The sequence below is a fragment of the Streptomyces abyssomicinicus genome (assembly GCF_008974245.1).
GTDB lineage: Bacteria > Actinomycetota > Actinomycetes > Streptomycetales > Streptomycetaceae > Streptomyces > Streptomyces abyssomicinicus.
In genome coordinates this window covers 618,009-732,632 of the sequence record NZ_BBZI01000005.1, presented here as the reverse complement: position 1 = coordinate 732,632, position 114,624 = coordinate 618,009, and the positions used below count along the sequence as shown (strand labels likewise).

Genomic DNA, 114,624 nt, shown 5'->3' with positions numbered 1-114,624 from the left:
CCCCGCCGCGTTCTCCGCCCGGTCCTCGACGACGTCCTCGACGACGTCCTGGACCGCCTCCTGGACCACGTTCTGGACCACGTCGGTGATCACGGTGAACCGCGTCTCGCGGTCGACCGCGTAGCGCTGCTGCTGCAGCTCCCAGCGCTCCACCCACCGCCGCGCCGTCGACATGCTCACGCCCATTGCGCCCGTTCTCGCCCTTCCGCAGCGCCGCGTTCCCGAGGTGTCCGCGGCTGCGGGCAATCTACTGCTGCAAACGGTTTCCATTTCGCAGCGCGGGGCCTGTCACGCGAGTTCGCCAAGAACGGTCAGCAGGCGGTCGATCTCCTGAACCGTGTTGTACACGTGCACGCTGACCCGGACCGATCCTTGCCCGTCGGTTCTCCCCGCCTGGCAGAGGTCGTCGGCCCGCACCATGAGGCCGTGGCTGTCCAGGATGAAGCCGAGGTCGTCGGAGGGGATGTCGCGGTGGCGGAAGGTCACGATGCCGTGGCGCCGCTGGACGGCCGCCCCGGCTGCCAGCCCCGCCTGGCAGCCGAGCACCTGGTAGGCGGGCAGGCGGCGGAGCGCGTCGGTCAGCCGGGCCGCGAGGGCGGTGGTCCAGCGGTCGATCCGGTCCGTGCCCGCGGCGTCGAGCCAGCGCAGCGCTGCCTCCAGGGAGGCGATCCCCACCGTGTTCGGGGTCCCCTGCCATCCTCCGGGGCGGAAGGCGGGCCCACGTGTGTCGCGCGACCACACGGCCCCGACCCCGGGCAGGGCCAGGGCCTTGTGGCCGGAGAACACGACGAAGTCCACGTCCAGGCGGGCCACCGAGAGGGGCAGGTGGCCGACGCTCTGAGCGGCGTCCAGGCAGATCGGCACGTCGGGGCCGACTGCCTCGCGGATGCGGTGGACGTTCATGTCGCCGCCGTGGACGTGGTGCACGTGGGTGGCGGCGACGAACCGGGTCCGCGGGTCCACCACGCCGGGGAACGCGCGGTGGTCGTAGTCGCCGGAGCTCTCCTGGTACGGCAGTTCCCGGACCGTGATGTGGACGCCCCGGGCGGCGAGGAGCCGCTGCACCTCCAGCCACGGTTCGTGGTTGGCCCGGTGGTCGGCCGCCGGGACCAGGATCACGTCTCCGTCGGTGAGCCGGCCGGCCAGCCAGTCGCGGGCGACGGCCCGCAGGCCGTCGGTGGTGCCGCCGGTGAAATGGACGCCCGAGCGGGCGTCGCGGCGGCCGGCCTCCGGGTCCCCCAGGAAGTGGCGGACCACGTCCTTGGTGCGTTCCACCAGCTCCGTGGTGCGGTTGGCCCAGAGGTAGGCGCCGCGCGCCGCGTTGGCGTTGGTGGTGGTCAGGTAGGTGTGGACGGCGTCGAGGACGGCCTGCGGCTTCTGCGCGGTGGCCGCGCTGTCCAGGTAGGCGAGGTGGGAGTTGCCGGTGATGATGGGGAACTGCTCGCGCAACTCGCGCTGCCAGGGCTCCAGGTCCTTCAGCTCGCGCTCGGGATCGTAGGCGGGTGACGGCACGGCTCAGTCCCGGACCAGCGGCCCGCCGGAGTCCCGCCAGGCGACGACGCCGCCGGCCAGACTGCGGACGTCGGGGTGGCCCATGCGGGTCAGCAGGGCGGCGTAGCGGGCCGAGCGTTCACCGACGGGGCAGGCCAGCAGGACCGGCCGGCTGCGGGCGAACGGCAGGCCGCCGCGCACGAGTTCGGCGAAGAGCTCGTCGGGGATGTTCACGGATCCCTCGATGTGCAGGGCGGCGTAGGCGTGCGGGCCGCGCAGGTCGACCACCAGGGGCGGCGCCTGCTCGGAGAGCCGGCGGCGGGCCTCCTCGACCGTGGTCTCCTTCGCGAGCCGGGCCGTCTCCTCGGCCCCGAGGCTCTCCACCGAGTTCTTCCGCGGGGGCCGTCCAAGGAGTTCGGGACGGCGCTGCCGGACGTAGCTCAGGTAGCTCTCGGCCCGGTCGCAGACGATGAAGACGGCGGTGCGCCGCTCGGTCAGCCGCGCGTCCAGCGGACGGAGGTGGCGGACGGCGCCGTGGTAGGCGGCGCCGCCGGTCGGCCCGGAGAGGAGACCGCAGCGGCGGATCAGGGTGAGCATGCCGTCGATGGCCTCGTCGGAGGTCACCGGCTCGATGGTGTCGTACGTCGCCGGGTCGAACAGGCCGACCTGGTGCACCTCGTCGAGGGTGCGGATGCCGGGGATGAAGTCCGACTTGTCCGCGACGAGCCCCACCACCCCCACCCGCGGGTCGTGTTCGCGCAGCACCCGGGCCACCCCGGTCGACGAACCGGCGGTCCCCACGCAGGCGATGAACCAGTCGGGCACCCTGCCGTCGAGGTCCTTCACGATCTCGGGACCGGTCCCGGTGCTGTGCGCCTCGGTGTTGCGCGGGTTGAAGTACTGGTCGGTGTGCAGGTAGGCGCCGCCCTCCTCGGCCAGCGCCTGGTGGAACCGGGTGAGCGGGTCCTCGGTGTCGGTCGGGTCCAGGCATTCGCTCCGTCCCGGGAGTTCCTCGATCTCGGCCCCCAGCAGGAGGAGGAGTTCCTTGATCTCGGGGACCCGCATCCGGTTGGTGACGCTCTTGAACGGCAGGCCGTGCAGGCCGGCGAGCAGCGCCAGCGCCTTCGCGGTGTTGCCGCTGGACAGCTCCACCACCGTCGCGCCGCCGTCGGCGGCCGTGACCAGCCGGTCGCGTGCCATGTTCCAGGCGGCCCGGTCCTTGACCGATCCGAAGGGGTTGAGCATCTCGAGCTTGGCGTAGAGGTCGATGTGGCCGAGGCCGTGCACGGCCGGGTCGATGCGCACCAGCGGCGTGTTGCCGATGGCCTCGACGATGCTGTCGTACCTCATGACGCGCTCCCTCCCGACGGGCTGATCGGCCAGTACCGTTCGTCCGGGCACCACCGCCAGGAGGTTCCCTCGCGGGTGACGGCGACCGTGCGGGCCACGGGCTGCCGTTGGGCCCGGTGGGCGTGGAAGTCCATCGCGTAGCCGGCGGTGTTGGCGAAGGCCAGCAGGTCGCCGGGGCGCGGGAGCCGGGGCAGGAAGACCTTGCGACGGGTGATCAGGTCGGCCTCCAGACAGAGATTGCCCATCAGGAACACCCCGGCGCCGCCCCGCGGTTCACCGCTCTCCTCCGGGGATCCGCCCCGGGGTACGAGGACGGGGTCGACGAGGACACCGTGCTCCTCCAGCGCGATGTCCCCGGCGTTCGCCGCGAGGCGCACCAGGACGTCCCCGGAGTCCCGGCGCACCTCCACCACCCTGGCCAGGGAGACTCCGCACTGGTCCACCAGGGCGCGGCCCGGCTCGCAGTCCAGGTCGTACAGGTGCTCCAGCAGGAGGGAGCCGAGGGGACGGCCGGTGGAAGGGCCCGGGTGGCGCAGCAGGTCGTCGAGGTACGCGGGGCCCGCGGACGCGCGGTGCGCCGGGTAGAGGGCCGGCGATCCGCGCAGGGTGCCACCCTCGTTCCGCAGGCCGTAGCCGTGGCCCCGCCAGGTGAGGGCGGGCCGGTTGCCCAGGACCGCCTGGCCGAGCGCGGTGGTCCAGCGCTCCCATTCGCCGGCGTCCCGGGCGTAACCGACGCCGAAGCCGCCGCCGATGTCGACGGAGCGCGGGTCCAGTCCGCGGGCGCGGCAGAGGTCCAGCGCCTGGACGCAGTTCTCCAGGGCGAGGGCCTTCTCCTCGATCCCGGTGGTGTCCAGGTGGTATCCGACGCCGGTGAGTTCCACCGCGTCCCGGTGGCGTTCCACGAGGTCCAGGGCCGCTTCCAGCTCGCGGACGGGAGTGCCGAAGCGGCTGCGCCGCGACAGCAGCCGCACCCCGCCCGACCCGGCCGTCGGCGCGAACTCCGCGAGCCGCAGCAGCACTTCGGCCCGGGGCAGGGCGTATCCGCGTACCAGTGCGGCCAGTTGTTCGAGTTCCGCGGGCGAGTCGAGGTGCACGCGTGTCCCCGTGCGGGCGGCGAGCCACAGGAACTCGGGGTCCTTGGGTCCGGTGGCCAGGATCCGGTCCGGACCGACGCCGGACTCCAGGGCGTGCCGCAACTCGCCCAGCGAGGCGACGTCCACGCCGGCCACGGAGGGGCCGGCCGCCGCGAGGGCGCGCACCAGGCAGTGGGAGCCGTTCGCCTTGTGCGCGAAGTGGATCCGGCCTGCCAGGTGGTGCCTGCGGTAGACGTCGCGGAAGCGGCGGGCGTTCTCCGTGATGTGCTCGGGCAGGAGCAGGTTCAGCGGGGAGCCGAGCGCGTCGACCAGGGAGTGCAGCAGCGCCCCTTCGTCCAGCAGGGTGCTGAGCAGCGGTTCCAGCCGTGGGCGCAGGTACAGGGGCAGCGCCATGTCCGGCAGCGCCACGGCAGGCCCTCCCCTCGCACCCGTCGGCCGGATATCCGTTCGGGATGCATTCTTTCCGTTCGTCCCGTCGCCTAAGCGCGGATCGCGGAGCTGTCCCGGGCTCGTGATCCGGTGGGGCGGCCGTGCCCCGTCGGTCTCCCCACCGGATCCTGGCCGGTGTCCGCCCTCGACGGAACCGCCGTCGTCCCGTCAGGGCGTGGTCCGGTGCGAGGGGAAGGCGTGGTGACGCGCGAGGGCGACGACGGCCGTGGACACCACGCCGAGGAGGGCGGCCACGGCCGCCACCGCCTTCGCGCCGACGTCCTCGAGCAGGACGCCCCCCAGGATGCCGCCGAGCATCATCGCGACGTTCCACAGGGTGACGAGGACGGCCTGGGCGGTGTCGGCGACGGCCGGGCCGTGGGGGGCGCCGGCCCGCCCGGCGGCGGTCTGCAGCAGGGTGGGTATGCCGCCCCAGCCCAGCCCCCACGCGACGGCGGCGGCCCAGACCACCGGGTGCGCGGTCGTGGCGGCGAGCGCGGCGGTGGCGAGGGTGAACAGTGCCGCCCCGGTCAGCGCCGACGCCCGCAGGTACTGGTCGACGCGTCGCCCGACGTACCAGATGCTGGCCAGGCAGGCCACGCCGAACGCGAGCAGGACCGCGTCGGTGGAACGGCCCAGGCCGGCCTGCCGGAGATAGGGCGCGACGTAGGCGTGGACGACCGTGTGGCCGAGCACGAACGTCACGACCACCGTCATCACGGCCGCGACGCCGGGGACCTTCAGGGTCCGCCGGACGGTCGCTCTCGCCGCGTTCGCCGGATCCGGCCGGTCCAGGGCGGGCACGGAGCGGACGATCCAGGCGATGACGGCGAGGGTGACCAGCGACACCCCCGCGAACGCCGCCTGCCACCCCACCCGCTGCCCCACCAGGGTTCCGGCGGGCACGCCCAGCGACAGCGCCACCGGGATGCCGGTCATCGTGACGGCGATGGCCCGCCCCTCCAGTCCGGGCGGGGCGATGCCCCGGGCGTACCCCGCGAGGATCGCCCAGGCGAGGCCGGCGGCGATCCCCGCGAGGAACCGGGCCGCGAGGAGCACGGCGTAGCCGGGCGCGGCGAAGGTGAGGGTGTTGGCGACCAGGAAGACCGTCATGGCGCCGAGCAGCAGGGGCTTTCGCGGGACGGAGGCGGTGGCGGCCGCGAGCGGGACGGCGGTCAGCGCGGTGCCGGCCGCGTAGACGGTGACCGCCTGGCCGGCGGCACCGGGGCTCACGCCCGTCGTGGAGGAGATCTCCGGCAGGACCCCGGCGGGCAGCGTCTCGGTCAGGCTGGTGATGAAGACGGCGGTTCCCAGCGCCAGCAGCGCCGACCGTGGCAGGGCGTCCCGTCGGGCACCCCGGGAAGGTGTCGTGGTGGTCATGGGAGGAATCCTGGAACCCTCACATTGATGTGACGGTCAAGCGGGTACGTGGCTAGGCTGGCGGGATGCGCATCGGTGAACTGTCGCGGCTGACCGGGGCGTCACGCCGGCTGCTGCGCTACTACGAGGAGCAGGGCCTGATCGTCCCGGAGCGGGGCGTCAACGGGTACCGGGAGTACGACGACCGGTACGTGGACCGGGTCAGGCAGATCCGCGGCCTGCTGGCGGCCGGGCTGCCGACCCGCATCATCAAGCAGATACTGCCGTGCCTGGACAAGCCCCGGTCGATCCATTTCCCGGACGCCACGCCGGAGATGCTGGCGCTGCTGGCGGGTGAGCGGGACAGGCTGAGCGAGCGGATCGACGTGCTGATCCGCAACCGCGACGCGATGAGCGAGTATCTGGCCGAGGTGGAGAAGCACCGGGCCCTGCCCCGCCCCTCGTCCGGACCGGTCCCCGGCTGAGGCTTCCCCGGCCGGGGCCTTCCCTCCGGCCTACGTCCGCAGCAGGGGCAGGAGGTCGTGGATGACGCGTCCGGCGTCCTCGGAGTGCACCGCCGGCCGCAACCGCACCCCAAAGAGGCCGGTACCGTCGCGCCACCGGGCCAGTTCGTGCGCGAGGCGGTCCGCCGTGCCCACGAAGACGCCGGTGTCGGACGCCCAGGGCCCGCCGGCGGTCTCGTTCAGCAGCGTGAGCCGGTCCTGCGCGTGCCGGTCGGTGTCCCCCAGCACGATGGCGAGGTCCGCGTAGGCCCGGGTCGGTCCGGCGTCCGGGGTGAGGGCCTCGACCCGGTGGAGCGTCTCCAGCAGCTCCGGCAGGGGGTGTTCGTCGGTCGGCGTGACGAACACCCGGTCGGCCACGGCGGCGGCGAGCCGGTACGGCTCGAGTGCGTGATGGGCCAGGACGGCCACCGGCGGCGGGTCCGCGACCGGCACCGTCAGCGGACCGGCGGCCGCGTGGCCCGGCCCGCCCTGCGGCGTCACCGGACGGATCCTCCCGGGCTGCCAGAAGGCGTCGCCCCCGCCGCCGAGGGCCTCCGCAGGGAAGGTGGCCCACAGGCCCCGCACCGTGCCCACGTGGTCCTCGGCGTCCTTGAACAGGTCCCGCAGCCGCCGCGCGATCCGGGTCGGGACGTAGACGTCCTCGGGCCGGAGGGCTGGTGTGGGGACACCGCCGACCACGGCCGCGTCGCGGGCGTCCGCCGACACCTGCGGGCGCCACACCACGCGGCCCGGCCCGACGGCCGCCGGCGACGCCAGTTGGGCCGCCACGTGGAAGGGGTTGGAGTGCGTCACGTTCCGCGTGACGACGACCTCCGGAATGTCGCTCGTCGCCAGCAGGAGCGTGGCGACCACCACCGGGTCGAGGCGTCCGCGGACCCGGTGGCCGGTGTCGTCGTCGGCGGTGCCGAACCGGTCGGTGCGAAGGGTCGGACCGTCCTCGATGGTGAGGAAGCCGACGCCGCCGGACGCCGCCTCCCTGGCCCGGCCGACCCAGTGGTCGCCGGTGAAGAGCTCGGCGGGATCCGTCACCGACGACTGCGACCACGACGCCGGGTGCCGGCCGACGCCCTCGAGTGCGATGCCCACGCGGAACGAAGTGTCATCCGTCATGGCGACGATCCCAGAGCACTCACACCAGTGTGAGGGTCAACCGCCGGCCGGCGGATCGCCGGGAATCGAGGCGGGCGGCCCGCGCGCCGGGTCCGTGACGGCTCGTCGGCGCCTTGCCCCTGACGCGTACGTCAGGGGTTAGCGTCGGCGCGCCGATCACGGCCGGCCGTCGCTCGCCACGGCCTCCGCCACCCCGTCCCAGGAGTACTCATGGCCGCCGCCCCGCCCTCCGGCACCCGCGCGATCCAGCTCGCCGCCACCCCGAAGGGGCTGCCCGGGCCGGAACACTTCGACGTCGTCACCCAGCCCCTCGGCGCTCCCGGCCCCGGACAGGTGGTCGTGCGCAACCAGCACTTCCTCGTCTTCCCGGGCCTGCGGACCCTCATCGGAGGGGAGGTCGAGGGCGTACCGCTGCCGCCGGTGCACGCCGGTGACCTGATGTTCGGTCCCGCCGTCGGCGAGGTCGTCGCCGTGGGCGCGGGCAGCCCGTTCCGGCCGGGGGACGTCGTCACCCACCTGCTCGGCTGGCGCGAGTACGCGCTGGTCGAGGCGGACCGGTGCGGCCCCGTCGGTGGCGTGCTGCCTTCCCCGGTGGCCCACCTCTCGTCGGGCGCGGCCGCCTACGGCGCGCTCACCCGGCTCGCCGAACTCCGCACAGGCGAAACGGTGTTCGTCACCGGGGCGGCGGGCGGGGTGGGAACCCTGGCGGGTCCCGTCGCGCGGCTGCTGGGGGCCGGCAGGGTCGTCGGCAGCACCCGCTCCCCCGCCAAGGCCGACCGGCTGGTCGCCGAGCTGGGCTACGACGCGGTCGTGGTGCCCGGAGCCCCGGGCGGCACGCTCGGCGAGCAACTGGGCGAGGCCGCTCCCGAGGGCATCGACGTCGTGGTGGACACCGTGGGCGGGGAGCAGCTGACCGCCGCCCTCGCGGCAGCCCGCCGGGGCGCCCGGTTCGCGCTGGTCGGCGCGCTGTCCGGACAGTTGTCCCCCGACACCAGGGGTGGCAGCGCGCCGGTCGGCATCGACACGTACCGGGTCGTCACCCACGGCATCACGCTGCGCGGTTACAGCGGCACGGACCACCCCGACGTGGCGGACGAGTGGGCCACCCGGTTCGGTGCCTGGCTGCGCTCCGGCGATCTCACGTTCCCGCATGTGGCGGTTCCGGGCATCGAACGGGCCCCGCAGGCGTTGTCGGAACTGTTCGAGGGGCGGCACTTCGGCACGGTCGTGGTGGAGCTGCCGCACGGGTGACGGATCGCCCTCGCCCCCGTACGGGCCAGGGCACAGGACGAGACGAGGTCGGTATGCGGATCGGAGACGCGGCGGCGGCCGCCGGAACCACTCCCCGGGCCCTGCGGTTCTACGAGGAGTGCGGTCTGCTGCCGCCTCCGTCGCGCTCCTCCACCGGTCAACGCCGGTACGGGCCCGACGAGGTGGCCCGGGTCCGCGTCATCCGCGGGCTGCTGGCCCTCGGCCTCACCATCGAGGACCTGCGCGGCATCTCCGACCGGATCCAGCTCCTGACGGACGAGCCCGGGCGTCGCTGCGCGGGCGCCGACGCGGCGTCTCCCGCCTCCGTCGTGGTGGACCGGCGGCTGGCGGTGATCGACGCCGAGATCGACCGCCTGAGCCGGCTGCGCGAGCGCCTGGCGGAACACACGGGCCGCGCGTAGCCGTCCGGGGCCGCCTGCCGTGCCGGGGCGGACACGGCAGGCGGCACACCCGCTGCCGGCCCCCGGTCGCACCCCCACGGTCGCCCCGGGGCGCCGGGCCCCGGTCAGCCCCCGCCCGACCGGCACCGCCCCGGAGCACCTGACGCCCCGCACGGACCGCCACCGCCGTGGCGCTCCCGCGCCCTGCTCCGCCCCGAGCGGCGGCCCCGAGTGGCCTCTTCACGACGGCGAGCCGGGGCAAGCCCCTCGGGCGCGCGCCGGAGAACCCGCCCCAGCAGGCAGCAGCGGTGGCAGCGGCACGGCCTGGAACACCCCCGGCGCACCCGGACCGGCACCCATGGGCCCCGGGCACCGGCCCCCGCACGGACCGACACCGCAGTGGCGACCCCGCGCCCCGCCCCGCCGGGCGAGCGGCGGGGCGGGGGCGCGGAGGCGGAGGCGGAGGCGGGTGTGCGGGGGTGTCAGCGGGGCGGGGCCGAGGGGCCGGGGAGGGTGTCGGGGTGGGCGAGGCCCAGGTGTTCGCGGAGGGTGGTGCCCTCGTACTCGGTGCGGAAGACACCGCGTTCCTGCAGCAGCGGGACCACCGTGTCGGCGAAGACGTCCAGGCCACCGGGAACCAGGTGCGGGACCAGGATGAACCCGTCGGCGGCGTCCGCCTGGACGAACTCGTCGAGGGCGCGGGCGACGGTGGCCGGGGAGCCGACGAAGGACTGCCGGTTGCCGGTGTGGATGACCAGCTCCCGGATGGACCACTTGTTGGCCTCGGCCAGCTCCCGCCATTCGCGGGCGGTGGCCACCGGGTCGCGGTACATCCGTACCTGGGCCCGCCCGCGGGCCATGGTGTGCTCGCCGACGACGGGATCCACCTCCGGCAGCGGGCCGTCCGGGTCGTATCCGGACAGGTCCCGGTTCCAGACGAACTCCAGGTGGCGCAGCGCCGTGGCGCCGCTGACCTGCCGGCGGCGCACCTCCTGGGCGCGTTCGGCGGCCTCCTCGTCGGTGTCGGCGACCACGAACGTGGCGGACGGAAGGATCAGCAGCTGGCCCGGGGTGCGTCCGTAGCGGGCGAGGCGCCGTTTGACGTCGGCGTAGAACGCCTTGCCCTCCTCGAGGGTGCCGTGTCGGCTGAAGATCGCGTCGGCGGAGGAGGCGGCGAACTCGCGCCCTTCCTCGGAGTCTCCCGCCTGGAAGATCACCGGGCGGCCCTGGGGGCTGCGCGGGACGTCGAACCGTCCCTCGATGTCGAACTCCTCGCCCCGGTGGACGAAGGCGCCCGCCTCGGCGTCCCGCAGGAACCGGCCGCTGGTCCGGTCCGCCACGATCTCGTCGCCGCGCCAGGAGTCGAAGAGTTCGGTGGCGGTGGCGAGGAACTCCTTGGCGCGGGCGTACCGGCGGGACTCCGGCAGGAAGCCGCCGCGGCGGAAGTTCTCGCCGGTGAAGGCGTCCCAGGAGGTGACCACGTTCCACGCCGCGCGGCCCTCGGTGAGGTGGTCCAGGCTCGCGAACTGCCGCGCCACCTCGTAGGGCTCGTTGAAGGTGGAGTTGATGGTGCCGGTCAGGCCGATCCGGTCGGTGACGGCGGCCAGCGCGGACAGCACGGTGAAGGTGTCCGGCCGGCCGACGACGTCCAGGTCGTAGATCTCCCCCGCGTGTTCGCGCAGGCGCAGGCCCTCGGCGAGGAACAGGAAGTCGAACTTGGCGCGTTCGGCGGTGCGCGCGAGGTGGACGAAGGAGCTGAAGTCGATCTGGCTTCCCGACTCCGGGTCGCTCCAGACGGTCGTGTTGTTGACGCCGGGGAAGTGTGCGGCGAGGTGGATCTGCTTGCGTGCGGTGCCGGCCCGGCCGTTCGCGGTCATGGCGGTCCGTCTCCTTCCGGTCAGGCGGTGGACGCGTAGCGGCTGGCGGGGCGGGCGAGGCCGAGCAGCCCTCGCAGGGTGTCGGCCTCGTAGGCGCGACGGAAGACGTTCCGGCCGCGGAGTTCGGGGACGAGGCCGCGGGTGATCGCGCGCAGGTCGTGGGCGGCGACGGCGGGGCGCAGCCGGAAGCCGGTGAGGCCGCCCTCGCGCCAGTGCAGCAGCAGGTCGGCGAGCTGGGCGGGGGTGCCGGTGAAGATCTCCGCGTCCGAGGTGTACTCCTCCCCCGCCAGGTCGTCGAGCCGGTCGCGGCGGGCTGCCGCCCGGGCCGGGGTCTCGTCGAGGAACACCACGAGGTCGCCGAAGACGTGCAGGGGTTCGCCCTCGCGTCCGGCGGCCGCCTGTTCGGCGTGGATCTCCTCGGTGACGGCGCGGGCGTCGTCCACGTCGTGCGGGGTGACGTACCCGATGTCGGCGGCGCGGGCGACCAGCCGGTAGGGAACGGTCGCGTGGGCGAGCGCGGTCACCAGGGGCTGGCCCTGCGGGGGCCGCGGGGTGATGGAGGGGCCCTTGACGTCGAAGTGCCGTCCCCGGAAGTCGATGTGGTGCACCTTGTCCCGGTCGATGAAGCGTCCGGTGGCGACGTCTCGGATCTCCGCGTCGTCCTCCCAGCTGTCCCAGAGCCGGCGCACCACCTCGACGTGGTCGGCGGCCTCGTCGAAGAGTTCCGCGACGACGGCCGCGGAGGCGGGGCCGTCCAGGTCGGACAGGTCGACGGGCGGGATGTCGCGGCGGCCGAAGTGCGCCGCCTCGTCGGACCGGGCGGACACCTTGACGCGGACCCCTGCCCGGCCGCTGCTCACATGGTCGAGGGTGGCGATCGCCTTGGAGATGTGGAACGGCTCCGTGTGCGTGGTCACCACCGTGGGGACCAGTCCTATGTGGCGGGTCAGTGGTGCCACGCGGGCGGCGGTCAGCACCGCGTCGAGCCTGCCGCGGACCCGGTCGGTGCGGTCGTCGCGGCGGAACGGGTGGGAGGACTGCGGGGCGAGCCCGTCCTCGAGGGTGACGAGGTCGAGCAGGCCGCGCTCGGCCTCGGTGATCAGGTCCGCCCAGTAGCGGGCGGTGGTCAGTTCGCGGGGGCGGGACTCCGGCTCCCGCCAGGCGGCGGGGTGCCAGCCCGCGCCGTCCAGGGCGACGGCGAGGTGCAGGGGCGCCGGCGGGGACGCGGAGCTGGCGGACGACGAGGGCATGACGGAACCTTCCTGACGTGCGTGCGGGCCGGACGTGCCGGACGGGCTCACGCAGTGGCGGGCGGGCGCTACTGGTTGGTCTTCGGCAGGCCGGGGGATTGATCTGCGACTTCTCCAGCGCCTCGCCGGACAGCCCCCACCGCTTCAGAGCGACCAGCTTCTGGACGGGAGCGACGGCTCCCGGACGGGAGCGACGGCGGGTACGCGCAGGACGCCGCCCGTGACGGCCGGCGAACGGGACGCGTGACGACGGAAGGCCGGGACGGGCAGTGTGTGTCCGGCTCACACCCGCGGCCACGGCCGGCGGAACCGCCGTCCGTTCAGGGGTGCGACAGAGGGATCTCGGCCCGCGACGGGGTCACCGAGGGAGGGATCGGGCCGTTCCGGACGGCCTGCGACTGCCCGGTCAGCAGGGGCGACACGAGGCGGACCACACCCGACCGAAGTCGATGTGGCCGCGCGTGACGAGGCGCTGCTGCCGGGAGTTCATGCCGCCCATTGAGCACCACCCAAGGCGGTTCGTCAACAAGCTGTCCACCGGGCCGAGTTGTTGACACCCGTCCGGGACACCGGCGTACGGTGGGCGTACCGGCCGTGTTGAGGGACACGCCGGGCGTGACGACACCCGTCCACGGGCGCGCACCATCCCGCGCCCCGGACCGCTCCCCGACGCCCGTGAACTCCCTCCCGGAGGACCTCGATGGTCACCCCGACCGGTACCGCCACCTCTCCCCCTGCCGCCCAGGCCCGCCCGCGTCCGTCCGGTGAACCGCCCTCGACGCGCCTGCCGTCCGGCCCGGTGCCGACCGTCCTGGGCCGGGGCCACGTCCGGACCTTCCGGCCGGGGCCGCTGCCGGCGCCGAGCGCCGGCCGGTTCCCCGCCGAGCTCCGCTCCGCGGGCGGTGGGCGGTGAGCGCCGCCGGCCGCCCCGCGGTGCTGGCCGTCGTCGGCGCGGGCCCGCGCGCCACCGGGCTGCTGGAGCGGATCTCCGCCAGCCTGCCCGAACTCTGGCCGCACGAACGTGAGTTGCTCATCCATCTCGTCGACCCGCACCCGCCGGGTCCGGGGCGGATATGGCGGCACGAGCAGTCGCCGCTGCTGCGGATGAACTCCATGGCCGAGGACGTCACCATGTTCACCGACGAGGCCTCCACCGTCGAGGGCCCGGTGCGCCCCGGCCCCTCGCTCGCCGAGTGGGCCGCCCAGTTCTCCGGGCGGGCGCCCCGGTACGAGCCGTGGGCCGAGCCCTCCGACCCCGGCACGCTGGCGGAGCTGCGGACGCTGACGGGTTCGGACTTCCCCACCCGGCGGGCCCAGAGCGCCTATCTGGACTGGGTGTTCAGGCGGGTGCTCGCCGAACTCCCGCCGTGGGTGACCGTGGAGTGGAACGCCACCACGGCGACCTCGGTCACCGGCCCGCCCGACGGCCCGCAGCGGGTCCACCTGGCCGGCCGCGCCGGGCCGCTCACCGCCGACCTGGTCGTCCTCGCCCAGGGCCACCTGGACTCCGCGCCGCCCGACGAGCACCGCGCGCACGCCGAGTTCGCCCGCAGGCACGGCCTGTTCCACCTTCCGCCCGCGTACACCGCGGACGCCGACCTGTCCGCGCTGCGGCCCGGGCAGCACGTGCTGGTCCGCGGCTTCGGCCTCGCCTTCGTCGACCTGATGTCCCTGCTCACCGAGGGCCGCGGCGGCGCCTACCACGACGACGACGACGCCGCCGGCGGGCTCGTCTACCGGCCGTCCGGCCGCGAGCCGGTGCTGCACGTCGGATCGCGGCGCGGCGTCCCCTACCACTCCAAGACCCATTACCGGCTCCAGGGCCCGCCGCCCCCGCTGCCCCGGTACTTCGGGCCCGCGCAGGTGGCGGAGCTGTCCGCGGCGGGTCCGCTCGACCTGCGCGGGGACGTCTGGCCGCTGATGGCGAAGGAGATCGGCTTCGGCCACTACCACGAACTGTTCCTCGCCCACCCGGAGCGCACCACCGTGCCCTGGCCGGAGTTCCGGGCCGCCTACGACAGGCTCGACCCGTACGTGCCCGGGGTGCCGGACCTGGTCGCGGCCGCCGTACCGGACCCCGCCGACCGGCTGGACGTCGCGGCACTGGACCGCCCCCTGGACGGCCTCGCCTTCGCCACCCCCGAGGCGTTCCAGGAACACCTGCGCGGATACGTCCTCCGGGACGTGGCACGCCGCGCGGACCCCGCGCACAGCGCCGACCTGGGCGCCTTCCTCGCCCTGCTGTCCGTGTACGGGCAGCTCGCCCGCCTGGACGCGGCGGGGGCACTGACGGCCCGTTCCGTCGCCGACCACCTCGACGGCTGGTGGCAGGGGTTCTTCAGCTTCTTCGCCTCCGGCCCGCCCGGCTTCCGGCTGCGGCAGCTCCTGGCCCTGTCCGAGGCCGGCGTGGTCCGGTTCCTGGGCGCCGGCCTGCGGATCGGCACCGACGAGGAGACCGGCACGTTCACCGGCACCGGCCCGACCGTCCCCGGGCACGTCGTGCACGCCACGGCCCTGGTGGAGGCGCGCCTCCCCGGCTCCTCCGTGCACCTCACCGCGGACCCGCTCCTGCGGGACCTGCGGGCCAGGCGGGCGGTGGCGGAGGAGGTCCTCGCCGACGCCACCCACACCCACCGGTCCGGACTGCTCACCGTCTCGTCCCCGGACGGCCGCCTGGTCGACCCCCGGCTGGGCGGCCGCCCGCATCCGCGTCGCATGGCCCTCGGGGTGACGACCAACCAGCGTGCCGTCGGCGCCTTCGCCAGGCCCCGCACCGACGCGCCCTCCTTCCAGCAGAACGACGCCACCGCCCGCAGTCTGCTGCGGTCGCTGGCCTCGTACCCGGCCCCCGCGCCCGGGGAGCCCGTCCTCGGGGCCCGGGACGTGGCGAGCGGGCCGTCGGGGGCCCGCGCGTGACCCGCCCCTGCGGGTGACCCTGCGGGTGACCCACCCCTGCGGGGCGTCCGTCGCGGACGCCCCGCGGGGCCGGTCAGCCGACCTGCCGCACCGGCTCGGCGGCCTCCCGGCACGCGTAGGCCGCCCAGTCCACGATCTGTACCGCCGCGCCCGCCGCCTCCTCGCCCCGGCAGTGGGCGTGATGCCTGCGCGCGATGCCGTCGAGGTCGAGGTGGACGCCGAAGGCCGGGTGCGCGGCCAGCCTCCGCGCGTAGGCCCACAGCCGCGGGTGGTCCGTGATCCGGTGCACCGCGGCGGCGTCGAGGTGGTGGCGGTGCACCGTGTCGAGCTGCAGCAGCGTCACCCACGCCTGCACGTCGGCGAGGGTGAGCCGGTCGCCCGCCACGTACTCCTGGCGGCCGAGCCTGCTCTCCAGCGCGTCCAGCGCGCCCAGCAGGGTGGCCAGCGCGGCGTCGCGCTCCGCGGGGTCCGGCGCACCGGACTGCCCGGCGCGCTGGGCGGCCGCGGTGATGTCCTCCTCGCAGAGCCGGCCCACGCCCGCGATCGCCTCCGCGGCGTCGCCCGGGTGGAGGCCCGGGCCGGGGCCGCCGAAGTGCCGGATCATGTCGCGCAGGATGTCGGGGGTGTGGGTGCTGACGATCCGCCCGGTCCACCGGTCGCTGAGAACCGGCGCGACGGCCGGGCCGGGGTACAGGTGGGAGCTGGCCTCGTACAGGGGCCGCAGGGCCCGGTGGCCCCCGCCGGGCGCGTCGGGCACCGCGGGCAGCAGGGTCAGCGGAAGGGTGTCGTCGAGGCCGAGGAGGCCGTGCGTGACGGCGATCTGGAGGCAGTCGGGACACGAGAGCGAGAGGTGGAGCCGGTAGCGGTGCGACGCGGCGTAGTAGCCGCTGCGCGCGTCACGGCCGATCCGGCCACGGAACGACGGCACGGCGGACGGGGGTGTGGCGGAGGACATGGATCTCCCTGGGATGCTCGGGCACGGGTGCGGGAAGGCGACGGCACGCGACGGGACCGGCGCGGCCGGGACGCGGTTCCTTGAGGGACCGGGACAAGGGCCTCACGGGGCCGGGGCACGGCCTGACGGGCCGGGGAAGCGGTTCCTGTGCGGCCGGTCAGGCATGACCGGGGGCGAGGACACCGCCGTGGGGGCGCCTTGTCGCACTGCACACGCGCATGAGATCGATGTGGCGACGGGACGTCAGCAGGGGAAGCGGCCGGACGGCGACACGGACGGTGTCGCTCCCGAGGTCCAGCGTGGAACTGCCCATGATTCCCCACCACTTCACCAGGGTTTCCTGCACGGAGTGTCGGCCCGTGGGCGGCCCGCGTCAAGACGTGCGGGCGGTTCCTCCGTCCGCCCCCTCGCGGGCCGGGCGCCCTGCGGCGGGGCGGGCGCGCCCGCCCGGCCGGACGTGTGGGGCCCAGGAGGTACGTGGGGCGCGTGAGCCGGTCCCACGGTGACGGCGGGGACGGCCGGGACTGCGGGGACTGCTGCTCGACGTGCACGGCGACGCGGCCCGCTCCCCGGATCTCGGGGAGCGGGCCGCCCGCCCGGGTCACAGGGCGGCGCAGACCGCCCCGTCGAGGGTGAACTGGGCCGGCGCCGTGTTGGCGGCGCCCTTGCCGGCGAGGAATCCGAGCGTGACGGACCCGCCCGCCGGGATGGTGGAGGTGTAGGAGGCGGGCGTGACGGTCACCGCGGTGCCCGACTGGGTGGCGGTGCCGCCCCACATGTTGCTGATCTGCTGACCGTCGGCGTAGGTGAAGGCGAGCTTCCAGTTGCTGACCGGCGTGGTGGCGGTGTTGCGGAGCACGATCTCGCCCTGGAAGCCGCCCGACCACTGGTTGACCACCTTGTAGCCCACCGCGCAGCTGCCGCTCGGCGTGCCACCGCCCGGCGACGTGGTGACCTGCACGGTGGCGGAGTTGGGCGAGCGGTTGCCGGCCGCGTCACGGGCCCGGACCGCGAAGGTGTAGGCGGTGCTCGCGGAGAGGCCGGTGACGGTGGCGGAGGTGGTACCGGAGGTGGCGACGACGGTCTGCGAGGAGCCGTTCACGCGGACGACCTCGTAGCCGGTGACGCCAACGTTGTCAGTCGACGCGGTCCAGGTCAGCGTGGCCGAGGCGGAGGTGACGGCCGAGGACCTGGGCGTGCCGGGAGCGGTGGGCGCCTGGGTGTCGCCGCCGGAGCTGCCGGAATACACGGTGGCCTCGCGGGAGGTCTGGGCGATGCCGTTGGCGCCCTTGAAGAAGCGGGTGCCCCAGGTGCTGAGCGAGCCGGCGTCGAAGCCGTTCACCATGTCCAGGTACTCGACACCGCCGCCGTTGCCGCTCCAGGACCAGCCGATGTAGCCGATGCCCAGGGACTGGGCGGTCGCCATGATGGCGTCCTCGTCCGGGTTGCCGTCGCTGTGGTCGTTGCCGAACTCACCGACGACGATGGGCAGCTTGTTGGTGACGAAGTGGTTCAGGTAGCTCTGCACCTCTGCGGCGGTGTCGTACACGCCGTACATGTGGATCGAGAAGATGGTGTTGCGGTCGGGGTCGGCGGCGAAGACGGAGACAGCGTTGTCACGCATCGTCCCGGACCAGTCCTGCCCCCAGTTGGGGGCGTCCACCATCAGCGCGTGGCGGAAGCCGGCGCCGCGGAGCTTGACGATCGCGTTCTTGGTGGCGTCCGTCCAGGCCGCGGCGTTGTTGTTGCCGTACGGCTCGTTGCCGATGTTGATGACAACGTAGTCTTCCTGGCCCGCGAGAACGTCCTTGAGGCCGATCCAGTAGTTCGCGGCCTGGTCGAGCGTGCCGGCCGCCGACTCCTCTCCGTAGCCCGTGGTGTCGTGCACCTCGAGGACGCAGATCAGCTTGTTGGCCTTGCAGCGGTCGACCACGGCGGCGACGTCCGTGGCGCTGTTGGCGGTCCACCGGTGGCCGTCGGCGAGGACGACCCGGACGGTGTTGGCGCCCAGCGCCTTGATGTCGGCGAACGACTGGGTCTCGCTCTGGTACCAGGTGTGCGCGTGGTTCACCCCGCGCATCACGAAGTCGTTGCCGTTGCCCTCGACGACACGGCCGTCGGTGACCCGGAGCCCGGCCGGGGCCGCCTGGGCCGGCGCGGCACTCAGGGCGAGCAGCCCGACGAGCGTGGCCAGTGCGGCGATCACGGCCGCGAAGGGCCGTCGTCCTGCTACACGTGCGGTTCTCACTCTGCCTCCTGCAGCCGGCGCCGGCTGTGACCGGCGCCGTGAACGGGGGTGCACGGGAAGGGGAACCGGTCTCGCGCCCCGTAGGGGAACGAGCCGGTGGAACACATGCTTGGGAGCGCTCCCATACACCCAGTTCGGAGTGCTCACGTCAAGGTTGAGGTTCCGCCAAGAATCGGCGCCGCGGGGCCTTCGCCCGAGGACGGCCAACACCCCTCGTCACACGGGCCACAGGACCCCGTACCGGAGCGCGCGGACGGCACAACCCCCAGGGAAACACTGGCGCGATAAATCATTGCCCTTCCGTCGACACGCCCGCACACTGCGGATGGGAGCGCTCCCAATACCCTCTTCCCCCCACGAGAGGGGCCAACATGGACATTTCCGGCTTTACGCGCCACCTACGACGAGAGCCGTCACTCGAAGCACCCCTGAAGCACCGCTGAGCCGCCCCTCGCGCCACCGCGCCCCGTGCCCCGCCGGGCGGGCCTCCCCCGCCGGCGGGGCACACCGCTGCCCCCTCGGGAGACGAAACTTTCGGCGAAGTTTCGTAACAAAAATTGCTCCAGGGGGCGCAACTTCCCCTCCAGTTCGCTAATTTCTCGGCTCGCAGCGGTAAACGGCGCCCATGGCCGAGAAGAACGCATCGAAAGTTTCGGCCAGGGCGCCGTCCAAGCCGACCGCTGCCTGCACGATCCTGACCACCCCACAGCGGAAGGGTCGCACCACCATGGAAATGCAAGTCCTATGGCACACGGCCATGAGGAAGGCGGTCGTCCTCGGGACGGCCGGCGCCATGGCCTTGGGCGGCATGGTCGCCATGGCCGGCACGGCCGAGGCGGCAACCACCCTCGGTGCCGCGGCGACGCAGCAGGGCCGGTACTTCGGCACCGCGGTCGCCAACAACCGGCTCAGCGAGACGGACTACGTCAACACGCTGAACACCGAGTTCAACTCGGTGACGCCGGAGAACGAGATGAAGTGGGACGCGCTCGAGCCGAGCCGCGGCAGCTTCAACTTCGCCAACGCCGACAAGATCGTGAACCACGCCAAGGCCCGCAACATGCAGGTCCGCGGGCACACGCTGGTCTGGCACTCCCAGCTGCCCGGCTGGGTCGGCTCGCTGAGCGCCGATGAGCTCCGCAAGGCGATGACCACTCACATCACCGAGGTGATGACCCACTGGAAGGGCCAGATCGCGGCCTGGGACGTGGTGAACGAGGCGTACCAGGACGGTTCGAGCGGCGCCCGGCGCAGCTCGCCGTTCCAGGACAAGCTCGGCGCCGGGTACATCGAGGAAGCGTTCAAGATCGCGCGCTCCGTCGACCCCGCGGCCAAGCTCTGCTACAACGACTACAACACCGACGGTGTCAACGCGAAGTCGACGGCCGTGTACAACATGGTCAAGGACTTCAAGTCCCGCGGCGTGCCGATCGACTGCGTGGGCTTCCAGGGCCACTTCAACTCCAACTCGCCGGTGACCGCCGACTTCCAGCAGAACCTCGAGCGCTTCGCGGCTCTCGGCGTCGACATCCAGCTCACCGAGCTGGACATCGAGGGATCGGGCTCCGAGCAGGCGGCCAACTACGAGAAGGTCGTCAAGGGCTGCCTCGCGGTGAGCCGTTGCACGGGCATCACCGTGTGGGGCGTGACCGACAAGTACTCCTGGCGCTCCAGCGGCACCCCGCTGCTGTTCGACGGCAGCTACCAGAAGAAGCCGGCCTACACCGCCGTCCTCAACGTGCTGAACGGCGGCACCACCACGCCGCCCACCACGCCGCCGACGACGCCGCCCACCACGCCGCCGACGACGCCGCCCACCACTCCGCCGCCCGGCGGATCGGGGTCCTGCACCGCCACCTTCAAGACCGACTCCTCCTGGTCCGGCGGCTACAACGGCACGGTGACGGTCAAGGCCGGCAGCTCCGCCATCACCAGGTGGACGGTGCCGCTGACCATGGCCTCCGGGACGAGCATCACCTCGCTGTGGAACGCCACCCACACCACCAGCGGCAGCACGGTGACGGTCAAGAACTCGAACTGGAACGGCTCGCTGGCCGCCGGCGCGTCGACCACGTTCAGCTTCACGGTCAACGGCGGCAACACGGCCCCGACCGTGGGCACCTGCTCGACCTCCTGAGCCCAGGCCCTCGGGCCTGACGAGGAGACCCTGGCCTGCCGGGCGGAGGACGTGCCCCCCTCCGCCCGGCCGAACGGCCCGGTCTCCGCGACCGTGACCCCCACCACGGTCGGCCGCCGGCCACGTCCCTCGTCGCCGGCGGCCATATCCCAGGCGCCCCCGCCGGACATTCCGGCGGGGGCGCCCACGTGCGTCACCGCTTCACCGGCTTCCGAGGCACTCCCAGAAGCGCTGGACGATGTTGTCGAGGTAGTTCTTCCCCTCCTCGCCCGAGGTCGCGGACCCGGTGGCCCGGCTCAGCGTCCGGGCGATGAGGTTCTGGTACTCCCCGTGCATGGTGCGCAGGGGGTCCTGCAGGTCGCGTTTCTCCATCGACAGGAGGCGGGCGACCGAGCGGATGTGCGCCTGCCAGCGGGTGGAGACTGCCTCCTCGAGGAGGGCCGCGAGTTCCCCTTCGAGGCCGGTGATGGTGACCATGGCGGGCGCCGACAGCTGGAGCGCCGTGCCGAGCTGGGTGGACTGGTAGGCACTTCCCGTCCACCGCCCCGTCTCCTCCATGCGGAGGTAGTCACCGACACTCATGCCGACCGCGTGGGCGACGTCCTCGGGTGCCATGCCCCGGGCCAGCCGGTGCTCCCGCAAGGTGCGGGGTGCTCCCATGAGGTCACCGGGCGCACACCACAACGCCCCGGCGAGTGCCGTGAGTTCCTGCAGGTTGGGCATGGCGACGCCGCGTTCCCATGCGGTGATGTGGTCGGGCGTCACATAGGTCATCCCGTAGGAGGCGCGCATTCCGTACGCGACATGGCCGGGGGCCATCCCGAGCCTCTCGCGCAGTGTGCGGGCAGCGCGTGCGTTGAAAGGGAGTTGTGGATGCACGGGCGGAGACTATGCAGTCACGCGGCGTTGTTCTACGGCCACTGTCGGCGGTGTCCCGGTTGGGCGGGATAGATCACCGTCAGGTTCGTAGCAATGTACGAGAGAGTCACGCATGATCAACTCTGCGTATACACCGAGAAGTTGAGAGTTGGCTCCGGATGCGTATGATCCGCTCCGCGAGATGCCGCACATGCGTTCGCGACCAGTCGGTCATGCGCCGCCGTCCGCGGTGTCTCCACATCTCCTCCCCCTGTCCGTACGTTCCAGGAGACGTCATGCACAAAACAGACGCCGGTCCCGTAGCACCGCCCGCCAGAGCCGGCGGCGGCGGTTTGGACCGGTTCTTCCGCATCAGCGAGCGGGGCTCGACCTACGGTCGGGAAGTTCGCGGTGGAATCGCCACCTTCTTCACGATGGCGTACATCCTGGTTCTCAACCCGATCATCCTGGGCAGCGCCAAGGACAAGTTCGGCGACCAGCTCGACCCCGCCCAGCTGGCCACCGCCACGGCCCTGGTGGCGGCCGTGATGACGGTGATCATGGGCGTCGGCGGCAACCTTCCGCTGGCCCTCGCCGCGGGTCTCGGCCTCAACGCCGTGGTCGCCTTCCAGATCGCCCCGTTGATGGCCTGGGACGACGCGATGGGTCTCGTCGTCCTCGAGGGCCTGCTGATCTGCGTGCTGGTGATGACCGGTCTGCGTGAGGCGATCATGCACGCCATCCCGCAGCCCCTGAAGCAGGCCATCAGTGTCGGCATCGGCCTGTTCATCGCGTTCATCGGCTTCGTGGACGCCGGTTTCGTCACCCGCATACCGGACGCCGCGAACACCACCGTGCCCGTCCAGCTCGGCACCGGCACCCTCGGCGGCTGGCCGATCCTCGTCTTCTGTCTCGGCGTCCTGGTGACGATCGTCCTGCTCGCCCGCAAGGTGAAGGGCGCCATCCTCATCAGCATCGTGCTGATGACGCTGCTCGCCATCGTCATCAACGCGCTGGCCGACGTGAAGAGCTGGGGTCTGACCACGCCGGCGCTCCCGGACAACCCCGTCGCCGCCCCCGACTTCGGGCTGCTGGGCCAGTTCGACCTGCTCGGCTCCTTCGGCCAGGTCACCGTCCTGACCGTGGTCCTGCTGATCTTCACCCTCATCCTGTCCGACTTCTTCGACACGATGGGCACCGTCGTCGGCGTCACCGCGGAGGCCGGTCTGCTCGACGAGCGGGGCCAGGTTCCCGGCCTGAGCCGCGTCCTGCTCATCGACGGTGCCGCGGCCGTCGCCGGTGGCGCGGCCTCCTCCTCGTCCGCCACCACCTACGTGGAGTCGGCCGCCGGTGTCGGCGAAGGGGCGCGGACGGGCTTCGCCAGCCTGATCACGGGCGGTCTCTTCGCCCTCGCGCTCTTCTTCACCCCGCTGCTCACCATGGTGCCCATGCAGGCGGCCTCCCCGGCCCTGGTCGCGGTCGGCTTCCTGATGATGACCCAGGTCCGGCACATCGAGTGGGACCGCTACGACGTCGCGATCCCCGCCTTCCTGACGATCACCGTCATGCCGTTCACCTACTCGATCACCAACGGCATCGGCGCCGGCTTCGTCGCCTACGTGGTCATCAAGGCCTGCCTCGGCCGTGCCCGTGAGGTGCACTGGCTGCTGTGGGGCACCGCGGCGCTCTTCCTCGCCTACTTCGCGATCAGCCCGATCCAGATGCTGCTGGGCGTGAAGTAGCCGCGCCACCCCGGGTGTGACCGGATCGGTCCGCCTCGCGCCCGGGAGTGGCCGGTCCGACGCCGGGCCCGGTGCCGTCCGCCCCGGGCCCGCCCGCGGCGGGGAGCGGTCACCGGCCCGGGTACGCACCGTGACGCTCAGGCCGGGCCGGAGCGTCGCCGCGGTAGCGGCCGCTCCGTCGACCCTTCCGGCCAGAGGAGGTCGGCCGGCGCCGGCCACACGCTCGTGGGCCGGTCCGTCGTCAGCATGACGGACCGGCCCGCGGCCGCGCCGGGACGTGCGGCATGATGGCCGGATCGTGGCCCACATCGTCTTCTTCCCGACGCCCGGAGTCCATCTGCTGGACCTGGCCGGCCCCGCGCAGGTCCTCACCACCGCGCGGGGACTGCCGGTGGCGGGCCTGGAGTGGCCCCGCATCGGGCCCGGGGACCTGATCGTGGTGCCCGGCCGGGCCGCCGGCCCGCACGGGTCCCCCGGTGTCGCCGGCGCCGTCCTGGACGTCCTGCGGGCCCACCAGGCCCGCGGCGGCACGGTGGCCGGTGTGGGCACGGGTACGGAGGTACTGGGCCGGGCCGGGCCGCCCGACGGCCGCACCTGCACCACCCGTCACGATCTGCGGGACGAACCGGCCCGCCGCCACCCGAAGGCGGTGGTGGTGCGGGACGTCCTGTTCACCGCCGACGACCGGGTGCTCGCCTCCGCCGGTTCCGCCGGCGGCATCGACCTGGCGCTCCACCTGGTCGCCACCCGCCACGGCCCGGCGGTGGCCGCGCGGATGGCGCGGCAGTTGGCCGTCCACCCGTGCGCCGACGGCAACCGGCGCAGGAGAGCGCGATGCTCCGGCACCGCGCGCACCTCGACGACCTGCCGCACCGCGCCCAGGACATCCTCGACGCCCGCTTCGGCCTGCGGCTGCCGCAGCTCGCCGCCGCGCTCCGCGTCGGTGAGCGCACCCTGTCCCGGCACTTCACCCGGGCCACCGGCCTCACCCCGCTCCGCCACCAGCAGGCACTGCGGCTGGAGCACGCCGAGCACCTGATCGGCCGTGGGGCGACGCTCGACGCCGCGGCCCGCCCCGCCGGGTTCGAGGACGCGCGCATGCTGCGCCGCCTGCGCGGCCGGGCCGTCCGGCCGTCCCGGCGCCTGGCAGCCCGTCCGGGCGCGTACGACGGCGGGCGCCGGTCTCGTGGCCGGCGCCCGCCTGTCGTTCGGGGTCACGCGCCCCGCGCGGCGTCAGCCGACGCGGAGGTGGGCCGCGGCCCAGGACGTGTGGTCGTAGGAGGTGCTGTCGTTCGCGTTGCGCACCACCAGCCGGAGCAGCCGCACGCCGGTGACGTCCACGTCCACCGGGCGTGGTCCGCCGGCGGCGGTGAGCAGCCCGCTGTCGTACAGCCGCACGCCGTCTCCCCAGACCTCCGCGCTCGTCCCCCCGGCCGCGCTCTGCCGGGCGGAGAAGTCGTCGATGCCGACGACCGCGGTGAGGCGGGAGGCATTGCCTCCGAGGTGGTACACGATCTCGGAGTGGGCGTGGACCCCGAGGCCCTTGGCGTAGGTGACGCCGCCGAAGCTGATCGGGGTGCCGTCGCCCGCCGGCTTCTTGCCGTTGGAGGTGTCGAGTTCCACCGGCCCCCACCCGTTGGTCGCCGAGAGCCAGGGCAGGTCGCTGAGGTAGGTGTCGGCGGTGGGCGCCGGCGGTGGCGTGGCGACCGTGCCCCAGGACTCGAAGCGGACGGGCCGGCGCCCGTACGCCGCGCTCCCCTCGGCGCGCAGCGTCCACCTGCCGGCGGGGGTCCCGAGGGCCGGCGGGGTGACCCGCCAGGCGGTCTCCAGGGCCTCCCCCGGGGCGAGATCGCCGGCCCGTCCCGGGGCGACCGGCCGGACCCGCCAGCCGTCGGGCACCGTGAGTGCGAGCCTGGCGCGCTCCCAGGGACGGGCGGAGGCGTTGGTGAGTGCCGCCGTCGCGGTGAACGTCTCGCCCGGCAGGGCCAGTTCTGGCACCGTGAGCCGGACGCCGAAGCCCTCGCGGTCGTAGGACTCCGCCCAGGCGGCGCGGAGCAGGGCGGTGAGCTCCCGCGTCAGCCCCGGGTGGTCGGCGTGCACGTCGGTGGTCTCGCCCGGATCCGTCCCCAGGTCGTAGAGCTCGAACTGCCACTGCTCGTCGGGCACCGAACGGTCCCGGGCCGGGGCGAAGCGCACGGCCTTCCACCGGTCGCGGCGCACCGCCTCGGCGAGGGTGTTGATGCGGCCCTTGTCCGCCGCCTTCGCCCGCGCCGTGGAGCCGGGGTCGTTGCGGTACCAGTAGAGGTGGTCGTGGTCCGGCGCGGCGCCGGGCCGGCGGGCGAGCAGCGCCGCGGCGGAGAGGCCGTCGATGTCCCGGGGCGCGGGCGCGCCGGCGAGTTCGGCGAGGGTGGGGAGGAGGTCCGTCGACGGGGTGATCCGGTCCGAGACGCCGGGGGTCACGGTGCCCGGCCACCAGGCGAGGAGCGGTACCCGGACGCCGCCTTCGTAGAGGTTGCGCTTGTAGCCCTTCAGCGGCCCGTTGGCGTCGAACAGGTCGGGGTCGACGCCTCCCTCCTCGTGGGGGCCGTTGTCGCTGGTCACCAGGAGGAGGGTGTGGCGGTCGATGCCCAGGCGCCGCAGGGTGTCCACGACCGAGCCGGCCAGCGTGTCGAGGCGGGTGATCTGCGCCGCGTGCCCCTTGTCGGCCGCGCTCCACGGCTGGTCGGCGTACTCACCGGTGCCGGGGATGTCGCTGGGGGCGTGCGGGATGTTCGGGGTGAGGTAGAGCAGGAACGGCTCGTCCGCGTGTGCGGTGATGAAGTCGTTGGCACGCTGCTCGATGAGGTCGACGACGTAGGTGCCCTTGCCGCCGTCGGCGTTCTCCGGGAGGTCGACGCGTTCGTCGTTGTGCCACAGGTAGGCCGGGAAGTACTGGTGGGCGTGGCCGTGCGTGATGTACCCGTAGAACTCCTCGAAGCCGCGTCTGTTGGGGTGGCTGGGCTGGTCGGGCTCCTCCGGACCGAAGCCCCACTTGCCGATGCAGGCCGTGCGGTAGCCCCGGGCCCTCAGCACCTCCGCGAAGGTGGTGTCGTCGTCGCCGAGCGACCCCTGCGGGCCGCCGAAGGGGTTCTCCCGGACCGGTGCGTGGCCACCGTGCAGGCCGGTCAGCAGCGAGGCGCGGGAGGGCGCGCAGACGGCGGCGGCGGAGTAGGCCTGGGTGAAGCGGGTTCCCTCGGCGGCCAGCCGGTCCAGACGCGGCGTCCGGATGAGCTGCTGGCCGTACGAGCCGAGGTCGCCGCTTCCGAGGTCGTCGGCGAGCAGCACCACGATGTTCGGGCGGCGGCCGGGGAGTGAGCCGGCGGCCTCCGCCGCGGCGGCGGGCAGCGTGGCCGTGCCGAGCGCTGCCGCGGATCCGGCGAGGAATTGTCGGCGACTGGGCACCTGGGGCTCCTTTGCTGGAGGGGAAAGAGGCGGGCCGGACCACGAGATCCGGCCCGAAGGCGCGGACCCCGGGGCCCGGCCCGGAAGCACGGACGCCGGGGCCCGGCCGAGAAGCGCGGACCTCGGGGCCCGGCCCGGAAGGCCCGGCCCGGAAGCACGGACCTCGGGGTCCGGCAGGAAAGCACGCAACCGGGGCCCGGCCGGGAAGCACGGACCTCGGGGCCCGGCCCGGAAGCGCGGACGCCGGGGTCCGGGGGGGAAGCACAGACCTCGGGGCCCGGCCGGGAGGCGCAGACCCCGGGGTCCGGCGGGAAGCGCGGACCCCGAGGTGCGGCCGGGAGGCGGATCAGTGGCCGGTGGGACCGGCGAGCACCACCGGCACCTCCTCGCCCGGCTCCACGACCAGCGTCTCGCCCCGGTGCCGGGAGACGCGGCCGTCCGCGTAGGTCTCGCCGGACACCCGGAAGGACAGCGGCGCCTGACCCTCGCGGAGGGTCGCCAGGGGGGCGTCGACCTTGTCGAGCCAGCGGATCAGCTTGTGACCCAGCCGGTGGACCACCTGGGGTTCGTCGTCGGCCCGGTCGTGGCTCTCGCCGATGTCGGCGGCCAGGTCGTACAGCTCCCAGGACCGGCCCTCGTAGTCGTAGATCAGCTTCCAGCGGCCGGACCGGATCACCGACTGCGGATGCTGGTCGCGGGCGTCGTCGATCAGGTAGCCGGGCAGGTGCCAGTAGAGGGCGTCACGGTCCAGCTCGGTGGTGGCGTCGGCGAACAGTCCGCTCAGGTCCGCACCGTCCAGGGGCCTGACGTCGTCCTTCCGCGCACCCGCCAGGGAGGCGAAGGTGGTGTGGAGGTCGGCGCTGTAGACCGGGGTGTGGTCGACGGTGCCGCCGTCCACCAGACGGGGGTTGCCGCTCCAGGCGATGAGCGGGACCCGCAGGCCGCCTTCCCGCAGTGTGCCCTTCTCGCCCCGCAGGGGGCCGTTGTCGGTGAACTTGCCGACGCCGCCGTTGTCCCCGGTGAAGACGACGACGGTGTTGTCGGCCAGGACGTGACCCGGGCGGCGGGGGTCCGCGGTGGTCTCCAGGTGCTCGACCACACGGGCCACGGTCTGGTCGAGCCCCTCGACCAGCGCGCCGTAGGCGGCGTTCGACGGCCCCGCTCCCGGGCTCTTGGCCCGGTACTTGGCGAGCAGGTCCGCGCGCGCCTGCTTGTCGCCCACGGGTGTGTGGACGGCGTAGGAGCTCAGGAAGGCGAAGAAGGGCTCGTCCTTGTTGCGGTCCACGAAGTCGATGGTGGCGTCCGCCAGCGCGTCCGAGACGTGCTTGTCGGTCCCCACCAGTGCGTCCACGGCGGCGGGGTCCGTGCCGTGCGAGAAGGGCTTGATGTTCTCGTCAACGTACTGCTGCGTGTAGTCGGCCGCGAAGGCGTCCAGCTCGGGACCGATCTGCTGGACGAACGTGCCGTTCTGCGCGTGGTAGGCGCCCGGGGCGCCGGCGTGGGTCCCGCCGATGTTCTCGTCGAAGCCGTGCTGGGCGGTGATGTCGGACGGAGTCGCCGCGACGTGGAACTTGCCGAGGTAGCCCGTGGTGTAGCCGGCGCCCTGCAGCCGCTCGCCGACCGTGACCGCCTCGGCGGGCAGCGCGACGTCCTCGTCGGGCAGTCCCTGCGGCGGGCCGACCAGCAGGGTGTCGTCACCGCCGCGGTTGAGGTTGTCGACGAGGTAGATGTTGTTGGTGGGCCGCGGCGCGTACAGGCCGGTGAGCAGGGCGGCCCGGGTCGGCGCGCAGTTGGGGGACGCGTAGGCGTTGTCGAACGCCGTCCCCTCCGCGGCGATCCGCTCCAGCGCCGGTGTCTCGTAGTAGTCGTTCGGGTTGCCCTGGTTGGTCAGGGGGCTGCTGAGGTCGGTCCAGCCGAAGTCGTCGCCGAGGACGAAGACGATGTTGGGACGCTGTGCGCCCGGCCTTCCGGCACCGGCCCCCGTCTCCTGGGCGGCGGACGGAGGACCGACGGCGGTCAGGGTGAGCGCCACGGGGAGCGTGAGCAGGCCGAGGCGCCTGGCGTGTCTGTTCTTCATCGGGATCCTTCGGGGATGCGGGGATCGGGGATGCGGGGATTCGGAGCGTGTCGGTGCGGCCCGCGTCGCGGGCCCACGGGGACGGGGCGACGCGGCGACGGCGCTGTGTCAGGAGTCGTTGGCGCAGCGGAAGCCGATGTTCCCGGTGGCCGAGTCGGCGGTGTTGGCGGAGCGGGCGGCGACCCGGTACCGGTAGCAGTACGAGTCGTGGCACAGGTACGAGCCACCGCGCATGACGCGGGGCGCGGACCGGTCCGGGTCGTGCCAGGGGCCTCGGGGGTCGTCCACGGGCGTCCGGCCGGCCCGGGCCGCGTAGGCGTCCGCCGCGAAGGTGTCGGCGCACCATTCCCAGACGTTGCCGACCATGTTCCACAGCCCGTGGCCGTTGGGCCGGTAGGACTTCACCGGCGCGGTCGTCACGTGGCCGTCCTCCGCGGTGTTGTGGGTGGGGAAGACGCCCTGCCAGATGTTGCACGACCACCGCCCGCGGGGCGTGAGTTCGTCCCCCCACGGGAACCGGGCGCCCTCGAGGCCGCCCCGGGCGGCGTACTCCCACTCGGCCTCGGTGGGCAGCCGTTTGCCCGCCCAGGCGCAGTAGGCCTGCGCGTCGTTCCAGCTGACCTGTGTGACCGGGTGGTTCTGCAGGTCGGCGACGGAGGACAGCGGGCCGTGCGGGCGCCTCCAGGAGGCGCCCCGGACGGTCAGCCACCACGGGGTGCCGGCGGCCTGCCCGAGGATGTCGGGGCGTTCGGCACGGACCGCGAGGTGGAAGACGGCCGAGACGCCGAGGCGTTCGGCGTCGGTGACGTACCCGGTGTCCTTGACGAACGCCGCGAAGGCCGCGTTGGTGACCGTGGTCGCGTCGATGAGGAACGGCCGGAGCCGTACCTGGTGGACCGGCCCCTCCCCGTCGGCGGGGTAGCCCTCGCCCTGGACGTCGCCCATGGTGAAGGTGCCGCCGGGCAGGCGTACCTGACCGCGGGTGGTGCGATCGTCCGGTGCGGGGCGGAAGGGCCCGGGCGGTCCGACCGTGAGGGTGCCGATCAGCGGGCCGCCGCCCGAGGACGTGGCACCGCCCTGTGACGTGGCACCGCACGAGGTGTGTCCCTCGGCCGAGGGGGCGCAGCAGCTCACGGCTCAGCCTTCCGCCACCGCGTCGGCGAACAGCCGCTCCACCTTGCGGACGAGCGCCGGATGCCGTGCCGCGACGTCGGTGCTCTCGCCGGGGTCCTGGTTCAGGTGGTAGAGCTCGACGGGACGGTTCTTCGGGCGCACGCCCTTCCAGTTGCCGAAGCGGACCGCCTGGTCCTTGCGGTCGTGCTCCCAGTAGAGGTAGTCGTGCTCCGGCTGCCGGCGGCCGGTCAGGGCGGGAACGAAGGAGACCCCGTCCAGGGCCTGCGGGGCGGGTGCTCCGGCGACCTCGGCGAACGTCGGCAGGAAGTCCCAGACGGCGACGGGGTCGTTGACGACCGAACCGGCGGCGATCCCCCCGGTGTCCCGCAGGGTTCGCGGGAGCCGGACGATCAGCGGGATCCGGATGCCTCCCTCGTAGACGGTGAACTTGATGCCCCTGAAGGACCCGTTGCTGTCGAAGAACTCCGGGTCGTGCGGCAGCGTGCTGCCGACGTGCTCGAACTTCGCGCCCGCCGAGTGGGGGCCGTTGTCGCTGGCCACCACGACGAGGGTGTCATCGGCGAGGCCGAGTTCGCCGAGCCTGTCGAGGACCCGGCCGATCTCCGCGTCGACGTGGGTGACCTGCGCGGCGTGGTTGCGTTCGCCCTGGGGCCAGTCCTCGTCGCTGTACGGGGCGTCGCTGGGTATCTCGTTGGGAGCGTGCGGGGTGGTGTACGCCAGGTAGAGGAAGAACGGGTCGTCGCCGTTGCGGTCGAGGAACTCCAGCGCCTCCTGGGTGAACAGGTCGGTGGTGTAGGTGACGTCGGCCGTCTCGTTCTCCGGGTAGTGGACCTTCTCGCCGTTGCGCCACAGGTAGGTGGGCCAGTAGTCGTGGGCGTGGGTCTGGTTGATGTGACCGAAGAAGTGGTCGAAGCCCTGGCGGTTGGGGTGGCTGGGGTTGTCGCCGTTGTCCGGTCCCAGCCCCCACTTGCCGATGTGCCCGGTGGTGTAGCCGGCGGCGCGGAGCACTTCGGCCACCGTGACGTCGTCGGCCCGCAGGCCCTTGCCGGCGTCGCCGTTGGACTTCACCGTCGCGTGGCCGGTGTGCAGTCCGGTCAGCAGGGAGGCGCGCGTCGGTGCGCAGGAGGGCGCCGCGTAGGCCTGGGTGAAGCGCGCGCCCTGGGCGGCGAGGCCGTCGAGCACCGGGGTTCGGATCACCTGCTGCCCGTAGGAACCGAGTTCGCCCCGCCCGAGGTCGTCCAGCAGGATCAGCAGGATGTTGGGCGATCTGCCGCCGCGTCCGGTGTCCGCCGCCCCTGGTTCCTCGGCGACGGCGGCCGCGGGGCGCGTCGCTGCCGTGGCCCCGGCCACCGCGGCCACCACCGCCGCGGCGGCGCCGGCGAACAGGGCTCTTCTGGAGACGCCGGTGCGGTTGTCTGTGCTCATGGAGGTGCCTTTCAGCGGCGGTGGGACGCGCCTGCCGTCAGGCGCACGCCGACGGGGCACGGGGGAAGGGTCCTCGGGGCGAGCCGGTCGCTCCGATCGGGCGGTCACGTGGTCACGCGGTCACGCGGTCACGCGGTCACGCGGTCACGCGGGGCATGCCGAGGCCGGTGGTGCCGGGCATGGACGCGCCGCCCCGGTCGTTGGCGGGGCAGCGGTGTTCGGGACGAACGGGCGCGGCGGGGCGGGTGTGCCCGGGCCGCGGAGGCCGGGTCAGCGACAGATCAGGTCGCAGTGGTCGGCGCGGCGCGTGGACCGGAGACGGGCGAGCGGCACAGGACGGCCGGATCGGGCGAACGGCATGACGATCATTCGATCACGCGATCGATGCGAGTGCCACGGATCCTGGCCGGACGAAACACGACTGCCACAGAGCTGTCATGGCGGCCGAAGGCTCCGGACCGGGTGGGACCGGTCCGGAGCCTTCGGTTTCGCCGTGTCACGGCGAACGGGTCGCCGGCGTCACCGGCTGATGGGGCGTGGGCGAACAGCGGTCGGCGAACGGGACACCGGAGGGCGGGTGACCGGAAGGCAGGTCACCGGAAGGCGGGTGACCCGCAGGCAGGTCACCGGAGGGCGGGCCGGTCCTCGCAGCGGATGTCGTGCGCGGGGCGCCTTCCCCCGGTCAGGAAGGCGGTGACGGCGCCGTCACCGCAGGCGTTGCCGTTGTTGAGGTAGACGCCGTGGCCGCCCCGGTCGACGGTGACCAGACGGGCCCGGTCCCCGAGCGCCTCGCGCATCGCGAGCGCGCCGAAGTGGGGGGTGGCGGGGTCGCGCAGGTTCTGGATCATCAGGATGTTCGACGGCCCTTCGTCGGTGATCCGGGCCGGCACGTCGGCCGGCGGGGTCTTCCAGAACGCGCAGGGCGGGACGTTGACCGGCATGCCGTCGGTGAGGGGGTGACGCCGTCGGTCCTCGGCCACCGCACGCGCGTAGGCGGGGACCGCCCGGGGCCAGGCGACGTCGTTGCAGATGGTGGCCACCGTGACCGCGGCGTCCTCGTCGGGCAGCGGGCCGGCGAGCTCGCCGGGCAGGACCGGCGTCGCCCCGGGGTCCTGGGCGTCGATCAGCAGGCGGGCCAGGCCGGGGAAGAGGTCGTCGTCGTACAGGGCGTTCTGGAGGGCCTGGCGGAGCCGGGCCCCGTCGAGCGGGACGCCCGGGGTGGCCGTCTTCCTGGGCCTCCGGTCGAGGCTCTCGGCGAGGGCGAGGAAGAGCGGCTCGACGTCCTCGGGCCGCCGGGCCGTCCGCAGGGCGTCCTTCTCGCGCGCCGGGTCGGCGGCCCAGGCGGCGAAGTCCGGGAACCTCTGGGCGGCTGCCGGCGCCATGTTCGCCAGCCAGCCCCGCGCCACCTTCGCCGGGTCGGGGTCGGCCGTGCTGTCGAGGACCAGCCGGTCGGTGCGCTGCGGGTACTTCTGGGCGTACACGGCCGTCACGTAGGCGCCGTAGGAGGTTCCCCAGACCGACAGCCTGTCCTCGCCGAGGGCGAGGCGCAGCCGCTCGAGGTCACGGACCTCGTTGGCGGTGCTGAAGCTGCGGACCAGGGCGCCGCCGTTGTGCCGGCACGCCTCGGCGATCCGGCGGGAGCGGGCCGCGTTGGCGGTGACCGAGCCGTCGGCGGCCGGCCAGGACCGCAGGGTGACCAGATGACGGTCCTCGGCGGCGATCCCGCACCCGGCGCGGGAGCTGCCGCCGACACCGCGCGGGTCGAACGCCACCAGGTCGTAGGCGTCGCCCAGTTGGGCGCGGAGCGCCTGCGCCGTCCCGGTGAGCCGCTTCACCCCCGAACTGCCGGGCCCGCCGGGGACGACCATGAGCGTGCCGCGCCGCCGGGACGGGTCGCCGGAGGCCACCCGGGACACCGCGAGCGTGATCCGGGGACCGTCGGGATCCGCGTGGTCGAGCGGGACGGACAGGTCGGCGCACTCCTGTCCCTCGGGACCCCCGGCCACCGGACAGGGACGCCAGTCGAGCGGGGCCGGACCGGTGGGCGCGGTGGCGGGGGCCGCGTGCGACGGGAGAGCGGGTGCCACGGCGGTCAGGGTCGCGGCGACGGTGACGGCGGACAGGGCGGCCAGGACGGCCCTTCGGGGCCGGAGGTGCGGTGAACTCGTCATGCCCCAAGGCTTGTTGACAGATCCTCCGGCGCCCATCCGGAGACCCCGACACCGCCGAGGGGGCGTACACCCGGCGCGTACGGGTGCCACCCGGAGGATGGCCACCGGCCCCGCCATCGGTTCGGCCACCGGTCCGGCCGCCGCACGGCCGTGCCCTGCGTGGCCCCGTCGTGTGCGCCGTTGCCCGTCAGTGGTGCGGCGGCTCCGGGGGCAGTTCGGCCGGGTCGAGGCCGGGGCCCAGGGCGGTGAGGGCGGCCACCGGGTCGGGGTCGGCGGTGCCGCGCGGCCACCAGTCGTCGGCGTCCGGCTCGGACTCGTAGGCGTACCAGAGGTTGTCCTGGCCGAGCCGGAGCTGTGCGTGACCCACCGGGTGGGTGAGGCGGTTGCGCCACGGGCGGAACGGGGCCAGTCCGGCCGCCATCAGCAGGGGGCGGGCACGGTCGAAGCGGCCGGCGGGCGGGTCCCACGGGTCGCCCTCCAGCACGTCCAGACCCGCCGGCCCGCCCTGCCGCCAGGCGGCGACCGCGCGGGCCAGGTCGACGGGGGTCCGGCCGGCCGCCGCGGCCAGGGAGGAGTACAAGGTGCGGGTGGCGGCCGTGAGACCCGAGCCGGGACGGGCGGCGGCGACGCGCACCGCGTCCTGCCAGAGCGTCAGACCGCCCACCGGGTCCTCACCCGTGGTCAGCAGCGCGTGGGCACGGGCGGCGGCGTGGGTCGCCAGCTGGTCCAGCGCGTACGGGTCGGGTCCGCCGGGGGCTGCCGGAAAGGCGGGCGGGTGACCGGGGTGCGCGGGAGGCGGCAGCAGGGCGGGCAGCGGCGGGAGGCCGGAAGCTGCGCGGGACAGGGCTTTGGTGGCCCGCACTCCCTGCGGCACGGCGGGGTCGCGGTCCCTCGCGGCACGGGCCTCGGCGGCGGCCCGGGCGGCGTGCGCGGCGTTGCGCCGGGTGAGGGCGTCGAGGATCTCCTGTTCGCTCCGGCCGCGCAGCAGGAGCAGCGCGAACGGGTCCGCGTCGAGGAGGCGGGCGGTCTGGTAGCAGAGCGCGGCGGCGTGCTTGCAGGGGCGGCCGGTGTCGGGGCAGCCGCAGAACGGCAGCAGGTCGCCCCGGCGCGGCAGCAGCGGCGAACCGACGCCGCCCTCGAGCAGGGCCTCGGGCAACTGCCGGTCGAGCAGCGCCGCGATGTGGCCGGGCCGCTCGGCCACGGCGTCCAGGAACGCCTCCCACTCGTCGTCGTCCAGGGTGCGGACGCGGACCTGGGCCCGGTAGGGGCGCGGTCGGCTCCCGTGCACGTAGGCGATGACCAGGCCGGGCGTCACGGTGATCGCGTCGACCCGGCCGCCCTCCGCGTACCGCCGGCCACGGGCCAGCCGGGCGGGGTCCAGCGCCCGCTCGGTCAGCGCGGTCAGCCAGGCCTCCCCCCACGGCGTCCCGGCGAGGGCGGCGCCCTCCTCGCGCGGGGGAAGCCGGTCGAAGGTCAGACGGCGCTCACCGGCGACGGCGCGGGGCCTGGCCGCCGGCACGGGGTGCTCCCGCGGAAGCGTTTCCGGGGCGCCGGCCTCCAGGGTGGGCCGACCGTCCTCCGGCTCGCCGGAGCCACCCTTCGGGGCGGGGCGACCCGCGCGGCGGTGCTCGGCGTCGGCCTCCGCCTCCCCGGGGGTCCGGGCTCTCCCGGCCGCGCCGGACGTGGCGGTCCGCCGGTCCCCGGTACCTCGCGTGCCCCCGGCACGTATGGTGTCCCGGGCGCCCCCGGTGTCCCCGGAGCCTCCGGTGCCCCCGCCGCCTCCCGCGTCCCCGGAGCCTCCGGTGCCCTCGCCGCCTCCCGCGTCCCCAGAGCCTCCGGTGTTCCCGACGCTCCCGGTTCTCCCTGTGCTCCCGGCACCTCCGGTCACCCCGGTGCTCCGGTCCTGTCCGACGCCCCCGGTCCCTGCGGTGCCTGCGGCACCCCCACGGCTCGCACCGAAACCGGTCTGCCCGGCACCACCGTCGACTCCGACGTACCCGACGCCCCCGGCACTGCCGGAGCCCTCGACGGATCCCTCGCTCCCGGCACCTCCGGTCACCCCGGTGCTCCAGGCTCGCCCGGCGCCGCCAGTTGCGGAGGCGCCACCGGTTGCGGAGGCGCCACCGGTTGCGGAGGCGCCACCGGTTGCGGAGGCGCCACCGGTTGCGGAGGTGGCGCCGCCGCTGCCCGCGGCGCTTGCGGTGCTCCCGGCGGCGGAGGCCGGCCCGGGCCGGCCGCTCCGGGGTGTGGGGCCGGCGTCCCGCGATGCCGCCCGCGCGGCGGCCTCGGCTCCGGCGGACGGGGTCGCTCCGGTGGCTCCCCCGTCCGCCGCAGCGCGGATCTCGGCGGCCCGCGCCGCGCGCAGTGCCTCGCGGGCGCGTTCTGCCGGGCGGGGCTGTTCCGGGGCCGCCGGCCGTGCCTCGCCGCTCTCCCCCGTGCCGCCGTCCTGCGCGGCGGCCTCCGGCGCGGGTGAGCGGCGACGGATGGCCGCACGGGCCGCGGCGGACGGGCGGGACCCGGCCGAGCCGGTGGCGGCAGGGCGCGGGGCGGGGCCGGAACCTTCCGGTGCCCGCTCCGCGGACGCGGAGGGACGCGTGAGGGCGCGCGCCACCCGCAGCGCACGCCGCGCCGCCTCGGCAGGCCCCTCGCCTTGGACGGGCCTGTCCGCCTCGCCCGGCGACGGACCCAGCCCCGTGTCCGCGCCCGGCCGTCCGGCGTCGTCCGGCGACCCGGCGCCGTCCCGCGCCGCGTCGTCGTCCAGGGTCCCCGCTCCGTCGGGCCCGGCGCCGTCGGGCCCGGCGCCGTCGGGCCCGGCGCCGTCACCGCGACCTGCCCTGCCGGAGCCAAGGGCATCCGCGCCCGGCGAACCCGGCGCGCCCGGAACCGCGATGCCCGGCAACGCGCCGTCCGCAACCGCGGCGTCCGTGTCCCGAGGGTCCGGCCCACGGCCGTGCGGGGGTGTCATGCGGGCCTCCGCAGGGAGACGAGGTCGGTGAGTTCACGATCGGTGAGTTCGGTGAGCGCCGCCTCGCCGGAGCCGAGGATCGCGTCGGCCAGCGCACGCTTCGCCTGCAGCATCTCGGCGATGCGGTCCTCCACCGTGCCCTCGGTGATCAGCCGGTGCACCTGCACCGGCTGGGTCTGGCCGATGCGGTAGGCGCGGTCGGTGGCCTGTTCCTCGACCGCCGGGTTCCACCAGCGGTCGAAGTGCACCACATGCCCGGCCCGGGTGAGGTTGAGGCCGGTGCCGGCCGCCTTGAGGGAGAGCACCAGCACCGGCGTCGCACCGTCCTGGAAGCGGTCGACCATGCGCTCCCGCTCGGCGACGGGCGTGCCGCCGTGGAGCATCTCGGCGGGGACCGAGCGGGTGGCGAGGTGGGCGGTGATCAGGCGGGCCATGCCGACGTACTGGGTGAACACCAGCATGGACCCGTCCTCGGCGAGGACCGTGTCCAGCAGCTCGTCGAGCAGGGTGAGCTTCCCGGAGCGGTCGGCGCGGGCGCGGTCCGGGGAGAAGCCCTCCTTGAGGAAGAGCGCGGGATGGTCGCAGATCTGCTTGAGGGAGGTCAGCAGCTTCAGGACCAGACCGCGGCGGGCGATTCCCTCGCTGCCCTCGATGACCAGCATGGACTCGCGGACCACCGCCTCGTAGAGCGACGCCTGCTCACGGGTCAGCGGCACCGGGCGGTCCGTCTCCGTCTTCGGCGGCAGCTCCGGCACGATGCCCGGGTCGGACTTGCGGCGGCGCAGCAGGAAGGGACGGACCAGCCGGGCGAGCCGCTCGGCGGCCTCCGGGTCCTCGCCGCCCTCGACCGCGCGGGCGTGCCGGGCGCGGAAGGACTTCAGGGGGCCGAGCAGTCCGGGTGTGGTCCAGTCCAGGAGGGCCCACAGTTCGGAGAGGTTGTTCTCCACGGGGGTGCCGGTGAGCGCGACCCGGGCGGGGGTGGGGATGGTGCGCAGGGCGCGGGCGGTGGCCGAGTACGGGTTCTTGACGTGCTGCGCCTCGTCGGCGACGACCATCCCCCACGCGACGCCGCCGAGCTCCTCGGCGGCGGAGCGCATCGTGCCGTAGGTGGTGAGGACGAATCCGCCGTCGAGGCCGGCGAGGGTCCGGCCGGCGCCGTGGAAGCGGCGTACCGGCACGCCGGGGGCGAACCGCTGGATCTCGCGCTGCCAGTTGCCGAGCAGGGAGGCGGGGCAGACCACCAGCGTGGGCCGTCCGGCGGGATCCCGCTCCGCGCGGCGCAGGTGGAGCGCGATCAGGGTGATGGTCTTGCCGAGGCCCATGTCGTCGGCGAGGCAGCCGCCGAGGCCGAGCGAGGTCATCAGGTCGAGCCAGGCGAGGCCGCGCAGCTGGTAGTCGCGCAGCTCGGCGTCGAGGCCGGCCGGCGCGGCGGCCGGCATCGGCCCGGCGGCCAGGCGGTCCCGGAGGGCGGCGAGCGCGCCCTCCGGGACGGCCTCGACCGTCTCGCCGTCGACCTCGGCGGAGCCGGTGAGGGCGACGGCGAGGGCGTCCACCGGGTCGAGCAGACCGAGGTCACGCTTCCGGGCCTTGCGGACCAGCGCGGGGTCGACGACCACCCACCGGTCGCGCAGGCGGACGACGGGGCGGTGCGACTCGGCGAGGGCGTCCATCTCCGCCTCGGTGAGCGGTTCCCCGCCGAGGGCGAGCTGCCACTCGAAGCGGAGCAGGTCCTCGCTCTCGAAGAATCCGGTGCCGTCGGTGGCGGAGCCGGGGGCGGGGCGGACCACGGCGGTGGCCGAGAGGTCCTGGGCGAGATCGCGCGGCCAGTGCACGGTCACCCCGGCGGCGGCCAGCCGGGAGGCGGCGACGCCGAGCAGGTCCGTCACCTCCTCCTCGCCGAGGGCCATCACGTCGGGGACGTCCTGCTCGGTGAGGCGTTCCAGCGGCGGCCAGACGCGGGCGGCGCGGCGCACCGCGAGGGCGGCGTCGATCCGGGCGCGGGGGCCGAAGGCGTCGGGCGCCCGACCCGCCCAGAGGGCGGCGGCGTCGACCATCAGGGTCGGGTCGGCGAGGCTGTGCACCTGGACGATCGCGGCACCGGCCCGGCGGACCACCGCGCCCGCCCCACCGCCCTCCCCCGCCGGCCCGATGGCGCCGGTCCCGGCGTCGTCGCTGTCGAAGAGGCTGAACGCGGACAGGTCCAGGCGCAGCGAGATCCGCACGCCGGCGTCCATCCCGGAGGCGACCTCGGCGGCCCACTCGTGGGCACCGGGCAGACGCTGCGCCTCGGGCGCGGCGAAGGGCCCGCCCACCGCGTGCGGGGCGGCCGGGGTGCGGGGCAGGGCGTCGGCCACCGCGTCCAGGAAGGCGCGGACCAGCGTCTCGGGTCCGGGCAGCCGCAGTGGGGCCGGGCCGGGCAGCGGAACGGCGTGCCCCTCGGGCGGCAGGGCGGCGGCGACCTCGCGCAGGTGGGCCGCGTCCTCGGGTTCCAGCGGTCCGGCCCGCCAGGCGTCGTAGCCCTCCGGGGTGAGGCCGGGGAGCAGGCGGCCGCGGGCGACCAGCCGCAGCGCGTGCAGGGCGGCGGCGCCCCAGCAGGCGGTGGCCGGGTGGGCCGCCGGGTCCCGCCGGGCGCGGACCAGCAGCGGCAGGGCGGCGACGACCGGGAGGACCACGGCGGGGACGGTACGGCGGCGGACACCCGCGCCGTGCGGCCGGACCACGGTGAGACCGGTGGTCTCCGCGCCCTCGGGAGGCAGGCCGCCCTCCGGGTCCCAGAACGCGACGCGCCCCTCACGGGGCAGGGCGGCGGGGAGGAAGACGGCGGCCAGACGTGTCAGTGCGGTGGCGGCGGTGATGGCGCTGGTGGTTGCGGGGGTGATGGCGCTGGTGGTGTCCGTGCGGTTCACGCGGCTGCCCTCCTCCCTGTGCTCGTGGGGCGTCACGCGACTGATTTCGACTCTACGTTCGGGTTCCGACAACCGGCGCGCGCCACGGCCCCGCCGCATGGGCGGAGGGCCGCCCGCAGGCCCGGACCGGGCGGCGAACGACCCTCTCGTACCGATGGAAGCGCAGGTCAGGGCGTTGTTCGCGAAACCACGTACACCATCGGGTTAGCCGGGTCCGACATGTTGACGACCACGTTCTGCGTCGGCAGCGGATCCTTCTGGGCGCGGGTGAGCCCGTACCAGGGGCCGGGGCTGCGGAACTCCCACCCCGCGGTGCGCCGGTCGCGCTCGCCGACGGTGATCGCGTCCTTCTCCAGGTCGTCCCGGGTGACGCCCATGGAGCGCAGGAAGGTGTCCAGACCCGCGTCGGTGGTCTGGAACTGGACGTGCAGCCGGCTGGTGCGCCAGTTGTTGGTCTCGTACTGGGCGACCAGCTCCGCGGGGTGCGGGATGGGCACCTGGTAGATGCGGCGCTGCACCTTGGACGGCCAGCCCCAGGTGAGGCCGGTGGCGGAGTACCGCGCCTCCTTGTCCTTGCCGCTGTCCCGGCTCTGGGCGCCGGAGATCAGCAGGTAGCCGGCCGGGATCCCGATCAGCAGCACGATCGTGATCAGGGTGAGCGCGCGGCGGCGGATCACCCTGCGGCGGGCCTCCTGGTCGTCGCCGGCCCGCAGCAGGGGGTCCTGGTGCGCGTCCCGAGGGGACGGCCCGCCGGGCTCCGGGGGGCGGGCGTCGGTCACAGGCCGTCCCCGGAGCCGCGGACGGCGGCGTCGGGCACCCGCTCGTACCGCTCCGTCCGGCGCCGCTTGGCGCGGCGGAAACGGCGGGCCACCAGGCGGGACAGGTCGGCGGCGCCCACCATTCCCGCCTCCGGGCCGAGCTGGGCGCGGGCGATCCGGGCCTCGGGGCGGTAGCCGCGGCCGGTCAGGTGACGGCGGAAGGCGTCCCGGGCTGGGCCGATCAGCAGGTCGTCGGCGGCCGAGACGCCGCCGCCGATGACGAAGCAGGACGGGTCGAGGGCGGCCGCCAGGTTGGCGATGCCGACGCCCAGCCACTGCCCGATGTCCTGGAGCAGTTCGACGCACATGGCGTCGCCCTCGCGGGCCAGCTCGGTGATCATCGGACCGGTGATCGCGGAGATGTCGCCCTTGACGTGCTCGATGATCCCGAACGCCACCGGGGAGTCGGCGGCGGCGAGCTCACGGGCCTCGCGGACCAGGGCGTTGCCGGAGCTGTACTGCTCCCAGCAGCCGCGGTTGCCGCACGGGCAGCGGTGCCCGCCGGGGACGACCTGCATGTGGCCGAACTCGCCGGCCACCCCGAACTTGCCCCGCTTGACCCGGCCGTCCTCGAGGATGGCCCCGCCGATGCCGGTTCCGAGCGTGATCATGACCAGGTGGTCCTCACCCTTGCCGGCGCCGAACCGCCACTCCGCCCACGCGGCGGCGTTGGCGTCGTTGTCGACCAGCACGGGCACCGAGAGCCGTTCGGCGAGCCGGTCCCGCAGCGGCTCGTTGCGCCACGACAGGTGCGGGGCGAAGAGCACCCGGTTGAGGTCGGCGTCGATCCAGCCGGCCGCGCCGATCCCGACGGCGTGCACGTCGTGCCGGTCGGAGAGGTCCAGCACCAGCTCGGCGATGGTGTCCTCGACGACCCTCGGGCTCTTGGACTTGTCCGGGGTCTCGGCCCGGAGCTTCTCCAGGATGTTGCCGTCGGCGTCCACGACGCCGGCCATCACCTTCGTGCCGCCGATGTCGATGCCGACCGTGGGGACACGGGGCGCCGACAGGTGCGAACGGCGCTCCCGGGAACCCACCGTCCGCAGGACGGGGGCACGGCGCGAGCCGATCGGGGCTCCGGCCGCCCTGGCCGGGTTCAGTGCCCGGGGCAGTGCGAGGTCGCGGTAGGTGCTCATCGCGCCGATTCTGCCTCAATCCGGTGAGCCGCCGCATGGCGGCGTCCCGCCCGGCCCCGGTGCTCCGGGCGCCGCGCCCGTCCTCGCGGCGCGGGGGCCGCCGCCCGCCCCGCCGGTACCGTCTCCGCGCTCACGACCGCGGCCGCCCCTCGTCCGCGTCGGCCGTCACGGGCGGAGCGGCCGCTTCCGGGCGCTCCAACTCGTGGCGCAGGTCGTCCAGCTCGTCGCCGCCCGCCATCTGCCGGGTCAACTCGTCGAGGGTGATCCCGTCACGGGTGTGGTGGCCCGCCATGGCGCCGCGCTTGAGCAGGACGAAACGGTCACCGACCAGGTAGGCGTGGTGCGGGTTGTGGGTGATGAACACAACAGCCAGTCCAGCGTCCCTGGCGGCCGCCACATATTTGAGGACCACACCCGACTGCTTGACGCCCAGGGCGGCGGTCGGCTCGTCGAGGACCAGCACCCGGGCGCCGAAGTACACGGCCCGGGCGATGGCCACGCACTGGCGCTCACCGCCGGAGAGGGTGCCGATGGGCTGGTCCACGTCGCGCAGGTCGATGCCCATGCGCCGCAGTTCGGCGTGGGCGGTGCGGCGCATGAACTCGACGTCCATGCGGCGCAGCGGGCCGCGGCCCTTGGTGGGCTCGGAGCCGAGGAAGAAGTTCCGCCAGACCGGCATCAGCGGGACGACCGCCAGGTCCTGGTAGACGGTGGCGATGCCGCGGTCCAGGGCCGCACGGGGGCCGGCGAGCCGGGTCTCCTCGCCGTCGATCCGGAAGGAGCCCGCGTCGTGGCCGTGCAACCCTGAGATGATCTTGATCAGGGTGGACTTGCCCGCTCCGTTGTCACCCAGGACGCAGGTGATCTCGCCCGCCCGGGCCTGGAGGGAGACGCCCTCCAGGGCGCGGACGTTGCCGTAGTACTTACTGACCTGCTCCAGCTCGACCAGGGGGGCATCCCCGGTGGTCCGCTCGGCGGTCGGTTCGGTCGCCGTGGTCACTTCGTCGCCTCCGCGCGCTTGCGGACCCAGTGGTTGAGCAGGGTCGCCAGGAGCAGCATCGCTCCGAGGAAGAACTTGAACCAGTCGGGCTCCCACTCGGCGAAGACGATGCCCTTGCTGGTCATGCCGAAGATCAGCGCGCCGACCGCCGATCCGACGGCGGAACCGTAGCCGCCGGTGATCAGACAGCCACCGATGACCGCCGCGATGATGTAGATCAGCTCGTTGCCCACGCCCTCGCCGGACTGGACGACGTCGTAACTGAAGAGCAGGTGCTGGCCGGAGATCCAGGCGGCCAGGGCCACGCCCATGTAGAGACCGATCTTGGTGGCGCGCACCGGCACGCCGACCGCCCGGGCCGCCGCCTCGTTGCCGCCGACGGCGAAGATCCAGTTGCCCACCCGGGTGCGCAGCAGGATCCAGGAGGCGACAACGATCAGCAGCAGCCACCAGAGGATGGTGATCTTGAAGTTGACACCGCCGACCGTGAGCGTGGAGGCGAAGACCGCCTTGGCCTCGGGGAAGCCCTCCATGTCGGCGATGGTCTTGGTGGAGACCGTGTCGCTGATCAGCTTGGTGAACCCGAGGTTCATGCCGATCAGCATCAGGTAGGTGCCCAGGGTGATGATGAAGCTCGGCAGCCTGGTGCGGGTCAGCATGAACCCGTTGAACGCGCCGACGGCCAGTGTGACCAGCAGCGACACGCCGACGCCGACCCAGACGTTGGCGGTCATCTGATAGCTGAACATCGACGACACCAGCGCCGATGTGGTCACCAGCACGCCTGCGGAGAGGTCGAACTCGCCGCCGATCATCAGCAGTGCCACCGGGACGGCCATGATGCCGATGGTGGACGCCGCGTACAGGACGGTGCTCAGGCTCGACGCGCGCAGGAAGCTGTCGGCGGCGAAGGCGAAGAAGACGAAGACGGCCACGGCGCCGACCACCGCGCCCAGCTCGGGTCTGCCGAGCACCCGTCGCAGCGGCGAGGTGCGCAGCAGACGCTCGTCCACCGGGGCGGCCGCGGCCTGGACTGCGGTGCTCATCGGGTTCCCCGTTCCGCGTACTCGGCCAGTTCCCCGGCCTGCTCCTCGGTGACGATCTGCGGGCCGGTCAGCACGGGCTGCCCGCCGCCGAGCACGTCGGCGTTGTACCGGTACAGCCACAGCAGGTCGACGGCCTGGTAGCCCTGGAGGTAGGGCTGCTGATCGACGGCGAAGCCGAGGGTGCCGTCCTTCAGGCCGGCCGCGACCTTGGCGTTGAGGTCGAAGGTGTCGATCTCGGCCTCGCTGCCGGCCTCGGCCTTCGCCTTGGCCGCGGTGTCGGCGAAGGGGGCGCCCAGGGTGACGATCGCGTCGATCTTCTTGTCGGCCTCGAGCTTGGCACCGATGGTGGACTGGACGTCGGGCATGTTGGTGCCCTCGACGTACAGGTTCTCGACCTTGCCCTCGAAGGTCTCCTTCAGGCCGTCGCACCGCTGCTCGTGGCCGACGTTGCCCTGCTCGTGCAGGATGCAGAGGGCCTTCTGCTTCCCGCGGGCGTTGAGCTCCTCGCCGACCGCCCGGCCGGCGACGGTCTCGTCCTGGCCGATGTGGGTGAGGGCGCCGAACTCCTCGGAGACCTCGGAACCGGAGTTGACCGTGATCACCGGGATTCCGGCCTTCACGGCGCGGTCCACCGCGGCCTTCATCGCCTCGGGCTTGGCGAGGGTGACGATGATGCCGTCGACCTTCTTGTCCACGGCGGCGTCCACGAGCTGGGCCTGCTGCTGCGCCTCGGCGTCGTGGGAGTAGAGGAAGTTGATGTTGTCCTTGACCGCGGCCTGCTTGGCGCCGTTCTGGACGATGTCCCAGAAGGTGTCGCCGTCACCGGAGTGCGTGATCATGGCGAAGGTCCACCGCGGGGTGTTCACCGCCGCCTTCCCCTGGGCCGCCGCGGCCTTCCGGGCGTCCTCGGCGCGCTTGCCGCCGGTGCTGCTGCAGCCCGCGACCGAGACGCAGAGCGCCCCTGCCACCGCGATGCCCACCCAGGTCCGAAACCGTCCCACGAGGTGTGTCCTTCTTCCTTCTCGGCCTCCGCGGATCTTCCTCCGCGCTCTCCGGCACGGGGTGACGGCCGTCGGCCGTCCCACCCGAACGCAAAATTATCGAACATCCGGATGGCGGGACGGTCGGCGGGGTGAGGCATCGGCGACACCGGGCCCGGGACGTGGAATGCGTCACTCCGGGGCGAGCAGGCGCTGATCGAGGGACCAGCGGGTGGGCCGGACGGCGTGGTCGGCGTGTTCCACGGCGCGTCCGGCCGCGTCGACGACGACCCGCCGCAGGGTGAGCAGCGGGGCGCCCTCCGTCTCGTCCAGCAGGCGGGCCTCGGACCGCGTGGCCCCCCGGGCGCCGATCCGCTGCCGGGCGCTGTGCGGGACGACGCCGGCGGCGCGCAGCAGCCGGAACAGTCCGGTGGCCTCCAGGTCCGCCGCCGGGGGCAGCGGTCCCCGCAGCGGCAGGTGGCTGCGCAGCACGGCGAGCGGTTCGCCGTCGGCGAGGCGCAGCCGCTCCAGCCGTCGCACCTCGGCGCCCTCCTCGACGCCGAGCGCCTCGGCGACCTCGGCGGGGGCGGCCACCACGGCGTCGTGCAGCACCCGGGTGGCGGGGTGCCGTCCGGCCGCGTCGAGCTCGTCGTGGAGGCTGGTCAGGGCCGGTCTCGGCGCGGCGCCCGCGGCCGCGGCCGCGGGGACGACCCGGGTGCCCACGCCCTTGCGGCGCACCAGCAGCCCCTGGTCGACCAGGGTCCGCAGCGCCTGCCGGACGGTGGGCCGGGAGAGGCCGAGCCGGGCGGCGAACGCGATCTCGTTGCCCAGCAGCATGCCGGGTGCCAGCCGTCCCTGCTCGATCGCGGTGCGCAGCTGCTCGGCCAGCTGGAAGTAGAGGGGGACCGGGCTGCCGCGGTCGACGCCCAGCCCGAGCGACACGAGGGGATCGGTCTCTGCTCTCGCCACGGGCGGAGATTAGCGCCCGTGCGAGGTGGAAGTGAAACCGTATGTCCGGTCAAACGGACATGCGCTTTGACATCACGTCAGGTGAAGGCCATTTTTTGTCCTCATGCGCATCGGAGTCATCGGCACGGGACGGATCGGCGCCCTGCACGCCCACGTCCTCAGCCGTCACAGCGAGGTGGGGTCCCTGGTCGTCACCGACACGGACCAGGAGCGGGCACACGAGATCGGCCAGCGGCTGGGGGCGACGGTGGCGCCCGGTGTGAACGAGGTGTTCAACTGGGGCGTCGACGCGGTGGTCGTCACCGCCGCGACCTCCGCGCACTCCGACCTGATCCGGCGCGCCGCCCGCTACGGGCTGCCCGTCTTCTGCGAGAAGCCGATAGCGCTGGACCTGTGGTCCACGCTGGAGGCGATCGCCGACGTCGAGGCGGCGGGCACGGTGCTCCAGATGGGCTTCCAGCGCCGCTTCGACGCGTCCCACGTGGCCGCGCAGGAGGCCGTGTGGAACGGCCGGCTGGGGCGGCTGCACACGGTGCGGGCCCTGACCGCGGAGCCGGCGCCGCCTCCGGCCGGACACCTGGCGCTCCACGGCGGGCTGTACCGGGACGTGCTGATCCACGACTTCGACACACTCCGCTGGGTGACCGGCCGGGAGGTGTCCGAGGTGTACGCGGCCGGGTCGGCCGCCGGGCCGCCGATGTTCCGGGACGCCGGGGAGGTGGACACGGCGGCGGTGGTGCTCACCCTGGACGACGGCACGCTGGCCACCGTGACCGGGACCCGCCTCAACGGCGCGGGCTACGACCAGCGGATGGAGCTGGCCGGCGAGCTGGACCAGGTGGTGGTGGGGCTCGACGAGCGCACGCCGTTCTTCTCGGCCGGACCCGGGGGGCCGTCCCCGGCGGAGAAGCCCTGGACCGGGTTCCTCGAGCGGTTCGCCCCGGCCTTCCAGGCGGAGCTGTACACCTTCCTGGACGTGGTCCGCGGCGCCCGGCCCAATCCGTGCGACGGCCGGCAGGCGCTGGAGGCGCTGAGGATCGCCGAGGCGTGCGAGCTCTCCCGCCGGGAGCGGCGGCCCGTCCACCTCGGCGAGATCCCCGACGGCATGCGCTGACCCGACGGCATGCGCTGACCCGACGGCCTGCGCCGTCCCGGCGACGCGGACCCGGCGCGGGCCGTGTGACCACCACCGCACAACCGGCCCGGCGCGGGCCGCGTCACCACCGCACGGGCAGGGTGCGCAGGCCGCGCACGAGCATGCCCGGCAGCCAGGCGCCGGGCGGGCCGTCGAGGGCCAGCCCGGGCGCCCTCCGCAGCAGGGAGCCGATCGCGATCCGCCCCTCCAGCCGGGCGAGCGGCGCGCCCAGGCAGAAGTGGATCCCGTGCCCGAAGGCGAGGTGGCCCGCGTTCCGGCGGCGTATGTCGAAACGGTGCGGGTCGGGGTGGCGGGCGGGGTCGCGGTTGGCCGCGGTGAGGCCCACCAACACCTGTTCGCCCCGCGCGATGCGCACTCCGCCCACCTCCAGCGGTTCGGCGGCGAAGCGGAAGGTGGCCGTCTCCACCGGCCCCTCGTGGCGGAGGGTCTCCTCGACCGCTCCCCCGAGCAGTGACATGTCCGAACGGAGCAGGGCCAGTTGCCCGGGGTGCGTGAGCAGTGCGTGGACCCCGGTGGTGATCAGGTTCACCGTGGTCTCGTGGCCGGCCAGCAGCAGCAGGAAGGCCATGGCGGTGAGTTCGCCGGAGGAGAGGCGGTCGCCGTCCTCGGTGGAGACGCGGATCAGGTCGCTCAACAGGTCGTCGCCGGGACCGGCGCACCGCTTGTCCTCGACGAGTCCGGTCAGGAACTCGGCGAAGATCCCGGCGGCCTTGCGCCCGTCGGCCTCGGTGGCCGGCGCCACCGCGTCGGTGGACACGCTGCGGAAGTCGGCGCGGTCGTCCTCGGGGACGCCGAGGAGCTCGCAGATCACGGCCATGGGCAGCGGGTAGGAGAGCGACTCCACCAGGTCCGCGTGGCCCGCGGGGAGCATCCGGTCGAGCAGTTCGTCGGTGATCTCCTGGACGCGCGGCTCCAGCGCCTCGACCCGGCGCGGCGTGAACGCCTTGGACACCAGGTGCCGCAACCGGGTGTGCCGCGGCGGGTCGGCGAAGAGCAGGTGTCTGCCGATCGGGTCCTCGTCGAGGCCGGTCATGCCCAGCTTCGCGGGGTCCTTGGCCAGCCGTGGGTCGCCGAGCGCGGCACGCGCCTCCTGGTGGCCCACGATCAGCCAGGTCTCGTACTCCTCCGGCGCGGGCAGCAGCACCCGGTGCACCGGCCCCCGGCGCCGCAGCTCCTCGTACACCGGATGCGGGTCGGCACGGAAGCGCTCCCCGTACCGCCGCAGGTCCACCACGTCCGCCATCTCGGCTCCCCCTCTCCGCCCCGGGCCGGACGCCCTCGTCCCCCGACCGGTCAACGGACGGGGCGCCCGTGGGGTTCCGAGCCCCGCCGGGCGCCGGCCGGACCGAGGGGTGGACGGACCGAGGGGTGGCCGGGCGGAGGAGTGTCCGGCGGGCGGCGCGGCACCTGCGGGGCGGAGGTTCCGAGGCGTCAGCCGCCCAGTTCGCGCAGGCGGTCGGTGAGGGCGCGGGTCCCCTCCGGGGTGAGGGTGCCGTGGAGGCGCAGACGGGAGATCCCCCCATCGGGGTGCACGTCGAGCCGGGCGTGCGTGCCGGTCACCGGGAAGGGCAGCACGAAGCGGTGGTTGGTGTCGGGCTGCAGGCGGGTGGACGGGACGATCTCGGTCCAGGAGCCGCCGCGCCCGCCGGCGTCGTCGCGCAGGGAGACGGACGCCCAGCCGGCGCTGTTGCCCTTGAGGCAGGCGGTGTCGATCTCGACGGCGCGGACGGACGCCTGCGCGGTGAGCCGGTAGTCGATCCGGTCGTGGCCCCGGTCGCGCCGGCGGCGGGTCTCCCAGCCCTCGTCCATCCGCGCCGACCGGCCGGGCAGGATGGTGTGGACGGCCGGTGAGTAGAAGCGGTCGGAGACGTCCTCGACCGCGCCGCCGTTGGCGAGCGCGACGACGTCGAGGACGCCCAGGGCGGTCAGCCACTCGGGGTCGGGGACGACCTCGCCGTGCACCCTCAGCCGGGCGATGCCGCCGTCGGGGTACTGACGGAGCCTCAGGTGGGTGGACCGCAGCTCCACACCCACCGCGAAGCCGTTGGCCGCGTGACCGCCGACCGGGGTACGCGGCACCAGCGGCGTCCATTTCACGTCGTCGGCGAGCAGTTCCTGCGGGGAGGGTGTGCCGGGCGCGTCGGCGCCCTCGACGGAGATCTCCTGGGGGTGGTTGCCCCGGAAGTGCGCGGTGTCCACGACGACGCCGCGGACCACGCCGGGGGCGCCCAGGCGCACCAGCGCCCAGTCGTGGTCGTCGGCGGCGGGCCACGGCTCGGCGGCCGACGCGCCGCGCCGCCGACGGGTCTCCCAGCCGTCCATCACCTTGCCCTTGTGGCCGAAGGTGTCCGGCTCGAACGCGGGCCTGCCCGGCAGCAGCAGGTTCTCCCGTGGGGCGAAGAACTCGTCGTTGGCGGCGATCACCGCCCCGCCGAGCCGCCGGTCGGCCAGGTCGGGCAGGACGGCGAAGGGGAACTCGGCCGAGCGGTGGTCGGCGTACGGGTCGCCGCCTCGGTAGGGCTCGGCGGGGCCGGTGAAGCGGGGGATCGCCGTCACGGGGAGGTGTCCTGCCTTTCTGCGGTGGGCCGGTGGCGCAGCAGGCGTCCGGCGGGTTCGGTGAACGTGCCGTCCAGGTAGATCCTCCGCCCGCGCAGCCAGGTGGCGCGGACGACGCCCTGGAGGGTGCGGCCGGCGTACGCGGTGACCGGGTTGCGGTGCTGGAGTCCGGCCGGGTCGACGGTGAACGACGCGTCGGGGTCGAGCGCCACCAGGTCGGCGTCACGTCCGGCGGCGACGGCGCCCTTGCGGTCCAGCCCGGCGAGGGCGGCGGTGTGCGCGGACATCCAGCGCACCACGTCGCCCAGGCCGTGCCCGCGGCGCCGCGCCTCGGTCCACACGGCGGACAGACTGAGCTGCAGGCCCGAGATGCCGCCCCACGCGGTGGCGAAGTCCGCGGTCTTGAGGTCCGCGGTGGAAGGGGAGTGGTCGGTGACCACGCAGTCGACGGTTCCGTCGGCCAGGCCCTTCCACAGCAGGTCCTGGTTGGCCGCCTCGCGGATCGGCGGGCAGCATTTGAACTCGCTGGCCCCGTCGGGGACTTCCTCGGCGGCGAGGGTGAGGTAGTGGGGGCAGGTCTCCACGGTGACCGGCACCCCGTCGGCGCGGGCCGCCGCGATCAGCGGCAGGGCGTCGGAGGAGGAGAGGTGCAGGATGTGCACCCGCGCCCCGGTTTCGCGCGCCAGCTCCAGGACCTGGGCGATCGCCCCGTCCTCGGCGTGCCGGGGCCGGGAGGCGAGGAAGTCGGCGTACCGGGGACCGCCGCGCTGCGGGGCCTCGGCGAGGCGGTGGGGGTCCTCGGCGTGCACGATCAGCAGGCCGTCGAAGGCGGCGATCGCCGCCATGGCGTGGGCCAGCCGTCCGCGGTCCAGTTCCGGGAACTCCTCGACGCCGGAGGGCGAGAGGAAGGCCTTGAAGCCGAAGACCCCGGCCTCGTGGAGCGGGCGGAGGCGCCCGGTGTTGTCCGGGACGGCGCCGCCCCAGAAGCCGACGTCCACGTGGACGCGGCCCCGGGCCGCCTCCCGCTTGATCTCGAGGTGGTGCGGTGTGGTGGTGGGCGGGAGGGAGTTGAGCGGCATGTCGATCAGCGTGGTGACGCCGCCGGCCGCGGCGGCCCGGGTGGCGGACCGGAAGCCCTCCCAGTGCGCCCGGCCGGGGTCGTTGACATGGACGTGGGTGTCCACCAGACCGGGCAGCAGCGCCAGGTCCCCGATGTCCTCGAGGAAGGCTCCCGGCGGGACGGGGGCGTCGTGGGCGAGGACCTCGGTGATCACACCGCCGCGGACGCGGACCTGGGCGGCGCGGATCCCCTCTGGTGTGACCACGCGGGTGGAGCGCACCACCAGCTCCGCCCCGGACGGCTCGCTCCCGGACGGCTCGCTCCCGGGTGTCCGGTTGTCGGGAGTCCGGTCCTCCGGAGTCCGGTTCTCGGGCGGCTCTGCCTCGGGCACGAGGACGGCCCTCCTCTTCACGCTCCGCTCCACGCTCCGCGCGACGCGACGCCGGCTTCAACGATTTGTTGAAGGATTCCCCCCGGGCGTCCACCGCGTCAAGAGCGGCCAGGGGAAGCCGGGGTGGGCCGTGGGCGGCCGGGAGCGACCGGGCCGGACCGCGCCGCTGCCGTTGCGGCTACGCTTCCCCCGTTCCCGCACCCGCCGAAAGGACCATGCCCGTGCCCACGTCCAGCTCCCCGAGTGGATCGGTCCAGTCCCTGGAGCGCGCGTTCGACCTGCTCGAGCGGATGGCGGACGCGGGCGGCGAGGTCGGGCTGAGCGAACTGGCGGCGGGCAGCGGACTGCCGCTGCCGACCATCCACCGGCTGATGCGCACGTTGGTCGCCTGCGGTTACGCCCGCCAGCAGCCGAGCCGCCGTTACGCGCTCGGGCCCCGGCTGATCCGGCTCGGCGAGTCCGCCTCCCGGCTGCTGGGGTCGTGGGCCCGCCCCTACCTGGCCCGGCTGGTCGAGGAGACCGGCGAGACCGCCAACATGGCGCTGCTGGACGGCGACGAGGCGGTGTACGTGGCACAGGTGCCGTCGAAGCACTCGATGCGGATGTTCACCGAGGTCGGACGCCGGGTGCTGCCGCACTCCACCGGTGTCGGCAAGGCGCTGCTGGCGGACTCCTCGCCGGAGGAGGTGCGGGCGCTGCTCGCCCGTACCGGGATGCCTGCCGCGACGGACCGGACCATCACCAGCCCGGACGTGTTCCTCGCGGCGCTGGAGGAGGTCCGGCGGGCGGGTTACGCGGTGGACGACAACGAGCAGGAGGTGGGCGTCCGCTGCCTGGCCGTGGCCGTGCCGGGATCGCCGACCCGGGCGGCGCTGTCGGTGTCGGGGCCGGCCGGGCGGGTCACGGACGAGGCGACGGCACGGATCGTGCCGGTGCTGCGCGAGGTGGCGGCCGAACTGGGCGAGACGCTCCAGGGGGCCGCCGCCCTGTGACACGCGTCCGGCGTTCGGCTCCCCGGCCACGGTGGCCGGGGAGCCGAACGCCGGACATCCCCGTCAGAACACCCCGTCAGAACACCCCTTCACGACACCCCTCACGACACCCCGTCAGACCGCCGGCGTCGGGGAGTCGAACTGCTCCACGGCCCGGCGGACCTCGCGCATGCCTCCGGCGAGCGCGGAGACCGAACCGACCGCCCCGGCGATCAGCAGCAGCGAGCGCCGCAGCCGGGCCGGATCGGGCGATCCCTCGGCCGCGAGTGCGGCGAGACCCGCGATCTCCTCCTCCGCCACCGCCCGGTCGGTGAACTCCGACCGGTAGGCGGCCAGTTCACGCCGCAGCCGCGCCACGGCACTCTTCAGCCCCGCCACCCGCGGGTCCTCCCCCCGGCCTTCGGCCGGCGGACGCTCCAAGCTCCGCAACACCGCACTCCCCCTTACGTCGTCGGCCGGGCATCGTGTGTCGCACGTCGACTCCCCTGGGAACTAGGGGCACGAGCCGGCTCGCAGATCCTGCGCTCCCTCATGCGCAACCCCTCCCGCCCACGGCGCTGGTCGGGCGCCGAGAAACGCGGGGCAGCCAGTAAACGCCACCCCGCAGCCGTCGCGCCACTCCAAGGAGACAAATTCCACCCATAGGGTTCACTCCCGGCAACGAAACTGCCGGTCGTCCACAGGACGGAGACGTCGTTCGCGCAGGTCAGGTATGCAGTACCCATGACAGGAACTCACTCCGGCCACGACACCCCCGCCGAGGTCGCCGGTCTGCTGCTCGCGGCGGGCGGCGGGCGGCGGCTCGGGGGCCGTCCCAAGGCCTTGCTGGAGGACCGCGGCGCCCTGCTGGTCGAGCGGGCGGCCGGGGCGTTGCGCGCCGGCGGCTGCGGCCGTGTGCACGTGGTCCTCGGCGCCGGCGCCGACCAGGTCCGGGCGCGGGCCCGGCTGCCCGGTTGCGTACTGGTGGACAGCCCGCACTGGGAGGAGGGCATGGGCGCCTCGCTCCGCGCCGGACTCGCGTCATTGGAGGGGACCGGCGCGGGGGCCGCGCTGGTGTTGCTGGTGGACCAGCCCGGCGTCGGCGGGCGGGCCGTCCGCCGGGTGCTGGAGGCGAGCCTGGCCGAAGGGCCGTCAGCACTGCCCCGGGCCCTGGTCTCGGCGGCGTACGCCGGTGTACGCGGCCACCCGGTGCTGTTCGGCGCCGCGCACTGGGCGGGAATCGCCGCGCGTGCGGAGGGCGATCAGGGGGCACGCGCCTACCTTAGGGCGCGCGAGGCGGAGGTCGCGCTGGTGGAGTGCGCGGACGTGGCCGATCCCCGCGACATCGACACGGTGTCCGATCTGGTCCGGCTACGACCGGAGCGTTGAACTTCCCTTTCCGCCATGGGGAATCTGGTGTCCACTTGTCAGAAGTTCCGCACGTGCCTCTGCTGAAGGAGTCCGCTGATGTCCGCACCCGCGCCGTCCCCGGCCACCGTCGTCGACGCCGAGCCCCTGCCGCGGCAGGAGGAGGTTCTGACCGATGAGGCCCTCGCCTTCGTGGCGGGGCTGCACCGCCGTTTCACCCCCCGGCGCGACGAACTGCTCGAGCGCCGTGCCCGGCGCCGTGCCGAGATCGCCCGCACCGCCTCCCTCGACTTCCTGGCGGAGACCGCCGCGATCCGGGACGACGACACCTGGCGGGTGGCTCCGTGTCCCGAGGCGCTGCGGGACCGCCGGGTGGAGATCACCGGACCCACCGACCGCAAGATGACGATCAACGCGCTCAACTCGGGTGCGCGGGTCTGGCTCGCCGACTTCGAGGACGCCCTCTCCCCCACCTGGGAGAACGTGGTGACCGGGCAGCTCAACCTGATCGACGCCTACCACCGGGACATCGACTTCACCGACGCCGCGTCCGGCAAGTCGTACGCGCTGCGGCCGGACGAGGAACTGGCGACGGTGGTGACGCGGCCGCGCGGCTGGCATCTGGACGAGCATCACCTTGAGGTCGACGGCGAGAAGGTGCCGGGAGCCCTGGTCGACTTCGGGCTGTACTTCTTCCACAACGCCCGCCGCCTGCTGGAGATGGGCAAGGGCCCGTACTTCTACCTGCCGAAGCTGGAGTCGCACCTGGAGGCGCGCCTGTGGAACGACGTCTTCGTCCACGCGCAGGACGCGCTCGGCGTGCCCCAGGGCTCGGTGCGGGCGACGGTGCTGATCGAGACCATCACGGCCGCCTACGAGATGGAGGAGATCCTGTACGAGCTGCGCGACCACGCCTCGGGGCTGAACGCGGGCCGCTGGGACTACCTGTTCTCCCTCGTGAAGAACTTCCGCGACTGCGGGCCGCGCTTCGTGCTGCCGGACCGCAACGCGGTCACCATGACGGCCCCGTTCATGCGCGCCTACACGGAACTCCTGGTCCGCACCTGCCACCGGCGGGGTGCGCACGCGATCGGCGGCATGGCCGCGTTCATCCCCTCCCGGCGTGACGAGGAGGTCAACAAGGTCGCCCTGGAGAAGGTGCGGGCGGACAAGGACCGGGAGGCGGGCGACGGCTTCGACGGCTCGTGGGTCGCCCACCCCGACCTGGTGCCGCTGTGCGAGGCGTCCTTCGACGCGGTGCTGGGCGACCGGCCGCACCAGAAGGACCGGCTGCGCGAGGAGGTCGACGTGCGGGCGGCCGACCTGCTGGCGGTCGACTCGCTGGAGGCGCGGCCGACCTACGCCGGCCTGGTCAACGCGGTCCAGGTGGGGATGCGGTACATCGAGGCGTGGCTGCGCGGGCTGGGCGCGGTGGCGATCTTCAACCTGATGGAGGACGCGGCCACCGCCGAGATCTCCCGGTCGCAGATCTGGCAGTGGATCAACGCGGGCGTCGAGTTCGAGGACGGCGAGAAGGCCACCCCGGAGCTGACCCGCCGGGTCGCCGCCGAGGAGCTGGCGAACCTGCGGGCCGAGCTGGGTGAGGAGGCGTTCACGGCGGGTCACTGGCAGGAGGCACACGACCTGCTGCTGAAGGTGGCGCTGGACGAGGAGTACGAGGAGTTCCTCACCCTGCCGGCCTACGGGCACCTGGCGGGCTGACACGGCCCGGACCCACGGTCGCCCCGGTGCCGGCCCCGCGCGCCTCACCGTCGGGGTCGGCCCCGGCGCCGGGGCGCGTTCAGGTCCGAGCCGCAACCAGGTCCGGCGGAGGCGGGTACCCGGAACGGAGGCCCGAGGACGGGCGGGGGCGGGGGCGGGGCACGCTAAGGTCCGAGCCGCAACCAGGTCCGGCGGGGGCGGGTCCGGGAACGGAGGCCCGCGAACGAAGCGCGTCCGGGGGCGGGGACGGGGCGCGCGGCCCGCGGACGGCACGCGCGGGTCCGGGGGGTCCGGGGGCGGGGCGCGCCGAGGTCCGGGGCGTTCGCGCCCAGGTCCGGGGGCTGACTCCCGGCCGGAGCGGTCAGCCGGTTCCGTCCAGGTGGACGGACCAGTCCTGTTCGGCGCCCGGCTTGCCGTGCAGGTCGGGGACGCGCTGGAGCCATCCGGGGCGTCCCTGGCGGCTCTTCTCACGGCGGGCGTACTCCTCCGCGGCGAGCTGGTCGCCGTTGGGGAAGTCGGTGGGCAGCCAGGCGGCCGAGGAGGCGGCCCGGGCGGCCAGCCACCCGGCGTAGGCGTCGCGGACCGCCTGCGGGTCCGCGAAGCCCGGCTCGCCGGCCAGCCATTCGTCGGGCACCTCGGCGACCACCTCGCGCAGCAGTTCCTCGGTGACCCGGGGCGCCAGCTCGGCATCGGCGGCCCGGGTGTCCGGGGCGTACCGGCCCAGCGCGTGGTGGCGGAAGTCGTACACCTTGTCCGGGGCGGTCCCGTCCCAGCGGTGGTGGAAGACCAGGGCCGCGCCGTGGTCGATCAGCCAGAGGCGGGCGGGGGCGGTGCCGCGGGTGGGCCACACCATCAGGTTGGAGCTGTGCACCGTGCGGTCGACGTTGGCGGTGAGGGCGTCGAGCCAGACGACGCGGCCCGCCTCCAGGGGGTCGACGCGGAAGGTCGCGGCGAGCTCGGGGGTGAGGTCGGCGCCGCCGGAGAGGTAGTCCATGCCGAGGTTGAGTCCCGCGCTGGCCTCCAGCAGGCCGCGGACCTCGGCGTGCGGCTCGTGCGCGCCGAGGGCGGGGTCGAAGTGGGCCCGCACGAGTTCCGGCACCCGCAGGCCCAGCCGGCGGCCCAGTTCCCCGACGATCACCTCGGCGACCAGCGCCTTGCGGCCCTGCGCGGAGCCGGTGAACTTGACGACGTAGGTGCCGAGGTCGTCCGCCTCGACGACCCCGGGCACGGATCCGCCGGTCCGCAGGGGCGCGACGTAGCGCGTGACAGCGACCTCTCTCAGCATTCTCCCAGGCCCTACCGGTCGTTCGCCTTGCCGTTCGGGCCGGATCCGGCGCGTCCGCGCCCCGCGGAGGGGGCGGCGCGCCGGGTGTTCCGGGCCTTCGGCACGAAGGGGGCATCGTAACCGGGCGGCCGGGGCGGTCAGGCCAGCGGGTCGTGGCCCCAGTTCATGAGCGAGTACCTCCAGCGGGTCTCCCGCACGTCACCCGAGGGCCGCTGGGCGAGGTGGCGCCGGACGTAGCCGACGACCTTGCGCATGTGCAGGTAGTCGTCGTCGGTGAGGTCGCTCTTCCGGGTGTGCTGGATCTCCGCGATCCTGCGGCCCGAGGCGTGGCCGGTCGACTCGCCGCCGTCCTTGTGCTGCCCAGCGGCCTCGGACTCCGGGGAGGCCAGCCATTTCTCCAGGTCGGCCGGCTTCATGTTCACCAGCTCGCCGAACTCGGACCAGGTCCGCTTCCGCTCGTCGTCGTCCACGCCGGTCACTTCTTCTTCTTCAGCGAGGACGGCTTGTGCACCGCGGACCTGCCCGACTTCTCGCTGCGGACCTGGTACTGCGGGTCCTCCGACGAGGCGTCCACGGTGCGTCCCGCGGCCTCCGTCCGCTCGGTGATCTTCTTCTCCACCTTCCCCTCGGTCTCGCTGCCGTGACTGCTCCAGGCGACCTTGTCGCCCTTGCCCAGCTTCTTGTCACCGCCACCGCTCCTGGCCATCGTCGGCTCCTCGCTGTACTCGGCGGACCGGGGTCGCACCGCTTGCCGGGTGCGGCCACTTCCCAGGGTGAGGCCTCCCGGCCCCGGTCGCAGCTCCGTGCGGGCGGCCGTCCGCTCACACCGGTCGCGCCAGCGGGTTCGGCAGTGGGAGGTAGCGGGCGTCGGCCCCGTCGGCCCCGGTCCAGCGCAGCAGCAGGTTGGTCTTGCCGGGGAGGGTGGGCCGGGTGAGCAGCTCGCGGGCCTCGGGGACGTCGTGCCGGTCCAGCTCACGGCGGACCGCGGGCCACGGGTCGAACGCCGGGTGCCGTTCCCGCAGGGCTCCGGCCAGTTCGCCCAGGTGGTTCACGATCAGGCAGTAGACCAGGCGTTCCCAGCCCGCCGCACGGCCGGCCGGCGGCACCGTCTTGACGCCCTCGGCGTCGCGGAAGAGGGCGCGCACCGGCCGCCCGGCGGTGTCGACGGCGATCAGGCAGTTCTGCAGGTGGGCCTCGAGCACGACGCCGTGCCGGTGGAACAGGTGCAGGACGGGCGGGACCGTGTGGCGCAGGTACGCCGACCACCACGGCTCGGGGTCGTCGCCCAGCCGGTCCAGCGGGTTGCCGTCGAAGCCCTCGGCGAGGGCCGCGGCGAGCAGCGCGGTGGAGCCCGGCGGCAGGTGCGCGCCCAGGCCGTCCCGGACCAGGACGGCCAGTTCCTCGTAGGCGAAGGAGGCGGTCCGGTAGCCCCGGTCGCTGAGCCAGGCGGCGCCCGCCGACTGCGCCGCGGGCAGGGCGGCCAGCGCGGTGGTCACGGTGGCGTCGGTGCGGCGCAGGCGCAGCAGGTCGTGACGCCACAGCCGTCGCACGTCGTTGGTGATCCGCACGTCCAGGCTGAACTTGGCGAACAGGTCCGCTCCGGGCAGGTGGACGGTGCGCACGGCGGCGGTGGGCCAGGCGTGCTGGGCGGTGACCCCCAGGCGCAGCAGCCGTCCGTCGGCGAAGGCCCGGCGGATCCCGGGACTGCCGGCCACCAGCTCCAGCTGCCAAGGGTGGGCGGGGAGCAGCCGGTAGCCGCGCGGGACCCCGCCCCGGACGTCCGATGCGTCCCGGACGTCCGGGACGCCCAAGGCGTCCCCGGCGCGCAGGGCGCCCATCGCGTCCAGGGCGTCCATCGCGTCCAGGGCTTCGGTGTCGCCCTCCTCGACGACGGTGTCCTCCCGGACGGCGAGCAGGGTCAGCGGGAAACGGGCGTGCGCCTCGGGCGCGTACGGCAGCCACGCCGCTGCGGGGCCGCCGCCGCGGGCCTTGGGCGCCGGGTGGCAGGGATGGCCGGTGACGAGGGCCTGTTCGGAGCGGAGATAGGGGTCGGCCGGCGCGGTGGCGGTGGCGCGGGCGGCGAGCAGGGCGGCGACGGCGTTGCGGCTGTCGAGCATCTCGCCGGGCAGTTCGTCGTTGGTGAGTCCGGTGTGCAGGCGGAGCTCCTCGGCGGCCAGCTTGACCAGTTCCGCGTGGTCGAGCCGCCGCCAGCCGTGGCCGTCGCGCACCTCCGGTTCGGCGGGGCGGCGGGCGCCGAGCACCCGCAGCAGCCGGCCACTGCCCGCCAGCCGGTGCACACGCCGCCCTCCGTCGCTCCCGCCGAGGCCGACGCCGCCTCCGTCCGGGCCACCGTCGTTCCGGCCGTCCGCGGGGCGGGCGACCTCGCGCAGCAGGCAGTTGAGGAGCGGAGTGCAGGCATAGGCGTCGGCGCTCTCGCCGAGGTCCGCGATGGGGGGCATCTGCGCAGGTGGTCCGTTCGTTCGGCGGCGCGGTCGCGGTCAGTATCTCCGCCACGACCACCGGTAGCGAGGCCGCACCTCGGCCACCGCCGGCCGGAGTGGCCGCACGGCACGGCGCGGGCCGTCCTCACGGGTCGGCCTGGACAAGTACCGCCCCAGCCTGAAGGATCTTGCCTGATCCCCTGATCCCCTGATCCCCTGATCCCCGATTCCCTCATCCCCGATCCCCTCATCCGTGCTCTGCTGCTCCCCTGATCCCCGATCACCCGACCCTTCGAGCCCTCGCGGCCCGGGCACGGGGCGGGAGGCCACGGCCGGCACCCCTCCGGCACCTCGTCACCACCGCGTTAGGACGACACATGGGCCACCGGCACGACATCGCCTGGGACGACGCCGCCTGGCTCAATCCGCCCGCGGCCACCGCCGTCGACGGCACGGACCTGCTCGTCACCGCCCGGGACCGCAGCGACTTCTGGCGGACCACCGGCTACGGCTTCGTCCGGGACGACGGTCACGCGCTGCTCACCGGCTTCCCCGCCGGCTCGGCGGTGGAGGTGACGTTCGTGGCCGCGTTCGACGCGTTGTACGACCAGGCCGGCCTCATGATCCGCGTCGACGCGCACACCTGGATCAAGGCCGGCGTGGAGATGAGCGACGGCGTGCCGCACCTCGGCGCCGTGGTCACCCACGGCCGTTCCGACTGGTCGCTGTCCCCGGTTCCCGACTGGCACGGCCGCCTCGTCACGGTCCGGGCCAGCCGCGCGGGTGACGCGGTGACCGTCCGCGCGCGGACACCGGAGCACCCCTGGCGCATGGTCCGGCTCGCGCCGCTGGAGCCCGGCGCGACCGCCACCGCCGGCCCGTTCTGCTGCTCCCCCGAGCGCGCCGGGCTCCAGGTCCGCTTCACCCGCTTCACCACGGGTCCCGCGGACGCGGCCCTCCACGAAGACCCCGCCGGCTGACGGACCGCTCAGGAGGCCGAAAGTGCGCCGTTCAGCAGGCGAGGAGAACGCGGTGGCGCGGCAGCTGGCGGACCTGCGCCCCGGTCTGGTCGAGCCGTTCGGCCGGGCGCTGCCCGGCGCCCGGGCCGCGGTGCTGTCCCGGCTGTGGCGGGCGCTGGCCTTCGAGCCGCTGCCGTGGATCGCGGGGAGGGAGCGCACGCGGGACGGCCTGACGGTGCGGCTGGCGGACGGCCGGGCGCTGCGCGGCCCGGACGCCGACCCGTTCGCGGTGGACGGGTCGGTGACCGAGGTCCGGCTCGCGGGCACGGCGTATGACGACCCGGCCTCGCTCGCCGAGGGTCTGGAGGTCCCGCACGGGAAGGCGTTCGCGGCGGAACTCGCGGGCAGTGTCGCGTCGTTGGCGCTGTCACGCGCCGACTCGGCGGCGGCGCCGGCGGCTTCGGCGCCGTCCTGGGAATGGGAGCAGCGGGTGGTCGACGGCCATCCGTACCATCCCGGCTGCCGCTACCGGCCGGGCTTCTCGGTGGCCGATGAGCTGGCCTACGCCCCCGAACACCGGCCGGTGGTGCGGCTGCGGCTGATGCCGGTGGACCGGGACAGCGGTCCGGTGTCCGGGACGTGGCCGGCCGAATGGCGCGACGGCGGGCGGCTGTTGCTGCCCGTGCACCCGTGGCAGGCGGAACACGTGCTGCGCCGGTCCGAGGACGCGGGCGGCTTCGCCGCGCATCCGCTGATGGCCCTGCGCACGCTCGCGGTGCCGGGCGGGCCCCAGGTGAAGACCGCGCTGTCCACCCGGCTGACCTCGTCGGTGCGGGACATCTCGGTGGGCTCGGTCCTCTCCTCCCGCGCGGTCTCCGCGTTCGCGGAGTCCCTGACGCCGCTGCTGGGCGGCCTGCTGCACGTCACCCGTACCCTGGGCGCCGCGTGCGACGGCACGGCGGACCTCGCCGCCGTGGTGCGCGAGGCCCCGGAGGTGTACGCGGGCGAGGGTGAGCGGGTGCTGCCGGTGGCCGCGCTGGAGGCCGCCGGTCCGGCCGCCTCCTCGTCCTGGCTGGACGAGTTCGCGGTGATGGCGCTGCGGGCGGGGCTGCGGCTGCTGGAGCTGGGGGTGGCGCTCGAGGCGCACGGCCAGAACCTCCTGGTGGTGCTCTCCCGCGACGGGCGGCCGGTGCGGCTGGTCTACCGGGACCTGGCGGACATCCGGGTGAGTCCCGTCCGGCTGGCCCGGCACGGCCTGCGGTTGCCCGAGGGGGTGCCGGCCCGGATCGTCACCGACGACGTGGCGGCGTTGCGCCGCAAGCTCTTCGGCTCACTGGTCGCGGGGTCGCTGGGGGCCGCGGCGGGCTCCGCGGAGGCCCTGGCCGGGCTGCTGCGCCGGGCCGTCGGTGAGTTGCCGTCCACCCCGGACCGTGAGGCGTTGCTGCGTGACCCGCTGCCGGTGAAGGCGCTGACCTTGATGCGGCTCTCCCCGGACAGGCCGGGTGATCTCTGGACGCACCTTCCCAATCCTTCGTCCGCGTAGGGGAGATGGGGCGACCCGCCGCCGCCGGGCCCTCTCCCGTTCAATAGGATCCGGCGATGATCAGAAGAAAACGGTTGGCAGCGGGCGCTCTCGCCCTGCTCGCCGCCCTGGCGGCGGGGACCGCGTTCCCCGCGACGGCCGCCGCCGACGAGACGGACGACCGGCCCGCGCCCCAGGTCGAGTTGGTTCTGGACGTCAGCGGCTCCATGCGCGAGCACGACGTCGACGGCGGCAGCCGGATGGCCGCGGCCAAGCAGGCATTCAACGAGGTCCTGGACGCGACCCCGGAGGAGGTGCTGCTCGGCATCCGCACCCTGGGCGCGAACTACCCGGGCGACGACCGCCAGGAAGGCTGCGAGGACACCGAACAGCTCTATCCGATCGGCCCGCTGGACCGGGTGGAGGCCAAGACGGCGGTGGCCACCCTGACGCCGACCGGCTGGACCCCCATCGGTCCCGCCCTGAAGGCGGCGGCCCGGGACTTCCAGGAGGGCGACGGCACCCGCCGGATCGTGCTGATCACCGACGGCGAGGACACCTGCCAGCCGCTGGACCCGTGCGAGGTGGCGCGGGAGATCGCGGCGCGCGGCATCGGCCTGACCATCGACACCCTGGGCCTGGTCCCCGACGCCAAAACCCGCGACCAGTTGCTCTGCATCGCCGAGGCCACCGGCGGCACCTACACCTCCGTCCAGCACAAGGACGACCTCGCCGACCGGGTCGGCCAGTTGGTCGAGCGTGCGGCGGAGCCGACGGTGACGCCGGTCGCGGTCGAGGGCACGGCGGCCTGCGAGGGCGCCCCGGCGCTGGAGTCCGGTCTCTACACCGACCGCGCGGAGTTCGGGCAGGCACGCTGGTACCGGATCGACCTGGAGCCCGGGCAGGAGGTCCGCGCCGCGGTGAGCGTCGCCGCCGACCGCGAGGTGAACCCCGGACACGGTGTGCTGCTGCGGGCGGTCACCGTCCACGGGCGGGAGATGGTGCGCGGCGAGGCGGCCGGACACGGCCGCACCGACCTGATCTCCACGGGCCTGCGCCTCCCCAAGGCCGAAGCCGACGAGGAGGCCCCGGCCGAGGTGGTCTGCCTCGAGGTGACGCACTCCTTCTCACCGGCCGCCGGGGTCAAGACCACCCCCGGTCTGCCGGTGGAACTCACGGTGGACGTGGTGGACGGACCGTCCGACGCCTCCGACGTGGCCGCCTTCGGGCTGGGCCGCGGCTGGTGGCTGCTCGGCGCGCTGATCGTCACCGGATTCCTGGCCGGCCTCGTCTGGGGCTGGGTCTCGCGCTGGCGGGTCGCCGTCTGGAGGACCAACTGATGCGTCTGATACGTGCCTTCGGCGGAGCGTTGCTGTTCCTCGGCCTGGCCGTGGTCCCCGCGGCCGCCGACACCTCCCCCTCTCCCTCCGGGAGCGGGGACGGGGAGAGCGCGGCGCCGACCGAGGCGGGCACCTCGTTCCGCAGCGCCACCGCGATCGGCCCGGGGGTGCGGGCCACGGCCCAGGGCTCCACGGGTGACTACCTGTACTGGTCGTTCGGCGCGGACGCCACCGAGCGGCCCACGGTGCGCGCCTCGGTGCGGCTGCCGGAGGAGCACGCCGGCGAGACCTGGCAGATCGACGTCTACGACGGCCTGCGGCGGCGTCAGGCCTGCCGGTACGGGGCGCAGACCCGTACCGCACCGGCCGGGGTCTCCTCGGTGGAACTGGCCTGTGCGCTGCGCACGGTGCGCGGCTGGGCGGAGCCGTGGTCGGACGATCCGCTGCCGGGGACGTACTACGTCCGCCTGTCGGCGGTGGGTCTTCCCGCGTCGGACGTGGGCCGCGCGATATCGGCCGAGGTGCAGGTGGAGACGGCCGACGCCGGCGGGGCCGCGGCCGTCGACGGCCGGCTGGCCGAACCGCTGATCCCCGGGATCGCCCTGCGGGTGGACCCGGAGGACGCGCCCGAGGACGCTTCCGGGGACGGAGGGTCCGGCGACGACGACGCGCCGGTGCTGTCCGGGACGGCGCTGGAGGACGGCTGGGCCTCGGGGTGGTGGACCGACCGCTGGGTGTGGACCGGGGCCGGCGGTGTGCTGGCCGCGCTCGCCGGGGTCTGGGGCCACGCCCTGACCCGCGGCCGGGGGCGGCCCGGCGTGTGACCACCCCCGGGCGGCCGTCGCCGCGGGGCCCCTGACCGGGCCCCCGCGGCGACGGCCGCCACCCGGTATGCCCACCCGGGGTGCCCACCCTGTGTGCCCACCCGCCGGGCGCCTCCTGGCAGGGCGCCTCCTGGCAGGGCGCCTCGCGTGGGTCCCCCGGACGGTCAACCAAAACCCAGCGGCCACGGCGCTGCCACCCTCCCGTCAACTCCCGTACACCGTGCCCATCGAGAGTTGCGCGGTGCAGAACGACACCGCCGTACGCTTGCCGCAGCAAAGGGGCAGCGTCGCCTCCGGAGAACCCGCCGCTCCCACGCGAGAACACCGCTTCGACATCGATCTGATGCGGCTGATCTGTTCCGCGACCGTCATGCTGGGCCACGTGGGCGCCCAGTTCATCCACGCCACCGGCAACGACCCGGCGAACGGCGCGGGTGCGTACTGGGCGGGCCATGTCGCCGAGGGGATCAACGCCTTCGCCGTACCCCTGTACTTCGCCATAGCCGGCTGGGCCGTGCTGGTCGGCGCGCCGCCCCGGGACAGCTCCCGCATGTGGCAGCGCGTCGTCCGCAACGTCGTCCCGCTCTTCGCCTGGACGGCGGTCTACCTGGTCTGGGCGTGGCTGCGGGGCCGCAACGACCGGCCCATGACCGAGCTGGCGGCGGGCTCCCTCTTCGGCTCGGTGCAGCCTGCCTACCACCTGTGGTTCATGTACACCTACATCCCGATCACCGTGCTGCTCGCCTTCGCCGTGCTGATCAAGGCGGGCCGGCGTCCCTGGGGGCTCGGGGCGGCGCTGCTCGGCATAGCCGTCCTGCCGAGCGCGCTGACCACGGCCACCGAGGTGACGGGCCACGGGATGCCGTCGGTGGCCTGGGGGTTCAGCACCTACTCCGTGGTGTACGCGGTCGGCGGCGCGCTGCTGTTCGCCCTCCCGGCCGGCGTCGTGCGCAAGCGGTGGCCGCTGGTGGTGCTGCTGCCGCTCACCATGGCCGGGGCGGCCTGGTACAACACGCAGGTCCACTACGTGCTGCCCAACGCCCACCTGTTCGTCGCCGCGATGAGCGTCTGCGTACTCCTGCTGGTCAGCAGGGTCCGGGTCCCCGAGGCGTGGCGGCCGCGGCTGCGGAAACTGGCCGACGCGGCGCTGGGCGCGTACATGGTGCACGTGCTGTTCGTCGAGGAGATCGTCGGCCCGCTGGCGTCACCGGATCTGAGCGGACCCGTGGCCGGGCTGCTGCTGGCCGCTCTGGTGGTCACGGTCATGGCGCTGTCGTTCGCCACCAGCCTGCTGTGGGGGAAGCTGCGCCTGCGGCGGCTGCTCGGCTGACCCGGCGACACGGCCGGCGGGCACGTGCCGTCGGGGGCTGCGGGCACGTGCCGTCGGGGCCGGCGGACACGTGCCGGCGGGGCGGACGAGGACGGTACACGGAGGGCTCCGCACCGTTCCCCGGCATGTACGCATCCTGGCGCCGCACCCGCCCCGCGACGGCCGGTCACGCGGGCGTCGCCTCCCTCACGCCTGGCGGTAGCCCTCCAGGAACCGGCCGATGCGTCCGACGGCGTCCCGCAGGTCGGTGACCGAGGGCAGCGTGACGATGCGGAAGTGGTCGGTGTCGGGCCAGTTGAAGCCGGTGCCCTGGACGACCATGATCTTCTCGCTGCGGAGCAGGTCGAGGACCATCCGCCGGTCGTCCTTGATCGGGTAGACCTTGGGGTCCAGGCGCGGGAAGAGGTACAGGGCGCCCTTGGGCTTGACGCAGGTGACGCCGGGGATCTGGGTCAGCAGCTCGTGCGCGACGTCGCGCTGCTCGCGCAGGCGGCCGCCGGGCAGGACGAGGTCCGTGATCGACTGCCGGCCGGCGAGCGCGGCGACCACACCGTGCTGGCCCGGCATGTTGGCGCACAGGCGCATGTTGGCGAGGACGTTGAGGCCCTCGATGTAGGAGTCGGCGTGCGCCCTGGGGCCGGAGATCGCCATCCAGCCCACCCGGTAGCCCGCCACCCGGTACGCCTTGGACATGCCGTTGAAGGTGAGGGTCAGCAGGTCGGGGGCGATCGCGGCGGTGGGGGTGTGGGTGGCGTCCTCGTAGAGGATCTTGTCGTAGATCTCGTCCGAGCAGACCAGCAGGTTGTGCCGGCGGGCGATGTCGGTGAGGCCGCGCAGCAGGTCGTCGCTGTAGACGGCGCCGGTCGGGTTGTTCGGGTTGATGATCACGATCGCCTTGGTGCGGTCGGTGATCCTCGACTCGACGTCGGCGAGGTCGGGCATCCAGTCGGACTGCTCGTCGCAGACGTAGTGGACCGGGGTGCCGCCGGCGAGGGAGACCGCCGCCGTCCACAGCGGGTAGTCCGGGGCGGGGACCAGGACCTCGTCGCCGTTGTCCAGCAGGCCCTGCATGGCCATCACGATCAGCTCGGAGACGCCGTTGCCGATGAAGACGTGCTCGACGTCGGTCTCGATGCCCAGGGTCTGGTTGTGCATCACCACCGCGCGCCGCGCGGCCAGCAGGCCCTTGGCGTCGCCGTAGCCGTGCGCGGTACCGACGTTGCGGAGTACGTCCTCGAGGATCTCCGGCGGGCACTCGAACCCGAACGCCGCCGGATTGCCGGTGTTGAGCTTGAGGATGCGGTGACCGGCCGCCTCCAGCCGGGTCGCCTCCTCGAGCACCGGGCCCCGGATCTCGTAACAGACGTTGGCGAGTTTCGATGACTGGATCAGCTGCATGCCGTGAGCCTACGAGGGCCCGTTTCCGGCCGCACTTGTGTTCTGTGCCACGTCGGGAGGCAAAGCGGCGGACCGTAGGGGGTTGTACAACGAGCGACTGACCTTTTCACCGCACCTCCCTAGGCACACCCGAGCGCCCCCGGGGATTTCACTCCGTCCCCACTGGATCGACAACGGATCTCCATATCTACTTGCCCGTGGCAGCGGCCCGGGTCCCCCGCCACCCGGCGCCCGGTGCCACCGCGAGCGGCGGCCCGACCGGTGTCGGGCCGCCACGGGTACCCCCGGCTGTCGGCGGTCGGGGGTACACCGACCACAGCGCGGGCACGGGGGCGTTATCCCTGTGCGGGTGCCGCACGGCGTCTGCGATGCTCGGGACATGTCCCACTTCGACGACCTGCTGACCGAGGGCTCCTCCGTGCCGACGGACGGCTGGGACTTCTCCTGGTTCGAGGGAAGGGCGACCGAGGAACGGCCCTCCTGGGGCTACGCCCGGCTGCTGGGCGAGCGGATGGCGCGGGCCCGGGCGGCACTCGACGTGCAGACCGGCGGCGGGGAGGTCACCGCAACCGTCCACCGGGCTCCCCCGCTGCTGGTCGCCACCGAGGCGTGGCCGCCGAACGTGGCGATCGCGCGCCGCACCCTGGCTCCGCTCGGCGGGAAGGTGGTGCACGTCGGCGAGAGCGACGGACTGCCCTTCCGCGACGGCCTCTTCGATCTGGTGGTGAGCCGGCACCCGGTGGTCACCCGCTGGGACGAGGTGCGCCGGGTGCTGCGGCCCGGCGGGACGTACCTGTCGCAGCAGGTGGGCGCCGGGACGGTGCGCGAACTGGCCGAGTTCGTGCGGGAGGGGCGGCCGGAGGCGGTCGCCGCGGGCGCGGCCCCGCCGCCGGATCCGTTCGCCACCCGGTCCGGGAGCGCGCCGACGACCGCGGTGGCCGCGGCGGAGGCGGCCGGCCTGGAGGTGCTCGACGTGCGCCAGGAGGCGCTGCGGATGGAGTTCCACGACGTCGGCGCGGTGGTGCACTTCCTGCGCAAGGTCGTCTGGATCGTGCCGGGCTTCACGGCCGGCGCGTACCGCGACCGGCTGGCCGCCCTGCACGGCTTCATGGAGCGGCACGGCCCCTTCGTCGCCCACTCGCAGCGGTTCCTGGTCGAGGCGCGGAGGCCGGAACGTGGCTGACGGCACCGCGGGCGCTCCGACGGCCGCGCAGCGTCGGGTGGTCGAGGCCGCCGACCCCGCGACGGGACGGCTGAGGGGCGCCTCCGCGCAGCTCACGGCGCTGGTCCGGCTCGGCCTGGCGTTCCGCCATCCGCGGCCGCCCCACGACTGCTATCTCACCCCCGCGGGCCGCCGGCTGCGCGGTGCGGCCGCCCTCGGGGAACCGGCGGAACCCGCACCGCAGCCCCCACCGCAACCGCAGCCCTCACCGCCGCCGCGGCCGACCGAGCGCCCGGCGGGCGTGTTCGCGGCCCGGCTCGGCGGGGAGCGCGACGACCCGCCGCGCACCGCGGAGGTACGCGGGGCCTGGCAGGGCCTGGTGGAGCTGCGGCGGATGACCAACCCGGACGCCGCCCTGGACCGCCCCTGCGGCTGGGAACGCTCGCACCTGCCCCAGGCGGCGGCGATCGCCCTGGAGGCCGCCGGCTGCCGGCCGGCGGGCCCGCGCACGGAGGGCTACCGCGTCGCTCCCAGCCCGCAGCCGGAGGCGGTGTCGGTGCGGACCGCGGACCCCGGTCTGCTGCGCGCCTGCGAGGAGGCCCTGAACTCCTCGGGCTGGCACGCGGGCGCCTACACCGAGCCCCGTACCGGCGTCCGCTACCTGCTCGCCTCCCCCCGGCGCCGCTAGGAGCTCCGCCCCGGGCGTCGCTCACGGCCGGTCCGCCGGGTTCCGCCACCTCTGCCGGCCGCCCTGTCCCCGGGCGACGTCGCCCGGGCCGAGGACGCGGGGACAGGACCGCACCGCACTGCACCGCCCTCGCCGCACGCACCGCCCGCGCCGCGCCGCGCGCACCGTGCCCGGAAAACCGCCTGGAGCGCCCCGGCACGCCCGGTTAGGGTCGCGGAATGAGCACACGCACCTTCCGCATCACCGTCCGCGGCGAATTCGACGGCCTGGACGCCGGGCAGCGGGCGGAGCTCCTCGCCCGGGCGGCGGAGCACGACATGCTGCGCGCCGCCTTCACGCCCGAGGGGAACCTCAGTTACGACGTGGCCGCGCGGCCCGCCTTCACCTTCCGCTTCCTGGACTCGGGAGAGGCCGAGGAGGACATCCTGGAGGCCACCGAGCGCGCCGAGGAGGCCGCCAGGGCATGGCTGGCCGAGCGCGGCTACGGCTACAAGCACCTGCGGTCCCAGGCCGAGGACCTCTCCCAGGCGGCGCTGGGCAAGCGGCAGCGCCGGGCCGCCCGGAACCAGGGCTGACGGGCGGCGGCCCGGCCGGGCGCGGGGCCGGCCCCGGGCGCCTCAGCCGGCCTCGTCCGCCAGCCACCGCGCGAGCACGGCCGTATGGCTGATCCCGGGGTCGCGGGTCGCCGTCAGCAGGACCACCGGTCCCTGGTCGGCCAGGGCGCGCAGGCGCTCCGCCGCCTCGCGGTGCGCGTCGTCCTCGAGCTCGGCGAGGTAACGGGCGCGGAACTCCTCGTACCGTGCCGGGTCGTGCCCGTACCACCGGCGCAGTTCGTTCGACGGTGCGACCTCGCGCAGCCACGCGTCGAGGTGGGCCGCGTCCTTGCTGAGACCGCGCGGCCAGAGGCGGTCGACGAGGACCCGCGCTCCGTCGTCGGAGGAGTCGTCGTAGACCCGGTGCTGGGTGATCTGCCTGTCCATGGTTCCACTCTGGCGGCCCTCGCCCGCGCCGCCAGTCGAAAACCCCAGTCGAAAACCCCGGTGCGTCCCCTCGGGCCGCACTGGGATCATCCCGGCATGCGTCCCATCCTCGAACAGCTGGTCCTTCGCCGCACGTTCCGCCTGCCCGCCCCGATCGGCCCGTCCGGAGACGGCGCCGCCCTGGCCGGGCGGCTCGACTCCGCGCTGCTGTCGGCGGGCTTCACGCTCTCCGGCGAGCTGCTGCGGCACCTGTCCGGGCTGTCCCCCGAGGCGGTGGAGCCGGTGGCGAGGCGCACCCTGGCCACGGTGGGGGAGCTGGTGGGCGACCACGTGCGCCACAACGTCTACTTCAAGGACTTCCCGGCCGGCGTGCCGGACACCGTCGAGTTCTGGCACCGCTGCCTGGCCGAGGCGCTCGCGGACGACCGGGCCCGGCCCGGCGTCCAGGCCCAGCTCCGCGACGGTGTGCTGAACCTGCTCACCCTGCCCTCCTACGGCGTCCACCGGCACACCTACGACGAGATGCTCGCCGCCCACGACGAGCTGATCGCCTCGGCAGGTGACCGGATCACCGTGATCCACCTCGGCGGACCCCTGGAGGACGAACTTTCCGCGCTCTACCTGTCGCTCGCCGCCTCGCCCGTCCCGCTCGGCGAGGACGGGCTGGAGGAGCTGCGGCTGCTGGCCGGGCGCTGCGCGCGCGGGCCGCAGCCGCAGACGTTCCCGGTCCGCGAGAACCGCGCGGTGGTCAACGCGGTCCGGGCCGCCGCGGGTGAGGAACTGCTGCTGGACACGGTCACCGACGTGCTGCGCCTGGCGTGCGCCCTCTCCGGCGCGTCGGTCACCCTGCAGGAGCCGGTGCGGTTCCGTTCGCTGCGGCGGCCGCTGCGCCGGGCCCTGCTCGCCGGGCTGGACCGGGTGGTCGCGGACTCCCCCGCGAAGCTCGCGGACGTGCACCGGCACCGTGAGCGGTGGAAGCGGCTCGGCGAGCGGCTCCACCCGCACGAGCACCCGCGCTGGCCGCACGCCGCCGAGGTGTTCGCGGTGGCACGCGGGGAGCGCGAGGCCCCGACGCTCGACAGCCGGGTCGAGAAGCTGATGGCCGACGGCGACCCGGCCGCGGCCGCGCTCCTGCTGGCCCGCGCACCGGGCCGGCTGTTCCGGGCGCTGGACCGGCTGGTGCGGGCCGCCCCCGGGGACGAGCAGCGTACGGCCGTGATCGATGCCGCCGGACGGGTCGCGCCCCAGGTCTCGGGGCGGGTCCTGCTCTCCGTGCGCGAGCATCTGGAGAACCGGGCCGGCCGGTTCGGCGAGCAGCGGGTGTTCCTCAACCGGTCGGGGCGCGCCTGGGCGACGCCCGACACCCGGCCCGGGCTGCCCCAGGAGGTCCGCGAGGCACTCGCCGCCCTGGCCGACGCGGAGCTGCGGCGCCGCCTCCCGGCGACGGGGACGGTGGTCGTGGACCCGGCCGTGCTCGACGTCGCGCTGCCGCTGAGCGGGAAGAACGTCCCGTCGGGCCTCGGCGTGCTGCCACGCGGCTCGGTGTCGGCGGTCGACGGGGAGTTGCTGCGGTTCTTCACGTACTGGAGGCAGACGAAGAGGCAGACCGACCACGATCTGGCCGCGCTCCTCCTCGACGCGGACTACCGGACGCTGGCCTGGCTCGACTGGACCGCGCTGACCGCCGTCGGCGGCGCCCACTCGGGGGACATCACCGACGCGCCGGAGGGCGCCTCGGAGTTCATCGACCTCCGGCTCGCCTCGGTCGAGGCCGGATTCGTCGTGCCGATGGTCCACGTCTACAGCGGCGAGAACTTCGAGCAGGTGGCGGAGTCCTTCTTCGGCTTCATGCTGCGCGACGCCGAGCAGGCGGGGGCGCCCTTCGAGGCCCGCACCGTCCGGATGAAGTCGGAGGTGCGGGGACCCGGCCGGGTGGCGCTGCCGCTGGTCTTCGTCCGTGACGAGCAGGGCGACTGGCACGCCAGGTGGATGCACGTGCACCTCAAGGGGCACCCGGACGCCAACCAGGCCGCGCTGCACCGGGTCTCGACGGGCATGCTGGTGCGCGGCATGGTCGAGCGAAGGCCGCTCACCGTGCGCCACCTGACCGGGCTGCTCCGCGACAACGGTGTGACGGTGACCCGTTGGGACGGGGAGACGGCTCCGGACGGTCCGGTGACCTTCGTCGGCCTGGCACGGCCAGAGGGACTGCACCCCGAGGCGCGCGTGATCACGCCGGAAAACCTCCGCGACCTGATACCGGCGTAGCTGTTAGAGTGCGAGCACGGCGAGGCCATGACAGGGCTTCCTTCTCAGACTCCAACTGACCTCTAGTCCTGTCGCTTTCCTCGCCGCATTTTCCTGCCCTCAGGCCGGTACGGCGCGCTCCAGGTCGTAGACCACCCGGGACCGGGCGATCGTGGTGCGGTGGCGTTCCGCCCAGTCGGTGAGCCGGAGCAGGGTCTCGTACAACTCCCGGGCCACCGGGGTGATCTCGTACTCCACGCGGGGCGGGACGGTCGGGTAGACGGTGCGGGTGACCAGTCCGTCGCGCTCCAGGTTGCGCAGCGTCAGGGTGAGCATCCGGCGGCTGATGCCGTGGACGGCGCGCTCCAACTCCGTGAAGCGGATGGGCCCTTTGGCGGCCGCGACCAGGATGCCGACGCTCCACTTGCCGGAGACCCGGTCCAGGACCTCCTGCACCGGGCAGGCCTCCGCGGTCACTGCCTGCGAGGTAACACCGGTGTTCCGCTGGGACATGAAAGTGCCTCCTTACGCCGGACCTCCATGGTCACCCACGATGTCCTCCGTTACAAGTCGTGCACCATGGACCGTGCAGGGGAGTTCCCGTCATGTCGCTGTTCGAGATCTCGCACCACGAGGACACCGACCGGCTCACGCCGGACGGCCGTTCGCGTTCGCTGTCACTGCTGATCCTCTGCGCGGGCGCGTTGATGACCATTCTGGACGGCAACATCGTCACGGTGGCCATGCCCGCGATCCAGCGCGATCTCGGGTTCTCCGCCCCGGGGCTCGCCTGGGTGGTGAACGCCTACCTGATTCCGTTCGGCGGGCTGCTGCTCCTCGCCGGACGGCTGGGCGATCTGCTGGGCCGCAAGCGGATGTTCACCGCGGGACTGGCCGTCTTCACGGTGGCGTCGGTGCTGTGCGGGGTGGCCGGCGGTCAGGGGACGCTGGTCGCGGCCCGCGCCCTCCAGGGCGTGGGCGGGGCGATGACCATGGCCGTGGTGCTCGGCATGATCGTCGCTCTCCACCCCGAGCCGCGTGAACGGGCGCGCGCCATCGCGGTGTTCAGCGCCGTGGGCGCGACCGGGGCGGCGCTGGGCACCTTCCTCGGCGGTGCGCTGACCCAGACCGTCGGATGGTACTGGATCTTCCTGATCAACCTGCCGATCGGGGCCGTGGCCTGGTTCGCGGCGGTGCGGGTACTGCCCGCCGACCGGGGCGCCGGGCCGGGCCGCTCCGCCGACTGGGCGGGTGCGGTGCTGGTCACCGGGGCGCTGATGACCACCGTCTGGACGATCATCGGCTCCGGCGGGCGGCCGGTCAGCACGACGCTGGTCCTGGCGGCGGTGGCGCTGGCGCTGTTCGCCGCGTTCACCCTGCGCCAGGTGCGGGCGGCCCATCCGCTGCTCCGGCTGGGCATCCTGCGCTCGCGCACGCTCGGCGGCGCCAACGGCACGCAGATCCTGATGCTGGGGACCATGTACGGCTTCCAGTACATCGGCACCCTGTACCTGCAACGCGTGCTGGGATACGACGAGTTGTCGACCTCCTTCGCCTTCCTGCCGGCCCCGCTGCTGATCGGCGCGCTGACGCTGGGCCTGGCCGCGCGGCTGGTGGAGCGGTTCGGGCCGTACCGGGTTCTGGCGGCGGGGCTGGCCCTGGCCACCGCCGGGATGGTCCTGCTCAGCCGGGCCCCCGCCGACGGGTCGTACGCCGCCGACGTGCTGGCGCCGCTGCTGCTGCTGTCGGCCGGGTTCGCGGTGGCCATGCCCGCGCTGACCGGACTGGCCATGGCGGGGGTGGCCGAGGAGGACGCCGGGCTGGCGTCGGGGCTGTTCAACACCACCCAGGTGGTGGGCGGTTCGCTGGGGCTCGCGGTGCTCACCACCCTGGCGGCGAGCCGCACCGAGGGTCTGGTGGGCGAGGGGGCGCCCCTGGTGGCCGCCACGGCGGACGGCTACCGGCTGGCGTTCCTGGTGGCCGCGGGCCTGGGAGCGGCGGCGCTCGCCCTGGCGGCGGTGGTCCTCCGGCCGGCGCGCGCCGGCCGTTGACCCTCGCCGGCGAGGGGGCCCGGTCCCAGCCGGGCCCCCTCCCGCGCACGTTCCCGCGCGGGCGACGCGTCCCCGGAAATCCGCTACCGGGGTGCGGCCGGACGCTGGGACGCTCTGGCCATGAGCACGCGACGCGTCAGACCCAGCCTCTACATCTCCGTGGACATCGAGGCGGACGGTCCGATCCCCGGCCCTTACTCGATGCTCAGCTTCGGCGCCGCCGTGGCCGGCCGGCAGGACGCCGAGGGGTTCACCCCGGCCGACCCCGAGGAGCACACCTTCTACCGCGAACTGCGGCCGGTGTCGGACGAGTTCGACGCCCAGGCGCTGGCGGTGAGTGGCCTGGACCGGGACCGGCTGCGCCGGGAGGGCGCGGACCCCGCCACCGCCATGGCCGAGTTCACCGCCTGGGTGGGCGAAGTCTCCTCCGGCGCCCAGCCGGTGGTCTGCGGCTACCCGGTCGCCTTCGACTGGATGTTCCTGTACTGGTACCTCGTCCGCTTCACCGGCGGCAGTCCGTTCGGCCACTCCGGGTGCATGGACATGAAGACGCTGTACGCGGCCAGGGCCCGCCTGCCGCTGCGGGCGGTCGCCAAGGGGACCATGCCCCGGCACCTGTTGTCGCGGCGCCGGCACACCCATCACGCGCTGGACGACGCCGTCGAGCAGGCGGAGCTCTTCGCCAACCTGATGCGCTGGGAGGGCCCCGCCTCCTGATCAGCTCTCGCCCGCCGCCAGCCGGGCGAGCCGCCGCGCCTCGGCCCGCGTGGAGCGGGCCACGGCGTCCTCGTCGACGGTGAGCAGCCGTCCGTCCTCCACCACCGCGACGCCGCCCACCAGGGACAGCGTCACCGGGGCCGCCGCACCCAGGACGAGCGCGGCCACCGGGTCGGCGATCGAGGCGTGGGCCAGGGTGTCCATCCTCCACAGCACCAGGTCGGCGAGCTTGCCGGGCTCGAGGGAGCCGATCTCCGCCTCGCGGCCCAGCACCCGCGCACCGCCGTGGGTGCCCAGCCGGAGCGCCTGGCGGGCGGTGAGGGCCGCCTCGCGGTGCGGGCCGAGGCGGTTGACCAGGAGGGCGTTGCGCAGTTCGGTGTGCAGTTCCCCGGACTCGTTGGAGGCGGTTCCGTCGACGCCGAGCCCCACCGGAATCCCGGCGGCGAGCATGTCGGGGACGCGGGCGATCCCCGCGGCCAGACGGGCGTTGGAGGACGGGCAGTGGGCCACGCCGGTTCCGGTGCGGGCGAACGCGGCGATGTCGGCGTCGTTCATGTGGACGCAGTGCGCCATCCAGACGTCCTCGCCGAGCCAGCCGGTGGACTCGAAGTAGTCGGTGGGGCCCATGCCGAAGAGCTCGTGACAGAACTTCTCCTCCTCCACCGTCTCCGACCCGTGGGTGTGCAGCCGGACGCCGAGGCGGCGCGCCAGCTCCGCTCCGTGGCGCATGAGGTCGGTGGAGACCGAGAACGGGGAGCAGGGCGCCACGGCGACCTGGGTCATCGACCCGAACGAGGCGTCGTGGTGGGCGGCGACCGTCTCCTCGGTCGCGGTGAGCGCCCCCTCCAGGCTCTCCACCGCGAAGTCCGGCGGCAGTCCCCCGTCCGACTCGCCCCGGTCCATCGAGCCGCGGGCCAGCGTGAAGCGGACGCCCGTCTCGCGGGCCGCGCGCACCACGGCTCCCGAGAGGTCGCCGGTGCCGCGCGGGAAGACGTAGTGGTGGTCCATGGCGGTGGTGACGCCGCCCCGCGCCATCATCGCCAGCGAGCCCTGCGCGGCCGCGTGCACCATCGGCTCGTCGATCCGCGCCCAGGTCGGGTACAGCGCGACCAGCCAGTCGAAGAGGTTGTGGTCGGTGGCCAGGCCGCGGGTGAGCCACTGGTAGAAGTGGTGGTGGGTGTTGACCAGGCCCGGGGTGACCAGGTGCCCGGTGCCGTCGACCCGGCGCACCACGTTCTCGAGCCCCTCGGGGGCCTTCCCCTCCCCCACCGACTCGATCACCTGGCCGGCGACCACCACATGACCGGACGCGTACTCGGTGTCCCGGGCGTCGACGGTCGCGACGGCGCAGTTCTCGATGACGGTGCGGGCGGGCTGCTGGGCTGCGGACGCCATGGGTCTGTCTCCGGGGGGTGAGCGGTGGGCGGGGTGCGTCAGAGGTTGGTGAGTTCGGGCGGGATCCTGGCCTCGGCCCCGTCGCGCAGCACGGTGGCCTCGATCAGGCCGTACGGGCGGTCGGCGGCGAAGTACACCTCGTTGTCGTTCTCCAGCCCGAACGGCGAGAGGTCGACCAGGAAGTGGTGCTTGTTGGGCAGGGAGAGGCGTATCTCGTCGATCTCCGGGCGGTTCTCGATCACCCGGGCGCCCATCCCGTAGAGCGTCTGCTGCAGGGAGAGCGAGTAGGTCTGCGCGAACGCGTCCAGCAGGTGGCGCCGGGCCTCCCGGTAGCAGGCGTCCCAGTCGGGCGCGGGCCGGTCGTCGGTGTCCGCCCAGGAGTAACGCCAGCGGGTGGAGACGTCGGTGGCCAGGATCCGGTCGTAGGCCTCGGGAAGGGTGGTGTACCGGTCCTTGCGGTAGCCCCAGAACTCGGAGTCGGTCGAGTTGAGGACGGTCAGGTCCTTCAGCCCGGAGACCACCTCGGAGCCCTCCCCGTCGTGGACCACCTGGGCGACCCGGGTGCCGCCGCCGGTACGGGCGAAGGAGTGCTGGGTCCCGGGTCCGCCGATGCGTTCCCAGGCGTACTCCTCGATCCTGATCCGCGCCCGGTGGATGGGTTCCTGCGAGTTGACGAAATGCCGCGCCAGCAGCAGCCCGAACTCCTCCGGGGAGCCGATGCCTTGCTCCTTGGCGAAGGCGTACACCGTGTTCTTGGTGGTGTCGGTGGGCAGCACGTGGGCGTTGGAGCCGGAGTAGTGGACGTCGTCCATGTCGCCGGAGAGCGAGACGGAGACGTTGAGGTCCTTGATGTGGTGGAGGTCACCCTCGCGGGTGATCCGGACGACGCGGGTCTCGGCCTTGCCGTACTGGTTCTGGCCGAGCCGGGCGACGCGGGCGGGGTTCTCGCTCATGACTGCTAGCTCCCTCGGTATACGGAGTAGCCGAACGGGTTGAGGAGCAACGGAACGTGGTGGTGCTCGCCGGCCCCGAGGGCGAAGGCGACCGCCACCTCGGGGAAGAACGCGGCGCCGCCCGGGCGGGCGCTCACGTGGTACGCCTCGACGTCGAAGGCGAGGCGGACGTGGGTGGTGCCGGCAGGGGGGACGGGCAGGTCCTTGCAGCGGCCGTCCGTGTCGGTCGCCGACCCCCCGAGCACCTGCCAGGGCGCCTGGGGGCCGGTGCGGGCGGACAGGACGACGGCCACCCCGGCGGCCGGGCGGCCGAGGCTGGTATCGAGGACGTGCGTGGACACGGTGGCGGTGGTGTCGCCGGACGTCATGGGTGTGCGTCCTCCTCGGGCGGGCCCGCCTCGGCGAGGCGGGCGAGACGGATGCGGTTGATCCTGCCGAGTTCGGTGCGGACCGTCTCGCGTTCGGCCTCCGGCGTGTTGCCGAGGCGGGCGCGGGCGGCGTCCCGCATCTCCCCGGCAGTGCGGCCGGTGGCGCAGATGAGGAACACGTGGCCGAACTTCTCCTGGTAGGCCAGGTTGAGTTCGAGCATCTCGGCCCTGAGTTCGTCCGGCGCCCCGGCCATCCCGCGCTGCTCCCGCGCGGAGACCGGGTCACCCGGCTTCGGCCGGCCGATCGGCGGGTGCCCGGCCATCGCCTCCGCGAGGTCGGCGGCCGTCAGCGCGGCGACGGCCGCGTCACCGGCGGCGTACAGCTCCTCCGGGCCGGCGTAGGGGCGGTGCGCGAGCAGACGCGCCGCCCAGGACGTGGAGGCGCAGATCTCACGCAGTACGGACCGGGCCGCGGCGTCGTCCAGCCGGTTGAACCGGGCGAGGCCGGGGGCGGGCGGCATCGGGGTGCTCGCTGTCACACCGGGCAGCCAACCCCACCGGGCCGCCGGGCGTCAACATTTTGTTGAAGTCCGACCGGTCAGCCGTCCACCCGGCCCAGCGGAAAACGGGTTCGCCTGCGCCACCGGCGGCCGTCGAACACCACCAGGTCGACGGCCGTCACCCGCTCGGTCAGCGGCAGGGCGGGGGCGAGCGCCGCCTCGATCAGGTCGTGCTGCGCGGCGCTCCCGCTGTTGGCAACGGTGACATGGGGGTCGAGATCGCCGAACAGGCCGCCGTACGGCGCCTGTTCCGGCCAGCGCGCGGTGACGGCCGCGGTGAGCGCCCGCAGCGGGCCGTCGGGTTCGGGGCGCAGCCAGAGCACTCCGGGGAAGCGGGCGCATCCGGCGAACCGGAGCTCGAAGGGCGGGTGCGCCGCGAACTCCTCGGCGAGGGCGGCGCGCACGCCGTCGTCCACCCGCTCGCGGTGCAGGAACGGGAAGAGGACGGTCACGTGGGCGGTGCCGCCGTGGCGGGCGGCGGTGTCCCAGGCGCGCCGCCAGGGGGCCACCAGGCGGTCCAGCGCGGGCAGCGCGACGCTCAGCGAGGTCGTCCCGGCGGCGACGGGCCACGCCTCGTCCTCGCCGCCCGCCTCGAGGGCGCCCGCCCGCGCGGCCTCCATGGCCTCCGTGGCTTCGGCCGACTCCACCGCCACGTCCGTCCCCGCCGCCGTGTCCGTCCTCGCCGTCCCCGTCTCCGCCGTCTCGCGCACGGGTGTCACCCTAGCCGCGCACCGGCCGGGCGGCTCCAGGGCGGTGCGCGGCGCCCGGCGGGCGTCCGGCGCTCGTGCTCACGGGGTGCCCCGGCGCTCCTCGTGGGCACGGTCGAGGGGGCTCTCGCCGGCTGGCCGTGCGCCGCTGCGCTTCAAGAAATCTCTGACGGTTCTCCGGGGGAAGCCTCCAAGATCAGCTCAGCTGACTGCTGAGGAGTCTCCGCGGGCGGGAGCACGTTCGTCATGCTTCTGCGCCTCGGGCCTTCCGAGCGCGCTCCTCTTGTGAACGCACATAGTTGTAAACGGTGAAGCGGCTGACCCCCAGCGCGGTGGCGACCGTCTCGACGCCGTGACGGACGGCGAAGGCGCCACGGGCCTCCAGGGTGCGGACCGCGTCCTGCTTGGCCTTGCGGTCGAGTTCGGCGAGCGGCCTGCCCGCGGTGCGTTCCATCGCCGCCAGGACGTGGTCCAGCGACTCGGCGAGCTGCGGCAGCCGCACGGCGACCGCCGCCGCCCCGTCCCAGCGCAGCACCACGTCGTCGGGGCCGGCCTCCCCCGGCGGCAGCAGCGCGGCCCCCATGGCGTCGGCCAGCGGCCGCAGCGCGTCGACGAACTCCTCGGCCGCGCCCCTCCCCGCGCTCACCCGGCGTCCCCGTCCACCACGCCGGCACCGGCCCCTGACCCGGCGGTTGCGTCGACGACGTTGACCTGGAGGGTCACCCGCGTGGCCCCGGCGTCCAGGGAGCGGCGCAGCACGGCGCCGACCGCGGCGAGCACGGCGTCCGAGCCGCCCTCCGCGGTGGTGCCGAAGGGGCCGACGTCCACGGAGCCCAGCCCTTCCGCCGTCTCGACGGCCTCCCGGGCCGCGACCGCGTGGCCGGGAACCTCGTCGAGGTCGAACGGCTCGGTCGTGAACTCCACCCGCAAACGCATTCCTGCCCCCAGCGCACCCAGAGCACCGGGCCGGCGCCTTCCGGCCGGCCCGGCGGCGACTCTAACCGAACGCCGCCGGGCCGCGGTCCGCGCGGGCGGAGCGGCCGGTCAGACGCGGGAGAGCGTGCCGCACTCGTCTCCGTCGCTCACGGCGCCACTGCGGTCGTAGGGGTCGACGGTCGGACCCGAGGGGGGCGCGCCGTCCGAGAGGTCGGAGTCGAACTGCGGGTGCGCCCAGCCGTCCGAGAACTCGCAGCCGGAGTTGCCCCATTCGCTCCGGTAACTGGTGATCATGAGCTTCCCCGGGGTCGCCACGTAGCGCGCGGGGTCGGGCATCTCGAACTCCACCACCCGGCGTACGACGGCGCGGGTGACCTCCTCGGATTCCTTCCCGGCCCGGGTCACCGGGTAGACGAAGGTGTAGTCGGCCTTGACGGAGACGGCGCCGTCCTTGCCCTTCTCGAGGACCGTCCGGCCGCGGGTGCGGACCTGGTCGCCGACGACCCGTATCTCCTCGGGGTCGAACCGGCTGAAGAGGTCGAGCGGGTCGTGCTTCCCGTCCGGTTCGCGCAGCGAGGCCCTGAGGTGGTCCAGCAGTTCGGGCTGACGCGGGTCCAGGACGCCGAGCGCGGCCTTCGGTTTCCCGCCGCGCAGCGTGGCCGGGGCGACGTTGGCGTCGACGAGCAGGGTGCGGGCGTCCTCGAGGGCCTTGCCGACCTGCTGCTCGGAGAAGACCCCGACCGCCTTCGGCTCGGGCATCACGATGCCCTCCGCGCCCTCCTGCCAGGCCGCGGCCGGGGACCCGGCGAAGGGGTCGTCGAGGGTCGGGGTGCCGGGCGCGGCGCCGGGCGCCGTCGAGGGCGCGGCGGTCTCGGCGGGCAGCGTCCCGGCCGCGACGGACGTGCCGTCGGTCCCTCCGCCGCCGTACGGGTAACCGGGGAGCAGGGACGGGTTCAGCGCCAGGACGACCAGGCCGGCCACCACCAGGCCGCCGACGGCGGCCTTGAGGCGTCTGCGGCGCGCGGCGTGGGCCCGGTGCCGGTCCAGGTCGGGGCCGGTGCGCCAGCCCTGCGGCACCTCGCCCCGCGCCTCCTGTTCCCTGAGCCGCGCCGTCACCATGCGGGCCCGCGCGGAGGGCTCCTTCGGGGCCTCGCGGGCCGTTCCCTCGGCGCTCTCCCGCAGGAATCGGGCCAGTTCCTCGTCGGACAGGTGCTCGGACACGGTTCTCCCCTCCCTGGCCGCCTCGTGGTCGCGACCGAAGATCCAGAGCGGCAGGTTAGGGGACGCCGCCCGGTGGTCCGGCAGAGGGGTCTCCTCGTTCTTGACAGGCATCGGACGCACCGGCAGCATTCCATATGCCAGAAGTTCGGTTCCGCAGAACGGAAGTCCGGCAGCGCGAACTACACGAGGGGTACCGCTCCATGGGTCTCGCCGGTCAGCGATACACCGTCAATCTCTCGATGCTCTTCACGGAGCTCCCGCTCCTGGACCGGCCCGCGGCGGCGGCCGCCGCGGGGTTCGGCGCCGTGGAGCTGTGGTGGCCGTGGCCCGGGGAACCGGCGCCTGCCCCGGGGCGCCTGGACGCGCTGGGCGAGGCGCTGGAGAAGGCCGGGGTGCGGCTCACCGGACTCAATTTCTACGCCGGGCTGCTGCCGGGCCCCGACCGCGGCGCGCTGAGCCTGCCGGGCGCGGAGTCGGACCGGTTCCGGGCCAACGTGGAGGCGGCCGTGGAGTTCGCCGGTTCGCTGGGCTGCCGGGCGCTGAACGCGCTGTACGGCAACCGGCTCGAGGGCGTCGACCCGGCCGAGCAGGACGAACTGGCCCTGGAGAACCTGGCGTTCGCGGCGCGGGCGGCGGACCGGATCGGCGCCGTGGTGCTGGTGGAGGCGCTCAACGCGCGGGAGTCGCCGCGGTATCCGCTGGTGTCGGCGGCCGGGGCGGCAAAGGTCGCGCACCGGGTCGACGAGCGCACCGGCCTCGGCAACTGCCGTTTCCTGATGGACCTTTACCACTTGGCGATGAACGGTGAGGACCTGCCCGCGGTGATCGACCGGTACGCGCCGGTCACCGGCCACGTGCAGATCGCCGACCGTCCCGGCCGCGGCGCGCCCGGCACGGGGCGGCTGCCGCTGCCCGGTCTGCTGGAGCGGCTCGGCGCGGCGGGCTACGACGGGTGGGTGGGCCTGGAGTACGCGCCCGGCGCCCGGACGGGCGAGGAGGCGTTCGCCTGGCTGCCCCGCGAGGCACGCCGTCCGCGCCGGCACGACTGACAGTCACCCGAACGGCGGTTGGAGGACCGGATGGGCAACACGCTTCCCAGGGTCGCCTGGATAGGCCTCGGCATCATGGGCTCCCCCATGGCCGAGAACCTGCTGCGGGCCGGCTACCGGGTCACCGGCCACACGCTGGAACCCGGGAAGCTCGCCCGGCTGGCCGCTGCGGGCGGGGTGCCGGCGGCCTCGGTGGCCGAGGCGGTCCGGGAGGCCGACGTGGTGATCACCATGGTCCCCGCCTCCCCCGAGGTGGAGGCGGTGGCCTACGGGCCGGAGGGCATCCTGCGGCACGCCCGCCCGGGGGCCTTGCTGATCGACATGTCCTCGATCACTCCGAGCACGTCGGTGGAGCTGGCCCGGGCGGCCGCGGAGCGGGGGCTGCGGGTCCTGGACGCCCCGGTGTCCGGCGGTGAGGCGGGTGCCGTCGAGGGCACCCTGTCGGTCATGGTCGGCGGCGGGAAGGACGATTTCGACGCCGCCGCCCCGCTCCTGGGCGTTCTCGGCCGCACGGTCGTCCACTGCGGCCCGCACGGCGCGGGGCAGACGGTCAAGGCGGCCAACCAGCTGATCGTGGCGGTGAACCTTCAGGCCTGCGCCGAGGCGGTGGTCTTCCTGGAGAAGTCCGGGGTCGACCTGGCGGCGGCCCTGACGGTGCTGAACGGCGGCCTCGCCGGTTCCGCCGTGCTCACCCGGAAGAAGGACGGCTTCCTGACGCGGGACTTCCGCCCCGGCTTCCGTGTCGATCTGCACCACAAGGACCTGGGCATCGTCACCGAGGCCGCCCGCGCGGTGGGCGCGGCCGTGCCCGCCGGGGCGCTGGTCGCCCAGCTGGTGGCGAGTCTGCGCGCCCAGGGCGACGGCGGCCTGGACCACTCGGCGCTGCTGCGGGCGGTGGAGCGGCTGTCCGGCACGGAGGTCCGGCCGTAGCGGCCGCCGGGGCGGGAGCGCGGCCCGCCGAGGTGCGCGTCCGCCCCGTCCGCAGCAGCCTGGGGACATGAACGGACCTGACATCGTGGTGCACCCGCCGGGCCTGGACGGCTCCCGCCGGGTCACCCTGGACGACGAGCCGCTGGGCGTCGCCTCCCACCTGGACGACGTCCGCGAAATCCTCCGGCTGGCCGACCTCGACGTGGGCGACCTGGAGGGCGGAGACCGGATCGACTGGCAGGGCGGGGGTCCCGGCGAGTGGCCGGGACTGGAGGAGCACCCCAACCTCAAATGAACCTCTGAAAGCGCTCCCCTCCCTTCAACAGACTTGGTTCCAGGGCGCATTGTTGTCCGCACGGGGTCCGCCGGCACGGGGGCGGCGGACCTCGTTCCGGCCGCGGGGGAGTCGGAGTGACGGGGGAGGGAACGCCATGGGGGGACACGGCGGGGGCGGCGGGGGACGCCCGCTCGACGTGTACCGCGTCGCCGTGCTGCGCGGGGGAGACCGCGCGGCCGTGACGGTCGCGGTCGTGGCGCTGTGCAGGCGCGGCCTGGTCGAGGCGGCGGAGCCCGGGGTCCTGAGGACCACCGGCCCGCTGTCCGGCCGGGCCGCGCACCCGTTGGAGAAGGCGGTCCACGCCGCGCTGCACCGGCGGTGCACGCTGCTGGAACTGATGGCGCGGCCCAGGGTGCGGATGTGTGTCACCACGGTCCGGGCCTCGCTCACCGCCGAGGGCCTGCTGCGGCGGCGGCTCCCCGTCCCGACGCGCGCCGGACACCGGACGCTGCGGGAACTGCGCGCCGCCCACCCGCCTCCGGTCCGGGCCGCCGAACTGGCCGACGACGACAGCGCCTTGACGGCGGTGGCGCTCCACGGGGACCAGGCACTGCTGCTGGCCGAGCCGCACCTGGCCCGCGACGCCATGCTGACCGGTAAGCCGCCGACCCGCCGGGACCTGCTGGGTGAACCGCCCGACGCGCCGGGCGGACTCACCACCAGGGTGTACCGCGAACTGCACGACGGCGACGGTGGCGGCAGCGACAGCGGCGAGGGGCGCGGCCCGGACGGGGGCTCCGGCGGCCACTCCGACGGCGGTGGCCACGGCTGGGGCGGGGGCTCGAGCTGCGGAGGCGGCTACTGAGCGTCCGGCTCACGCCCGCGGGAGCAGCGCGGGATCACCCCTTCGGTGTGCGCAGCGCCGTCGGCGCGTGCCACGGCTCGGTGGCGGTCTCCTCGAACTCCACCACGGCGCCTATGTCGTTGGTGACCGACATGGAGACATCGGTCACCCGCTCGAGGATCACCTCGACCACGACCGGGACCCGGAACTCGGCCGCCAGCCGTTTCGCCTCCTCGAACGCCGGGGCCAGTCGCGTCGGTTCGGTCACCCGGATCGCCTTGCAGCCGAGCCCCTCGGCCACCTTCACGTGGTCGACGCCGTACCCGCCGAGTTCCGGCGCGTTGACGTTCTCGAACTCCAGGTTGACCTCGAAGTCCATCGCGAAGGCGCGCTGCGCCTGCCGGATGAGGCCCAGGTAGGCGTTGTTGAGCAGGACGTGGATGTAGGGGATGCGGTGCTGGGCCCCGACCGCCAGCTCCTCGATCAGGAACTGGAAGTCGTAGTCGCCGGAGAGCGCCACCACCGGCGCCGAGGAGTCGGCGCGCGCCACGCCCAGGGCGGCCGGGAGGGTCCAGCCGAGGGGGCCGGCCTGCCCGCAGTTGATCCAGTGCCGGGGCCGGTGGACGTGCAGCATCTGGGCGGCCGCGATCTGGGAGTTCCCGATGGCGGTGACGTACCGCGTCCCGGGGCCGAACGCCTTGTTCATCTCCTGGTACACCCGCTGCGGCTTCACCGGCACGTCGTCGAAGTGGGTGCGGCGCTCCATCCGGGCCCGGCGTTCCTGGACGGCCTCCGCCCAGGCCGAGCGGTCACGGAGCCCGCCCCGTTCCTTGCGCTCCCGGGCCACGGCGACGAACAGCTCCAGCGCCGCACGCGCGTCCGAGGCGATACCCAGGTCGGGGGCGAAGATCCGCCCGATCTGGGTGGGCTCCACGTCCACGTGCACGAAGGTCCGCCCGGCAGTGTAGACGTCCAGGCGCCCGGTGTGCCGGTTGGCCCAGCGGTTGCCGACGCCCAGCACGAAGTCGGACTCCAGGAAGGTGGCGTTGCCGAAGCGGTGGGAGGTCTGCAGCCCCACCATGCCGGCGTTGAGGTCGTGGTCGTCCGGCAGGGCGCCCCACCCCATCAGCGTCGGCACCACCGGCACCCCGGTCAACTCGGCGAACTCGCGCAGCGGTTCGCAGGCGTCGGCGCCGACGACACCGCCCCCGGCGACGATCAGCGGGCGCTCGGCGGCGTCCAGCAGGGTGAACGCCTTCTCGATCTGGGCCCGGGAGGCCACCGGGCGGTGGACCGGCAGCGGCTGGTAGACGTCCGGGTCCCACGCGATCTCGGCGAGCTGGACGTCCACCGGCAGGTCGATGAGCACGGGCCCGGGGCGGCCCGAGCGCATCACGTGGAACGCCTGCTGGAAGACTCCCGGCACCTGGGCGGCCTCCAGGACGGTAACCGCCCACTTGGTGACCGGACGGGCGACGGAGGCGATGTCGACCGCCTGGAAGTCCTCCTTGTGGAGCACCGTGGTCGGCGCCTGCCCCGTGACGCAGAGGATCGGGACCGAGTCCGCCCACGCCGAGTACAGGCCGGTGATCATGTCGGTGCCGGCGGGTCCCGAAGTGCCCACGCAGAGACCGATGTTGCCGCTCACGGCCCGGGTGTATCCCTCGGCCATGTGCGAGGCGCCCTCCACGTGGCGGGCCAGGGTATGGCGGACGGCGCCCGAGGCCCGCATCGCCGCGTAGAACGGGTTGATCGCCGCGCCCGGCACGCCGAACGCCTCGGTGACGCCTTCCCTGACCAGGATCTCGACTGCCGCGCGGGCAGCGGTCGTACGGGCCATCGCGCACCTCCCTGTCGGGCCGTTCCCGGTGCCGGGGACGTCGGGAACGGACGACCTCTTTCCGGGATGCGGAAAACTTCTTCTGTTATACGGAATCAGCGTAGAAGCGGAGTCGAAAGGGCGTCAAGAGACGGACAAACGGCCCCGGTCGGGAGCACCATGGGAGTCCGACCGCATCACGTCCTGGAGTGGCCATGTCCGAAAAGGTTCCGGTGTGTTGCCCGGCCTGCCGGCGCGAGCACGTCTACCGGGTACCGGCGTTCCCCTGCGCCTGCGGCACTCCCGTGGCCCCTGCGCTGGACGTCTCGGGCGAACCGGTCCAGCTGACCCGTCGGGTCTGGCACGAGAGCTGGGTGACCGTGCACTGCCCCCGGTGCTCCCTGCCCACGCAGTGGCCGTGGCCGGAACTGGGCTGCCCCTGCGGTGTGGTGCTGCGGCTCCCGGTGCTGACCGCGGAGGGCGCCACCGGTCCGTCGGCGGGCCGGCCGGCCTTCCAGCCGGTGACCATCCGCACGCCGCTGGACGCGGTCTCGGCGGCGGCGCTGTACCTGCGGTGGCTGGGCCATCCGGACGTGCGCCGCGCCGACCAGCGGCCGCCGTCCGGCATCGCCCTGTCGGCCCGCGGCCTGATCGCCCACGTCGACCCGGGCACCGAGCCCTCGTCGGCGCGTGCGGTGGAGTGCCTGTGGCTGACCGCGATGACCGAGTCGGCGCGCGGTGTCCACTTCTCGCTGGCCGGGTACGACCCGCCCGCCCTGGAGCGCGCCGGGCAGCTGGAGATCCCGCTCTTCCTCCTCGACCGCACGGGCACGCCGCAGGCCGTCAACGAGGCCGCGGACACCCTGGCCGAGGGGTGACCTCCCCGCCCGGGGAGTTACGGCCGGCGGTTTCGCGCGCGGCCCCGCCGACCCGGGCGGGGCCGCGCGCGCTGCCGCGCGTCAGCGGCGCGTCGCTCCACCGGGCATTGCTCCGCCAGGCGTCGCTGCACGGGGCGTCGCTGCACGGGGCGTCACCGCACGGGGGGTCACCGCACGGCGCGTCACCCCACGGCGCGTCACCGCACGGGGCGTCCGCCACGGCCGCCACCACGCCCGGCCGCGACGCACGGGGAGCCGCCGCCCGGTACCCGGCGGCCGGTGCGACGGTGTGGTTCCGGCCACCGCCCGCCGCGGGACGGACCGGCCGCCGGGCCCGGCACCGGGCCCCTCCCCCGGCCCGCCGCCCGGAAGCGGTATTCGGCCCGGGTGCGCCCTTTCCTTTTCCCGGATTTCAATTACGCTCCGGACGCCCGGCGTTGTGGGAGAGGCCCCGCCCGCAAGCCGTCCGATTCCCGGGAGCCGATGCTTACCATTGGCCAGGACACGACATTCGAGGGGAGCGGTGACCGTGCCACACGACCTCCAGGACCCAGCCGACCACCGCTCCGGCCTGACGAACGAGCAGGTCATCGGCCAGGAGGAGTTGTTCGCCGCGGCCCGGCGACGACTCGACCGCGGCGGCGGGGTGCTGCTCCACGGACCGGCCGGAATCGGCAAATCGACGGTCGTGAGGGCACTGGCAGCGGAATATGCCGGAAAGTCGCGGACGGTGCTGCGCTGTTCGGCGACCGAGTCGGAATCCCATCTCCCCTTCCTGGCCATCGCCGATCTCCTCGGCCCCGTCCTGGACCGGGTCGCCGACCGTCTGCCGGCCGCCCAGCGCACGGCGCTGGAGGCCGCGCTCACCGGGCACGGTGAGACGGTGCTGCAGCCGGACGGGCACCACGGCCTGGCCCTGCGGCTGGCCGTGCTGGCGGCCTTCCGGGCCCTGGCCGCCGAAGGGCCGGTGCTGGTGGTCGCGGACGACCTCCAGTGGCTGGACCGGGCCAGCACCGAGCTCCTCGGGTTCGCCGCCCGGCGGATCAACGGCAGCCGGGTGCGGATGCTCTGCGCGCTGCGCACCGACAGCCCCGACGGGCTGGACGTCGGCACCTGCCTGCGCGGTCTGCCGCACGACTCCGAGGCGCTGCGGGTCGGCCCGCTGGAGCGCGGGCAGATCTCCGCGCTGCTCACCCGCCGCGGGCACCGGTCGCTGCCCCGTTCCACCGTGCGGGCCATCGGCGCGGCCAGCGACGGCAACCCGATGTTCGCGCTGGAACTCGGCCGCGCGCTGGCCGAGAGCCCGACGGCGCCCCGGCCGGGCGAGCCGCTGCCGGTCCCGACCTCGCTGAGCGCGCTCCTGCTCGGCCGGCTGGACCGGCTTCCGGCCGAGACCCGCCGGACCCTGCTGGTCGCCGCCGCGGGCGCCCGCCCCACCCTGGCCCTGCTGCACGCCGCCGGGCGGCCTGACGCCGAGGCGGACGTCGAGCGCGCCTGCGCGCTCGGCGTGCTGGTCGCCGACCCGGAGAACCGCACCGTGCGGTTCACCCACCCGCTGGTGCCGTCCGCGCTCTACGCGGCGGCCGACGGCCCGGAGCGGCGGGCCGTCCACGCGGCGCTCTCCCGGGCGGCCTTCGACCCCATCGAACGCGCCCGGCACCTCGCCCTCGCCACCGCGGGCGCCGACCCCGAGGTCGCGGCCCGGCTCTCCGAGGCGGCCGGACTCGCCCGCGACCGCGGGGCCCCCTCGGTCGCGGCCGCCCTGGGCCTGCTGGCGGCGCGGCACGCGCCGCGGACGTCACCGAGCTCCCCGGGCGCCCACTCCCCCGACGCACACCGGCTGCGCGCCGCCGAGGACGCGCTGACCGCCGGTGAGACCGACCTGGCCCGCGACATCGCCCACGACGTGCTGCGCCGGGCCACCGAGGCGGCCGACCGGGTGCGTGCCTGGATGGTGGTGATCGACTCGGCCGGCCAGGCGATGGCGGAGGTGGACGCCGTCCTCCCGCAGGCCCTCGCCGACGCCGGGGACGACCCGCGCCTGCTGGGCCTGGTGCACCATCAGCTGGCCTGGCAGGCCCTGCTGGTGGAGGGGGACAGCGGCCGCGCCCACCAGGAGGCGGCGCGCGCCGCGCGGCTGGCCGCCGCGGGGCAGGACCGCCGGACCGAACTGCTCGCGCTCGCCTTCCAGGCCCACATGGAGGTGCTGCGCGGCCATCCCGACGCCCCCGCCACGATCGCGCGCGCCCTCGAGGCCCCCCAGGACGAGGCGGTGGCCTGCGACCCCAACGGGGCCGGGGCGGTGCACTGCCGCTGGATGCTGATGGGCGACCGGCTGGACGAGGCGCGGTCCACCGTGACCGCCCTGCTCCGCGGCGCGCGGCGGCGCGGCATGGTCGAGGCCGAGGTGCAGTACCTGCGGCTGCTCGCCGAGACGGAGCTGCGCTCCGGGCACTGCGGGCGGGCCCTCGACCTGGCCCGTGAAACCCTGCGGCTGGCCCGCGACACCGGGATCGGCGAGGCCGCGGCGGGGGCGCTCGCCGCACTGGCGGAGGCCGCCGGCGGCGACCCGGCGCGCGCCGGGGAGCTGGCCGAGGAGGCGGTGCGCGCGGCGGAGCGCGACGGCGACCAGATCTTCCTGGCCCGGGCCCTGGCCGCGCTCGGCCAGGTGCGGCTGGCCTCGGGCGACCCGGCGGACGCGGTCCGGGTGCTGCGCCGGGTGCGGGCGCTGGAGGCGGGGGTCGGCATGGACGACCCGGCCGGCAGCCGCTGGCACGGCGACCTGGCGGAGGCCCTGGTGCGCACCGGGGAGACGGGTGAGGCGCGGCGGCTGGTGGAGGAGACCCGGGTCCGCGCGGCCCGGCTGGGCCGGGAGGGCGTGCTGGCGGTCCTGGACCGCGCGGAGGCGTTCGCGCTGGCCGCGGAGGGCGATCCGGACGGGGCGGAGTACCTGCTGGGGCGGTCCCGGGACCGGCTGGCCGGGCTCGGGCGACGGCTCTCGGAGGGACGCACCCTGCTGGCCCGGGCCGAGCTGCTGTCCCGCGACGGACGCAACGCGGCGGGCGCGCTGGAGGAGGCGGCACGGCTGTTCCGGCGGTGCCGGGCGCTGCCGTGGCTGCGGCGGGTGGAGGCCGTGGCGCACGCGGCTCCCGCGCCCGTCTCCGGCCCGGCCGCCGCCGCGGGGCCCGGCCGGGCCGGGGCGGCGGCGCTGGAGGGGCTCGCGGCGATGGAACGGCAGGTGGCCGGCCTGGTCATGGAGGGGGCGACCAACCGGGAGATCGCGGGGCGGCTGTTCGTGAGCGTGAAGACGGTGGAGGCGACCCTCACGCGGGTCTACCGGAAGCTGGGCATCCGCTCCCGTATCGACATCGTCCGCCTCACCGCGGGCCACGCGGGCGGCTGACCTGCCTCCGGAGGCACCCGGGCGCACCCGGCACGCGTCGCCCCGGCACGGCCCGGGACGGACGGCCCGGGACGGCGACGCGGGACGGCGGCCCGGGACGGGACTGCGACACGGGCGAGGGGCCTGTGGCTCCGCGCGCGTGGACGGGGCGGGCCGAGGGAGGGAAAACCCTCGGTCCGCCCCGCAGGGCAGTCCCTCATGTGCGCCGGGTGGGCATCCTCCTAGGCTGACCTTGACCCCGACAACGGGCCGAAGACCGGGGGGCGTTGCGGACGACCACGAGCGACCCGCAGCGCCCCCCGTCCAGCTGTGGAAGGGCTGTCACCTTCCTCCCTTGCGGTGCTTGCCGCGGCCTCCGCCCTCGCCGCCGAGACCGCCGGCGTCCACGCCGGGTGAGGGCGAGGACGAGGCGTCCGTGCCCGTGGACGACTCGAAGCCCTCCGTCTCGATCCGCTCCCTGCGGACACGGCCGGTGACGGTCTTGTTCTGGACACGCTCCTCCGTGGTGAGCCGGACCCGCTCGACCGGGACCACCTCGGTCTCCACCACGGGCCGTTCGGAGTGGAGCGTCACCTCGTACTCCGCCTCCTTCAGCGGCTCGCCGGAGAGCGCCGAGGAACGGTTGGCGTCGGTGATCGGCTCGCGGACGACGCGGACCTCCTCGTACCGCAGCGGAACGCTCTGCTGCACCTCTTCCGTGTCGACGTACTTGTGCAGCCTGGCCCGGCCGCTCTCCTGACGCTCGACGCGTACGTGCATGCGCTCCTCGGAGCGCGTCATCGCGTTCTCGGCCGTCTCCTGGCCGACGTCCCCTGCGGCGCCGGACCGGGTTCGGGACTCGAAGCCCTTGCCGCGCGCCTCGGTGCCGGAGCTGCGGCCCTCCGCGCCGGTACCGCCCGCGTAGGCCCGGCCGGTGTCGTCGGCCTCCCCGGCCTTGCGCCCGCGTGCGGACGACGCCTTGCCGGCGATGCCTCCGGCCACACCCCCGGCCGCCCCCGCGGCCCCGGCCGCACCGGCCGCGCCGGCCGTCCCCGCGTCCTTGCCGCTCCGGCCGGACGTCGAGGCCTGGCCCTGACCCTGGCCCTGGCCCTGGCCGGTGGACTCCTCCCACGCCTGGTCCCACTGGACGCCGTAGTACTCGTACAGGCGGTGCTCCTCCTCGCGGGAGAGGTGACCGCCGCTGTCGACCACGACGTCGGGGGCGTCCTTGACCTTGTCCTTGGTGTACGGCACCTCGAGGTGGTCCTCCACCACCGAGGCGTCGCGGATCGGGACGAACGTCTCACCGCCGCCGAAGAGGCCGGTCTTGACGCTCACCCACTCCGGGCGGCCGGTCGCGTCGTCGAGGAAGACGTGCTTGGCCTCGCCGATCTTCGTGCCCGTGCCGTCGTACACCGGATGGTCGAGGACAGCGGGGATCTGGTCTCGGGTGATCATTTCATCACCCTCCTTCCACACTCGGCTCGCCCCAACGGGTAGACACGGACAAAACCAATGAAACGGTCTTTTGCCTCGGATCTCAGCCGATTCTCCGCGTATCCGGCGGATCGTCCGGCCGTAGGGCGCTTGACCTGCGGCGGGGCGGGGACTCGTCCGGCATTGTGCGTACGACCGACGACGCCGCGCACGGGCTCCCGCCGGGCGGGGGCCCGGTACGGCGGATCCTGGTGACCGGGTGGTTCAGCTTCCTGCACGGGGAGGCCACCGCCGGGGACGTGCTGGCGCTCGACCGCGTCCGCGAGGTGCTGGACGGGGCCGGGCTGCCCTACGACGTGGCCTGGAGCCCCGGCTTCCGGCCGGGGGACCTCTCCCTCGAGCAGGCCGATCCGGCCTCCTACTCCCACCTCGTCTTCACGTGCGGGCCGGTGCACGGGTGGCAGATCGAGCGGCTCCACCAGCGGTTCGCGGACTGCGTGCGGATCGCGGTGGGGGTGTCGGTGGTCGACCCCGCGTCGGCCGCGGCGCGCGGTTTCCACCGGGTGCTGGCTCGGGACGCCGCGGGGGCGGCGGCCCCCGACCTGGCGGCCCGAGCCCCGGCCGGGCGGGCCGTGCCGGTGGTGGGGGTGATCCTCACCCACGGTCAGCACGAGTACGCCGGGCGGCGGCTGCACGACGCGGTGGCCGCGGCGGTCACCGGATGGCTCGCGGAGGTGGACTGCGCGCGGCTGGAGCTGGAGACGCGGCTGGACACCCGCGACTGGCGGCGGGCAGCGACGGCGGGACAGCTGGAGGCGGTGCTGCGGCGGCTGGACGCGGTGGTGACGGACCGGCTGCACGGGCTGGTGCTCGGGCTGCGGTCCGGGGTGCCGGTGGTGGCGGTGGACCCGGTCGCCGGAGGGGCGAAGGTGTCGGCGCAGGGGCGGGTGTGGGGGTGGCCCGCGGTCGTGCCCGGGGAGCACGTGTGCCCCACGGCGCTGGAGCGATGGCTGCGCTGGTGCCTCTCGACGGAGGGCCGGGACACCGCGGCGGCCGTCGCCCGCACGGCTCCACGGGACCCCGCCGACGCACTGCTGGGCGCGCTGCACCACGAGGGGTGAGGCGAGGGGCGCCGTACGCCCGCGGCCGGAGCCGCCCCCGGTGCCCCACGGGCCTTCCCGCATGGCCGGACGCCACTCCCGGAATACCCCCAGGGGGTATATGGTTCAGGGGTGCGGGGGCCGCGGCCGGTCCCTCCCGAGAGCCGCCTGACAGTGATGGGGAGAACCGTCATGGAGCACAGCACGGATCACACCGGTGACGCGCACGGCCACGGGCACGACCACGGTCAGGAGCAGGGGCACGGGCACCACCACGGCCACGGCCACGTCCACGGCGGCCGTCCGGCCGGGTCGGGGGCGTCGTGGGCCATGGCCGCGAAGGCGACGCTGCACTGCCTGACCGGCTGCGCCGTCGGCGAGATCCTCGGCATGGTGATCGGCACCGCGCTGATGTGGGGCAACGTCCCGACGATGGTGCTGGCGATCGCGCTGGCCTTCGTCTTCGGCTACTCCTTCACCCTGTTCGCGGTCCGCCGGGCCGGGCTCGGCCTGAGGGCCGCGGTCAAGGTGGCGCTGGCCGCCGACACCGTCTCGATCGCGGTCATGGAGCTGGTCGACAACGGGATCATCGCGCTGGTCCCCGGGGCGATGGACGCCCACCTGTCCGACGGCCTGTTCTGGTCGGCGCTGCTGGGCGGCTTCGCGGTCGCGTTCCTGGTGACCACCCCGGTCAACAAGTGGATGATCGGCCGCGGCAGGGGGCACGCCGTCGTCCACGGCTTCCACTGACGGCTCCCCTCACCCCGTGTACCGCCGGGCGGTCGAGGCGCGTTGCGACGCCTCCAGAAGTGCCAGGCGGGACTCCACCGCCGCCGGCAGCACCCGCCGTTCGCGCAGCACCCACGGCAGCCCCGCCGCCGCGAGGGCGAAGCCGCGCAGCGACGCCGTGTCCCGGGGCACGCTCCGCGCCAGGTGCAGGGTGCGCCGCAGCGCCGCGCGGGCCGGGCGCCGCAGCCAGGTGAACCACAGGGTGTTGCGGATGCCGTGGGTGCGCCGCAGGGTGGAGTCCCGTGCCGTGGAGGCCTGGTGGTGGATGGTGAGGGAGTCCGCGTACACCAGCCACCAGCCGGCCGCGGCGAGGTCCGCGGCGAGCAGCTCCTCCTCCCCGCCGAGCCAGAGCCGGGGGGAGAACCCGCCCGCCGCCCGGAACGCATCGGCGCGCAGCACCGTCGCCGCCGCGAGGAACGAACCGAGCGCGGGCCCGGGCAGCCAGGCGGGACCGGGAACGGGCGAGTCGCGCAGTTCGCCGACGATGGGGTCCTCGGTCCCGCCCGGTTCCACCAGGATGCGCGCCGTCACCGCGCCGACCGCCGGGAAGCGGTCGAGGAGATCGGCGGCCCCGCTCAGCGAGCCGGCCTCCCACCAGGTGTCGTCGTCGCAGAAGGCGACGTAGGGGGTGGTGACGTGGCGCACCGCCAGGTTGCGGCCGACCGCGCCGAGATTGCGGCCGGGGCGCAGCAGCCGCACCCCGGGGTGGTGGCGGGCGACCGCGGCGGCGGTGCCGTCGGCCGAGGCGTTGTCGGTGACGATCACCCGCGGCCGTTCCGGCAGGGCGGCAAGCCGGTCGAGGGTGCGCAGGAGTTCGTCGCGCCGGTCGTGCGTGATGATCACGACGGTGACACGCGGGTCGGGGCCGGGTGGTGCGGGGCCCGCGGGGCCGGGCGGTGCGGGGCCGGGCGGTCCCGGCGGTCCGGGGTTCACGCGGGGTCTCCCTCCAGCAGCCGGGCGGCGCGTTCGACGTGCGGGGGCAGCGGTGCGCGGGCCCGCAGGGCGCCGGGGAGCCGGAGCAGTGCCTCGCGCAGGGCGCGCCGGGCGGGGCCGTCCCGCCGTGCTTCGGCGGCGAGTGCGCCGGTGCGGGCCAGGGCGAGCGGCAGGGGGCGGCGCAGCCAGGCGGTCAGTACCTCGTTGCGGCGCTGGAGGGCGTTGCGGTGGGGGCGGGGCGCGGCGGCGGGGTGGTGGTGGGCGACCACGTCGGGGCAGTAGGTCACGCCCCAGCCGCGCGCCGCGAGGTCGTAGGCGAGCAGCGTCTCCTCCGCCCCGAAGAAGAGGACGCGGTGGTAGCCGCCGGCGTCCAGGTAGGCCGCCCTGCGGGCGACGGCGGCGCAGCCGAGGAAGCCGAGCACCTGGGTGCCGGGCAGGTCGGCGACCCGGCCCAGCGGGGAGGTGGCGAGCACCTCGTTCATGGGGTCCTCGGTCCCCTCGGGGCCGACCAGGGTGCGGGCGGCGATCAGGCCGAGCCGGGGGTGGGCCTCCAGGTGCCGCACGGCGGCGGTGAGCGCGCCGGGCGCCCACCAGGAGTCGTCGTCGCTGAACGCCACGTAGGGCGTGCCGAGCAGGCGTACCCCGTCGGTGCGGGCGGTCGCGCCCTGGTTCTCGGCCAGGGCGACCACCCTGACCTCGGGGTGGTCGCGGTCGATCATCTCCCGGGTGCCGTCGCGGGAGGCGTTGTCGACCACCACCACCGGGGGCCGCTCGGGCAGTTCGCGCAGGCGGCGCAGGGTGTGGGCCAGGCTGTCCCGGCGGTCGCGGGTGGCGATCACCACGCCGACGGCGGAGCCGGGGGGTACGGGCGGGGGCCGGCCGTTCACGGCGTTCCGGTGGTGAGGGTCGGGCCCGTCGCACCGGGCGGCGCCGCCGGACCGGGCGCTCCCGCTCCCGCCGGCTGCGCCGCCGCGTCGGGGCCGGGCGCTCCTGACCGTTCGGGTGCTCCGCACGGCTCGGGCGCTCCTGACCGCTCCGGCGCCGGGGCCGGGTGGTCGGGCGCGGCATCCGGGTCGGGAAGCCGGTCGAAGGCGGCGAGGACGTCGGCGGCGGTGAGCCGCAGCAGGGCCGGGTCGGGGCGGCGGGCGTGCGGGTCGCCGGGCGGGCCTGGGTGCCAGAGGACCTGGTGGCGGGGGTGCGCGGGGGGTCCCCAGCGGCTGGGCGGGGTGGGTCCGAAGAGGGAGACGGACGGGGTGGCGTGGGCGGAGGCGAGGTGGGAGAGCCCGGTGTCGCCGCTGATCACGGCGCGGGCCCCGGCGACCAGGGCGGACAGCAGCTCGAAGGGCGGGCCGCCGCCGAACCGGTCGGCGCCGGGCAGTGCGGCGCGGTCGGCGACGGCGGCCACCAGGGCGTCCTCTCCCGGGCCACCGGTGACCACCACCCGGTGACCGCGCTCCCGCAGCGCGGCGGCGACGGCGGCGAACCGGTCGGCGGGCCAGCAGCGGGCCGGGGAGCCCGCGCCGGGGTGCAGGACGACGGCGCCGGGTGCCGGGGAGGCGGTGTGCGGGCGGGGCAGCCGGAGGTCGGCCGGGTCGGTGTCGAGGCCGTACCAGGCGAGCAGGCGGCACCAGCGGTCGCGTTCGTGCTCCTGCGCGTACCACGGGGGGCCGTCGATCGCCGGGGTGTCCGGGTGGGCGAAGGCGAGGAGACGGCCGGGGCGGAGCGCGGCGAGGAGGCCGTGGCTGAGCGGGCCGTTGCCGTGCAGGTCGACGGCGAGGTCGGGCGGGGGCCCGGTCCAGTCGAGGGCCGCGGGCACGGCCCGGCCGGGCGCGGAGGCCGGCAGCAGGCGGTCCACGGCGCCCGACGCGTCGGCCACGGCGGCGAGCGGGGCGGGCGCGGCCAGGACGATCTCGGCGTCCGGGTGGGCGCGGCGCAGGGCGCGCAGGGCGGGGACGCCGGCGAGCAGGTCGCCCAGGCCGAGCGCGCGCAGCACCAGGACGCGGCGGGTCACCGGGGGCCTCCGGGCTCGCGCGCGGCGGCCACCGCGGCGGCTGCCCGGGCGGCGAGGCGGGTGGAGGAGCGGCCGTCCAGATAGGGCAGCAGGACCGCCTGGCCTCCCCATTCCTCCAGCAGCGCCGCCTCCGGCAGGTCGGCGCCCGCGTAGTCGCCGCCCTTGACCCACACGTCGGGGCGCAGCCGGGCGAGGAGCCTCTCGGGGGTGTCCTCGTCGAAGACCGCGACGGCGTCGACACAGGTCAGCGCCTTGAGGACGCGGATCCGGTCGGCCAGGGGGTTGACCGGACGGCCGTCGCCCTTGCGGCGGCGGACGGAGGTGTCGGAGTTGACGCAGACGACCAGGCAGTCGCCGAGGCGGCGGGCCTCCTCGAGCAGGCCGACGTGGCCGGCGTGCAGGAGGTCGAAGCAGCCGCCGGCCGCCACCACGGTCCCTCCGGCGGCGCGGACCTTCTCCGCGAGGGTCCCGGGGTCCTCCGCGTCGAGGCCGGCGGGGAGCGCCTTGCGGGGGTCGCGGAGGCGGGCGTGCCCGCGGGGCGACGGGCGGTCCGCGGCCCCGGCCGCCGGTGCGCAGCCGATCGCCGCCGCCTCGCCCGCCGGTTCGAAGCCGATCGCCCCGGCGGCGCCCGCGGCGACGAACTCGGTGGCGGAGGCGACGGCCCGGGCCACCGCCTCCTCGACGAGCGCGCCGTCGGCCAGGCGTCCGGCGGCGGTGGCGGCGAACCGGTCGCCGGCGCCGCAGGGGTCGCCGGGATGGGCGCCGGGGGCGGGGAAGAGCAGCGGGTTGTCGCCGTAGGAGAGCAGGGCGCCGCGCGCGCCGAGGGTGACGACGACGGCGGCGGCGTGCCAGGAGCGGACCAGCGCGGCGGCGCCCCGGGACACGGTTCGCAGGTCGTCGCCCGGGCCGCTCCCGGCGAACAGGCGGGCCTCCTTCTCGGCGGGTGTGACCAGCCGCGTGCCCGGGACGGGGGCGGCGCCGCGCGGGTGCGGGTCCCACACCTCGGGGGGCCGCCCGGCCAGCACGTCGCGCAGCGCGTCGGCGGCGCCGCGGCCGTAGTCGGAGACCAGCACGGCGTGCGCCGAGCGGATCGCCTCGCGGGCCTCCTCGGTGGCGCCGGCGGCGCGGCCGTCGCCCCGGTCGACGCGGGCCACGGGCCGGTGCCGGGCGAGCAGCCGGGTCTTCTCCGGCAGCGGGCCGGTGACCGGCAGGGCGATGACCCGTACCCGTGGTTCCAGCAGTGCGCGCAGTTCCCGGGCGGCGGCGTCGTCGCCGAGGCCGGTGACCAGCGTGACGGGGTGGCCGTCCCGGGCGGCGAGGTACGCGGCGAGCGCGGCGCCGCCGGGGCGCAGCCGTTCCAGGCAGTCGGCGACCACCGGCACGGGCGCGTCGGGCGCCAGCCGGTCGGCGGTTCCGGTGAGGTCGCGGTCGAGCAGCGCGTCGCCGACCACGACCAGCGGGGCGGGGAGCCTCTCACTCATGCCGGCGGCCTCCTCTCGGCAGGTCGTCGGGGGCGCGCCGGATCAGCCCGGCCTGCAGGGCGTGCGGTCCGCCTCCGGCGCCGCGGGCCGTCGCGGGCGGTGCCGCGGCGGCGCGGGCGGCCTCCTCGGTGCGGCGGCGTCCCTTGGTCCCCCAGCCGCGTTCCAGGGCTGCGTCGAACGCCTCGCAGACCATGTGGACGGCGACCAGGTGGAGTTCCTGCACGGTGGCGTTGGAGGCGGCGTCGACCGCCAGCACCTCGTCGGCGGCGGCGGCCAGCGGGTTGGGTGCCGGGCCGGTGAGCGCCCACACGTGCAGGCCGGACTCCCGGGCGGCCTCGGCCGCGGCCAGGAGGTTGGCGCTGGCGCCGCTGGTGGAGAGGAGCATCAGGATGTCGTCGGAGCGTCCGTGGGCGCGGACCTGGCGGGCGAACACCTCGTCGATGCCGTAGTCGTTGGCGATGGCGGTGGTGCTCGAGGTGTCGGCGTGCAGGGCGATCGCGGAGAACGGCGGCCGGTCGTCGCGGTAGCGGCCGACGAGTTCGGCGGTGAGGTGCTGTGCCTGGGCGGCGCTGCCGCCGTTGCCGGCGGCGAGCAGGCGGCCCCCGCCCGTGAGCACGGCGGCGAGGAGTTCGCCCCAGCGGTCGACGGTGTGCGGGGCCCGGGCCCGGAACTCGCCCAGGGCCTGGTCGAGGGCGTCGCAGTGGCCGCCCGAGGCGGAAACCGGTCGCTTGTCCATCACGCCACCTCCGAGGAAGAGAGTTCGCGGCCCGCCGCCACCTGGCGGTAGACCTCTTCGACGCCGTCCGCGACGCGCCGCCAGGTGAAGCGGTCCAGTACGCGGGCCCGGCCGGCGGCTCCGTAGGCGCGGCGCAGGGCGTCGTCGCCGAGCAGTTCCCGGGCGGCCCGGGCCAGCGGCCCGGGGTCGTCCGGCGGGACCAGCCGTCCGGTGGTCCGGTCGGCGACGCTGTCGCGGTGCCCGCCGACGTCGGTGGCGAGCACCGGGACGGCGCAGGCCATCGCCTCCAGCGGGACGATGCCGAACGGTTCGTAGGAGGGGGTGCACAGCACCAGGTCGGCGCTGCGCATGAGGGCGGGCATCCGGTCGCGGGAGACCGCGCCGAGCATCCGGACGCGGTCGGCGACGCCCAGTTCCTCGGCGAGGGCGAGCAGCCGGGCCGCCTCCGGCACGGCGTCGGCGAGTTCCTGGTCGTTCTCGGTGCGGCAGGCGAACGGGCCGCCCACGAGGAGGAGTTCGGTGTCGGGCACCTCGGCGAGCGCCTGGATCGCCCGGTCGTATCCCTTGCGCGGCACGAGGCGGCCGCAGGCCAGCAGCCGGTGCCGGTGGCGGCGTGCGGGCGCTCCGGCGAGGCCGGGGCCGGGCCGGAACTCGGACGTGTCGACCCCGCAGGGCACCACCGAGACCCGGTCACCGGGCACGCCCATGGCGGCGAGTTCGGCCACCTCGTCGGAGCAGGTGGCGATCACCCGGTCGCAGCCGCGGCCCAGTTGGCGTTCGAGGGCGACGCGCTGGACGGGGCTGGTGTCCAGGGCGCCCTGGTGGCGGCGCTTGACGGTGCCGAGGGCGTGGAAGGTCTGCACGACGGGGATGCCGTGCGGGCGGGCGCCGTCGCGGGCGGCGAGTCCGGACATCCAGAAGTGGGCGTGTGCCGCGCCGGGCCGCTCGCGCGCCCACACCCGGTCCAGGTGCTCGCCGAACTCCGGCATGTGGGCGAGGAGTTCGTCCTTGGGGATCGGCTCGGCGGGACCGGCGGCCACGTGTTCGACGACGGTGCCGGCGGGCATCCTCACCCGGTCGGGCAGGTCGGGGTCGTCGCGGCGGGTGTGGACGGTGACGTCGTGGCCGCGCCGGGCCAACTCCTCGGAGAGGCGGGCCACGTACACGTTCTGGCCGCCGGCGTCGGGTCCGCCGAGGGCGGCGAGCGGGCTGGCGTGCTCGGACACCATGGCGATCCTCATCGGGTCACCTCCTTCAGCAGCCGCTCCCAGTCGTCGAGGAAGCGGGGCAGCCCGTAGCGGGCGAGCGCCGCCGCCCGGGCCCGTGTGCCGACGGCCCGGGCGTGGTCCGGGTCGGCGGTGAACTCCCGCACGGCGTCGGTCAGTACGTCGAGGCGGTTGGAGACGACACCGGCGCCGGCGGGCACCGCCTCGGTGACCTCGGTGGTGGCGAGGGCGACGACCGGCATCCCCAGGTGCATGGCCTCCAGCAGGGACAGCCCCAGGGAGGTCCAGCGGACCGGGTGCACGTAGACGCGGCGCCTGGCCATCTCGGCGTGCAGGTCGCGCTGGACGAGTTCGTGGTCGCGGCAGCGGGCGGGGTCGATGCCGAGGGCGTCGGCGGTGCCGCGGGTGCCCATGCCGAACACGTCGAGCGGTGCGGCGTGGGCGAAGTGCGCCAGGAGGTCGGTGCCGGTGGTGCGTCCGCGACGCAGCGGCTCGTTGACGACGACGGCGGCGCGCGGCAGTTCGCCGGTCCACAGCGGGCCGGGGTCGACGATGCCGTGCTCGATCACCGTCGTGGGCGTGGAACCGGCGTCCCACATCAGGCGGTTGAAGTGGGTGACGTGCACCAGGGTGACGCCGGGGAGGCCGGCGGCCGGGTGCCGGGTGTCGGGCACGTCGCCGTCGGGGGCGTTGTGCTCCAGGTAGACCATGGGCGGGCGGCGGCCCAGCCACCGGTCCACCAGCGCCGCCTCGTGCGGCCGTTGCAGGACGACCAGGTCGATCTCCGCCTCGCGCAGCCGCTCCGGGGGCAGTTCGACCACGGAGCCGGGCCAGTCGAAGGTCCGCGCGCGGCCGAGGCCGTCCGGTCCGCGGTCGGGGGTGACGGGTACGACGTAGGTGTGCGGGCCCTGGACGAACGCGGTCGTCCAGGAGCCGTGCACGTGCCAGATCAGGATCCTCATCGGGACACCATCACTTTCTCCACCGCGGTGAGGACGTCGAGCGCGGTCACCGTGTCCAGGCACGGGTGGCCGGGGACCGGGCAGGTACGGGCCCTGCTGCCGGCGCAGGGCGCCTCCTGGTCGCCGAGCAGGACGTGCGGGACGCCCCAGGGGCGCCAGCGTCCGGCCGGCACCACGGGGGCGAAGAGGGACACCACGGGCGTGCCGACGGCGGCCGCGAGGTGGGCCGGGCCGGTGTTGCCGGTGACCACGGCCCGGGCCCGGGAGAGCACGCCGGCCAGGGTCGCCGCGTCGGTGCGGCCGCCGAGGTCCAGGCCGTGCGGTCCGGCGACCCGCGCGGTCAGCCGGCGCTCTCCGGGGCCGCCGGTGACCAGCACCCGGTGTCCGGCGGCGGCGAGTTCGCGCACCGCCTCGGCGCAGCGGCCGGGGCTCCAGGCGCGGGCGGGGACGCTGGCCCCGGGGTGCAGGACGACGTAGGGCTCGGGTCCGGTGAGGGCGCTGGTGTCGGGAGGCGGCAGCACGGCGAGGCGCCCGTCGTCGTCCTCGGCGGGCGGGAACCCGGCGGCCGCGGCCAGGTCGAGGGCGGCCTCCGCCTCGTGGGCGTGGGCGGCGCGGCGGTGGCGGAGGTCGAGCAGCGCCCCGGGGTAGTCCTCGCTGTCGGCGGCGATCCGCGGGACGCGGGCCATCCGCAGCAGCAGGGCGGTGGGCAGCGGCGACTGGTGGAACGACGTGAGGACGAGGGCGTCGTCCGCGCCGAAGGCGGCGATCCGGCCGGTGACCCGTGCGACGTCGTCCGGGTCGACCGGCGGCGGCTCCGGGCCGACCCAGGGCGCGTCCCAGACGATGACCCGGTCGACGCCGGGCAGCAGCCGGGCGGCGGGCTCGCCGCGCGGGCCGCAGAGCAGGGCGACCTCGTCGGCGTGCCGGGCGACGGCGCGCACGGCGGGCCCGGCGAGCAGCACGTCGCCGAAGCTGTCGAGCCGGACCACCAGCGCTCTCATGCCGGACTCCCCGCCTCGACCGTCTGCCCGGCGCAGTCGAGGTAGGCGACCACCAGCCGCACCGCGGCCGTCAGGTCGGGGGCGACGGCCGGGGCGGCGTCGATCTCCTCGGCGCGGGTGACCGGCGTCGGCACCAGCACGGCGCGCGCCCCGGCGCGCAGGGCGGCGTCCACGTCGGCGCCGATGTCGCCGATCACCACGCAGCGGCCGACGGGGACGCCGAGCCGCCGCGCCGCGGCCTCCACGAGGCCGGGGGCGGGTTTGCGGCAGCCGCAGCCGTCCCCGGGGCCGTGCGGGCAGATCTCCCAGACGTCGAACGGCCCGAGCAGTTCCTCCACGCGGGCGTTGACGGCGTCGACCTGGGCGCGGGTGAGCAGGCCGCGGGCGATGCCGGACTGGTTGCTGACCACGCCCACGGCCACCCCGCGCTCCCGGAGCATGGCCAGGGCCTCGGCGGCGCCGGGCATCGGGCGGACCCGACGGGGGTCGCCGTTGTAGGGGACGTCCTCCACAAGGGTGCCGTCGCGGTCGAACAGGACGGCCGGCACGGCGTTCACGGGCCGACCACCTCCTGCCAGGGCCGGGCCTCGCGGTGGAGCCACAGGCCGGTCAGCCAGTGGCGGGTGGCGGCGGGCGGGATGAGGACGCTGGTGGCCAGCATGGTGACGACCTCGTGGCGGGTGCGGGGCCCGGGGGCGATGCGCGCCCAGGCGAACTCGGCGGTGCCCAGGGTCCAGCCGAGCGCGGCGAGCGCGGCGGCCCGGCGGCGTCCGGCGGCGGCGAGCAGGCACGCCGCCGTGCCGGACGCGGTGACCGCCATGTGGCGGCGGATGCGTCCGCGCGGGGCGGCGGCCTGCTTCCACCAGCCGGGGCCGTGCAGGCGCAGCATGAGCGCGTCGTCGGCGTTGCCGCGCTGCTGACGCAGCGAGACCCACCGGTCGGCGGGCCGCACCGGGTGCCGGGCGGTGCGGCGGCCCCGGCGGATCCGCCAGCCGGCGTCCAGGACGCGCAGGGCGAGGTCGGAGTCCTCCCGGAAGGCGCGCGGGAAGCGCTCGTCGAACCCGCCGACCTGCTTGAGCGCCTCGCCGCGGTAGACCATGTCGGCGGTGATCCACAGCGCCTGGGCGAGCCCCGCGGTGGCGCGTTCCCAGTCGGTGGGGCGGCGCTCACCGGGCAGCGGCACGGCGATCACGCCCTGGACGGCGCCGGTGTCGGGCGCGGCGGTGGTGAGGTCCTCGGTGAGCTGGTCGCACCAGTGCGGGCCGACCTGGACGTCGTCGTCGAGGAAGGCGATCCACGGGGCGGCCACCGCCTGGGCGCCGGTGTTGCGGGCGGCGGCCGGTCCCCTGCCGCCGCCGCGCAGCACGGTGGTGCGCCCGCGCAGGTCGCCGAGGACGGACAGCGGGTGCCGCAGCGGTCCGTCGTCCTCGTTGTCCGGGGTGGGACGGTCGTCGACCAGGACGATCTCGGCGGGCTTGGGGCCGTGGGAGGCGGCCAGCGAGGCCAGGCAGTCGGCGAGGGTGTCGCGGACCAGGGTGGGGATCACCACCGCGTAGCCGCTCCCGGCGGGGGTCGCGTCCGCGGCTCCGTGCGGGCCGGACGTCTCCGCGGGGCCCGTCATGCGAACATCCTTGCGCGCCGGACCGCGAACGGGCCGATGGCCAGCAGGTCGACGGGGGCGGAGCCGAAGCACTCCAGGGCCTCGCGCGGGTCGTCGACCATGGGCCGGCCGGCCGTGTTGAGGCTGGTGTTGACCACCACGGGGAGGCCGGTGCGCCGTTCGAAGGCGTGCAGCATCCGGGCGACCAGCGGTTCGCGGCGCTCCTCGACGGTCTGGACGCGGGCGGTGCCGTCGACGTGGACGACCGCCGGGATGCGGTCCCGCCAGGCGTCGGCGACCTGGTGCACGAAGAGCATGTACGGGCTGGGGAGCCGCCCGGTGAAGATCTCGGCGGCCCGGTCGGCGACGACCATCGGGGCGACCGGGCGGAACTCCTCACGTCCCTTGACCTTGTTGAGGCGGTCCAGGTTCTCCGCGCGTCCGGGGTGGGCCAGCAGGGACCGGTGGCCGAGCGCGCGCGGGCCGTACTCGCTGCGGCCCTGGAACCAGGCGACGACGCCGTCCCGGGCCAGTTCCTCGGCGACCGTCTCGGCGATGTCCTCGGGCTCCTCGAAGGGGACGGCCGCCTCCTGGAGGACGGCGCGCAGTTCGTCGTCGGACCAGCCGCGGCCGAGGTCGGCGCCGGGCATCGGCTCGGGACGGTCGCTCAGGTGGAGGGCGCCGCCGAGCGCGGTCCCGGCGTCGCCGGCCGCGGGCTGCACCCAGACGTCGCGGAACGGGCCCAGGGCGGCGATCTTCGCGTTGGCCACGCAGTTGAGGGCGACGCCGCCGGCCAGGGTGAGCGAATCGCCGCCGGCGGCGGTGTGCAGCCAGTGGACCAGTTCCAGCAGGACCTCCTCCAGCACGGCCTGGGCGCTGGCGGCGAGGTCGGCGTGGTCCTGGGTCCACGGCTCGTGGCTGCCGCGCGGCGGGGCGTGGGCCGCCCAGTCGACGCCGTGCGCGCGGAACCCTCCGTCGTCGGTGGCGTGGACGTGCTCGCGCAGCTGCCCGAGGAAGCGGGGCCTTCCGTAGGAGGCGAGCGCCATCACCTTGAACTCGTCGCTGCTGCGCAGGAACCCGAGGTGTGCGGTGAGTTCCTCGTAGAGCAGGCCGAGGGAGTGCGGCAGCGCCTGGGTGGCCAGGGTGTCGAGCTTGCCCTCGGTGTAACGGCCGGCCAGGTGCGAGGTGCATTCGCCGCGGCCGTCCAGGACCAGGACGGCGCTGTCCGGGAACGGCGAGGCGGGTCCGGCGGAGGCGGCGTGCGCGACGTGGTGCGGGACGAAGACGACCCGGTCGGGGTCGAGGCCGGGCAGCGCCTCGGCGAGGAACTCCGGCGCGCGGCGCGCGTACTCCAGGCGCAGCGGGTCCCAGGGGTCGAAGAGGCCCATCCGGTCGGCCGGCCGCGCCAGCCGGGGGTCGAACGAGTAGGCGACCGCGTCGAGTTCCTCCGGGCGTACGCCGGCGTGCTCCAGGCACCAGCGGGCCGACAGCTCGGGGAGTTCCCAGGCGGAGAAGGGCACCGGGCGCTTGCCGTGCTTGCGTCGGCTGAAGCGTTCCTCCTCGGCAGCGGCGACCGTGCGGCCGTCGACCACCAGGGCGGCGGCGGGGTCGTGGAAGAGGGCGTTGATGCCAAGGATGCGCATGGTGGTGCTCCGTCCCGGACGTGCGGGTCTGGGTCTGGCCACCGGGTCCGCGGTGGGTCTCCGGCTGCTCCGGCTGGGTCCTGCGGTCGGTTCTCGGCGGTCCGCGCCGCTCCTCGCGGCGCGGGTGGGCGGGTGCCGTATCGGCGGAGCGCGAAACCCGGGCCGGGTGACTGTCACCCGCTTGCCGCGCCCGGCGCGCGGGCGGCGGGCGAGGGTGCTGCGGACGCTGCTCGAGGGGTCCCGCGGGGCTTCTGCGGGGGGGCCTGCGGGGGCCGGCACGCGGGGGCCCGCGAGGGCTGGCACGCGGGGTCCCGCGGGAGCCCGCCGGTGGGGTTCCGCAAGGCCTACCCGCGCGCCGGGCGGTCGGCGGCGTCAGGCTGCCTGTGCGGTGCGGGAGAACCAGCCGATGGTCTCGGTGAGCCCGTCGGTCCAGCCGGTCCGCGGCTGCCAGCCGAGGCGTTCGCGGGCCAGCGTGGTGTCGGGACGGCGCCTGCCGGGGTCGTCCACCGGGCGGTCGACGAACCGGATCCGCGAGCCGGAGCCGGTCAGTTCGATCACCCGGCGGGCCAGCTCCAGCATGGTGATCTCCTCCGAGCCGCCGATGTTGACCGGCCCGGCCTCGCCGGACTGCGCCAGGGCGAGCACGCCCTCGACGGTGTCGTCCACGTAGCACAGGGAGCGGGTCTGGCCGCCGTCCCCGGCCACCGTGAGCGGCATGCCGTCCAGTGCCTGGGAGATGAAGGTGGGCACCGCGCGCCCGTCGCCGGTGCGCATCCGCGGCCCGTAGGTGTTGAAGATCCGCACGATCGCGGCGTCGGTCCTGTTCACCTGGCGGTGGGCGGTGGTCAGCGCCTCGGCGAACCGCTTGGACTCGTCGTAGACGCTGCGCGGCCCGATCGGGTTGACGTTGCCCCAGTAGCCCTCGCGCTGCGGGTGCTCCAGCGGGTCGCCGTACACCTCGGAGGTCGACGCGAGGACGAACCGCGCCTCGTCGACGCCCGCCCGCTCCAGGGCGTGGCGGGTGCCGGTGGAACCGACGTCCAGGGTCTGCAACGGCAGCCGGAGGTAGTCGGCGGGCGAGGCGGGGCAGGCGAAGTGCAGCACCAGGTCGAACCGGCCGGGCAGGTCGGCCAGCGTCCCCGGCCCGGTGACGTCGCCCGGGACGAAGGTGAAGCCGGGGTCCTGCTCGAGGTCAAGGACGTTGGCCCGGGAACCGGTGCAGAGGTTGTCCACGCAGACGACCTCGGTGCCCTCCGACACGAGGCGGGCACAGAGATGGGACCCGACGAAGCCGGCGCCGCCGGTGACCAGGGCGCGTCGCCAGGGGCGTCGGGGTCGGCCGAACCAGTTGGGGCGGCTCATACGCCTCTCCTTCCTCTCGCCTGGGGCGGGGAACTGCCGGGCGCGAGTACCCGGGCCTGGCGGGACATGCGCGAGGCTCACCCGTCCGGGTGAATGCGAGAGCTCCGGGGCGGAGTTCCCTACGATCGGCGGATGGCCGAATTCCTGATCGAGCGCACGGTGCCGCTGTCCCTGGACGAGGCGTGGCGGCGGGTGACGGACTGGCCCCGCCACGGGCAGGTGGTCCCGTTCACCCGGGTGACGGCGGACGGCCGTCGGGTGCGGGCCCGCACGGGAGTGGGGCCGGTCGGCTTCCTCGACCTGATGGAGATCACCGTCTGGTCCCCGCCCGGGGACGGTGACGCGGGCGGGGTCTGCCGCCTGGAGAAGCGGGGCCGGGTGGTGCTCGGCTGGGCCGAGCTGGAGGTCCGGCCGGGTCCCGGCGGCCGCGCCCGCGTCCTGTGGCGCGAGGACGTGCGGCTCCGGTTCCTCCCGTCCTTCCTGGACGGGGCGGTCCGGTTCGCGGGCCGGTACGTGTTCGGCCGGGCCCTGAACCGCCTGCTGCGCCGGGCGTGACCCCGCCGGGCTGACGGAGCGTGCGGGGCGGGCCCGCTCCGCGTTAACTGGTCCGGACGCCCCCTCACCCCGGCGACCCGCCCGAGGAGAACGTGAGCACTCCCCCGGACTCCGGCCCCGCCCCGGCTCCGCCACCGGCCCCGACCGCCGCGCGAACCGCCGAGGCCGCCCTGCGGCAGACCCTGCTGAGCCGGGGTTACCTGCGTCTGCTCCTGCTGTCCGCGCTGCTCGGCGTGCCGGTGGCCCTCGCCTGCTTCTTCTTCGTCGCGCTCCAGCACGAACTCCAGCACTGGGTGTGGCAGTCGCTGCCCGAGGCGCTCGGGCACACCGGGCCGCCCTGGTGGTGGCCGCTGCCGGCGCTGCTGCTGGCGGGACTGGTCCTGGCGCCCATCCTGACCCGGATGCCGGGCCGTGGCGGGCACCTGCCGGTGCACGGGCTCGGTGCTCCTCCCGTCGGACCGGTGGAGCTGCCCGGCGTCGTCCTGGCCGCGCTGCTCACCCTCCCGCTGGGCGTGGTCCTCGGGCCGGAGGCCCCGCTGATGGCGGTCGGCAGCGGGCTGGCACTGCTCTCCACCCGCCTGCGCAAGGGCCCGCCCGACCCCAAGGCCGACGCGGTGGTGGCCACCACCGGCTCCACGGCGGCCATCTCCACCATCCTCGGCGGGCCGATCACGGCCGCGGTGATGGTCGTCGAGGCGGCCGGTGTCGGCGGCGCACGGCTGGTGGCCCTCCTGCTGCCGTGCCTGACCGCGTGCGCCACGGGAGCGCTGGTCTTCACCGGTTTCGGTCACTGGACGGGCCTTTCGGTGGGCGCCCTGACGCTGCCGTCGTCCCTGCCGAGGAGCGATCCGGACGCGGGCGACTTCCTGTGGGGTCTGCCGCTGGCCGCGCTGATCGCCGTGCTGATCACCCTCGCACGTCGTCTGGGCCGCCGTACCGCCGCCTGGACCGCCACCCGCACGGCGTGGCGGGTGATCGCCTGCGCCTCGGCGGTGGGCGTCTGCCTCGCCGCGTACGCCCTGGTCACGGGCCGCTCACCCGCCGAGGCCGCCCTCTCCGGGCAGGCCACCCTCGCCCAGCTCGCCGGTGATCCGCACGCCTGGCCGGTCGCGGCGCTCGTGGCGCTGGTGGCCTTCAAGGGGCTGGCGTGGGGCATCAGCCTCGGCAGCCTGCGCGGCGGGCCCATCTTCCCCTCCGTCCTGCTGGGCGCGAGCGCCGCGCTGGCCTGCTCCGGGCTGCCGGGTCTCGGCACGACGCCGGCGCTGGCGCTGGGCATGGCCGCGGCCACCACCTCGGTCACCGGGCTCCCGCTGACCAGTTCGGTGCTCGCGGTGCTGCTGCTGGGGCGTGCGGCGCACGACCAGATGCCGCTGATCGTGCTGGCGTCGGTGGTGGCCGTGGTCGTCACCCAGGCCCTCTCCCGCGCCGGCCGCGACGCCCCCGAAGCCGGCCCCGGCCACCCGGCCGGCCCGAGCGCCGGCGGCCCGGAGAGCCCGGGCGGGTCGGGCGGGTCGAGCCCCCCGGGGGCCTGATGGCCCGGGTAACCCGGGAGGCAGCGACCCGGGGCCCTGGAACCATGACCTGCATGGTGAGGCCGACGAGTCGCCGGCGCCGGTCGCGCTCCCGTTCGAGCCAAGCGGTGATAAACCAGGAACATCACCCCTGCCGGCCCAGCCGGTACCGGGAGTGCCTCCCCACCCGTCTGACCACCCCGGCACGCCACGCGCGCGACACGCTCCGCGACCCGGACCGGCCACGACCACAGCTCCGCGCCCCGCCCACGCCCGCACCGGGAGGGTGGCCGTCCCGACCAGCCGCCGGTACGGCGTACGAGCCGCGGACCGGCCAGTTCCGCCAGCAGGTCGAGCTCGCCGGGGGTGAAGTAGCGGAAGGTGACGCGCACGTGGCGCATGCGGCCGTCGTCGAGGACCGCGTAGTCGGAGGTGCAGTGCTGGCGGGTGGGGTGCAGGGTGCGGGTGCGGAGCACGAAGCTGCGATCAACCGGACGACGGCCAGGCCCTCGTCCGCCGGAGGGCCCGCGCGGCAGTCGGCGGCGATCACTTCGCGTCCGGTGTGCGCGGCGGGCAGAGCGACCGGGTCCGGGTCCCGGGCGGGCCGGCGGGCCGGGACGGCGGCGAGGGGGTCGCGGAGGGCGGTGGCAGGCCCTGCCCAGCGCGTCAGCGCGTCCTGGGAGTGGAGCGGTGGATCGGGAGGGCCGCGCCCGTGAGGGGGACGCCCGTGCCGCCGCGGCGGGCGGCGACGATCTCCGCGGCGATGGACAGCGCCGTCTCCTCCGGGGTACGCGCGCCGAGGTCGAGGCCGATCGGGGACCGCAGGCGGGCCAGCGCCCCCTCCGGCACCCCCTCCTCCCGGAGACGGGCCAGCCGGTCGAGGTGGGTGCGGCGCGAGCCCATCGCGCCGACGTACGTGACGTCCAGTTCCAGCGCCCTCGTCAGCAGCGGGACGTCGAACTTGGGGTCGTGGGTGAGGACGCACAGCACCGTGCGGGCGTCCACGGTGGTGTTCTCCAGGTAGCGGTGGGGCCACTCGACGACCACCTCGTCCGCCTCCGGGAAGCGGCGCTCCGTCGCGAAGACGGCACGCGCGTCGCAGACCGTGACGTGGAAGCCGAGGAACCCGCCGACCCGTGCCAGGGCCGCCGCGAAGTCGACGGCGCCGAAGACGATCATCCGCGGCGGCGGCGCGGACGTCTCCACGAGCAACGAGAGCGGCGCTCCGCAACGAGAGCCCTGCTCACCGATCTCGACGACGGCCCCGTTGCGTCCCGCGTCCAGCAGCGCCCCGGCCTCCGCGGCGACCGTCCGGTCCAGTTCGGGCCCGCGGCAGAACCCGCCGGACACCTCGCCTCCGGGGCCCTCGCCGTCAGGCTCTTCACCGCCGGACCGGATCAGCAGGGCCCGGCCCAGCAGTTCCTCCGGGCCCTCCACGATCCGCGCCACCGCGGCCGGCTCGCGCCGTACCGCCGCCGCGACGGCGGCCGCGTACACCTCCCGTACCGGGTCGCCCCCACGCACCGGCACCACCAGCACCTCGACGGTCCCGCCGCAGGTCAGCCCTACCGCGATCCCGTCGGCGTCGGCGTACCCGAAGCTCTCGCGCACCGTCCGGCCGTCCTCGAGCGCCCGCAGGCACAGGTCGTGGACCGCGCCCTCGACGCACCCGCCGGAGACCGAGCCGACCGCCTCGCCGTCCCTGTCGACGGCCAGCGCGGCCCCCGGCATGCGGGGCGCGCTGCCGCCGACGGCGACCACGGTGGCGACGGCGAAGTCCCGGCCCTCGCCGATCCATCCGTGCAGCTCGTGCGCGATGTCCAGCATGGCCGCGCTCCTTTCCGCCGTGGTTCTCCCTCGGGGGACCCTTACCCACCCGTGAGGTGTTCAGGACGCACCGGCGTCCGCCGCAGGTCCAGCCCGGTCGCCGCCCGGACCGCGGCGAGGATCGCCGGCGTCGAGGAGAGGGTGGGGGCCTCGCCCACTCCGCGCAGTCCGTAGGGCGCGTTGTCGTCGGCGAGTTCCAGCACCTCCACCGGCATCGGCGGGGTGTCGAGGATGGTGGGGATCAGGTAGTCGGTGAAGGAGGGGTTGCGGACCAGTCCCGTGGTGCGGTCCACCACGATCTCCTCCATCAGCGCCACCCCCAGCCCCTGGGTGCTGCCGCCCTGGATCTGCCCGACCACGGCCAGCGGGTTCACCGCCTTGCCGACATCCTGGGCGCAGGCCAGTTCCACCACCTTGACCAGGCCGAGTTCGACGTCCACGTCGACCACCGCCCGGTGGGCGGCGAAGGAGTACTGGACGTGACCGTCGCCCTGCCCGGTGACCCGGTCGAAGGGCTCGGTGGGCCGGTGGCGCCACTCGGTCTCCACCTCGACGGCCTCGTCGCCGAGGATCTCGGCCAGCCCGGCCAGCACCGTGCCGTCCCCGGCGACCACCTTGCCGCCCTCCAGCCGGAGCCCCTCCGAGGACCAGCCCGGCTGCGCGGCGCCGAACCGGGCGCGCCCGAGCTCCAGCACCCGCTCGCGCACCAGCTCGCAGGCCCGTTTGACGGCTCCGCCCGTGACGTAGGTCTGCCGGGAGGCGGAGGTGGAACCGGCGCTGCCCACCCGGGTGTCGGCGGGCCGGACGGTGACCCCGGTGACGCCCAGTTCGGTGCGGGCGATCTGGGCGTGCACGGTGACGCCGCCCTGCCCGACCTCCGCCATGGCGGTGTGCACCGAGGCCACCGCCTCGCCTCCGGCGGCCTCCAGCCGCACCCGGGCCGTGGAGTAGTCGTCGAAGCCTTCCGAGAAGCCGACGTTCTTGATGCCGACCGCGTACCCGACCCCGCGCACCACGCCCTCCCCGTGGCTGGTGTTGGAGAGCCCGCCGGGCAGCGCCCGCACGTCGACCCCGCCCCCGCCGCTCTCCCAGGGCCGCTCCGCGGGCAGCGGCAGCTCCCGTACCCGGTGCAGCAGTTCGGCGACCGGCGCGGGCGAGTCGACGACCTGCCCGGTGGGCATCACCGAGCCCTGCGACATGGCGTTGAGCCGGCGGAAGTCGACGCGGTCCATGCCGACCGCGTCGGCCAGCCGGTCCATCTGCGCCTCGTAGGCGAAGCATGCCTGCACGGCGCCGAAGCCGCGCATCGCGCCGCAGGGCGGGTTGTTGGTGTAGAGGGCGAGCGCCTCCACCTCCACCGCGTCGACCTCGTAGGGGCCCACGCTCAGCGAGGCCGCGTTGCCGACCACGGCCGGGGAGGAGGAGGCGTAGGCGCCGCCGTCGAGCACGATCCGGGCGCGGACGTGGGTGAGCCGGCCGTCCTTGGTGGCGCCGTGCTCGTAGACCAGCCTGGCCGGGTGGCGGTGCACATGGCCGAAGAAGGACTCGTACCGGTTGTAGACCATCTTCACCGGCCGCCCCGTGCGCAGCGCGAGCAGGCAGGCGTGGATCTGCATGGACAGGTCCTCGCGCCCGCCGAACGCACCGCCGACGCCGGCCAGGGTCATCCGGACCTTCTCCTCGGGCAGGCCGAGGACGGGCGCGATCTGCCGGCGGTCGGCGTGCAGCCACTGGGTGGCGACGTAGAGGTCCACCCCGCCGTCCTCGGCGGGGACCGCCATTCCGGACTCGGTGCCGAGGAACGCCTGGTCCTGCATGCCGAACTCGTACTCGCCGCGGACCACGAAGTCCGCGCGCGCGGCCGCCCGTTCGACGTCGCCGCGGACGATCGGCTGGCGGTGCACGACGTTGGGGTGCGGGACGTGCGGAGCGTGGTGGTCGGTGCGGTCCTCGTGCAGCACGGTCGCGTCGGGCGCGGTGGCGCTCTTCTCGTCGGTGAGCACGGGGAGTTCGCGGTACTCGACCTTGATCTTCTCCGCGGCGCGCCGGGCGATCTCCGGGTGGTCGGCGGCGACGGCGGCGATCGGTTCACCGTGGTGGCGGATCCGGCGGTGGGCGAGGACGGGGGTGTCCTGGATCTCCAGGCCGTAGTGCCGGACCTCGGCCGGCAGGTCGTCGTAGGTGAGCACGGCGTGCACACCCGGCGTGGCCAGTGCTTCGGACACGTCGACGGAGAGGATCTCGGCGTGCGCGGTGGTGGAGCGCAACAGGTGGCCCCACAGCATGTGTTCGTGCCACAGGTCCGAGGAGTAGGCGAACTCTCCGGTGACCTTGAGGACGCCGTCGGGGCGCGGCACCGACTCCCCCACGCCGCCGACGTTCCCGGCGCGCTGGGTGAACCGGGTGGGCAGTCCGAGCACGGCGGCGCGGCGCGCCGCCTCCGACCGGACGCCGGGGATGACGGACGGGACGTGCCCCTCGGTGAGGTCGGTCATGCCCGGTCCCCTTCCGGCTCGGCGGAGCGCCGGGCGGCGGCCAGGCGGACCGCGTCCATGATCTTCTCGTAGCCGGTGCAGCGGCACAGGTTGCCCGAGAGCGCCTCCCTGATGTCGGCGTCGGCGGGCTTCGGCTCGCGGTCCAGGAGTTCGTCGGCGGCGACCAGCAGGCCGGGCGTGCAGAACCCGCACTGGACGGCCCCGGCGTCGATGAACGCCTTCTGCACGGCGGACAGTTCGCCCTCCGGCGCCAGCCCCTCCACGGTGACCACCTCGCGCCCCTCGGCCTGTCCGGCGGCGACCAGGCAGGCGCAGACCGGCACGCCGTCCAGGCGTACCGTGCAGGATCCGCACTCGCCCTGTTCGCAGGCGTTCTTGGAGCCGGGCAGTCCCATCCGCTCGCGCAGCACGTACAGCAGCGACTCGCCCTCCCAGACGTCGTCGGCCTCCCGTGGACGGCCGTTGACCGTCAGCCGGACACGCATCATGCGGCTCCCTCCGTGACGCGGGCGCTCCCGCGGTGTTCCTGCCAGGCCCAGCCCAGGGTGCGGCGGGCCAGCACGCCCACCGCGCGGCGGCGGTAGGCGGCGGTGCCCCGTACGTCGTCGATCGGCGAGCAGGCGGCGGAGCAGAGGTCGGCGAACCGCCGCGCCGCCGACGGCGGTGGCGGGCGCCCGGTGTCCCAGCACCGTTCCTCCTCCAGCACGCCGGTCAGGAACTCCTCCGCCTCCCGGGCGCGCACGGGTGTGGGCGCGGCGGAGCCGATGCCGGTGCGGACCGTGCGGCTCTCCGGGTGCAGGGCCAGGCCGAAGGCGCAGACCGCGATCACCATGGCGTTGCGGGTGCCCACCTTGGCGAACTGCTGGGGTCCGCCGGCCCGCCGGACGCGGACCGCGCGGATCAGTTCGTCGGGCGCGAGGGCGTTGCGCTTGGGCCCCAGGTAGAAGTCGTCGATCGGGATCAGGCGGGTGCCGCGCGTGGAGACCGCCTCCACCTCCGCGCCGGAGGCGAGCAGCGCCGGGTGGGCGTCGCCGGCCGGGGAGGCGGTGCCGAGGTTGCCGCCGACGCCGCCGCGGTTGCGGATCTGCGGGGAGGCCACGGTGTGCGCGGCCAGCGCCAGGCCGGGAAGTTCGGACCGCAGCGCTTCCATGATCCGCGTGTAGGGCACGGAGGCGCCCAGCCGCACGGCGGGGCCGTCGCTCTCCCACTCCCCGAGCTCGGTGATCCGCCCGAGGTCGAGCAGCCGTTCCGGGCGGCGGTGGCCGAAGTTGAGCTCGACCATCACGTCGGTGCCGCCCGCGAGGGGCACCGCGTCGGGATGCTCGGCCTTGACGGCGAGCGCCTCCTCCCAGCTGGCCGGTCGTAGGAATTCCATGCCTGGCCGTCCTCCCGGAAACCGCGGTCTACGCGCGTGGCGCGAAGGGGTGGTCCGATACGTGTAGACGCTCGGAGCGTCCAGTACACCGCCCTGTCACCCGGCCGGGTCAGTCGCCGAAAACACGAAGGAATTCGCTGGCCACACCTTCCATCTTGTAGATTCGTATGAAAGGGAGAGGTGCTCGCCCCCGATGTTTCCGTACGGGAACACAGCACCCCCGAAGACTCCACGACCTCGAGACCTGAACGGCGGCGACTGGAATGCGGCTCCGCGCACTGCTGGACACCCCCGGGCTCGGCCTGCGGCTGCTCGGCGGCGAGGACGAGCTGGACCGCGCGGTGCGCGGCGTGATGACGACCGACCTCAAGGACCCCAGCCGCTACCTCACCGGCGGTGAGCTGGTCCTGACCGGTCTCCTCTGGCGCCACGGGCCCGCCGACTCGGAGCGGTTCGTGCGCATCCTCACCGATGCCCAGGTGGCCGCCCTGGGGGCCGGCGAGGCGGAGCTGGCGGGCATCCCCGACGACCTGGTCGAGGCCTGTGCCCGGCACCGGCTCCCGCTGTTCGCGGTGGACGAGTCCGTTGCGTTCGCGAGCATCACCGAGCACGTGGTGCGCCAGGTGTCCGGCGAGCGGGCCGGGGACCTGGCCGCGGTGGTGGACCGGCACCGCAGGATGATGACGGCCGGTCCCACCGGTGGCGGCCCGGACGTGGTCCTGGAACTGCTCGGCTCGGACCTGGATCTGCGGGCCTGGGTCCTCTCGCCCGCCGGCCGTCCGGTCGCCGGCCCCGAGGGCGCCGGCCCCGACCTCCCGCCCGAGGTCCGCACCCGGCTGGCCGCCGAGCACCTGGCCGCCGCGCGCGCGGGCCGCCGCGCACCCCACCGGGTGACGGCCGGCGGGACGACGTACTCGCTCTTCCCGGTCCGCGCCGCGTCCCGCGCGGAGCGCCCCGGCCAGGCCCCGCGCGAGCGCCGGGGGACCCCTGCGGCGGGCCCGGTCCTGTCCGACTGGCTGCTGGCCGTCGAGGCCGACGCCGCCGACTGGCCCGAGGCGCGACTGGACCTGGTACACGGCGTCACCCAGTTGGTGGCGGTGGAGCGGGAGCGCCGGGACGCCGGGCGCACCGTGCGGCGGCGGCTGGCGCATGAGCTGCTGGAGCTGATCCAGGCGGGCGCGGCCCCCGGCGAGATCGCCGCCCGGCTGCGGGTCGCCGCACCGGTGCTGCTGCCCGGCCTGGAGACCGCCCCCGACTGGCAGGTGGTGGTGGCCCGCGTCGAGTGGCAGGGGGCCGAGGACCGCGCCGAGGGCGGACGGCTCGCCCAGGCACTGCTGGAGGAGCTGCTCGTCGACCCGTCGGCGGAGGGTCCCGAGCCCTCCGACCGGCTGGCCGTGGCGCACTCCGGCGAGGAGGCCGTCGCCCTGGTGCCGCTGCCCGCGGGCGGCGAGGACGCCGCCCGCGCGGGCTCCGCGGACGACGCCGGCGCCCCGGAGCGCCGCTCCGCGGGGCTGTCCGCCGAGTCGCTGCTGGCCGCCGTGCGGGAGCCGCTGGCCGCGGGGCTCGGCGACGAGGGGCGGGTCACCCTGGGCGTGAGCGCCGCCGTGCACTCCGCCGAGGGGTTGCGCGGGGCGCTGGAGGAGGCCCGGCACGCCCGCCGGGTCGCCGCCGCCCGCCCGGGCGCCGTCTGCGCCGCCGGGCACCAGGAGCTGGCCTCGCACGTGCTGCTGCTGCCGTTCGTCCCCGACGACGTGCGCCGCGCCTTCACCGCCCGGCTGCTGGACCCGCTGCGGGAGTACGACGGGCGTCACCGCGCCGAGCTGATCCCCACCCTGGAGGCCTTCCTGGAGGCCGACGGCTCGTGGACGCGCTGCGCCGCCCGGCTCCACCTGCACGTCAACACGCTGCGGTACCGGGTGGGCCGCATCGAGCAGTTGACGGGGCGTGACCTCTCGCGCCTGGAGGACAAGCTCGACTTCTTCCTCGCCCTGCGGATGAGCTGACCCAGGCGGATCGTTTCTTGCCACGCACGG

93 protein-coding genes and 1 pseudogene (1 of these 94 cut by a window edge) are annotated in these 114,624 nt (G+C 74.8%); 33 read left to right on the top strand and 61 right to left on the bottom strand.

Annotated elements, in window-relative coordinates:
- From GBN72_RS02945 to GBN72_RS02925, 5 genes are all read right to left on the bottom strand, one after another.
- Positions 1-186, bottom strand: partial view of a class I SAM-dependent methyltransferase gene (locus GBN72_RS02945; protein ID WP_151770032.1) — the start only. It extends 693 nt beyond the left edge of the window; 186 of the gene's 879 nt are visible here — the first part of the coding sequence; it begins with the start codon at positions 184-186; its stop codon lies beyond the left edge, outside the window.
- Positions 187-288: 102 nt separating this feature from the next.
- A complete protein-coding gene (locus GBN72_RS02940; RefSeq protein ID WP_151770031.1) occupies positions 289-1,512 on the bottom strand; it encodes an aminotransferase class V-fold PLP-dependent enzyme in 1,224 nt (407 codons plus the stop codon).
- A gap of 3 nt (positions 1,513-1,515) precedes the next feature.
- The gene (locus GBN72_RS02935; protein ID WP_151770030.1) at positions 1,516-2,841 is read right to left on the bottom strand and encodes a pyridoxal-phosphate dependent enzyme; all 1,326 of its coding nucleotides are present in this window, start codon (positions 2,839-2,841) and stop codon (positions 1,516-1,518) included.
- On the bottom strand, positions 2,838-4,328 hold the full coding sequence (locus GBN72_RS02930) for a Y4yA family PLP-dependent enzyme (protein WP_151770903.1): 1,491 nt from the start codon (positions 4,326-4,328) through the stop codon (positions 2,838-2,840). Before GBN72_RS02930 ends, GBN72_RS02935 begins: the two co-directional genes overlap by 4 nt.
- A 204-nt stretch (positions 4,329-4,532) precedes the next feature.
- On the bottom strand, positions 4,533-5,744 hold the full coding sequence (locus GBN72_RS02925; RefSeq protein ID WP_151770029.1) for an MFS transporter: 1,212 nt from the start codon (positions 5,742-5,744) through the stop codon (positions 4,533-4,535).
- A gap of 65 nt (positions 5,745-5,809) precedes the next feature.
- Here GBN72_RS02925 and GBN72_RS02920 point away from each other — a divergent pair, with 65 nt between their 5' ends.
- A complete protein-coding gene (locus GBN72_RS02920) occupies positions 5,810-6,208 on the top strand; it encodes a MerR family transcriptional regulator (RefSeq protein ID WP_151770028.1) in 399 nt (132 codons plus the stop codon).
- 30 nt (positions 6,209-6,238) lie between these two features.
- Here the strand turns inward: GBN72_RS02920 and GBN72_RS02915 are convergent, their stop codons facing one another.
- The gene (locus tag GBN72_RS02915) at positions 6,239-7,357 is read right to left on the bottom strand and encodes an LLM class oxidoreductase (protein ID WP_151770027.1); all 1,119 of its coding nucleotides are present in this window, start codon (positions 7,355-7,357) and stop codon (positions 6,239-6,241) included.
- A 210-nt stretch (positions 7,358-7,567) separates the two neighbouring features.
- Between GBN72_RS02915 and GBN72_RS02910 the strand changes: the two genes are divergently transcribed.
- Positions 7,568-8,608, top strand: a complete 1,041-nt coding sequence (locus GBN72_RS02910; RefSeq protein ID WP_151770026.1) for an MDR family NADP-dependent oxidoreductase — start codon at positions 7,568-7,570, stop codon at positions 8,606-8,608.
- 53 nt (positions 8,609-8,661) lie between these two features.
- Positions 8,662-9,030 carry a MerR family transcriptional regulator gene (locus tag GBN72_RS02905; protein ID WP_151770025.1) on the top strand — a complete coding sequence of 123 codons (369 nt, stop codon included), beginning with the start codon at positions 8,662-8,664 and terminating at the stop codon, positions 9,028-9,030.
- 461 nt (positions 9,031-9,491) lie between these two features.
- Here the strand turns inward: GBN72_RS02905 and GBN72_RS02900 are convergent, their stop codons facing one another.
- Both GBN72_RS02900 and GBN72_RS02895 read right to left on the bottom strand, forming a co-directional pair.
- The gene (locus tag GBN72_RS02900; protein ID WP_151770024.1) at positions 9,492-10,886 is read right to left on the bottom strand and encodes an NtaA/DmoA family FMN-dependent monooxygenase; all 1,395 of its coding nucleotides are present in this window, start codon (positions 10,884-10,886) and stop codon (positions 9,492-9,494) included.
- Positions 10,887-10,906: 20 nt separating this feature from the next.
- Positions 10,907-12,136, bottom strand: coding sequence for an LLM class flavin-dependent oxidoreductase (locus GBN72_RS02895; RefSeq protein ID WP_151770023.1), 1,230 nt, complete (start codon positions 12,134-12,136; stop codon positions 10,907-10,909).
- A 909-nt stretch (positions 12,137-13,045) separates the two neighbouring features.
- Between GBN72_RS02895 and GBN72_RS02890 the strand changes: the two genes are divergently transcribed.
- Positions 13,046-15,052, top strand: a complete 2,007-nt coding sequence (locus GBN72_RS02890) for an FAD/NAD(P)-binding protein (RefSeq protein WP_151770022.1) — start codon at positions 13,046-13,048, stop codon at positions 15,050-15,052.
- A 73-nt stretch (positions 15,053-15,125) separates the two neighbouring features.
- On the opposite strand, the gene GBN72_RS02885 is transcribed toward GBN72_RS02890, so the two are convergent.
- Complete coding sequence (locus GBN72_RS02885; protein WP_151770021.1) at positions 15,126-16,007, bottom strand: glutathione S-transferase C-terminal domain-containing protein; 882 nt, start codon at positions 16,005-16,007, stop codon at positions 15,126-15,128.
- A 601-nt stretch (positions 16,008-16,608) separates the two neighbouring features.
- Entirely contained in the window at positions 16,609-18,255 is a 1,647-nt protein-coding gene (locus tag GBN72_RS02880; RefSeq protein WP_246212220.1) for a cellulase family glycosylhydrolase, read from the bottom strand.
- Between the two features lie 757 nt (positions 18,256-19,012).
- Between GBN72_RS02880 and GBN72_RS02875 the strand changes: the two genes are divergently transcribed.
- Complete coding sequence (locus tag GBN72_RS02875) at positions 19,013-20,392, top strand: glycoside hydrolase family 10 protein (protein ID WP_164540334.1); 1,380 nt, start codon at positions 19,013-19,015, stop codon at positions 20,390-20,392.
- Positions 20,393-20,593: 201 nt separating this feature from the next.
- Here the strand turns inward: GBN72_RS02875 and GBN72_RS02870 are convergent, their stop codons facing one another.
- Positions 20,594-21,271: a helix-turn-helix domain-containing protein gene (locus GBN72_RS02870; protein WP_151770020.1), complete on the bottom strand. Its 678-nt coding sequence runs from the start codon at positions 21,269-21,271 to the stop codon at positions 20,594-20,596.
- Between the two features lie 275 nt (positions 21,272-21,546).
- On the opposite strand from GBN72_RS02870, the gene GBN72_RS02865 reads away from it, so the two are divergent.
- Together GBN72_RS02865 and GBN72_RS02860 are read left to right on the top strand one after the other, a co-directional pair.
- Positions 21,547-22,992 carry an NCS2 family permease gene (locus GBN72_RS02865; protein ID WP_151770019.1) on the top strand — a complete coding sequence of 482 codons (1,446 nt, stop codon included), beginning with the start codon at positions 21,547-21,549 and terminating at the stop codon, positions 22,990-22,992.
- Between the two features lie 298 nt (positions 22,993-23,290).
- Positions 23,291-24,120: pseudogene (locus tag GBN72_RS02860) on the top strand (GlxA family transcriptional regulator); the annotation flags it as partial.
- A gap of 105 nt (positions 24,121-24,225) precedes the next feature.
- Here GBN72_RS02860 and GBN72_RS02855 read toward each other — a convergent pair.
- The 13 genes from GBN72_RS02855 to GBN72_RS02795 form a co-directional block, all read right to left on the bottom strand.
- The gene (locus tag GBN72_RS02855; RefSeq protein ID WP_151770018.1) at positions 24,226-26,433 is read right to left on the bottom strand and encodes a sulfatase family protein; all 2,208 of its coding nucleotides are present in this window, start codon (positions 26,431-26,433) and stop codon (positions 24,226-24,228) included.
- A 346-nt stretch (positions 26,434-26,779) separates the two neighbouring features.
- A complete protein-coding gene (locus GBN72_RS02850; protein ID WP_151770017.1) occupies positions 26,780-28,510 on the bottom strand; it encodes a sulfatase in 1,731 nt (576 codons plus the stop codon).
- A 108-nt stretch (positions 28,511-28,618) separates the two neighbouring features.
- Entirely contained in the window at positions 28,619-29,644 is a 1,026-nt protein-coding gene (locus tag GBN72_RS02845) for a formylglycine-generating enzyme family protein (RefSeq protein WP_439959726.1), read from the bottom strand.
- 3 nt (positions 29,645-29,647) lie between these two features.
- Entirely contained in the window at positions 29,648-31,069 is a 1,422-nt protein-coding gene (locus GBN72_RS02840) for an arylsulfatase (protein ID WP_151770016.1), read from the bottom strand.
- A gap of 623 nt (positions 31,070-31,692) precedes the next feature.
- The gene (locus GBN72_RS02835; RefSeq protein ID WP_151770015.1) at positions 31,693-33,240 is read right to left on the bottom strand and encodes an alpha/beta hydrolase; all 1,548 of its coding nucleotides are present in this window, start codon (positions 33,238-33,240) and stop codon (positions 31,693-31,695) included.
- A 187-nt stretch (positions 33,241-33,427) separates the two neighbouring features.
- Positions 33,428-34,759 carry an SWIM zinc finger family protein gene (locus tag GBN72_RS02830; RefSeq protein WP_281371358.1) on the bottom strand — a complete coding sequence of 444 codons (1,332 nt, stop codon included), beginning with the start codon at positions 34,757-34,759 and terminating at the stop codon, positions 33,428-33,430.
- Between the two features lie 1,442 nt (positions 34,760-36,201).
- Complete coding sequence (locus tag GBN72_RS02825) at positions 36,202-39,210, bottom strand: SCO1167/SCO6262 family helicase (RefSeq protein ID WP_151770013.1); 3,009 nt, start codon at positions 39,208-39,210, stop codon at positions 36,202-36,204.
- A 68-nt stretch (positions 39,211-39,278) separates the two neighbouring features.
- Positions 39,279-39,890 (bottom strand): sugar kinase, encoded by a 612-nt coding sequence (locus GBN72_RS02820; protein WP_151770012.1) that lies wholly within the window; start codon positions 39,888-39,890, stop codon positions 39,279-39,281.
- Positions 39,887-41,065, bottom strand: coding sequence for an ROK family glucokinase (locus tag GBN72_RS02815; RefSeq protein ID WP_151770011.1), 1,179 nt, complete (start codon positions 41,063-41,065; stop codon positions 39,887-39,889). The genes GBN72_RS02820 and GBN72_RS02815 overlap by 4 nt, the downstream gene beginning before the upstream one ends.
- A gap of 130 nt (positions 41,066-41,195) precedes the next feature.
- Positions 41,196-42,065 carry an ATP-binding cassette domain-containing protein gene (locus GBN72_RS02810; RefSeq protein ID WP_246212219.1) on the bottom strand — a complete coding sequence of 290 codons (870 nt, stop codon included), beginning with the start codon at positions 42,063-42,065 and terminating at the stop codon, positions 41,196-41,198.
- Positions 42,062-43,111 (bottom strand): ABC transporter permease, encoded by a 1,050-nt coding sequence (locus GBN72_RS02805; protein WP_151770010.1) that lies wholly within the window; start codon positions 43,109-43,111, stop codon positions 42,062-42,064. Before GBN72_RS02805 ends, GBN72_RS02810 begins: the two co-directional genes overlap by 4 nt.
- Positions 43,108-44,112, bottom strand: coding sequence for a sugar ABC transporter substrate-binding protein (locus tag GBN72_RS02800; RefSeq protein WP_151770009.1), 1,005 nt, complete (start codon positions 44,110-44,112; stop codon positions 43,108-43,110). The genes GBN72_RS02805 and GBN72_RS02800 overlap by 4 nt, the downstream gene beginning before the upstream one ends.
- 171 nt (positions 44,113-44,283) lie before the next feature.
- Positions 44,284-45,060, bottom strand: coding sequence for a GntR family transcriptional regulator (locus GBN72_RS02795; protein ID WP_151770008.1), 777 nt, complete (start codon positions 45,058-45,060; stop codon positions 44,284-44,286).
- Between the two features lie 103 nt (positions 45,061-45,163).
- Here GBN72_RS02795 and GBN72_RS02790 point away from each other — a divergent pair, with 103 nt between their 5' ends.
- The gene (locus GBN72_RS02790; protein ID WP_151770007.1) at positions 45,164-46,174 is read left to right on the top strand and encodes a Gfo/Idh/MocA family protein; all 1,011 of its coding nucleotides are present in this window, start codon (positions 45,164-45,166) and stop codon (positions 46,172-46,174) included.
- A gap of 103 nt (positions 46,175-46,277) precedes the next feature.
- Here the strand turns inward: GBN72_RS02790 and GBN72_RS02785 are convergent, their stop codons facing one another.
- The 3 genes from GBN72_RS02785 to allB form a co-directional block, all read right to left on the bottom strand.
- Positions 46,278-47,459: a cytochrome P450 family protein gene (locus tag GBN72_RS02785; RefSeq protein WP_174887058.1), complete on the bottom strand. Its 1,182-nt coding sequence runs from the start codon at positions 47,457-47,459 to the stop codon at positions 46,278-46,280.
- A gap of 188 nt (positions 47,460-47,647) precedes the next feature.
- Entirely contained in the window at positions 47,648-48,772 is a 1,125-nt protein-coding gene (gene alc, locus GBN72_RS02780) for an allantoicase (protein ID WP_151770006.1), read from the bottom strand.
- A complete protein-coding gene (allB, locus tag GBN72_RS02775; RefSeq protein ID WP_246212333.1) occupies positions 48,769-50,118 on the bottom strand; it encodes an allantoinase AllB in 1,350 nt (449 codons plus the stop codon). Before allB ends, alc begins: the two co-directional genes overlap by 4 nt.
- 320 nt (positions 50,119-50,438) lie before the next feature.
- Here allB and GBN72_RS02770 point away from each other — a divergent pair, with 320 nt between their 5' ends.
- Positions 50,439-51,215, top strand: a complete 777-nt coding sequence (locus tag GBN72_RS02770) for an IclR family transcriptional regulator (protein WP_151770004.1) — start codon at positions 50,439-50,441, stop codon at positions 51,213-51,215.
- A 114-nt stretch (positions 51,216-51,329) separates the two neighbouring features.
- Here GBN72_RS02770 and GBN72_RS02765 read toward each other — a convergent pair whose 3' ends face one another.
- Complete coding sequence (locus GBN72_RS02765; RefSeq protein ID WP_369695870.1) at positions 51,330-51,593, bottom strand: DUF5955 family protein; 264 nt, start codon at positions 51,591-51,593, stop codon at positions 51,330-51,332.
- A 345-nt stretch (positions 51,594-51,938) separates the two neighbouring features.
- Between GBN72_RS02765 and GBN72_RS02760 the strand changes: the two genes are divergently transcribed.
- The gene (locus tag GBN72_RS02760; protein WP_151770002.1) at positions 51,939-52,583 is read left to right on the top strand and encodes a nucleotidyltransferase family protein; all 645 of its coding nucleotides are present in this window, start codon (positions 51,939-51,941) and stop codon (positions 52,581-52,583) included.
- A 78-nt stretch (positions 52,584-52,661) separates the two neighbouring features.
- Complete coding sequence (gene aceB, locus GBN72_RS02755; protein ID WP_151770001.1) at positions 52,662-54,284, top strand: malate synthase A; 1,623 nt, start codon at positions 52,662-52,664, stop codon at positions 54,282-54,284.
- 361 nt (positions 54,285-54,645) lie between these two features.
- Here aceB and GBN72_RS02750 read toward each other — a convergent pair whose 3' ends face one another.
- From GBN72_RS02750 to GBN72_RS02735, 4 genes are all read right to left on the bottom strand, one after another.
- Positions 54,646-55,569, bottom strand: coding sequence for a HipA family kinase (locus GBN72_RS02750; RefSeq protein ID WP_151770000.1), 924 nt, complete (start codon positions 55,567-55,569; stop codon positions 54,646-54,648).
- A gap of 137 nt (positions 55,570-55,706) precedes the next feature.
- Positions 55,707-56,039: a DUF3140 domain-containing protein gene (locus tag GBN72_RS02745; protein WP_151770897.1), complete on the bottom strand. Its 333-nt coding sequence runs from the start codon at positions 56,037-56,039 to the stop codon at positions 55,707-55,709.
- Positions 56,040-56,044: 5 nt separating this feature from the next.
- Positions 56,045-56,275, bottom strand: coding sequence for a hypervirulence associated TUDOR domain-containing protein (locus tag GBN72_RS02740; protein ID WP_151769999.1), 231 nt, complete (start codon positions 56,273-56,275; stop codon positions 56,045-56,047).
- Between the two features lie 115 nt (positions 56,276-56,390).
- Positions 56,391-58,028: an IucA/IucC family protein gene (locus tag GBN72_RS02735; protein WP_151769998.1), complete on the bottom strand. Its 1,638-nt coding sequence runs from the start codon at positions 58,026-58,028 to the stop codon at positions 56,391-56,393.
- A gap of 359 nt (positions 58,029-58,387) precedes the next feature.
- On the opposite strand from GBN72_RS02735, the gene GBN72_RS02730 reads away from it, so the two are divergent.
- The 5 genes from GBN72_RS02730 (at position 58,388) to GBN72_RS02710 (ending at position 63,985) form a co-directional block, all read left to right on the top strand.
- Entirely contained in the window at positions 58,388-58,990 is a 603-nt protein-coding gene (locus GBN72_RS02730; RefSeq protein WP_151769997.1) for a DUF1349 domain-containing protein, read from the top strand.
- 22 nt (positions 58,991-59,012) lie between these two features.
- Positions 59,013-60,512 carry an IucA/IucC family protein gene (locus GBN72_RS02725; protein WP_151769996.1) on the top strand — a complete coding sequence of 500 codons (1,500 nt, stop codon included), beginning with the start codon at positions 59,013-59,015 and terminating at the stop codon, positions 60,510-60,512.
- Between the two features lie 56 nt (positions 60,513-60,568).
- Entirely contained in the window at positions 60,569-61,831 is a 1,263-nt protein-coding gene (locus GBN72_RS02720; RefSeq protein ID WP_151769995.1) for a VWA domain-containing protein, read from the top strand.
- Positions 61,831-62,655 (top strand): hypothetical protein, encoded by an 825-nt coding sequence (locus GBN72_RS02715; protein ID WP_151769994.1) that lies wholly within the window; start codon positions 61,831-61,833, stop codon positions 62,653-62,655. Before GBN72_RS02720 ends, GBN72_RS02715 begins: the two co-directional genes overlap by 1 nt.
- A 241-nt stretch (positions 62,656-62,896) precedes the next feature.
- Complete coding sequence (locus GBN72_RS02710) at positions 62,897-63,985, top strand: acyltransferase (protein ID WP_151769993.1); 1,089 nt, start codon at positions 62,897-62,899, stop codon at positions 63,983-63,985.
- 186 nt (positions 63,986-64,171) lie between these two features.
- On the opposite strand, the gene GBN72_RS02705 is transcribed toward GBN72_RS02710, so the two are convergent.
- Complete coding sequence (locus tag GBN72_RS02705) at positions 64,172-65,383, bottom strand: pyridoxal phosphate-dependent aminotransferase (RefSeq protein WP_151769992.1); 1,212 nt, start codon at positions 65,381-65,383, stop codon at positions 64,172-64,174.
- Between the two features lie 379 nt (positions 65,384-65,762).
- On the opposite strand from GBN72_RS02705, the gene GBN72_RS02700 reads away from it, so the two are divergent.
- The 3 genes from GBN72_RS02700 to GBN72_RS02690 all read left to right on the top strand — a co-directional run bounded on the left by GBN72_RS02700 (position 65,763) and on the right by GBN72_RS02690 (position 67,808).
- Positions 65,763-66,566, top strand: a complete 804-nt coding sequence (locus GBN72_RS02700; RefSeq protein WP_151769991.1) for a class I SAM-dependent methyltransferase — start codon at positions 65,763-65,765, stop codon at positions 66,564-66,566.
- Positions 66,559-67,233 carry a hypothetical protein gene (locus tag GBN72_RS02695; RefSeq protein ID WP_151769990.1) on the top strand — a complete coding sequence of 225 codons (675 nt, stop codon included), beginning with the start codon at positions 66,559-66,561 and terminating at the stop codon, positions 67,231-67,233. Before GBN72_RS02700 ends, GBN72_RS02695 begins: the two co-directional genes overlap by 8 nt.
- A 218-nt stretch (positions 67,234-67,451) precedes the next feature.
- On the top strand, positions 67,452-67,808 hold the full coding sequence (locus GBN72_RS02690; protein WP_151769989.1) for a DUF6204 family protein: 357 nt from the start codon (positions 67,452-67,454) through the stop codon (positions 67,806-67,808).
- Positions 67,809-67,850: 42 nt separating this feature from the next.
- Here GBN72_RS02690 and GBN72_RS02685 read toward each other — a convergent pair whose 3' ends face one another.
- A complete protein-coding gene (locus GBN72_RS02685; RefSeq protein WP_151769988.1) occupies positions 67,851-68,213 on the bottom strand; it encodes a DUF488 domain-containing protein in 363 nt (120 codons plus the stop codon).
- Between the two features lie 96 nt (positions 68,214-68,309).
- On the opposite strand from GBN72_RS02685, the gene GBN72_RS02680 reads away from it, so the two are divergent.
- Complete coding sequence (locus tag GBN72_RS02680) at positions 68,310-70,481, top strand: TerD family protein (protein ID WP_151769987.1); 2,172 nt, start codon at positions 68,310-68,312, stop codon at positions 70,479-70,481.
- A 99-nt stretch (positions 70,482-70,580) separates the two neighbouring features.
- On the opposite strand, the gene GBN72_RS02675 is transcribed toward GBN72_RS02680, so the two are convergent.
- Positions 70,581-70,973 (bottom strand): winged helix-turn-helix transcriptional regulator, encoded by a 393-nt coding sequence (locus GBN72_RS02675; RefSeq protein WP_151769986.1) that lies wholly within the window; start codon positions 70,971-70,973, stop codon positions 70,581-70,583.
- Positions 70,974-71,065: 92 nt separating this feature from the next.
- On the opposite strand from GBN72_RS02675, the gene GBN72_RS02670 reads away from it, so the two are divergent.
- Together GBN72_RS02670 and GBN72_RS02665 are read left to right on the top strand one after the other, a co-directional pair.
- Positions 71,066-72,511, top strand: a complete 1,446-nt coding sequence (locus GBN72_RS02670; protein ID WP_246212218.1) for an MFS transporter — start codon at positions 71,066-71,068, stop codon at positions 72,509-72,511.
- 120 nt (positions 72,512-72,631) lie between these two features.
- On the top strand, positions 72,632-73,228 hold the full coding sequence (locus tag GBN72_RS02665) for a 3'-5' exonuclease (protein ID WP_151769985.1): 597 nt from the start codon (positions 72,632-72,634) through the stop codon (positions 73,226-73,228).
- Here GBN72_RS02665 and GBN72_RS02660 read toward each other — a convergent pair whose 3' ends face one another.
- From GBN72_RS02660 to GBN72_RS02625, 8 genes are all read right to left on the bottom strand, one after another.
- Entirely contained in the window at positions 73,229-74,623 is a 1,395-nt protein-coding gene (locus GBN72_RS02660; protein ID WP_151769984.1) for an 8-oxoguanine deaminase, read from the bottom strand.
- A gap of 38 nt (positions 74,624-74,661) precedes the next feature.
- Complete coding sequence (pucL, locus tag GBN72_RS02655; RefSeq protein ID WP_151769983.1) at positions 74,662-75,576, bottom strand: factor-independent urate hydroxylase; 915 nt, start codon at positions 75,574-75,576, stop codon at positions 74,662-74,664.
- 5 nt (positions 75,577-75,581) lie between these two features.
- Complete coding sequence (gene uraH, locus GBN72_RS02650) at positions 75,582-75,944, bottom strand: hydroxyisourate hydrolase (RefSeq protein ID WP_151769982.1); 363 nt, start codon at positions 75,942-75,944, stop codon at positions 75,582-75,584.
- Complete coding sequence (gene uraD, locus GBN72_RS02645) at positions 75,941-76,465, bottom strand: 2-oxo-4-hydroxy-4-carboxy-5-ureidoimidazoline decarboxylase (protein ID WP_151770895.1); 525 nt, start codon at positions 76,463-76,465, stop codon at positions 75,941-75,943. The genes uraH and uraD overlap by 4 nt, the downstream gene beginning before the upstream one ends.
- 77 nt (positions 76,466-76,542) lie before the next feature.
- A complete protein-coding gene (locus GBN72_RS02640) occupies positions 76,543-77,214 on the bottom strand; it encodes a 2'-5' RNA ligase family protein (RefSeq protein WP_246212217.1) in 672 nt (223 codons plus the stop codon).
- Between the two features lie 241 nt (positions 77,215-77,455).
- On the bottom strand, positions 77,456-77,794 hold the full coding sequence (locus GBN72_RS02635) for a helix-turn-helix domain-containing protein (protein WP_151770893.1): 339 nt from the start codon (positions 77,792-77,794) through the stop codon (positions 77,456-77,458).
- 59 nt (positions 77,795-77,853) lie between these two features.
- On the bottom strand, positions 77,854-78,147 hold the full coding sequence (locus GBN72_RS02630) for a thiamine-binding protein (protein ID WP_151769981.1): 294 nt from the start codon (positions 78,145-78,147) through the stop codon (positions 77,854-77,856).
- A gap of 108 nt (positions 78,148-78,255) precedes the next feature.
- The gene (locus GBN72_RS02625; RefSeq protein ID WP_246212332.1) at positions 78,256-79,479 is read right to left on the bottom strand and encodes a hypothetical protein; all 1,224 of its coding nucleotides are present in this window, start codon (positions 79,477-79,479) and stop codon (positions 78,256-78,258) included.
- An 89-nt stretch (positions 79,480-79,568) separates the two neighbouring features.
- Between GBN72_RS02625 and GBN72_RS02620 the strand changes: the two genes are divergently transcribed.
- From GBN72_RS02620 to GBN72_RS02605, 4 genes are all read left to right on the top strand, one after another.
- Positions 79,569-80,417 (top strand): TIM barrel protein, encoded by an 849-nt coding sequence (locus GBN72_RS02620; protein WP_151769980.1) that lies wholly within the window; start codon positions 79,569-79,571, stop codon positions 80,415-80,417.
- Positions 80,418-80,447: 30 nt separating this feature from the next.
- Positions 80,448-81,347: a 2-hydroxy-3-oxopropionate reductase gene (locus tag GBN72_RS02615; RefSeq protein ID WP_151769979.1), complete on the top strand. Its 900-nt coding sequence runs from the start codon at positions 80,448-80,450 to the stop codon at positions 81,345-81,347.
- A gap of 67 nt (positions 81,348-81,414) precedes the next feature.
- Entirely contained in the window at positions 81,415-81,642 is a 228-nt protein-coding gene (locus tag GBN72_RS02610; RefSeq protein WP_151769978.1) for a hypothetical protein, read from the top strand.
- A 136-nt stretch (positions 81,643-81,778) separates the two neighbouring features.
- Complete coding sequence (locus GBN72_RS02605) at positions 81,779-82,489, top strand: TIGR04222 domain-containing membrane protein (protein WP_151769977.1); 711 nt, start codon at positions 81,779-81,781, stop codon at positions 82,487-82,489.
- A gap of 34 nt (positions 82,490-82,523) precedes the next feature.
- Here GBN72_RS02605 and gcl read toward each other — a convergent pair whose 3' ends face one another.
- On the bottom strand, positions 82,524-84,308 hold the full coding sequence (gcl, locus tag GBN72_RS02600; protein WP_151769976.1) for a glyoxylate carboligase: 1,785 nt from the start codon (positions 84,306-84,308) through the stop codon (positions 82,524-82,526).
- A gap of 194 nt (positions 84,309-84,502) precedes the next feature.
- On the opposite strand from gcl, the gene GBN72_RS02595 reads away from it, so the two are divergent.
- Together GBN72_RS02595 and GBN72_RS02590 are read left to right on the top strand one after the other, a co-directional pair.
- Positions 84,503-85,165 carry a hypothetical protein gene (locus GBN72_RS02595; protein ID WP_151769975.1) on the top strand — a complete coding sequence of 221 codons (663 nt, stop codon included), beginning with the start codon at positions 84,503-84,505 and terminating at the stop codon, positions 85,163-85,165.
- A gap of 523 nt (positions 85,166-85,688) precedes the next feature.
- Complete coding sequence (locus GBN72_RS02590) at positions 85,689-88,568, top strand: helix-turn-helix transcriptional regulator (RefSeq protein ID WP_164540329.1); 2,880 nt, start codon at positions 85,689-85,691, stop codon at positions 88,566-88,568.
- Between the two features lie 321 nt (positions 88,569-88,889).
- Here the strand turns inward: GBN72_RS02590 and GBN72_RS02585 are convergent, their stop codons facing one another.
- On the bottom strand, positions 88,890-90,005 hold the full coding sequence (locus GBN72_RS02585) for a DUF2382 domain-containing protein (protein WP_151769973.1): 1,116 nt from the start codon (positions 90,003-90,005) through the stop codon (positions 88,890-88,892).
- A gap of 164 nt (positions 90,006-90,169) precedes the next feature.
- On the opposite strand from GBN72_RS02585, the gene GBN72_RS02580 reads away from it, so the two are divergent.
- Both GBN72_RS02580 and GBN72_RS02575 read left to right on the top strand, forming a co-directional pair.
- Positions 90,170-91,105, top strand: a complete 936-nt coding sequence (locus GBN72_RS02580; RefSeq protein WP_439959725.1) for a polysaccharide pyruvyl transferase family protein — start codon at positions 90,170-90,172, stop codon at positions 91,103-91,105.
- 171 nt (positions 91,106-91,276) lie between these two features.
- On the top strand, positions 91,277-91,834 hold the full coding sequence (locus GBN72_RS02575) for a DUF4396 domain-containing protein (RefSeq protein WP_151769972.1): 558 nt from the start codon (positions 91,277-91,279) through the stop codon (positions 91,832-91,834).
- A 9-nt stretch (positions 91,835-91,843) separates the two neighbouring features.
- Here the strand turns inward: GBN72_RS02575 and GBN72_RS02570 are convergent, their stop codons facing one another.
- The 12 genes from GBN72_RS02570 to GBN72_RS02515 all read right to left on the bottom strand — a co-directional run bounded on the left by GBN72_RS02570 (position 91,844) and on the right by GBN72_RS02515 (position 104,828).
- Complete coding sequence (locus tag GBN72_RS02570) at positions 91,844-92,806, bottom strand: glycosyltransferase family 2 protein (protein WP_151769971.1); 963 nt, start codon at positions 92,804-92,806, stop codon at positions 91,844-91,846.
- Positions 92,803-93,693, bottom strand: a complete 891-nt coding sequence (locus GBN72_RS02565) for a glycosyltransferase family 2 protein (RefSeq protein WP_246212216.1) — start codon at positions 93,691-93,693, stop codon at positions 92,803-92,805. The genes GBN72_RS02570 and GBN72_RS02565 overlap by 4 nt, the downstream gene beginning before the upstream one ends.
- Positions 93,690-94,928: a glycosyltransferase family 9 protein gene (locus tag GBN72_RS02560; protein WP_151769970.1), complete on the bottom strand. Its 1,239-nt coding sequence runs from the start codon at positions 94,926-94,928 to the stop codon at positions 93,690-93,692. Before GBN72_RS02560 ends, GBN72_RS02565 begins: the two co-directional genes overlap by 4 nt.
- A complete protein-coding gene (gene rfaE2, locus GBN72_RS02555; protein WP_151769969.1) occupies positions 94,814-96,298 on the bottom strand; it encodes a D-glycero-beta-D-manno-heptose 1-phosphate adenylyltransferase in 1,485 nt (494 codons plus the stop codon). The genes GBN72_RS02560 and rfaE2 overlap by 115 nt, the downstream gene beginning before the upstream one ends.
- Entirely contained in the window at positions 96,291-97,034 is a 744-nt protein-coding gene (locus GBN72_RS02550; RefSeq protein ID WP_151769968.1) for a D-sedoheptulose-7-phosphate isomerase, read from the bottom strand. Before GBN72_RS02550 ends, rfaE2 begins: the two co-directional genes overlap by 8 nt.
- On the bottom strand, positions 97,034-98,275 hold the full coding sequence (locus GBN72_RS02545) for a glycosyltransferase (RefSeq protein ID WP_151769967.1): 1,242 nt from the start codon (positions 98,273-98,275) through the stop codon (positions 97,034-97,036). The genes GBN72_RS02550 and GBN72_RS02545 overlap by 1 nt, the downstream gene beginning before the upstream one ends.
- Complete coding sequence (locus GBN72_RS02540) at positions 98,272-99,222, bottom strand: glycosyltransferase (RefSeq protein ID WP_151769966.1); 951 nt, start codon at positions 99,220-99,222, stop codon at positions 98,272-98,274. Before GBN72_RS02540 ends, GBN72_RS02545 begins: the two co-directional genes overlap by 4 nt.
- Positions 99,219-100,223, bottom strand: a complete 1,005-nt coding sequence (locus GBN72_RS02535) for a glycosyltransferase family 9 protein (protein ID WP_151769965.1) — start codon at positions 100,221-100,223, stop codon at positions 99,219-99,221. The genes GBN72_RS02540 and GBN72_RS02535 overlap by 4 nt, the downstream gene beginning before the upstream one ends.
- Positions 100,220-100,825 (bottom strand): D-glycero-alpha-D-manno-heptose-1,7-bisphosphate 7-phosphatase, encoded by a 606-nt coding sequence (locus GBN72_RS02530; RefSeq protein WP_439959724.1) that lies wholly within the window; start codon positions 100,823-100,825, stop codon positions 100,220-100,222. Before GBN72_RS02530 ends, GBN72_RS02535 begins: the two co-directional genes overlap by 4 nt.
- Positions 100,777-101,844, bottom strand: coding sequence for a glycosyltransferase family 2 protein (locus tag GBN72_RS02525; RefSeq protein ID WP_151769964.1), 1,068 nt, complete (start codon positions 101,842-101,844; stop codon positions 100,777-100,779). The genes GBN72_RS02530 and GBN72_RS02525 overlap by 49 nt, the downstream gene beginning before the upstream one ends.
- On the bottom strand, positions 101,841-103,466 hold the full coding sequence (locus GBN72_RS02520; protein WP_151769963.1) for a carbamoyltransferase family protein: 1,626 nt from the start codon (positions 103,464-103,466) through the stop codon (positions 101,841-101,843). The genes GBN72_RS02525 and GBN72_RS02520 overlap by 4 nt, the downstream gene beginning before the upstream one ends.
- Positions 103,467-103,838: 372 nt before the next feature.
- Positions 103,839-104,828, bottom strand: a complete 990-nt coding sequence (locus tag GBN72_RS02515; protein WP_151769962.1) for an NAD-dependent epimerase/dehydratase family protein — start codon at positions 104,826-104,828, stop codon at positions 103,839-103,841.
- Between the two features lie 132 nt (positions 104,829-104,960).
- Here GBN72_RS02515 and GBN72_RS02510 point away from each other — a divergent pair, with 132 nt between their 5' ends.
- Positions 104,961-105,383 carry an SRPBCC family protein gene (locus GBN72_RS02510; protein WP_151769961.1) on the top strand — a complete coding sequence of 141 codons (423 nt, stop codon included), beginning with the start codon at positions 104,961-104,963 and terminating at the stop codon, positions 105,381-105,383.
- Between the two features lie 92 nt (positions 105,384-105,475).
- Positions 105,476-106,915 (top strand): chloride channel protein, encoded by a 1,440-nt coding sequence (locus tag GBN72_RS02505; RefSeq protein ID WP_164540327.1) that lies wholly within the window; start codon positions 105,476-105,478, stop codon positions 106,913-106,915.
- 645 nt (positions 106,916-107,560) lie between these two features.
- On the opposite strand, the gene GBN72_RS02500 is transcribed toward GBN72_RS02505, so the two are convergent.
- The 4 genes from GBN72_RS02500 to GBN72_RS02485 are packed head-to-tail and all read right to left on the bottom strand — an operon-like array spanning position 107,561 to position 112,591.
- Positions 107,561-108,721, bottom strand: a complete 1,161-nt coding sequence (locus tag GBN72_RS02500) for an XdhC family protein (protein WP_151769960.1) — start codon at positions 108,719-108,721, stop codon at positions 107,561-107,563.
- Between the two features lie 41 nt (positions 108,722-108,762).
- A complete protein-coding gene (gene pucD / locus GBN72_RS02495) occupies positions 108,763-111,216 on the bottom strand; it encodes a xanthine dehydrogenase subunit D (protein ID WP_151769959.1) in 2,454 nt (817 codons plus the stop codon).
- Entirely contained in the window at positions 111,213-111,701 is a 489-nt protein-coding gene (locus GBN72_RS02490; RefSeq protein ID WP_151770887.1) for a (2Fe-2S)-binding protein, read from the bottom strand. Before GBN72_RS02490 ends, pucD begins: the two co-directional genes overlap by 4 nt.
- Positions 111,701-112,591, bottom strand: coding sequence for an FAD binding domain-containing protein (locus tag GBN72_RS02485; RefSeq protein WP_151769958.1), 891 nt, complete (start codon positions 112,589-112,591; stop codon positions 111,701-111,703). The genes GBN72_RS02490 and GBN72_RS02485 overlap by 1 nt, the downstream gene beginning before the upstream one ends.
- A gap of 263 nt (positions 112,592-112,854) precedes the next feature.
- Here GBN72_RS02485 and GBN72_RS02480 point away from each other — a divergent pair, with 263 nt between their 5' ends.
- Positions 112,855-114,594, top strand: a complete 1,740-nt coding sequence (locus tag GBN72_RS02480; RefSeq protein WP_151769957.1) for a PucR family transcriptional regulator — start codon at positions 112,855-112,857, stop codon at positions 114,592-114,594.
- Positions 114,595-114,624: the final 30 nt, after the last annotated feature.

Excerpts from the sequence above, each read along its gene's own strand:
- GBN72_RS02935 (WP_151770030.1), bottom strand. The coding sequence starts at position 2,841 with ATGAGGTACGACAGCATCGTCGAGGCCATCGGCAACACGCCGCTGGTG.
- GBN72_RS02930 (WP_151770903.1), bottom strand. The coding sequence starts at position 4,328 with ATGGCGCTGCCCCTGTACCTGCGCCCACGGCTGGAACCGCTGCTCAGC.
- GBN72_RS02925 (WP_151770029.1), bottom strand. The coding sequence starts at position 5,744 with ATGACCACCACGACACCTTCCCGGGGTGCCCGACGGGACGCCCTGCCA.
- GBN72_RS02920 (WP_151770028.1), top strand. The coding sequence starts at position 5,810 with ATGCGCATCGGTGAACTGTCGCGGCTGACCGGGGCGTCACGCCGGCTG.
- GBN72_RS02915 (WP_151770027.1), bottom strand. The coding sequence starts at position 7,357 with ATGACGGATGACACTTCGTTCCGCGTGGGCATCGCACTCGAGGGCGTC.
- GBN72_RS02910 (WP_151770026.1), top strand. The coding sequence starts at position 7,568 with ATGGCCGCCGCCCCGCCCTCCGGCACCCGCGCGATCCAGCTCGCCGCC.
- GBN72_RS02905 (WP_151770025.1), top strand. The coding sequence starts at position 8,662 with ATGCGGATCGGAGACGCGGCGGCGGCCGCCGGAACCACTCCCCGGGCC.
- GBN72_RS02900 (WP_151770024.1), bottom strand. The coding sequence starts at position 10,886 with ATGACCGCGAACGGCCGGGCCGGCACCGCACGCAAGCAGATCCACCTC.
- GBN72_RS02895 (WP_151770023.1), bottom strand. The coding sequence starts at position 12,136 with ATGCCCTCGTCGTCCGCCAGCTCCGCGTCCCCGCCGGCGCCCCTGCAC.
- GBN72_RS02885 (WP_151770021.1), bottom strand. The coding sequence starts at position 16,007 with ATGTCCTCCGCCACACCCCCGTCCGCCGTGCCGTCGTTCCGTGGCCGG.
- GBN72_RS02875 (WP_164540334.1), top strand. The coding sequence starts at position 19,013 with ATGAGGAAGGCGGTCGTCCTCGGGACGGCCGGCGCCATGGCCTTGGGC.
- GBN72_RS02865 (WP_151770019.1), top strand. The coding sequence starts at position 21,547 with ATGCACAAAACAGACGCCGGTCCCGTAGCACCGCCCGCCAGAGCCGGC.
- GBN72_RS02850 (WP_151770017.1), bottom strand. The coding sequence starts at position 28,510 with ATGAAGAACAGACACGCCAGGCGCCTCGGCCTGCTCACGCTCCCCGTG.
- GBN72_RS02840 (WP_151770016.1), bottom strand. The coding sequence starts at position 31,069 with ATGAGCACAGACAACCGCACCGGCGTCTCCAGAAGAGCCCTGTTCGCC.
- GBN72_RS02835 (WP_151770015.1), bottom strand. The coding sequence starts at position 33,240 with ATGACGAGTTCACCGCACCTCCGGCCCCGAAGGGCCGTCCTGGCCGCC.
- GBN72_RS02825 (WP_151770013.1), bottom strand. The coding sequence starts at position 39,210 with ATGCGGCGGGGCCGTGGCGCGCGCCGGTTGTCGGAACCCGAACGTAGA.
- GBN72_RS02815 (WP_151770011.1), bottom strand. The coding sequence starts at position 41,065 with ATGAGCACCTACCGCGACCTCGCACTGCCCCGGGCACTGAACCCGGCC.
- GBN72_RS02805 (WP_151770010.1), bottom strand. The coding sequence starts at position 43,111 with ATGAGCACCGCAGTCCAGGCCGCGGCCGCCCCGGTGGACGAGCGTCTG.
- GBN72_RS02790 (WP_151770007.1), top strand. The coding sequence starts at position 45,164 with ATGCGCATCGGAGTCATCGGCACGGGACGGATCGGCGCCCTGCACGCC.
- GBN72_RS02785 (WP_174887058.1), bottom strand. The coding sequence starts at position 47,459 with ATGGCGGACGTGGTGGACCTGCGGCGGTACGGGGAGCGCTTCCGTGCC.
- GBN72_RS02770 (WP_151770004.1), top strand. The coding sequence starts at position 50,439 with ATGCCCGTGCCCACGTCCAGCTCCCCGAGTGGATCGGTCCAGTCCCTG.
- GBN72_RS02760 (WP_151770002.1), top strand. The coding sequence starts at position 51,939 with ATGACAGGAACTCACTCCGGCCACGACACCCCCGCCGAGGTCGCCGGT.
- aceB (WP_151770001.1), top strand. The coding sequence starts at position 52,662 with ATGTCCGCACCCGCGCCGTCCCCGGCCACCGTCGTCGACGCCGAGCCC.
- GBN72_RS02750 (WP_151770000.1), bottom strand. The coding sequence starts at position 55,569 with ATGCTGAGAGAGGTCGCTGTCACGCGCTACGTCGCGCCCCTGCGGACC.
- GBN72_RS02740 (WP_151769999.1), bottom strand. The coding sequence starts at position 56,275 with ATGGCCAGGAGCGGTGGCGGTGACAAGAAGCTGGGCAAGGGCGACAAG.
- GBN72_RS02735 (WP_151769998.1), bottom strand. The coding sequence starts at position 58,028 with ATGCCCCCCATCGCGGACCTCGGCGAGAGCGCCGACGCCTATGCCTGC.
- GBN72_RS02730 (WP_151769997.1), top strand. The coding sequence starts at position 58,388 with ATGGGCCACCGGCACGACATCGCCTGGGACGACGCCGCCTGGCTCAAT.
- GBN72_RS02720 (WP_151769995.1), top strand. The coding sequence starts at position 60,569 with ATGATCAGAAGAAAACGGTTGGCAGCGGGCGCTCTCGCCCTGCTCGCC.
- GBN72_RS02715 (WP_151769994.1), top strand. The coding sequence starts at position 61,831 with ATGCGTCTGATACGTGCCTTCGGCGGAGCGTTGCTGTTCCTCGGCCTG.
- GBN72_RS02705 (WP_151769992.1), bottom strand. The coding sequence starts at position 65,383 with ATGCAGCTGATCCAGTCATCGAAACTCGCCAACGTCTGTTACGAGATC.
- GBN72_RS02700 (WP_151769991.1), top strand. The coding sequence starts at position 65,763 with ATGTCCCACTTCGACGACCTGCTGACCGAGGGCTCCTCCGTGCCGACG.
- GBN72_RS02690 (WP_151769989.1), top strand. The coding sequence starts at position 67,452 with ATGAGCACACGCACCTTCCGCATCACCGTCCGCGGCGAATTCGACGGC.
- GBN72_RS02685 (WP_151769988.1), bottom strand. The coding sequence starts at position 68,213 with ATGGACAGGCAGATCACCCAGCACCGGGTCTACGACGACTCCTCCGAC.
- GBN72_RS02680 (WP_151769987.1), top strand. The coding sequence starts at position 68,310 with ATGCGTCCCATCCTCGAACAGCTGGTCCTTCGCCGCACGTTCCGCCTG.
- GBN72_RS02675 (WP_151769986.1), bottom strand. The coding sequence starts at position 70,973 with ATGTCCCAGCGGAACACCGGTGTTACCTCGCAGGCAGTGACCGCGGAG.
- GBN72_RS02670 (WP_246212218.1), top strand. The coding sequence starts at position 71,066 with ATGTCGCTGTTCGAGATCTCGCACCACGAGGACACCGACCGGCTCACG.
- GBN72_RS02665 (WP_151769985.1), top strand. The coding sequence starts at position 72,632 with ATGAGCACGCGACGCGTCAGACCCAGCCTCTACATCTCCGTGGACATC.
- GBN72_RS02660 (WP_151769984.1), bottom strand. The coding sequence starts at position 74,623 with ATGGCGTCCGCAGCCCAGCAGCCCGCCCGCACCGTCATCGAGAACTGC.
- pucL (WP_151769983.1), bottom strand. The coding sequence starts at position 75,576 with ATGAGCGAGAACCCCGCCCGCGTCGCCCGGCTCGGCCAGAACCAGTAC.
- uraH (WP_151769982.1), bottom strand. The coding sequence starts at position 75,944 with ATGACGTCCGGCGACACCACCGCCACCGTGTCCACGCACGTCCTCGAT.
- uraD (WP_151770895.1), bottom strand. The coding sequence starts at position 76,465 with ATGCCGCCCGCCCCCGGCCTCGCCCGGTTCAACCGGCTGGACGACGCC.
- GBN72_RS02635 (WP_151770893.1), bottom strand. The coding sequence starts at position 77,794 with ATGGGGGCCGCGCTGCTGCCGCCGGGGGAGGCCGGCCCCGACGACGTG.
- GBN72_RS02630 (WP_151769981.1), bottom strand. The coding sequence starts at position 78,147 with ATGCGTTTGCGGGTGGAGTTCACGACCGAGCCGTTCGACCTCGACGAG.
- GBN72_RS02625 (WP_246212332.1), bottom strand. The coding sequence starts at position 79,479 with ATGCCTGTCAAGAACGAGGAGACCCCTCTGCCGGACCACCGGGCGGCG.
- GBN72_RS02620 (WP_151769980.1), top strand. The coding sequence starts at position 79,569 with ATGGGTCTCGCCGGTCAGCGATACACCGTCAATCTCTCGATGCTCTTC.
- GBN72_RS02615 (WP_151769979.1), top strand. The coding sequence starts at position 80,448 with ATGGGCAACACGCTTCCCAGGGTCGCCTGGATAGGCCTCGGCATCATG.
- GBN72_RS02610 (WP_151769978.1), top strand. The coding sequence starts at position 81,415 with ATGAACGGACCTGACATCGTGGTGCACCCGCCGGGCCTGGACGGCTCC.
- GBN72_RS02605 (WP_151769977.1), top strand. The coding sequence starts at position 81,779 with ATGGGGGGACACGGCGGGGGCGGCGGGGGACGCCCGCTCGACGTGTAC.
- gcl (WP_151769976.1), bottom strand. The coding sequence starts at position 84,308 with ATGGCCCGTACGACCGCTGCCCGCGCGGCAGTCGAGATCCTGGTCAGG.
- GBN72_RS02595 (WP_151769975.1), top strand. The coding sequence starts at position 84,503 with ATGTCCGAAAAGGTTCCGGTGTGTTGCCCGGCCTGCCGGCGCGAGCAC.
- GBN72_RS02585 (WP_151769973.1), bottom strand. The coding sequence starts at position 90,005 with ATGATCACCCGAGACCAGATCCCCGCTGTCCTCGACCATCCGGTGTAC.
- GBN72_RS02575 (WP_151769972.1), top strand. The coding sequence starts at position 91,277 with ATGGAGCACAGCACGGATCACACCGGTGACGCGCACGGCCACGGGCAC.
- GBN72_RS02560 (WP_151769970.1), bottom strand. The coding sequence starts at position 94,928 with ATGGGGAGGCCAGGCGGTCCTGCTGCCCTATCTGGACGGCCGCTCCTC.
- rfaE2 (WP_151769969.1), bottom strand. The coding sequence starts at position 96,298 with ATGAGTGAGAGGCTCCCCGCCCCGCTGGTCGTGGTCGGCGACGCGCTG.
- GBN72_RS02550 (WP_151769968.1), bottom strand. The coding sequence starts at position 97,034 with ATGGACAAGCGACCGGTTTCCGCCTCGGGCGGCCACTGCGACGCCCTC.
- GBN72_RS02545 (WP_151769967.1), bottom strand. The coding sequence starts at position 98,275 with ATGAGGATCGCCATGGTGTCCGAGCACGCCAGCCCGCTCGCCGCCCTC.
- GBN72_RS02540 (WP_151769966.1), bottom strand. The coding sequence starts at position 99,222 with ATGAGGATCCTGATCTGGCACGTGCACGGCTCCTGGACGACCGCGTTC.
- GBN72_RS02535 (WP_151769965.1), bottom strand. The coding sequence starts at position 100,223 with ATGAGAGCGCTGGTGGTCCGGCTCGACAGCTTCGGCGACGTGCTGCTC.
- GBN72_RS02525 (WP_151769964.1), bottom strand. The coding sequence starts at position 101,844 with ATGACGGGCCCCGCGGAGACGTCCGGCCCGCACGGAGCCGCGGACGCG.
- GBN72_RS02520 (WP_151769963.1), bottom strand. The coding sequence starts at position 103,466 with ATGCGCATCCTTGGCATCAACGCCCTCTTCCACGACCCCGCCGCCGCC.
- GBN72_RS02515 (WP_151769962.1), bottom strand. The coding sequence starts at position 104,828 with ATGAGCCGCCCCAACTGGTTCGGCCGACCCCGACGCCCCTGGCGACGC.
- GBN72_RS02510 (WP_151769961.1), top strand. The coding sequence starts at position 104,961 with ATGGCCGAATTCCTGATCGAGCGCACGGTGCCGCTGTCCCTGGACGAG.
- GBN72_RS02500 (WP_151769960.1), bottom strand. The coding sequence starts at position 108,721 with ATGCTGGACATCGCGCACGAGCTGCACGGATGGATCGGCGAGGGCCGG.
- pucD (WP_151769959.1), bottom strand. The coding sequence starts at position 111,216 with ATGACCGACCTCACCGAGGGGCACGTCCCGTCCGTCATCCCCGGCGTC.
- GBN72_RS02490 (WP_151770887.1), bottom strand. The coding sequence starts at position 111,701 with ATGCGTGTCCGGCTGACGGTCAACGGCCGTCCACGGGAGGCCGACGAC.
- GBN72_RS02485 (WP_151769958.1), bottom strand. The coding sequence starts at position 112,591 with ATGGAATTCCTACGACCGGCCAGCTGGGAGGAGGCGCTCGCCGTCAAG.
- GBN72_RS02480 (WP_151769957.1), top strand. The coding sequence starts at position 112,855 with ATGCGGCTCCGCGCACTGCTGGACACCCCCGGGCTCGGCCTGCGGCTG.